The organism is Roseateles aquatilis (genome assembly GCF_002205645.1).
Taxonomy (GTDB): domain Bacteria; phylum Pseudomonadota; class Gammaproteobacteria; order Burkholderiales; family Burkholderiaceae_C; genus Roseateles; species Roseateles aquatilis.
Genome location: NZ_NIOF01000003.1, coordinates 54229 through 165023 on the forward strand (window position 1 = coordinate 54229; position 110795 = coordinate 165023).

General features: G+C 66.6%; 116 protein-coding genes (2 of these 116 only partly in view). 37 read left to right on the forward strand and 79 right to left on the reverse strand.

The features are described from left to right. The 7 genes in view from CDN99_RS08465 to CDN99_RS08495 are tightly spaced (at most 22 nt apart) and all read right to left on the reverse strand, a layout consistent with a single transcriptional unit that may run on beyond the window. A protein-coding gene (locus CDN99_RS08465; protein ID WP_033470516.1) for a TIGR03752 family integrating conjugative element protein crosses the window boundary here: on the reverse strand, positions 1-816 show its 5' portion. 648 nt of this gene lie to the left of the window's left edge; 816 of the gene's 1464 nt are visible here — the first part of the coding sequence; its start codon is at positions 814-816; the stop codon falls past the left edge of the window. Then, a complete protein-coding gene (locus CDN99_RS08470; RefSeq protein WP_033470518.1) occupies positions 806-1711 on the reverse strand; it encodes a TIGR03749 family integrating conjugative element protein in 906 nt (301 codons plus the stop codon). Before CDN99_RS08470 ends, CDN99_RS08465 begins: the two co-directional genes overlap by 11 nt. Next, complete coding sequence (locus CDN99_RS08475) at positions 1708-2382, reverse strand: PFL_4703 family integrating conjugative element protein (RefSeq protein ID WP_088384480.1); 675 nt, start codon at positions 2380-2382, stop codon at positions 1708-1710. Before CDN99_RS08475 ends, CDN99_RS08470 begins: the two co-directional genes overlap by 4 nt. Further along, positions 2379-2789, reverse strand: coding sequence for a TIGR03750 family conjugal transfer protein (locus CDN99_RS08480; RefSeq protein ID WP_033470523.1), 411 nt, complete (start codon positions 2787-2789; stop codon positions 2379-2381). The genes CDN99_RS08475 and CDN99_RS08480 overlap by 4 nt, the downstream gene beginning before the upstream one ends. Positions 2790-2801: 12 nt before the next feature. Beyond that, positions 2802-3170 (reverse strand): TIGR03745 family integrating conjugative element membrane protein, encoded by a 369-nt coding sequence (locus CDN99_RS08485; RefSeq protein WP_042928657.1) that lies wholly within the window; start codon positions 3168-3170, stop codon positions 2802-2804. Positions 3171-3192: 22 nt separating this feature from the next. Further along, positions 3193-3426 carry a TIGR03758 family integrating conjugative element protein gene (locus tag CDN99_RS08490; protein ID WP_033470529.1) on the reverse strand — a complete coding sequence of 78 codons (234 nt, stop codon included), beginning with the start codon at positions 3424-3426 and terminating at the stop codon, positions 3193-3195. Further along, on the reverse strand, positions 3423-3776 hold the full coding sequence (locus CDN99_RS08495; RefSeq protein WP_033470532.1) for an integrative conjugative element protein, RAQPRD family: 354 nt from the start codon (positions 3774-3776) through the stop codon (positions 3423-3425). The genes CDN99_RS08490 and CDN99_RS08495 overlap by 4 nt, the downstream gene beginning before the upstream one ends. Before the next feature lie 80 nt (positions 3777-3856). On the opposite strand from CDN99_RS08495, the gene CDN99_RS29795 reads away from it, so the two are divergent. The 3 genes from CDN99_RS29795 (at position 3857) to CDN99_RS08510 (ending at position 8795) form a co-directional block, all read left to right on the forward strand. Beyond that, positions 3857-4201 (forward strand): helix-turn-helix domain-containing protein, encoded by a 345-nt coding sequence (locus CDN99_RS29795; protein ID WP_425599796.1) that lies wholly within the window; start codon positions 3857-3859, stop codon positions 4199-4201. A 58-nt stretch (positions 4202-4259) separates the two neighbouring features. Then, positions 4260-6053, forward strand: a complete 1794-nt coding sequence (locus tag CDN99_RS08505) for a DEAD/DEAH box helicase (RefSeq protein ID WP_243720287.1) — start codon at positions 4260-4262, stop codon at positions 6051-6053. 114 nt (positions 6054-6167) lie between these two features. Next, positions 6168-8795 carry an AAA family ATPase gene (locus CDN99_RS08510; protein ID WP_033470540.1) on the forward strand — a complete coding sequence of 876 codons (2628 nt, stop codon included), beginning with the start codon at positions 6168-6170 and terminating at the stop codon, positions 8793-8795. 91 nt (positions 8796-8886) lie between these two features. Here the strand turns inward: CDN99_RS08510 and CDN99_RS08515 are convergent, their stop codons facing one another. From CDN99_RS08515 to CDN99_RS08580, 14 genes are all read right to left on the reverse strand, one after another. Further along, complete coding sequence (locus CDN99_RS08515) at positions 8887-9636, reverse strand: TIGR03747 family integrating conjugative element membrane protein (protein ID WP_033470542.1); 750 nt, start codon at positions 9634-9636, stop codon at positions 8887-8889. After that, positions 9633-11804, reverse strand: coding sequence for a type IV conjugative transfer system coupling protein TraD (traD, locus tag CDN99_RS08520; protein WP_033470545.1), 2172 nt, complete (start codon positions 11802-11804; stop codon positions 9633-9635). Before traD ends, CDN99_RS08515 begins: the two co-directional genes overlap by 4 nt. Before the next feature lie 4 nt (positions 11805-11808). Next, entirely contained in the window at positions 11809-12342 is a 534-nt protein-coding gene (locus CDN99_RS08525; RefSeq protein WP_033470548.1) for an integrating conjugative element protein, read from the reverse strand. Beyond that, entirely contained in the window at positions 12339-12938 is a 600-nt protein-coding gene (locus CDN99_RS08530) for a lysozyme family protein (protein ID WP_033470552.1), read from the reverse strand. The genes CDN99_RS08525 and CDN99_RS08530 overlap by 4 nt, the downstream gene beginning before the upstream one ends. Next, on the reverse strand, positions 12923-13639 hold the full coding sequence (locus CDN99_RS08535; protein ID WP_033470554.1) for a TIGR03759 family integrating conjugative element protein: 717 nt from the start codon (positions 13637-13639) through the stop codon (positions 12923-12925). The genes CDN99_RS08530 and CDN99_RS08535 overlap by 16 nt, the downstream gene beginning before the upstream one ends. 11 nt (positions 13640-13650) lie before the next feature. Next, positions 13651-14298: a hypothetical protein gene (locus CDN99_RS08540; protein WP_033470558.1), complete on the reverse strand. Its 648-nt coding sequence runs from the start codon at positions 14296-14298 to the stop codon at positions 13651-13653. Further along, positions 14295-14843, reverse strand: a complete 549-nt coding sequence (pilL2, locus tag CDN99_RS08545; protein WP_033470561.1) for a PFGI-1 class ICE element type IV pilus protein PilL2 — start codon at positions 14841-14843, stop codon at positions 14295-14297. Before pilL2 ends, CDN99_RS08540 begins: the two co-directional genes overlap by 4 nt. A 99-nt stretch (positions 14844-14942) precedes the next feature. Next, positions 14943-15125 (reverse strand): hypothetical protein, encoded by a 183-nt coding sequence (locus CDN99_RS08550; protein WP_033470563.1) that lies wholly within the window; start codon positions 15123-15125, stop codon positions 14943-14945. A gap of 105 nt (positions 15126-15230) precedes the next feature. Continuing rightward, positions 15231-16445 (reverse strand): MFS transporter, encoded by a 1215-nt coding sequence (locus tag CDN99_RS08555; protein ID WP_033470565.1) that lies wholly within the window; start codon positions 16443-16445, stop codon positions 15231-15233. Continuing rightward, positions 16445-16900 carry a chromate resistance protein ChrB domain-containing protein gene (locus tag CDN99_RS08560; protein ID WP_033470567.1) on the reverse strand — a complete coding sequence of 152 codons (456 nt, stop codon included), beginning with the start codon at positions 16898-16900 and terminating at the stop codon, positions 16445-16447. The genes CDN99_RS08555 and CDN99_RS08560 overlap by 1 nt, the downstream gene beginning before the upstream one ends. Positions 16901-17001: 101 nt before the next feature. Next, positions 17002-17856 (reverse strand): DUF1259 domain-containing protein, encoded by an 855-nt coding sequence (locus tag CDN99_RS08565; protein WP_048512706.1) that lies wholly within the window; start codon positions 17854-17856, stop codon positions 17002-17004. Positions 17857-18026: 170 nt separating this feature from the next. Then, positions 18027-18620: a superoxide dismutase gene (locus CDN99_RS08570; protein WP_033470572.1), complete on the reverse strand. Its 594-nt coding sequence runs from the start codon at positions 18618-18620 to the stop codon at positions 18027-18029. A gap of 59 nt (positions 18621-18679) precedes the next feature. Continuing rightward, positions 18680-19855, reverse strand: a complete 1176-nt coding sequence (gene chrA, locus CDN99_RS08575) for a chromate resistance efflux protein ChrA (protein ID WP_033470574.1) — start codon at positions 19853-19855, stop codon at positions 18680-18682. 53 nt (positions 19856-19908) lie between these two features. Further along, positions 19909-20853 (reverse strand): chromate resistance protein ChrB domain-containing protein, encoded by a 945-nt coding sequence (locus tag CDN99_RS08580; RefSeq protein WP_033470577.1) that lies wholly within the window; start codon positions 20851-20853, stop codon positions 19909-19911. A gap of 119 nt (positions 20854-20972) precedes the next feature. Here CDN99_RS08580 and CDN99_RS29515 point away from each other — a divergent pair, with 119 nt between their 5' ends. Beyond that, the gene (locus CDN99_RS29515; protein ID WP_255398788.1) at positions 20973-21098 is read left to right on the forward strand and encodes a hypothetical protein; all 126 of its coding nucleotides are present in this window, start codon (positions 20973-20975) and stop codon (positions 21096-21098) included. A gap of 71 nt (positions 21099-21169) precedes the next feature. Here the strand turns inward: CDN99_RS29515 and CDN99_RS08585 are convergent, their stop codons facing one another. The 27 genes from CDN99_RS08585 to CDN99_RS08720 all read right to left on the reverse strand — a co-directional run bounded on the left by CDN99_RS08585 (position 21170) and on the right by CDN99_RS08720 (position 45299). Beyond that, positions 21170-23455: a helicase-related protein gene (locus tag CDN99_RS08585; protein ID WP_088384481.1), complete on the reverse strand. Its 2286-nt coding sequence runs from the start codon at positions 23453-23455 to the stop codon at positions 21170-21172. A 100-nt stretch (positions 23456-23555) separates the two neighbouring features. After that, positions 23556-23858 (reverse strand): hypothetical protein, encoded by a 303-nt coding sequence (locus CDN99_RS08590; RefSeq protein WP_033470583.1) that lies wholly within the window; start codon positions 23856-23858, stop codon positions 23556-23558. Positions 23859-23976: 118 nt separating this feature from the next. Beyond that, positions 23977-25086 carry a DUF6094 domain-containing protein gene (locus CDN99_RS08595; RefSeq protein WP_033470585.1) on the reverse strand — a complete coding sequence of 370 codons (1110 nt, stop codon included), beginning with the start codon at positions 25084-25086 and terminating at the stop codon, positions 23977-23979. A 74-nt stretch (positions 25087-25160) separates the two neighbouring features. Further along, positions 25161-25811, reverse strand: coding sequence for a hypothetical protein (locus CDN99_RS08600; RefSeq protein WP_033470650.1), 651 nt, complete (start codon positions 25809-25811; stop codon positions 25161-25163). 82 nt (positions 25812-25893) lie between these two features. Further along, positions 25894-26154 (reverse strand): hypothetical protein, encoded by a 261-nt coding sequence (locus CDN99_RS08605; RefSeq protein ID WP_033470588.1) that lies wholly within the window; start codon positions 26152-26154, stop codon positions 25894-25896. 16 nt (positions 26155-26170) lie between these two features. Beyond that, complete coding sequence (locus tag CDN99_RS08610) at positions 26171-26569, reverse strand: hypothetical protein (protein ID WP_033470590.1); 399 nt, start codon at positions 26567-26569, stop codon at positions 26171-26173. A gap of 89 nt (positions 26570-26658) precedes the next feature. After that, complete coding sequence (locus CDN99_RS08615; protein WP_033470592.1) at positions 26659-27273, reverse strand: DUF3275 family protein; 615 nt, start codon at positions 27271-27273, stop codon at positions 26659-26661. A gap of 116 nt (positions 27274-27389) precedes the next feature. Then, complete coding sequence (locus CDN99_RS08620; RefSeq protein WP_033470593.1) at positions 27390-27926, reverse strand: STY4534 family ICE replication protein; 537 nt, start codon at positions 27924-27926, stop codon at positions 27390-27392. A gap of 394 nt (positions 27927-28320) precedes the next feature. After that, positions 28321-29121 carry a hypothetical protein gene (locus tag CDN99_RS08625; RefSeq protein ID WP_033470596.1) on the reverse strand — a complete coding sequence of 267 codons (801 nt, stop codon included), beginning with the start codon at positions 29119-29121 and terminating at the stop codon, positions 28321-28323. 304 nt (positions 29122-29425) lie between these two features. Next, on the reverse strand, positions 29426-30139 hold the full coding sequence (locus CDN99_RS08630) for a DUF5983 family protein (RefSeq protein WP_033470599.1): 714 nt from the start codon (positions 30137-30139) through the stop codon (positions 29426-29428). 80 nt (positions 30140-30219) lie between these two features. After that, entirely contained in the window at positions 30220-30909 is a 690-nt protein-coding gene (locus CDN99_RS08635; protein ID WP_033470602.1) for a hypothetical protein, read from the reverse strand. A 123-nt stretch (positions 30910-31032) separates the two neighbouring features. Further along, a complete protein-coding gene (locus CDN99_RS08640) occupies positions 31033-31296 on the reverse strand; it encodes a hypothetical protein (protein WP_033470604.1) in 264 nt (87 codons plus the stop codon). 99 nt (positions 31297-31395) lie between these two features. After that, positions 31396-31788 (reverse strand): hypothetical protein, encoded by a 393-nt coding sequence (locus CDN99_RS08645; RefSeq protein WP_033470607.1) that lies wholly within the window; start codon positions 31786-31788, stop codon positions 31396-31398. 28 nt (positions 31789-31816) lie between these two features. Further along, positions 31817-32071: a hypothetical protein gene (locus CDN99_RS08650; protein WP_033470653.1), complete on the reverse strand. Its 255-nt coding sequence runs from the start codon at positions 32069-32071 to the stop codon at positions 31817-31819. Positions 32072-32944: 873 nt separating this feature from the next. Continuing rightward, the gene (locus tag CDN99_RS08655) at positions 32945-34960 is read right to left on the reverse strand and encodes a DNA topoisomerase III (protein WP_033470610.1); all 2016 of its coding nucleotides are present in this window, start codon (positions 34958-34960) and stop codon (positions 32945-32947) included. 280 nt (positions 34961-35240) lie between these two features. Then, complete coding sequence (locus CDN99_RS08660) at positions 35241-35624, reverse strand: single-stranded DNA-binding protein (RefSeq protein ID WP_020685569.1); 384 nt, start codon at positions 35622-35624, stop codon at positions 35241-35243. Next, complete coding sequence (locus tag CDN99_RS08665) at positions 35621-36172, reverse strand: DUF3158 family protein (protein ID WP_033470614.1); 552 nt, start codon at positions 36170-36172, stop codon at positions 35621-35623. The genes CDN99_RS08660 and CDN99_RS08665 overlap by 4 nt, the downstream gene beginning before the upstream one ends. Continuing rightward, a complete protein-coding gene (locus CDN99_RS08670) occupies positions 36169-37026 on the reverse strand; it encodes a PFL_4669 family integrating conjugative element protein (RefSeq protein WP_232468106.1) in 858 nt (285 codons plus the stop codon). Before CDN99_RS08670 ends, CDN99_RS08665 begins: the two co-directional genes overlap by 4 nt. A gap of 189 nt (positions 37027-37215) precedes the next feature. Then, a complete protein-coding gene (locus CDN99_RS08675) occupies positions 37216-37968 on the reverse strand; it encodes an OST-HTH/LOTUS domain-containing protein (RefSeq protein ID WP_033470616.1) in 753 nt (250 codons plus the stop codon). Between the two features lie 238 nt (positions 37969-38206). Continuing rightward, positions 38207-39400, reverse strand: coding sequence for an STY4528 family pathogenicity island replication protein (locus CDN99_RS08680; RefSeq protein ID WP_033470619.1), 1194 nt, complete (start codon positions 39398-39400; stop codon positions 38207-38209). A gap of 2 nt (positions 39401-39402) precedes the next feature. Then, entirely contained in the window at positions 39403-39963 is a 561-nt protein-coding gene (locus tag CDN99_RS08685) for a DUF2857 domain-containing protein (RefSeq protein ID WP_004255086.1), read from the reverse strand. Between the two features lie 17 nt (positions 39964-39980). Beyond that, the gene (locus CDN99_RS08690) at positions 39981-41639 is read right to left on the reverse strand and encodes a ParB family protein (RefSeq protein ID WP_033470622.1); all 1659 of its coding nucleotides are present in this window, start codon (positions 41637-41639) and stop codon (positions 39981-39983) included. Next, on the reverse strand, positions 41632-41868 hold the full coding sequence (locus tag CDN99_RS08695) for a hypothetical protein (RefSeq protein ID WP_033470625.1): 237 nt from the start codon (positions 41866-41868) through the stop codon (positions 41632-41634). The genes CDN99_RS08690 and CDN99_RS08695 overlap by 8 nt, the downstream gene beginning before the upstream one ends. Next, a complete protein-coding gene (locus CDN99_RS08700) occupies positions 41852-42718 on the reverse strand; it encodes a ParA family protein (RefSeq protein WP_033470658.1) in 867 nt (288 codons plus the stop codon). The genes CDN99_RS08695 and CDN99_RS08700 overlap by 17 nt, the downstream gene beginning before the upstream one ends. Positions 42719-42758: 40 nt before the next feature. Further along, entirely contained in the window at positions 42759-42977 is a 219-nt protein-coding gene (locus CDN99_RS08705; RefSeq protein WP_016446183.1) for an AlpA family transcriptional regulator, read from the reverse strand. A 118-nt stretch (positions 42978-43095) separates the two neighbouring features. After that, positions 43096-43857: a hypothetical protein gene (locus CDN99_RS08710; RefSeq protein WP_033470660.1), complete on the reverse strand. Its 762-nt coding sequence runs from the start codon at positions 43855-43857 to the stop codon at positions 43096-43098. Between the two features lie 530 nt (positions 43858-44387). Continuing rightward, complete coding sequence (locus tag CDN99_RS08720) at positions 44388-45299, reverse strand: LysR family transcriptional regulator (protein ID WP_033470629.1); 912 nt, start codon at positions 45297-45299, stop codon at positions 44388-44390. A 260-nt stretch (positions 45300-45559) separates the two neighbouring features. Between CDN99_RS08720 and CDN99_RS08725 the strand changes: the two genes are divergently transcribed. The 4 genes from CDN99_RS08725 to CDN99_RS08740 all read left to right on the forward strand — a co-directional run bounded on the left by CDN99_RS08725 (position 45560) and on the right by CDN99_RS08740 (position 49741). Beyond that, the gene (locus CDN99_RS08725; RefSeq protein ID WP_207949514.1) at positions 45560-45967 is read left to right on the forward strand and encodes an ExbD/TolR family protein; all 408 of its coding nucleotides are present in this window, start codon (positions 45560-45562) and stop codon (positions 45965-45967) included. Positions 45968-46045: 78 nt separating this feature from the next. Next, on the forward strand, positions 46046-46942 hold the full coding sequence (locus CDN99_RS08730) for a LysR family transcriptional regulator (RefSeq protein WP_445677775.1): 897 nt from the start codon (positions 46046-46048) through the stop codon (positions 46940-46942). 497 nt (positions 46943-47439) lie between these two features. Further along, on the forward strand, positions 47440-48639 hold the full coding sequence (locus CDN99_RS08735) for an MFS transporter (protein WP_088384482.1): 1200 nt from the start codon (positions 47440-47442) through the stop codon (positions 48637-48639). Positions 48640-48823: 184 nt separating this feature from the next. Beyond that, positions 48824-49741, forward strand: a complete 918-nt coding sequence (locus tag CDN99_RS08740) for an aspartyl/asparaginyl beta-hydroxylase domain-containing protein (RefSeq protein ID WP_088384483.1) — start codon at positions 48824-48826, stop codon at positions 49739-49741. Positions 49742-49896: 155 nt separating this feature from the next. Here CDN99_RS08740 and CDN99_RS08745 read toward each other — a convergent pair whose 3' ends face one another. Beyond that, complete coding sequence (locus tag CDN99_RS08745) at positions 49897-50757, reverse strand: dioxygenase family protein (protein WP_088384821.1); 861 nt, start codon at positions 50755-50757, stop codon at positions 49897-49899. A 114-nt stretch (positions 50758-50871) separates the two neighbouring features. Between CDN99_RS08745 and CDN99_RS08750 the strand changes: the two genes are divergently transcribed. After that, a complete protein-coding gene (locus CDN99_RS08750; RefSeq protein WP_088384484.1) occupies positions 50872-53463 on the forward strand; it encodes an ABC transporter permease in 2592 nt (863 codons plus the stop codon). 214 nt (positions 53464-53677) lie between these two features. On the opposite strand, the gene CDN99_RS29615 is transcribed toward CDN99_RS08750, so the two are convergent. The 6 genes from CDN99_RS29615 to CDN99_RS08780 form a co-directional block, all read right to left on the reverse strand. Beyond that, positions 53678-55768, reverse strand: coding sequence for a methyl-accepting chemotaxis protein (locus CDN99_RS29615; protein ID WP_088384485.1), 2091 nt, complete (start codon positions 55766-55768; stop codon positions 53678-53680). 133 nt (positions 55769-55901) lie between these two features. Beyond that, positions 55902-56447: a chemotaxis protein CheW gene (locus CDN99_RS08760; protein ID WP_088384486.1), complete on the reverse strand. Its 546-nt coding sequence runs from the start codon at positions 56445-56447 to the stop codon at positions 55902-55904. 20 nt (positions 56448-56467) lie between these two features. Next, the gene (locus tag CDN99_RS08765; protein WP_088384487.1) at positions 56468-58363 is read right to left on the reverse strand and encodes a methyl-accepting chemotaxis protein; all 1896 of its coding nucleotides are present in this window, start codon (positions 58361-58363) and stop codon (positions 56468-56470) included. Between the two features lie 52 nt (positions 58364-58415). After that, on the reverse strand, positions 58416-60551 hold the full coding sequence (locus CDN99_RS08770; RefSeq protein WP_088384488.1) for a chemotaxis protein CheA: 2136 nt from the start codon (positions 60549-60551) through the stop codon (positions 58416-58418). 19 nt (positions 60552-60570) lie between these two features. Then, positions 60571-60933 carry a response regulator gene (locus tag CDN99_RS08775; protein ID WP_067068294.1) on the reverse strand — a complete coding sequence of 121 codons (363 nt, stop codon included), beginning with the start codon at positions 60931-60933 and terminating at the stop codon, positions 60571-60573. A gap of 112 nt (positions 60934-61045) precedes the next feature. After that, on the reverse strand, positions 61046-61501 hold the full coding sequence (locus tag CDN99_RS08780; protein ID WP_088384489.1) for a hypothetical protein: 456 nt from the start codon (positions 61499-61501) through the stop codon (positions 61046-61048). A gap of 271 nt (positions 61502-61772) precedes the next feature. Here CDN99_RS08780 and CDN99_RS08785 point away from each other — a divergent pair, with 271 nt between their 5' ends. The 6 genes from CDN99_RS08785 (at position 61773) to CDN99_RS08810 (ending at position 68419) form a co-directional block, all read left to right on the forward strand. Next, a complete protein-coding gene (locus CDN99_RS08785; RefSeq protein WP_088384490.1) occupies positions 61773-62966 on the forward strand; it encodes a hybrid sensor histidine kinase/response regulator in 1194 nt (397 codons plus the stop codon). Beyond that, positions 62963-63610, forward strand: a complete 648-nt coding sequence (locus CDN99_RS08790) for a response regulator (RefSeq protein ID WP_088384491.1) — start codon at positions 62963-62965, stop codon at positions 63608-63610. Before CDN99_RS08785 ends, CDN99_RS08790 begins: the two co-directional genes overlap by 4 nt. A 173-nt stretch (positions 63611-63783) precedes the next feature. Next, positions 63784-65004, forward strand: a complete 1221-nt coding sequence (locus tag CDN99_RS08795) for an efflux RND transporter periplasmic adaptor subunit (RefSeq protein WP_202820243.1) — start codon at positions 63784-63786, stop codon at positions 65002-65004. 197 nt (positions 65005-65201) lie between these two features. After that, positions 65202-65903 (forward strand): ABC transporter ATP-binding protein, encoded by a 702-nt coding sequence (locus CDN99_RS08800; protein ID WP_238139431.1) that lies wholly within the window; start codon positions 65202-65204, stop codon positions 65901-65903. Positions 65904-65930: 27 nt separating this feature from the next. Beyond that, positions 65931-67100: an ABC transporter permease gene (locus CDN99_RS08805; protein ID WP_088384493.1), complete on the forward strand. Its 1170-nt coding sequence runs from the start codon at positions 65931-65933 to the stop codon at positions 67098-67100. Positions 67101-67102: 2 nt separating this feature from the next. Continuing rightward, a complete protein-coding gene (locus CDN99_RS08810) occupies positions 67103-68419 on the forward strand; it encodes an ABC transporter permease (RefSeq protein WP_088384494.1) in 1317 nt (438 codons plus the stop codon). A gap of 55 nt (positions 68420-68474) precedes the next feature. On the opposite strand, the gene CDN99_RS08815 is transcribed toward CDN99_RS08810, so the two are convergent. The 15 genes from CDN99_RS08815 to fliF form a co-directional block, all read right to left on the reverse strand. Beyond that, the gene (locus tag CDN99_RS08815) at positions 68475-68843 is read right to left on the reverse strand and encodes a HEPN domain-containing protein (RefSeq protein ID WP_088384495.1); all 369 of its coding nucleotides are present in this window, start codon (positions 68841-68843) and stop codon (positions 68475-68477) included. Between the two features lie 12 nt (positions 68844-68855). Continuing rightward, positions 68856-69335, reverse strand: a complete 480-nt coding sequence (locus CDN99_RS08820) for a hypothetical protein (RefSeq protein WP_088384496.1) — start codon at positions 69333-69335, stop codon at positions 68856-68858. Positions 69336-69496: 161 nt separating this feature from the next. Further along, positions 69497-70261 (reverse strand): flagellar biosynthetic protein FliR, encoded by a 765-nt coding sequence (gene fliR / locus CDN99_RS08825; protein WP_088384497.1) that lies wholly within the window; start codon positions 70259-70261, stop codon positions 69497-69499. Positions 70262-70285: 24 nt separating this feature from the next. Then, positions 70286-70555, reverse strand: a complete 270-nt coding sequence (gene fliQ, locus CDN99_RS08830) for a flagellar biosynthesis protein FliQ (protein ID WP_088384498.1) — start codon at positions 70553-70555, stop codon at positions 70286-70288. An 18-nt stretch (positions 70556-70573) separates the two neighbouring features. After that, positions 70574-71323, reverse strand: a complete 750-nt coding sequence (gene fliP, locus CDN99_RS08835; protein WP_088384499.1) for a flagellar type III secretion system pore protein FliP — start codon at positions 71321-71323, stop codon at positions 70574-70576. Positions 71324-71650: 327 nt separating this feature from the next. Continuing rightward, complete coding sequence (locus CDN99_RS08840; RefSeq protein WP_088384500.1) at positions 71651-72016, reverse strand: FliO/MopB family protein; 366 nt, start codon at positions 72014-72016, stop codon at positions 71651-71653. A 178-nt stretch (positions 72017-72194) separates the two neighbouring features. After that, positions 72195-72644, reverse strand: a complete 450-nt coding sequence (gene fliN / locus CDN99_RS08845; RefSeq protein WP_088384501.1) for a flagellar motor switch protein FliN — start codon at positions 72642-72644, stop codon at positions 72195-72197. Next, complete coding sequence (gene fliM, locus CDN99_RS08850) at positions 72637-73638, reverse strand: flagellar motor switch protein FliM (protein WP_088384502.1); 1002 nt, start codon at positions 73636-73638, stop codon at positions 72637-72639. The genes fliN and fliM overlap by 8 nt, the downstream gene beginning before the upstream one ends. 25 nt (positions 73639-73663) lie before the next feature. Continuing rightward, positions 73664-74245: a flagellar basal body-associated FliL family protein gene (locus CDN99_RS08855; protein ID WP_088384503.1), complete on the reverse strand. Its 582-nt coding sequence runs from the start codon at positions 74243-74245 to the stop codon at positions 73664-73666. A gap of 311 nt (positions 74246-74556) precedes the next feature. Beyond that, a complete protein-coding gene (locus tag CDN99_RS08860) occupies positions 74557-75969 on the reverse strand; it encodes a flagellar hook-length control protein FliK (protein ID WP_088384504.1) in 1413 nt (470 codons plus the stop codon). 35 nt (positions 75970-76004) lie between these two features. Beyond that, positions 76005-76475 (reverse strand): flagellar export protein FliJ, encoded by a 471-nt coding sequence (gene fliJ, locus CDN99_RS08865; protein WP_088384505.1) that lies wholly within the window; start codon positions 76473-76475, stop codon positions 76005-76007. A 34-nt stretch (positions 76476-76509) separates the two neighbouring features. Beyond that, entirely contained in the window at positions 76510-77934 is a 1425-nt protein-coding gene (fliI, locus tag CDN99_RS08870) for a flagellar protein export ATPase FliI (RefSeq protein ID WP_088384506.1), read from the reverse strand. Beyond that, positions 77931-78758, reverse strand: coding sequence for a FliH/SctL family protein (locus CDN99_RS08875; protein WP_088384507.1), 828 nt, complete (start codon positions 78756-78758; stop codon positions 77931-77933). The genes fliI and CDN99_RS08875 overlap by 4 nt, the downstream gene beginning before the upstream one ends. A 39-nt stretch (positions 78759-78797) precedes the next feature. Further along, the gene (fliG, locus tag CDN99_RS08880; RefSeq protein ID WP_088384508.1) at positions 78798-79793 is read right to left on the reverse strand and encodes a flagellar motor switch protein FliG; all 996 of its coding nucleotides are present in this window, start codon (positions 79791-79793) and stop codon (positions 78798-78800) included. A 54-nt stretch (positions 79794-79847) separates the two neighbouring features. Continuing rightward, the gene (gene fliF / locus CDN99_RS08885) at positions 79848-81572 is read right to left on the reverse strand and encodes a flagellar basal-body MS-ring/collar protein FliF (RefSeq protein ID WP_088384509.1); all 1725 of its coding nucleotides are present in this window, start codon (positions 81570-81572) and stop codon (positions 79848-79850) included. Between the two features lie 166 nt (positions 81573-81738). Between fliF and fliE the strand changes: the two genes are divergently transcribed. Beyond that, the gene (gene fliE / locus CDN99_RS08890) at positions 81739-82059 is read left to right on the forward strand and encodes a flagellar hook-basal body complex protein FliE (RefSeq protein WP_238139432.1); all 321 of its coding nucleotides are present in this window, start codon (positions 81739-81741) and stop codon (positions 82057-82059) included. A 12-nt stretch (positions 82060-82071) separates the two neighbouring features. Here the strand turns inward: fliE and CDN99_RS08895 are convergent, their stop codons facing one another. The 9 genes from CDN99_RS08895 to CDN99_RS08930 all read right to left on the reverse strand — a co-directional run bounded on the left by CDN99_RS08895 (position 82072) and on the right by CDN99_RS08930 (position 90157). Beyond that, a complete protein-coding gene (locus CDN99_RS08895; protein WP_088384511.1) occupies positions 82072-82905 on the reverse strand; it encodes a CPBP family intramembrane glutamic endopeptidase in 834 nt (277 codons plus the stop codon). Between the two features lie 67 nt (positions 82906-82972). Then, positions 82973-83164: a hypothetical protein gene (locus CDN99_RS28180; RefSeq protein WP_141100705.1), complete on the reverse strand. Its 192-nt coding sequence runs from the start codon at positions 83162-83164 to the stop codon at positions 82973-82975. Between the two features lie 222 nt (positions 83165-83386). Further along, the gene (locus tag CDN99_RS08900; RefSeq protein ID WP_158218790.1) at positions 83387-84124 is read right to left on the reverse strand and encodes a flagellar brake protein; all 738 of its coding nucleotides are present in this window, start codon (positions 84122-84124) and stop codon (positions 83387-83389) included. 148 nt (positions 84125-84272) lie between these two features. After that, positions 84273-84572 (reverse strand): flagellar protein FliT, encoded by a 300-nt coding sequence (locus CDN99_RS08905; RefSeq protein WP_088384823.1) that lies wholly within the window; start codon positions 84570-84572, stop codon positions 84273-84275. Between the two features lie 113 nt (positions 84573-84685). Next, positions 84686-85120 (reverse strand): flagellar export chaperone FliS, encoded by a 435-nt coding sequence (gene fliS / locus CDN99_RS08910; protein ID WP_088384513.1) that lies wholly within the window; start codon positions 85118-85120, stop codon positions 84686-84688. A 237-nt stretch (positions 85121-85357) separates the two neighbouring features. After that, positions 85358-86782: a flagellar filament capping protein FliD gene (gene fliD / locus CDN99_RS08915; protein WP_088384514.1), complete on the reverse strand. Its 1425-nt coding sequence runs from the start codon at positions 86780-86782 to the stop codon at positions 85358-85360. Positions 86783-86925: 143 nt separating this feature from the next. Then, positions 86926-87795 (reverse strand): flagellin N-terminal helical domain-containing protein, encoded by an 870-nt coding sequence (locus CDN99_RS08920; protein ID WP_088384515.1) that lies wholly within the window; start codon positions 87793-87795, stop codon positions 86926-86928. Positions 87796-88205: 410 nt separating this feature from the next. Then, the gene (locus CDN99_RS08925; RefSeq protein WP_088384516.1) at positions 88206-89051 is read right to left on the reverse strand and encodes a flagellin N-terminal helical domain-containing protein; all 846 of its coding nucleotides are present in this window, start codon (positions 89049-89051) and stop codon (positions 88206-88208) included. Positions 89052-89317: 266 nt separating this feature from the next. After that, complete coding sequence (locus CDN99_RS08930) at positions 89318-90157, reverse strand: flagellin N-terminal helical domain-containing protein (RefSeq protein WP_088384517.1); 840 nt, start codon at positions 90155-90157, stop codon at positions 89318-89320. A 645-nt stretch (positions 90158-90802) separates the two neighbouring features. Here CDN99_RS08930 and CDN99_RS08935 point away from each other — a divergent pair. From CDN99_RS08935 to CDN99_RS09030, 21 genes are all read left to right on the forward strand, one after another. Then, positions 90803-91300, forward strand: a complete 498-nt coding sequence (locus CDN99_RS08935) for a tetratricopeptide repeat protein (protein ID WP_088384518.1) — start codon at positions 90803-90805, stop codon at positions 91298-91300. 404 nt (positions 91301-91704) lie between these two features. Next, positions 91705-92028 carry a flagellar transcriptional regulator FlhD gene (gene flhD / locus CDN99_RS08940; protein WP_088384519.1) on the forward strand — a complete coding sequence of 108 codons (324 nt, stop codon included), beginning with the start codon at positions 91705-91707 and terminating at the stop codon, positions 92026-92028. 108 nt (positions 92029-92136) lie between these two features. Continuing rightward, positions 92137-92673, forward strand: a complete 537-nt coding sequence (gene flhC, locus CDN99_RS08945) for a flagellar transcriptional regulator FlhC (protein ID WP_088384520.1) — start codon at positions 92137-92139, stop codon at positions 92671-92673. Positions 92674-92700: 27 nt separating this feature from the next. Continuing rightward, on the forward strand, positions 92701-93768 hold the full coding sequence (locus CDN99_RS08950; RefSeq protein ID WP_088384521.1) for a glycosyltransferase: 1068 nt from the start codon (positions 92701-92703) through the stop codon (positions 93766-93768). 222 nt (positions 93769-93990) lie between these two features. After that, on the forward strand, positions 93991-94314 hold the full coding sequence (gene flhD, locus CDN99_RS08955; RefSeq protein ID WP_088384522.1) for a flagellar transcriptional regulator FlhD: 324 nt from the start codon (positions 93991-93993) through the stop codon (positions 94312-94314). A gap of 59 nt (positions 94315-94373) precedes the next feature. Next, positions 94374-94910 (forward strand): flagellar transcriptional regulator FlhC, encoded by a 537-nt coding sequence (flhC, locus tag CDN99_RS08960; protein ID WP_088384523.1) that lies wholly within the window; start codon positions 94374-94376, stop codon positions 94908-94910. Positions 94911-94920: 10 nt separating this feature from the next. After that, a complete protein-coding gene (locus CDN99_RS08965) occupies positions 94921-95694 on the forward strand; it encodes a methyltransferase type 12 (RefSeq protein WP_088384524.1) in 774 nt (257 codons plus the stop codon). A gap of 187 nt (positions 95695-95881) precedes the next feature. After that, the gene (gene motA, locus CDN99_RS08970) at positions 95882-96739 is read left to right on the forward strand and encodes a flagellar motor stator protein MotA (RefSeq protein ID WP_088384525.1); all 858 of its coding nucleotides are present in this window, start codon (positions 95882-95884) and stop codon (positions 96737-96739) included. 73 nt (positions 96740-96812) lie between these two features. Continuing rightward, the gene (gene motB, locus CDN99_RS08975) at positions 96813-97760 is read left to right on the forward strand and encodes a flagellar motor protein MotB (protein ID WP_088384526.1); all 948 of its coding nucleotides are present in this window, start codon (positions 96813-96815) and stop codon (positions 97758-97760) included. A 92-nt stretch (positions 97761-97852) separates the two neighbouring features. After that, complete coding sequence (cheY, locus tag CDN99_RS08980) at positions 97853-98245, forward strand: chemotaxis response regulator CheY (protein WP_067276146.1); 393 nt, start codon at positions 97853-97855, stop codon at positions 98243-98245. Positions 98246-98260: 15 nt separating this feature from the next. Further along, positions 98261-98899 carry a protein phosphatase CheZ gene (locus CDN99_RS08985; protein ID WP_088384527.1) on the forward strand — a complete coding sequence of 213 codons (639 nt, stop codon included), beginning with the start codon at positions 98261-98263 and terminating at the stop codon, positions 98897-98899. A 163-nt stretch (positions 98900-99062) separates the two neighbouring features. Further along, the gene (locus CDN99_RS08990; RefSeq protein ID WP_088384528.1) at positions 99063-100259 is read left to right on the forward strand and encodes an EscU/YscU/HrcU family type III secretion system export apparatus switch protein; all 1197 of its coding nucleotides are present in this window, start codon (positions 99063-99065) and stop codon (positions 100257-100259) included. 163 nt (positions 100260-100422) lie between these two features. Further along, the gene (gene flhA / locus CDN99_RS08995; protein WP_088384529.1) at positions 100423-102522 is read left to right on the forward strand and encodes a flagellar biosynthesis protein FlhA; all 2100 of its coding nucleotides are present in this window, start codon (positions 100423-100425) and stop codon (positions 102520-102522) included. Next, positions 102519-104207: a flagellar biosynthesis GTPase FlhF gene (gene flhF, locus CDN99_RS09000; protein ID WP_088384530.1), complete on the forward strand. Its 1689-nt coding sequence runs from the start codon at positions 102519-102521 to the stop codon at positions 104205-104207. The genes flhA and flhF overlap by 4 nt, the downstream gene beginning before the upstream one ends. A gap of 269 nt (positions 104208-104476) precedes the next feature. Beyond that, positions 104477-105298, forward strand: coding sequence for a MinD/ParA family ATP-binding protein (locus CDN99_RS09005; protein ID WP_088384531.1), 822 nt, complete (start codon positions 104477-104479; stop codon positions 105296-105298). A 24-nt stretch (positions 105299-105322) separates the two neighbouring features. Next, positions 105323-106036: an RNA polymerase sigma factor FliA gene (locus CDN99_RS09010; RefSeq protein ID WP_088384532.1), complete on the forward strand. Its 714-nt coding sequence runs from the start codon at positions 105323-105325 to the stop codon at positions 106034-106036. Between the two features lie 234 nt (positions 106037-106270). Continuing rightward, a complete protein-coding gene (locus CDN99_RS09015) occupies positions 106271-107476 on the forward strand; it encodes a methyl-accepting chemotaxis protein (protein ID WP_238139433.1) in 1206 nt (401 codons plus the stop codon). A gap of 370 nt (positions 107477-107846) precedes the next feature. Further along, entirely contained in the window at positions 107847-108311 is a 465-nt protein-coding gene (locus tag CDN99_RS09020) for a hypothetical protein (RefSeq protein WP_141100707.1), read from the forward strand. A gap of 489 nt (positions 108312-108800) precedes the next feature. Next, positions 108801-109469: a DUF6338 family protein gene (locus tag CDN99_RS28185; protein ID WP_141100708.1), complete on the forward strand. Its 669-nt coding sequence runs from the start codon at positions 108801-108803 to the stop codon at positions 109467-109469. Then, the gene (locus CDN99_RS28190) at positions 109453-109806 is read left to right on the forward strand and encodes a hypothetical protein (protein ID WP_141100709.1); all 354 of its coding nucleotides are present in this window, start codon (positions 109453-109455) and stop codon (positions 109804-109806) included. Before CDN99_RS28185 ends, CDN99_RS28190 begins: the two co-directional genes overlap by 17 nt. 68 nt (positions 109807-109874) lie before the next feature. Then, positions 109875-110795, forward strand: partial view of an AAA family ATPase gene (locus tag CDN99_RS09030; RefSeq protein WP_088384536.1) — the 5' portion only. Its footprint extends 222 nt past the window's final position; 921 of the gene's 1143 nt are visible here — the first part of the coding sequence; it begins with the start codon at positions 109875-109877; its stop codon lies beyond the right edge, outside the window.

The window sequence follows — 110795 nt, forward strand, 5'->3', positions numbered from 1 at the left end:
CACCTTGAAGGGGTACGGGTCATTGACCGTGCCGTCGATGGGCACGCGGCCGATCAGCGCCGTCATCGCCACCGAACCCATCAGCGTTGCATTGCGCGGCACCGTGTAGAACGGCGTCGTGGTCGCGCCCACGGCGCCGACCACCGCACGCCCGCCGGCATCGGCGACGGACTCCACGGCGGCCGACAGGGTTTTCTGCGCCGGGCCGAAGCTCAGCGGAAAGCTCGGTTCCTTGCTGCTGTTGCGGGCATCGGTCTTGGCATCGCCCGGTTCGACCCAATGTGTGCCGTTGCCTGCGCCGCTGCCGTCATTGCTGCCGAAGCGCTTGCCGTCGCCTTCTTCCAGGCCCAGCCCGACGGGCAGGTCGACCTGGCCGCCTTTGCCGGAGAGGCCATCGAGCCGCTGCTGCAGATCCTGCAGCAACCCCTGCGTCTGCTGCTTCTCGCTCGCCACCTGCTCGCGTTCCTGCTGCAAGCGGCTGCGTTCGCTTTCGAGCGCGGTCTGGATGCGCTGGTCGATCGCGCTCTCGCGGGTGCGCAGGCGCTCGTTCTCGGCCTTCTGCTGCCGGTTGTCGCCCAGCGCGGTCTGCAGCTCGGTGCGCAACTGTTTCACCTGCGCGACCAGCGTGGCCACCGTGTCGCGCGGCGTGTCGCCCTCGATGCCCAGGGCCTTCATCTCCTCGGGCGTGAGCGGGTTGGCCGTGCCCGACAGCGCGGGCCGCTGGCCGGCGGGGCCGGAGAACAGCTTGATGCCGACGAACACCAGCAGCAGGATCACGGGGATCAGCAGCCACTTGAGCAGCGGGTTACTCTTCATCGGACGCTCCTCCTGCCGTGCCGGCGGCACCGGACGGCGGCAGGTTCACGCTGGCGTCGATGGGGCTCAGCCTGGGAAGCAGCGCCTCGGCCAGACCGCGGCCGCGCGTGACCAGGTAGACCACGGTGGTGTCGGCCGCCTGGCCGGCCGGGCCCAGGTTCGGGTGCTGGAAGGTGGCCGCCACGAAATCGCCCTGCAGCGCACGCGGATCGAGGTCCAGCCAGTGCACCGCCGTGTTGGTGAGCCGCACCGCCGTCACCCACTGGTCTTCGAGCCGCCAGGCGGCCAAGGCCCGCGCCTGCACCGGCAGCGTCGGCAGCAGGGTGTCCAGCGGGAGGTCGCGGCGCAGGTTCACGCGGCCGATCCCGGCGACCGGCTCGACGGTACGCAACGGCGCGTACAGGTTCTGCGCGGCGTAACGCGTCAGCACGACCGGGATGGGTGTTTCGCGCTTGCGCACTGGCCGATCCGGTGCGGCGGCTTCCGTGGCGCTGGCCGTCTCGCCGCCGTAGCGCGTGGCGGGCGACCGCTCCGCGTCCACGATCCGCACCGGCTCCAGCGGGGGCTGTCCGTCCTGCGCTGGTTCGGCGGCGATGTCGAGTAGGATCAGCTCGCCGGACTCCACGTCCTGCAACTGCAGCCGCGTCGGCGGCAACGGTTCGCCCGCCCGCAGGTAGATCGCGCCGCCCGCGCTCTGCACCCGCAGGTGTGCGGACGCACTGTCCGGTACGCCGACACGCACGTTGCGGTCGATGAAGATCACCCGCTCCTGACCGACCACCAGCGGCACCGCCAGCGGCAGACGTTCCCAGCGCAGGATTTCCACAGCCTGGGCCGGCGCGAGCGCAAGCCACAGCAAGACGCCGGCCAAGGCCGACAAGGCATGGCGTTTCATGGGGAGTCTCCCTGCGAGTGACCGGCTGCGGTGCCGGGCGTCGGCGACGTCTCGATGCGCTGAGGTGCGCGGGCATGGCAGTCCAGCGCCAGGCCGAAGGGGTTGCGCTCGGGATCGACGTCCATGCGCACAACCTTGAGGGCGTAGCGCACCAGAGCACGTTTGACCTGCTCGGAGCCGTGGTACTCGTCGGCGCTCACGTCCAGCGTGACGATCCAATCGCGGTCGGAGACAGCCTTGACGCGCGTGCTGGGGCTGTCGCCATAGCCGCGGCCGGGAATCTCGTAGATGCCGCGCACGCGCTGCCGCAGCTCGCCGCTCGAGCGACGGTACTCGTAGTCCTGTGCCAGAAAGGCCCGGCAGCTCGGCGTGAGGTAAGCCGACAGCGCGTGCAGGTTGCGCGGGTAGTCGATCTCGCCGTTGGTGGGCCAGCGCTGCACCTGCTGCCAGATGTAGAAGCTGAACGCATACACGCTCTCGGGCGGCACGTCCCACCACTTGCGCACGCTGCCCGAGCGCAGGTCGGGGGGCACGTGGATCGTCAGATCGCGCGGCGCGCTCCACCAGCCGAAGCCGAGCAGCAGCGCCACCACGAACAGCGCCACGCCGCCCAGGCGCAGCGTCTTCACGTGTGCCTGCAGGTGCGCGACCTCATTCCTGAAACGGCTCATGCCGCACCTCGATCGGCCGTGCGCCGCGTGCTCCACCAGCCGGTGCGGGTGACCAGACGGCGCCCGTCCAGGTGAGCGGCGAGCACCGGATAGCGCAAGGTCAACCGCCACTGAAGCTGCCGGTACAGCCAAGTGTCAGGGCGGCCGCGCTTCTGGCTGCGCAGGAAGCCTCCGCCGACGAAGACGCCGAGCGCGATGCCCGCGACGATCAGCGTAGGCACCATGGCAATGCTTCGCGTCAGCCAGGCCAGGGGCACGCCGAGCACCAGCCCGGCGGCCGCCGACAGGCCGGCGCAGATCCACAGCTCATCGGCGGTCAGTCCGCGCACGACCACCGGCTGGCGATTCAGCCGGTGCGGCAGGAACGTCACCAGCGCGTCGCGCGCTGTCTCCGCGGGGGTGGCCATCGCGTGCAGCCCTTACAGCACGCCGGTGGCTTTGGTCAGCAGCCAGATGCCGACGACCAACAGGATCGCACCCACAGCGACGGTCAGCCCGAACTGGCCCCAGGTGGCACGGCCCGTGTGAATCTCGGAGTAGCGGGTGTAGGCGTGGTAGCAGACGCCGACGAACATCGAGGCGACCACGAGCAGCGCGATCAGCATCACGATGTCGTAGCCGTAGTTCTGCAGCGTCTGCATGAGGCCGCTGCCCTGGCCACGGGAAGGGTCTTCCATGGTCGGCAGGCCCTGCGCGAACGCGGATGGCGGCAGCCCCAGGAGCACCAGCGGTGCCAGCAGCGCGGCGATGCGCGAGGGAACGCGAAAAGTAGTCGGAGGCGTGTGCATGATCGATGGCCCTTCGTGGTGGTCAGGAGAGGATGAAGAAGGTCAGCACCAGGTACATCGCGACGAAGCGGATGCAGACGCCCAGGAACTGACGTTGGTTGATGCGGTTCTCGGCCCAGCCCACGTAGGCCGTGCGCATGGCCCACACGCCCCACAGCAGCAGCACGGCGAACACGAAGCCGAGCACCACGACGGACACCGCCGAGGGCGCAAAGCCACCGTTGGCCTGGAAGGCGGCGATCTGGTCGGCGGTCATGGCGAGGGCTCCTCCTGTTCGTCGCGGCGCAGGTAGTCGCCGGCCAGCGGAACGGGATCGCGCGGCTGGGCGCGCTGGGGCACGAGGAAGTCCTGCAAACCGGTGCGCACGCGCTTCAGGTCGGCGCGCAGCCGGGCGTAGTCGAAGTGGTAGCGGGCGCGCGCCTGCGGCGCTGTGGTGGTGGCGTGCTCGGCCAGTCGGTCGAGCAGGTCGAGCTGGCGCGCGAGCGCAGCGAGCTGCTCACGCTCCGGGGTGTCGTCGGCAATGGCGGGCTGCGGGGCCGAGAGCGACACGGTCAGCAGCACGGCCAGCGAAGGCCATGCGGATGCGCGGCGGTTAGTCTGTCCCATCGTGCCATTCCCCGTTGATGCGGATGGCCAGATGCTGTGCCGCGCTCTCGCTTTGCGCCGCAGGGAATGGGAACTACGGCATGACCGGATTCCCAGGTCGAACTGGCCATCAACTGCGCAAGGCTTCGCGGATCGCGGAGTTGGCCAGCGCCTACCGCGGCCTGGTAGAATTGGCTAAACTTGGCAATCCAAGGCTACGAAAGGCCAAATCGGATGGTTTCCGGATGACTGAAGTCGAGAGCGAAATCCTCACGCTGGAGGAGGTCGCGGCCTACCTCAAAGCCGGGAAGCGGACGGTCTATCGCCTTGCCCAGAAAGGAGAGATTCCGGCGTTCAAGCTTGGAGGTACCTGGCGCTTTCGCCGCTCAGAACTGGATCGCTGGATCGCCGAAAGCATCAGCAAGAAGAAGCCGGAGGCCGAGTGAGCGTGCGCCAAGTCAACGACCGAATCGCATTCGGAAAAGAACAAGGGGGGGATCGCCGTTGACAACACAGCAGCTTCTGACGCCGCACCAGAGCCAGTACTTCGCCTGGCTGCTGACCCGACGCGCGGCGGGCGACTCTGTGGAGTCGCTGGCCTCAACCTTGGTCGATTCGCAAGTCGATCTGAATCCTCATCAAGTCGAGGCCGCGCTCTTCGCTTGCCGCAACCCGCTCTCACGCGGCGTGATCCTCGCCGACGAGGTTGGTTTGGGCAAGACCATCGAAGCCGGTTTGGTCATCTCCCAACGCTGGGCCGAACGGCGACGGAAGATGCTCATCATTGTTCCGGCGAACCTGCGTAAGCAGTGGCACCAGGAGCTGCAGGACAAATTCGGCCTGCAAGGGCTGATCCTCGAAGCCAAAAACTACAACGCGATCCGCAAGCAGGAGCGGCAGAATCCGTTCCTGTTCGCGTCCGGCCCGATCATCTGTTCCTACCAGTTCGCAAAGGCCAAGGCCGACGACGTCAAGGGCATTGACTGGGACTTGGTCGTGCTCGACGAAGCGCATCGCCTGCGCAACGTCTACAAAACCAGCAACGTCATCGCCAAGACCCTCAAGGAGGCGCTGTCGCGCGTTCACTCCAAGGTGCTCCTGACCGCGACGCCGTTGCAGAACTCATTGCTCGAACTCTATGGGCTGGTCAGCTTCATCGATGACCGCGTGTTCGGAGACCTTGATAGCTTCCGCTCGCAGTTCACTGGCAGGGAGCAATCCTTCAGCAGCCTGCGTGACCGGCTGGCCCCCATCTGCAAGCGCACCCTGCGCAAACAGGTTCAGCCCTACGTTTCGTACACAGCACGCAGGGCCATCGTCGAGGAGTTCACGCCATCGGGCGAAGAGCAGGAACTTTCCAGGCTCGTCGCCGACTATCTGCGCCGCCCAAACCTCAAGGCCCTGCCCGACGGGCAGCGCCAACTGATTTCACTCGTGCTGTGGAAGCTGCTTGCCTCCAGCACGCACGCAATTGCGGGTGCGTTGGAGACAATGGCCAAGCGTCTCCAGGGCGTGCTGAATCAAGCTCCCGTGGTTCCCGATCTCGCCGAAGAACTGGACGAGGACTACGAGTCGCTCGACGAGACCGCCGACGAATGGGAGGACCAAGAGCCGGGCACAGAGGCAACGAACCGCTCCGAGCGTGATGCCATCGCACAGGAGATCGAGGAACTTCGCCACTTCAAAACGCTGGCAACCAACATCCGTGACAACGCCAAGGGTAAGGCGCTGCTCACCGCGCTGGTTCGCGCCTTCGCCGAACTGGATCGGTTGGGCGCGGCCAGAAAGGCCATCATCTTCACCGAGTGTTGCCGCTCGCTGAAAACTGACCAGATGGTCAGTTTTCGTTGCGCGCCAACAGTGACCGAGACCAGTCGCATCAAGCAGATGCTGTTCGGTGGCTTCGCGCGTTGTCTGTATCCGCTGCAGAAGTTCGATTCGGACACCGAGCGGCGCTTCGCCATCATCCTGGAGCGCGACGCGACGAAGTGGCTCAAGCCCGCGAAGGGGCAGTTCCAGATCTACTACAAGCTCGGCACCGAGCAGCCGGAATACATCCCCGACTTCGTGGCCGAGACAGACCCGACCATCTTCATGGTGGAGACCAAGGCGCGCGCCGACATCAACACTCAAGAGGTGCAGGCTAAGGCCGCTGCCGCTGCGCGGTGGTGCGTGAACGCCTCCGATCACGCTTCGAGCGTCGGCAGCAAGCCCTGGAAGTACCTGCTGGTGCCTCATGACGAAGTCAGCGAGTCGAAACGGCTCGCGGATTACCTGCGCTTTGAGGTCAAGACGTAGTTGAGCTGCCCTTGATCGACTTCAGTGAGCAAAAGCGATTCCAGCGAGGCACCTAGGCGGCGGAAAATCGCCGCTTCACGGGCATGATGAATCGGCAGGGAAGAGGAACAAGAAATGCAGAAACCCGCCGCACCGCAAAAGACCGTCCTGGAAACGATTCTGGACTGGTCAAAGGATCGTCCACTCTGGCAGCGTGACGCCCTGCGCCGCATCATCGCAAACGGCCGTCTGACGGACGCCGATATCGGCGAACTCGTGGACCTTTGCAAACAGGGCAAAGGTGCACCCGTAGGCGCGCTGAAAGCGGTACCGCTGGAGAAGGCCCACCTTCCGGCCAACCCCGGTCAGACCGCCGCGGTATCGCTTCTGTCGATTGCCGACGTGACCGGCGTGAACAACCTTGCCGCCGGCCAGGCACTCGGCTTCGAGCCGAATGGAATCACGATCATCTACGGCGACAACGGTGCGGGCAAGTCCGGCTACGCACGCATCCTGAAGCGCGCATGTCGTGCAAGGCATGCCGGAAAGATCGAACCCAATGTGTATGCCGATCAGCCCCCGAAGCGCGTCGGCGCGAACATCGCGTACGGGGTCGGCGGTACGCCGCAGCCGGTCGAGCAGTGGCAGAACGGCACAAATCCGCATGCAACGCTGTCAGCGGTGAGCGTGTTCGATAGCGACTGCGCCTCAGTGCATATCCGCGAGAAGAACGAAGTTGCATTCCGACCCTTTGGACTGGACGTACCGGATGAGCTTGCTGCAGCTTGCCAGTCGGTGAAGGATGCCCTCGCAGCTGAGCAGAAGCAGCTTGAGAAGGCCCGCAATCCGATCTTTGCGGCGCCAACCTGGAAGGCCACCACGGCCGTGGGGAAGGCGCTTGCGGCGCTGAACGCCAATACTGACGCAAAGAAGATTGAAGCCCTGGCGGTGCTCTCGGCAGACGAAAGCGCCCGTCTTGAGCGTCTGCGGGAAGACCTGTCGAAGAATCCGGCCAAGGCGGCAGCGGAGCAGACCGTTAAAGCCGACAACGTCATGCGGCTGATTACCGTGATGAACAGCGTTGCAGCCAGAACCACCGATGAGGAGCTGCTGGCAGCCGCTGCCCTCGCCAAGGACGCACGGTCGAAACGGGACGCTGCACGTCTTGCCGCGGAGAAGGCCTTCACGGGCGAACCCCTTGCCGGCGTCGGCGGCGAGACGTGGCGGGCGCTATGGGATTCCGCCCGACGCTACTCGACGGAGATCGCATACCCCGGAGAACCGTTCCCGCCGTCGGCCGAAGACGCGCATTGCATGCTTTGCCAGCAGCCATTGGAAGCTGAAGCACGTGCACGGATGGCACGCTTCGAGGATTTCATCCAGAAGGACACGGAACAGCTGGCACGCGAGGCAGAGAAGGCGGCTCAGATCGCACGTCAGACCATAGCTACCGGGGCAATCGGCACGCGGGCGGTGAAGGCCAGTCTCGACGAGCTGGGCCTCCAGAATCAGGAGCTGCAGCAGCAGACGCGCCGCTTCATCGCCGCAGCCCGGCTGCGGCGCCACGTTCTGCTCAAAGCCTTGGGCGGAAACGGCGAGGTACAGCTTCCGCCCGTTCCGCTGTCGCCGCTGCCTGATCTCGGCCAGCTTCAGACCATGATCCGCAGCTACGCCGCCGAGCTGCGCAAGTCCGCTGACGCGGATGAACGCAAGAAGCTGGAAGCCGATTTCGCCGAGCTGAGCGACCGGGCGCTGCTCGCTGGCATGCTGCAGGTCGTCACTGACGAGATCCAGCGGCTGAAGAGCATCCGGTTTCTGACCGAGTGTGCGGGCGAAACGGCGACGAACACCATCACCAAGATGGGCAACGACATTGCCGACACCGTGATTACTCCCCGGCTGCGCGACAGATTTCAGGAGGAGATTGTCAGGCTTGCGGCCTCGAAGGTTCGCGTCGAAATCGTGCGCTCCGGCGGCAAGTACGGCTCACCGCAGTATCAGGTGCGCCTCTTCGCCAAGCCGGATGCCAAGGTCCACGAAATCCTGAGCGAAGGGGAAAAGACCTGCGTGGCGCTGGCCGCCTTCATGACCGAGCTTGCCACCGCGATGCACCGCTCTGCTCTGGTCTTCGATGACCCGGTGTCCTCGTTGGACCATCGCTGGCGTGGGCAGGTGGCCAAGCGTCTCGTGGAAGAAGCGGAGAACCGTCAGGTCATTGTCTTCACGCATGATCTGGTGTTCGTGAACGATCTGAATGACCACGCGACGAAGACCGGGCGGGCAGTGCGGCTCACGACGCTCAGTCGTGGCGCCGCGGGAGCCGGTATGGTGGCCGACGGCCTGCCCTGGAAGGCCCAGAGCGTCGAAGATCGCATCGACAAGCTGGAGAAGGCGGCACGTGCGGTAAAGCTGCTGCATGACAACAACCAGGAAGACGAGTACGCGGTCGAGGTGGCAAAGCTCTACAACTCGCTGCGCGCCACATGGGAGCGCGGCCTGGAAGACATCGCTTTCGTCCGCGTTATTCAGCGCCACAGGGACTACATCAACGCCAAGGACCTGAAGAAGGTCAGTGCGCTCACCGAGGCTGACTGCGATGCTTTCGCCGCTGGATTCAAGAAGTGCTGCGACATTGTTGACGCACACGATCCATCCAGCGGTAGGAATGCCGCGCCGCCACCACCTACTGATCTCTTTCAGGACATCCAGGCTTTGAAGGACTGGGCCGCGTCTCTGCGAGACAGGCAGAAGAAGATTGCTTGAAACGTATTCGTTCACGCCGATGCTGACGTGCTTGACGAAACAGAGAACCGAAACTACGGCATCGTTCATCTGACCTGGCGCAGGGCTGCAGCTACAGATACTTCTTGAACGTCGCCGCCGCAATGCACACCGCCACGCCGAGCAATGCGGCGCTGGGCAGCAGGATCAGCAGCGGGTTCACGCTGACCGGCAGTGCCAGGTAAGTCACCCACGGCAGCACGGCCAGCGGGATCAGGCTGGCCCTGGCGCGGTGATAGATGAACCCCGATTCGCGTCCCGCGCCGAAGCGGCGGATGTCCCGGCGTACCAAGCCGTCCACCAGCCCGACGAAGGCGACCATCAGGAACAGCGGCAGGGTCAGGCACAGCACCAGCAGCCGCACGAGGAAGACCAGCGTCGTGTAGGCCGCCGCGATCAGGTAGCTCTCCACGTTCACGTAGACCAAGCCGATGTAGTAGCGAAAATCCTTGGTCGGGCGGTGGCTGCCGGCGCTGGCCTGCGCCGAGGCATCGCGTATCCAGTCCAGCAGACCGCTTTTCACGAACAGCCAGTCGTAGCCTTGCTCGACCAGCCGGTGTGCGGTGCGCCCCGGCTCCTGCACCAGCGCGCTGCGCGTGAAGTGCGTGGAGAGCTGACCCAGCTCGTAGTGCAGCATGCCCTGGGCGTGGCGCCAGCCCTGCTCGGGCCAGAAGAAGTGCATGCCGACGCATTCGATCAGGATGCACAGCAGCAGCGCGCCGCACAGCACGCCGAAGAAGCGGAACGGCAGCGTGACCAGGCCGGCGATCAGGCCTTGCTGTCGCTGCTGCTGGCGCTGGGCCGCGACGGCCGGATCGCTCATGCTTCGGCCTCTTCACCGACGGCCGCCATCTGCTTGAAGTCGTCCAGCAGGTCGGCGGGCAACCCGCTGTCCTGCAGGCCGGGCAGGCCGGGCAGGCCCTGATTGTCCCACCAGTCGCCGGCCTCGACGTAGTGCTGGCGCATGTAGCCGGCCAGCTCCTGCAGATCCTTCGGCATGGCCTCGTCGGGGTCGGGCGCCGGCAGCGGCATGCGGACTTTCCATAGGTTGCCGCCCTCGATCAGCGCGAAGCACTGCCCCTTGGGCAGCGCAACCACATGCGCCGGCTCGATCAGCGGCACGCTGTTGCTGCTGATGCGGTCCTGGGTGTTGGACGTGAAAGCGGTATTGCCGCGCGGGTCGGAACTGTCGGTGGCGCCGCTCATCAACGCCGTGGCATACACCTCGACCTTGGGCAGTTGTCGCGTCAACAGCTCGGCGGTGGCGGTCTCGCGCACGCGCAGCATGAACAGATTGTTGAAGTTGCCGACCACCTGGCCGGCCTTGGCCCTGTTGCCGATGCGGGCCTCGATGTCGCTCAAGGTCTGCGTGTAGGCCGTCACCTGCACGCCGGCACCGCCGCCCTTGTTGACCATCGGAATGAACTCGTCGCCCATGAGTTCATTGAATTCGTCGGCGTGGACGTTGATCGGAATCTTGGCGCTCATCGCTGCGCCGGGTAGCCCGTCGTCGATGCCGAATTTGTAGATGTGGCCGGCGACCGAGACCAGATCGCTGAACATCGAGTTGCCCACCGCCGCCGCGACTTCGGCGTCGGACAGCGCATCCAGCCCCACGTAGACCACCGCACGTTTGCGGATGACCTGCATCCAGTCGAAGATCGGCCGCGGGTCGGACAGGTCGGAATAGTTCGGTGCGAGCAGTTGCGCGATCTTGCCGGTGGTGAGCTTCTCCAGCAGCGGCAGCAGCGAAGCGACGATCTTGTCGAAGTACGTCCGGTCGTAGCGCACCGCGCTGCGCAGGCCATCGAGCACCGGGTCATAGATGCGCACTTGGGACAGGTACTGTTCGAGGGCCACCACGCGCTTCTCGCGCCCGATCATGTTGCGCGGGATGTTCTTGTCGTTCAGCTTCGCTTCGAGCTGGACGATGACCTCCCAGGCCTTCGGCTCGTTTTTGGCGAAGTAGTGCTGGGCATACTCGATGAACAGCGCGTCGATGTTGATGACGTGGCGCTGGATCAGCAGGTAGTCCGGCCGCTGCCCCAGCTCGACCAGGGCGCGGGCGATGATGTTGACGAAGCGCCAGGCGAATTCGCGGAACGCGGCGCTGTTGCCTTCGCCCGAGAGCTGTCCGGCGATGCGCGTGGCCACCTCGGAGATCCGCCCGAACCGGCCCACCGCGTTGTAGCGCGCGCTGATGTCCGGCCAGCCCAGGTGGAAGACGTAGAACTCGCCTTCGCGCCCCGCGCGCTTGGCCTCCACGTACATGCGTTTCAAGAGGTCGGCATCGCCCTTGGGGTCGAAAACGATCACCACCTCGTACTCGCCGGCCGCATTGCGGCGGCGGATGTCCTGAGTGATGAACAGCTCGGCCAGCCGCGTCTTGCCCACGCGCGTGGTGCCGAGCACCAGCGTGTGCCCCACGCGCTCGCCCAGCGGTAGCGTCACGTCGGTCTCGTGGGGTTCGATGCCGTGCAGCCGTGGCTGTCCGCCCACCGGCGGCAGAGGCCGGGCCGGGTTGAAGGGGCTGTCCCAGGCCAGGACCCGCGCGAGCTTCGATAGTGGAAACGGCGCGAACTCCAGCCACTCCTCCATCCGCCGCGCCGCGCGATAGATCGCGGTCGGCTCCACGAAGCGGCGGAACTCCGGCCGGTAGGTCTGCATCAGCCGGTGCGTGTGCCGCTGCTCCCACTTGAAACCCCGGCCGATGAACAGCCGTTGCTGGCTCACCGGCACGTTACGGCTGATCATCACGTAGCGCGGCAGGCGGCGGATGTTGCGCCGGTAGCGCAGAATCGCCCAGGCGTCATGCAGGCGGATGGCGCCGAAGGTCAGGAAGGCCAGCGCCGTTCCCAGGCCCAGCAGCGGATTCAGCGCGAGCGACCACGGTGCCACCAGGCACAGAAGCGCGGCGCCGGCGCAGACCGCCACGGTGTAAAGCTCCACCGCGGGACGGAGCAGAACTTCCACCGCATGCGGCTGCGCCATCGTCTCACTGCTCGATGCCGGTGGCGGTGATGAGCACCGGGTAGTGGCGCAGGCCCAGGCGCTGGGCCAGGTCGTCGCCCGAGGCCGGCGCGAGAGTCAGGCCGGGCACCAGGCGGCGCAGCTCGACCAGCGCCGCCGTCGACTCCACGTTGACCACCAGGCCCACGGCGCCCAGCTCTCGCAGCGTGGCGTGGCGCTGCCGCAGCCAGGCGCGCGAGCGTGCGTCGTCGCCGACCAGGAACAGCGGCGTCAGGCCCGGCGCGCGGATCACGCGGCGCGGCACGTCACCCGGTGACAGGTTCGCCGAGCGCACTGGCAGCATCGCGGCTTCGGCCTCGGCCGAGTTGCCCACGCGCGGGCGTGGCAGCGGAGTTGGCCGCGCGGTGTCGTCCGGCTGCGGATTCAAGGGCTGGTAGTACGGCAGTGCGGACGCGCCGCCGCGGTCCTCGACCACGATCAGTGGCACGGAGGCGGTCTGGGCGAAGACGGTGGTCGTGGACAGCAGCCCGATGGCGGCGATGAGGACGATGTGGTTCATGGCGTGGTGGCCTGGAGGGTTGTAACGGGAGCGCCAGGGCCGAGCACGCGGGTCAGGTGCCGGTGCACGCTGCGCCGGTAGCGCGCTGCGGGGGCGCCCCCGGCCGGGCGGTGGTAGCGGCCGATGGCGAGCAGCCAGTCCTCGCCCGGCGTGTGCTGCTCGCGCAGGATCTCGGCGGCGATGGCGAGGTTGCGGTACGGGTCCAGCAGCTCGCAGGGCTGCGCATAGCGCTGCGCGTGGTAGCCGAGATTGACCTGGCCGAGCCCAGCGTCGATGCGGGTGGCGGACGTGCGCTTGAGTGCCTGGCGCAGTCCCGCGCAGGCCTCGGCGCGGGTGGCATAGCGGTACGGCTTACCGGCGACGTTGAGCGTCCACGGCCAGGGCATCAGGCGCCCGCGCAGCCGGGTGCCGCTCTCCTGCAGGGCCACGGCGTACAGCACCGCCGCCGGCACGTCCGCACGCTGGGCCGCCAGTTGATAGGCCGGCGGCGGGACTTCGCGCGGCGGCGTGGCAAAGGCCGAGGCGCCGGTGGCGAGCAGCGCGGCGCAGGCGCCCCACAGGGCGCGGCGGCGTTGGGTGGCTACTGGCGCTGCCATTGCCCGTTCACCTCGCGCACCACGGCCGGCAGTTCACCGGGCAGGCCGAGCGACAGCCAGCGCCCGGCGTCGTGGTTGAGCGTGACGGTGCGGGCGCGCACCCGGGCCGGGTCGATGCCTGCCTGGGTGGCCCACTGGCGGATGCGCGCGTCGTCCTGGCGGCTGCCGACCATGTAGAGATCGAAGGCGGTGCCCGCGGCCTGCAACTGCTGCACGCGCTGCGCGCAGGAAGCGCAGTCGGCCTTGATGAAGACGGCGAGCCGGCCGGAACCGGTGTTGCCGGCGGCCGGCGTCTTTGCGCCGGGCAGGTTCACGCGCGGCTGGCCGGGCGCGAGGCGCTGCCAGGCCGCGTCATAGGCGCGCTGGTAGGCGAGCAGCTTCTCGACGCGCCGGGCCTCCATCCGCACCTGCAGCTCCGCGTAGCGCCTGCGTTCCCCATCGCTGCGGGCCTCGATGCCCAGGGCCGTGAGCGGGTCGAGCTGGGGGGAATGCACGCCGAGCGGCCCCTGCATCAATTGTCGGAAGCGTGCCCACTCCTCGGGTTGCAGGCCCCAGTCCCGCGCTTGACGCTCGTCGAGCGCCGCATCGGTGTTGGGCTGTACCTGGCTGGGCACCACGCGCGCATTCGTCACCGGAGATTGCGCGGAGGCCCCCAGGGAGACGGACAGAAGAACGGCAGCAAGCATCGGCCGCAGGGTCATGGCCCGCCCTCCTACGGCACGGCAAGGCGCTGCACCTGGCCGTCCACGCGGAACACGGCGGCGCGAGCCTCGATGGATTGCAGGTGCCAGCCGCTCTCCGCGTCACCCTCGCGCAGCAGCCGGACACTGCCGAGCGAGGTGGCGGCCATGGGTGCGACCGACAGGAAGCGCTCGCCGCCGCGCAGTTCCACGCCGACCACCTGGAACGGTGGAGCCGGCAGCGCCGGCTTTGTCACCTCGGGTGCTCGACGGGCGGCGACGGCGGTAGTTTTGCGGGCTTCTTCCAGACGGGTTTCGATCCCGTGCACACGAGCCTGCAAGGTCTGCAGGTCGATGGCGAGGCTGTCCGCAGACTGTGCCGCCTCGACACGCGCGATGCGCTCGTCCAGCGCCTGTTGCGCGGTGGCGAATTCGGCCTGGCTGAGCGGCGTAGGCCGGCGCCTGTCCACCTCGGCCTGCTGTTCGAGTTCGGCCAGCCGCAGGCCCAGCGCCTGGACATGGGCGTCCTGCGCACTGGCCTCGGCCTGTTCGGTGAGACGCGACAGGCCGACACTGTTGACGACGGCCAGGGTGCTTGTGAGCAGCAGCCAGACGGTCGCGGCGATCTTGAGCCAACGCGTGCGGGAACTGCGCTCGGATGGCGCTTGGGGAAAGGTCATGGCTGCAGTTCCTCGGGCCGGTGGGCGTCCGGCACGGGCGTGGCGGTGCCGGGCGGGTTGGCGGAAAGGAAGGTGGGAGCACCGTGCCGGCTGAAGCAGACCTGGCGGGTCAAGTCATCGACCGACAGCTCCCAGGTGGGGCCGGCAAGGGTCAGCAAGGCATCGCGCAGCATCAGCGGACCCACGTGCAGATGTGCGGCAGGCAGCGGCAGCGCGTAAAGCGTGGCGGCCTCGGCCGCATCGCAGAGCCGGTAGCCCGAGCGCAGGAGCACATGGCGCATGGCATCGCCCACGCTGGCATCGAGCATGGGCGGAATCGAGACCACCACCGCCTGCTGCAAGAGATCACGCTGCGCGGGCTCCGGCACCAGCTCGACCAGGGTGTAGCGGCCGTAGCGGGCCACGGGCACCAGTCGCTGCTCCGAAGCTGGCTCGTCGGGCGGTGCTTCTATGTGGTCAGGGGTGGCCGGTGTCGTCGTGCAGCCGGACAGCAGGCCGCTGAGCACGGCGAAGATGCAGAGAAAACGAGGCAGAGACGGCAGCATGTGGCACCCCATGGCGATGAGATGCCTTCACCATTGCAGAACCGTGCTGCGCGGGATGCCGGAAATCCGAAACGCGCGGCGCCCCGTTTCCGAGGGAAGTCAGGACGGGTTCGGGCCCGTCATTTCGCCGGTGGCGATGGCGCTCGGGTTCGCCGTTGAAGACGCCGCCCGGTCCGGCAAGTGCGGCCGCACCGGTTCGATCCGCTCGATGAACCGGCGAAGTTGCTCCGGTGACTCGGTGCTCCGACACGGCAGCTGGTCTTCGATGATCAGGATGCGCATGACGGCACCGTTCCAGACGGATGCCGTCAATCTATGGCCCGCTTCGCGACCGGTCTACTGAAGTGTTTCTGACTTTCCCATCAGGATCGGGCGCGGGGACCGGCCTCACGGCGTCGCCTCCCCGTGCCGTCGGAAGGCGCGCCAGAGCGCGAGGTCATAGGCAATCTTCAGCGCGCCACAGGCCACCAGCGGTGCGGCCAGCCAGCCGGCGGCGAACAGCGCGCCACCGATGGCCGGGCTCACCGCGGCCGCGAGGCTCCTGGGCACGGCGGTGAAGCTTGCCGCCGCGGCGCGCTCAGCCGGCGTGACTACCGCCATGACGAAGGCCGAGCGCGTCGGCACGTCCATCTGCGACAGGGCGCTGCGCAGGAACAGCAACGCGAGCGCCACCGGCAGACTCTCGGCGAGGGCGGCGAGGATCAGGCAGACGCTCGACGGGATGTGGGTGAACACCATCGTGTTGACGAGGCCGATGCGGCGCGCCACCCAGGGCGCTGCGAGCTGGGAGCCTGCCGAGAGCAGCCCCGCCCAGAAGAAGAACTGGCCGGCGGCGGCGAGCGAGAGGTCGAAGCGCTCGAACAGCCAGAGCGCGAGCAAGGTGTTGACGATCAGTCCTCCGGCGAAGGCGTCGACCGAGAACAGCGCGGCCAGTTTGATCACGATGCCGCGCGAAGGCCCCAGTGGTGCGGGCGGCGCCGCCTGTGCGTGGACCGGATGGTTCGGCAGCGTGCGGTAAAGAAGGAAGATCGCGACGCCGGTCAGCCCGTAGGCGACGAACATGAGGCGCAGCGCGTCGAGCTGCACCAGGCCCGCATTCGTCAGGGTTTGCGGAATGGCCGTCGCCAGGGAACCGGCCGCGGCGCACAAGGCGCCGACGAAGGTGTAGCGCGCGAAGAGGAAGGTACGCGCCTCGCCCTGCGCCGACTCGGCCAAGCGGGCGTGCTCCAGCGGCAGGAAGACGCTGACGTCGCCGGAGCTGGGATTCATCGTGCCGACGAAGGCGACGAGCAGCAGCGGCCAGAAGTCGCCAACGCCACCCAGGCCGGCCAGCAGCAGACCGGTCAGGCACATCAGTCCGGCGGCGGCGAGCAGCAGCCGGCGCTGCGGGAAGTGATGTCCCCACTGGCCTACCGCCAGGGTCGCCAGCGCCGAGCCGAGCAGTGTGGCGGTACTGATCAGCCCGACTTCCCATGTGCCCAGCCCCAAGGCCAGCAGATAGACCGGCAGCAGGATGGCGACATAACCGTCGGTGAAGGCCCGCAGCGCCCGGCCGACGAGCAGCAGGCGCGCCTCGGGCGCGGCCCCGGCGGGTAGCAGCATCACTTCGAGCCGAGCAGCCGCGCGACCTTCTTCAGCGGCGTATCCGCACACCAGGCGTAGAGCGCGTCGTACATCACTATGCCTGCCTTCAGCATCTCGTGGTCGTCGGCGAAGTTGAGCGACAGCCCTTTCGAGATGGCCAGCAGGCCGGCCGCTTCCTTCGCCAGTTGCGGCTGGGCGCAGTCGGCGGCGCGCACGATGATGGCCAGCTTCTGCAAGGACGGGTCCGTCAGCTGGTATTTGGCGATGAAAGCATCGAAGCTGCATTGATCGCCGTGGTGACCCAGTTCCACCCCGGAGACGTCATAGGGGGTAGCCCCAGTCTCGGCGGCGATCCTCATGACGTCGCCCGACGGCACGTAGAGAAACTCCGGGCTTTCGTCGATGAAGCGGGCAATCAGCCAGGGACAGGCGATGCGGTCGATTTTCGGGCGTTCACGGGTAATCCATTGCATGACGGTCTCCTACTCTTGTTTCTGAGCGTTCGAACTGCCAGCCCTCGCCGCAATCAGGCAAGCCACGAGGCAGGGCAAAGAGCGCCAGGGGCCGGCCCGCGTCATTTCACGGCCTTCTGTGCGTCCAAAGTCCTTTTCAACGACTGCGCCAGCTCCGCCGCTTTGCCTTTGCCCCAGTAGTGCAGAAAGACGTAGCGCGGCTCCTCGTGCGTCATGTGGTTGTGGATCGCCACGATGTTGATTCCTTCTCGCCGCAACACCTTGAGTACGGTCTGGAGTTCCTCCTCACGCATCGCGAAGTCACCGTCCACCACGGCCCGCTCGTCGGTCCCTGCAAACGCAGCCCAGGTGTTGACGCCCATCTCATTGCCGACGGGTGTGCCGTACATCTTCGCCTCGCGCCCGAAGCTCACCTTGACCATGCCGTCCTTCACTTGCGGCTTGGCGCCGAGGATTTCCTCGATGCGCGCCGCGGTGATGCTGCTGGGCGTGGGAATGCTGCCGCCAAAGGCCTTTGCGGGTTTGGGTTGGCTTGCTCGCACCTGCGCGACCCGGTCATACACAGCCTTGACCCCTGTGGCCAGTTGCCGCGCATCGCCCATCCCGCCGATGTGCATGAAGTAAACCTTGGGCTGGTCGAAGAAGAAGTGGTTGTGCAGCGCCGTCACTTCCAGGCCGGCTTCAAGAGCGGCGCTCATGGCCGGATTGACCTCGTCCTCGAACAGCACCGTGTCGCCCATCATCATCGTGCTGCCGCCCATCGGCGTGAATGCAGCCCACGATGTCAGGCCCATGAAGGGGGGCATCGTCCAGCGATCCACGCTGATCTTCACGTCATCGCGCGGCTTGCTGACCTTGAAGACGTTCTCGGTCTTGTTGTAGTTGCCCTTGAGTCCCGTCACGGACTCGATCGTTGCCGTGTCGACCGTCGGTCCGGCCGCAACGGCCATTTGCATGCAGACTGCTGTTGCTGCGGCGAAAAGGATTCGGGTTTTACGGGTCATATTACCTCCTGGTGGGGATAAACGATCAACACATCGTTCCGGGCGCCTCCCTCCCGCAGCAGGATTGAACGTACTGGCGAGTTCGGATTTCGGGGTTTCGGGTTTGATGGTGCGGTCCATGTTCAGGCTCCCAATCGGGTGAAAGCCGCTTCGGCGGTGGTCCAGGACAGGTTTTGCATGAAGGCGTCCACGTAAGCCCCGGCCTTGGCGCCGAAGTCCATGTGGTAGCTGTGCTCGTACATGTCGAGGGCGATCAGCGGCGTGGCGCCGGGCAGGTTGTGGGCGTGGTCGGCGGCCCAGGCGTTCACGAGACGCCCCCGGCGCGGACTCCACACCAACAGGGTCCAGCCGGAGCCGCCGCCCTGGGCCTTGCCCATGGCCGTGAATTGGGCGCGCCAGGCGTCCATGGAGCCGAAATCGCGCACGATGGCCGCCTTCAGCGTCCCGCCAGGGTCGCCTCCCGCGCCACCGAGGGAATCGAAGTACACCTCGTGCAGGATCATGGAACCGCTGGCGATCATCTCCTCGCGCTTGAGGCCGTTGATCTCGAACACCGGCGCCGCTCCCCAGTTCAATTGCGCCAGCTCTTGCTCGATGGCGTTGAGACGCTTGACAGCGCCGCCGTAGTTGTTCTCCCAATGGCTGACGATGAGTTTCTCAGACAGGCCGGTGAGTTTGGCCGGATCGCATGAAAGGGACTTCAGTTCGTAAGGCATCTTGGCTTCCTCAGCAAGGTGGATCGGAAACGGCGCGACGAAGGCTGACTCGATCAGGTTCAGCCTTGGCCCGGAAACACCAGCCACCCCGCCAGTCCCGCCGCGAGGATCACGACGACGACGTTGAGCTTGTTCTTCCAGACATAAAGGAATGCCAGGGCCGCGGCGAAGATCGACATGCCCGCCGTCAGCGATGGCACGCGTTCGGCAGTGACCCGCGCCAAGTCGATTGTGGTTGCGCCGATCAGGCCGACTACCCCAGCCGCGACGCCGTCCAGAAAGGCGTGTAGCCGTTTGTTCTCCACGACCGCCTCCAGCCGGTCGTAGAAAATCAGCGAGAACGCAAAGGCCGGAAGAAACACACCCACCGTCATGGCCACCGCCCCGATCGGCCCCCCCGCCACATAGCCGACGAACGTGGCGAAGATGATGAGCGGTGCCGGCAGCACACCGGACAGCGCCAGGCCGTCCAGGAACTGCCCATCCGTCATCCACCCGCGCCCGACGGCGTCGTTGCGAACGAACGGAATCGCTGTGTAGGCGCCGCCGAAGGTGAGCAAGCCGGCCTTGAGGCCTGAGGCGAAGATGAGCAACACCGAGGCTTGGCCCCGAACGACCGTTTCCACCAGCTTTGCTGTTGGCTCAGCCCAAAATGCCATGGCCGTGGCCAGCGCCACCGCTGCCAGCGTCACTAGCAGTGCTGAGGCCCGATGCTTGAGCACGAGCAGGGCGTACACAAGCCCACCCACGGGCAGGGTGATCCAAAAGTCGACACGAACTATGGCTGCCAGCGCGCAAACGATGGCAATGGCCCACAACCAGCGATCGAGCAGGATGTGCTCGCCGATGCGGTGCACGGCGCGCACGATCAGGGCGATCACGGCCGCCTGTACGCCAAGGAACGCAGCGCCCAGCGCGGTACCCACGATGTCAATCTGGAAGTACAACCAGGACAGCGCGAACATCAGCAAGAATCCGGGAAGCATGAACCCGAGTCCCGCCAGCATGCCACCCAGCCGCCCTTTCGCTCGGATGCCCAAATGAACGCATAATTCGTGGGCTTCGGGTCCGGGCAGCACCTGCATCACCGCAAGCAGCTTGTTGAAGCGTTTGACGGAGATCCAGCGTTCCTCGTCCACGAGCTCGCGGCGCAACATGCCGATCTGAGCCACAGGCCCGCCCCATGCGAGCAAGCCGAACTTGAGGAAGCGAACGAAGAGCTGCAGGTAGCTCATCGCTGGAGGGACGGCTTCAGTCGTGGCATCCGTCTGAGGACGGGTCAGGGTGTTCACGTTATTTTTTCCTCGTAACTCTTCAACAGCCAATCAAAAACTTCGCACGCGCGAACAAGCAGCGCGTCGTCGTCGGATTCGGATGCCCTCAGGCCCGCGAGCAGCTGTTCGATGCCCGGCGCTTCCGGTACCGGCAGTCCGCCCACGTCCAGGCAATGCACCACTTCGCCCAGGCGCGTCAGCGCCCGGTCGTCCTCCAGGCCAAAACTCGCCAGCAGCGTCTCGAAGGTGACCTTGGTACCGACGTGGCTGAACGTCGCACCGTCGAAATCGAAGCCGAGCCAATCGGCTTTGCAGTCGGCGGGACTCGTCAGCCAGACGATGCGGGCCTTCGGGTCGATAAACCGGCGGATCAGCCAGGCCGAGGCGAGCCGGTCGACCCACGGACGGGCCCGCGTGGCCCAGACACGGCCCCGATAGTCGGCCCGCTCCAGTCGCGGAATGTCAGCCTGCCGAGGGGTCGGCTCGTCGGGAGAAAGCCGGCGGGTGAGCGCGTCGCGCAGGTCGTCGAGCAGGCTCAAGGTCTGCCGCTGCGCCTCGCCGGGGAAGAAGTCGATGCGCGCCACCTGCTCGAAGCGGCGCACGAGCGGCTGGAGCTTACGCGCGGCGGCTGCGCCGTCCAGGGATGCCAGGCTCCGTCCGAGCCCTTTGATCTCCTCGACGATGCCCGCGTACTCCTCGCCCCGGTCGAACAGGGCGCGCAGCGCGGCTTCCTGAGCTTCGTCACACCCCGACAGTCGATAGACCTCGCCGCTGCCCCCGGCCTCGACCGACTGCGCCGCCACTTCGTCCAGCGCCGTAGCGCTATCGGCCGAGTCGGGCAGCAGATAGACCCCATCGCGCAGCGTCGCGCAGCCCAGCGCCTTGACGGAGCGCCAGACGCGCATGCGGCCGGTCGATGCCTTGGTGGGCAGGCTGATGAACAGCGCGAGAAAGCTCAAGCACGGACTCCTTTATCGCCAAGGGGTGGGTAATGAGTTATATATCTTACTGCATGTTATAGATCAAACGAAATCTACGAAGTTGCGTAGCGAGTCCGTCGGATCTGATCCCAAATCGCATGGTGCCCGCCGATGCGCCGACCAGCCTTATCAAGGAACGCTGGGAGAAGCTGGTGATGGCCGATGCTGGCATTGACCGGCACTACTACGGCCGCGCTTTTTTGTTTTCTGAAACGCTCCCCTGAAATAGCGACTGCGGCAACGACCGAAGACAAGAATTCGGCCCCCGAAGGGGCCGATCAAGAGGGAAACAATCTCAATGCACCAACTGCCGCGCCAACGCCACCTCCACCGAGTCGCCATCCTGGTTCAGGACATCGAGCCCTGATTCGGGCACGTCGCCGGAGGTGGATTGCGACACCATGATCTTCTTGGCCATCAGCCCCAGGCAGGTCATCTGCGAGGAGTTGGCGTAGCCGAGGTAGATCACCTTGACCGACTGCTTCTGACCGATACGCCATGAACGGCGTGCGGCCTGCTGCAGCGAATACACGTTGTAGCCCGACTGCATGAACACGATCGTCGGGAACTCCAACAGGTCCAGGCCGGTTTTCACCAGCTCTGGATTGGTGACGAGCACGTCGATACCGCGGTCCAGCTGCTCGGCGATCCAGTCTTCCCGGCGGGAGGCATCCACGCTCGCGCGCAGTACCGCCACCTTGAAGCCTTCCTGCTCCAGCAGCACCTTCAGGCGCGACGTGGTGTCGCGCGTGCCGGTGTAGACCGTATAGACCAGGGTCTTGCGACCTTCTGCTTTCTCCTGCTTGCAGATATCAATCAGCTCGCGCTCCTTGGGCATCACCTCCAGCTCGTTGAACTGAGCCGGGACGAAGGCCAGGGTGTTGCGCGTGCGTGGATGCACCACCGTCTCCGACCGGAAGCAGCAATCCGGCCAGGCCAGCAGCACGTTGAGGACCACACCCAGCAGCGTCGTGTCGCGCTTCGCCAGGGCCTGCTTCAGCTCCGCGGTCAGCCGTCCCGCCAGATCGCGATAGGCCGCGGATTGCGCCGTGTCCATCGTGACCTCACGGAACTCCTCGTCGTAGGGCGGCAGCACGTTGCCGCCGATGTCCTTCAACTTGAGGAAGACGGTGAACGGCAGAACGCAACGCAGCACGCCCTTCGGACCGAAGCCCGGCGCCTTGACCGTGCGCACCGATACTTTGGTGCCCTTGGCGGTCTTGTGCGCCGTGCCCGTGCTCTCGGAGTAGATGTCCTTGAGCACGCCGTGATCGCGCATGAACGCCATCGCGGCCGACGTCATGGAACCTTGCTTGGTCGGCCGGTAGCCGTCTTCGATCATCCGCCCAGGCAGGGCGCGGAACAGCAGGTGGAACAGGTCGTCGCCGTAGCCGCCCATCAGCGTGCCGGTGAGCAGCAGCGTCTTGCGCGCCTTGGCCGCCAACACCCCCATGGCCTGGCCCTGTGCGGAGCCGCCGTTCTTGTACTCGTGCGCCTCGTCGGCGATGAGCAGGTCGAACGCGCCTTGGGGAAGCTGCCTCTTGATGAACTCGGACGGCTGGTAGCCGCCCTCGCCGAAGCCGAACTCCATGTTGGCCATCGCACGTTCCATGCGATGGGCTTGCCGGTCCGAGAAGACCAGCTCGCCGTTGCCATCCATCAGGTTGATGAACTCATGGATGTTGTCCCCGAGCATCGACGCGAGAAAGGCGTCACCGAACTTCTGCATCAGCTTCTGCGCGGTGACTTCGCCAATCGTGGGAATACGCTTCAGCGCCTTGAGCACGGTCGAGGACTGGTCACTGGCGGACAAGCCCCTGGGACGGATCAGCGTCCACAGCGGTGCGGCGCAATGGCTGCACTTGCGGCGGCTCTCTTCGGCTTCGAGTTCGACCGGGTTGATGGGCTCGCCGTCGAGGTCGGTGATGATGTGGCCGCAGTCCGGGCACGCCGCCACGTCGCCGTGGGGCGTGCGCCGCCGGGTGAAGACGGGCTTCCAGTGGAACCCCATCCGCATCCGCACGCGGCCCAGGACGAAGAACTCCTGACCCTGCGCCGGTACACCCAACTGCTCGCGCAGCTTCAGCAGCTTGACCAGCGTGTCCGGGCCGTTGAGCACCCAGACCTTGGCGCCGGCCACCGTCTCCTGGATTTCCCGCCGCCACTTGTAGACCAGATGCGGCGGAGAAAGAACCAAGGTTCGGCGGTAGCCTTCGGCGTTGAGCACGGCGGCGGTGGCAATACCCACCGTCGTCTTGCCGCATCCCATCTCGCCATTGACGATCGCGGCGCGTTCACCGCTATCGACCAGCAGCTCGGTGACGGCATGGACCACATCGGCTTGCGCCTGGAACAGCTTGCGCTTGAGGGCTGCGAGGATGAGTTGCCGATGTACCCGCACCTGGCCGGTGTAGACCGGGGGATTGGCACGGTTGAGCGAGTCGAGCAGCTCGTCGCCGAACTCCGACACGAAGTCGGTCAGGCTGATGGCGAGCGGAGAAGATGCGGCTTCGAGCAGGTCGCCCTGCACGGGCGAGGCATCGGAAACAGCCGCGGGAACAGTTTCGAGATCAAGTGACATGGTGATGCTCCAATGAAAATGGGGCATGCACCGCCCCCTGCGGGGCGATGGCATGCCCCAGGGGTGGGAAGAGAAAGACGGCCGAGCCGTCAGAGGACGATCAGTACTCGGATGGCAGCAGCAGCGTGGTGACGCTGCGGTCCCACTCGGTGATGATCCAGAGCTTCAAGGTCGGCGTGACCTGGTAGGACGAGAACAAGCGGTCTCCGGACTTCAATGCAGCGTCGTTGGAACGCCGGTCGCAGTCATCGAGATCGCCCCAGTCGCAACGCAGGTGGCGGCGCAGATAAGGCACCGGATTGAACTGACCCTGCTGGACCAGATCGTTGATGCCGGCGGTCATGACCACTTGTCCGGATGGGAACCGTGGTTGCGAGACGAGATTGAGAACAGCGAGTGCCATGGTGATTTCTCCTTCAGAAAGAAAAAGAGGCCACGGCACCCCATCGGGGCGACATGACCCCGGTGGGTGGACAAAGAAGGCGGCGAAGCGCTGGCAGCTTGCCGTCAGGGAACAACGATCAGCGGATGATTAGCACCTCGCCCCGCGTGGCGGAGCCCGGTGTCATGTCCCAGGCACGGATGACCGGCACGAACTTGTCGGTGAGGATGCGTGTCTCGGCCACGGAGCCGTCGTCGCGTTCGGTGTATTCCGTCTGGAGAGTCTTCTCCTTATGGGTATCACCTTTCACGACGAGCGTTCTGCCGCTCTTCGAGGTCACGACGCCCGAGATCGCGCCCGCGGCCAAGGCCAGAGCGAGATGCCAGTGGGACAAGGCCCGCGCCGGTGGACGCAGCGACTGCTGCGCGGCCCCCAGGTGGGTGTCGAGCGACGGCCATAGCCCCTGCAGTCGGCCGACTTCATCGGCGAACTGCTCAGGCTCCATCGTCACGCGATAGAAGTGCTCCGGCTCCGCGGGAGACACTGGGACGGTGTACTGCAGGAACGGCCATTCCACTGGCAGTTCCTCGGCCTCAGCATCGCCTTGCCCGATCTGCAACAGCAGCCCGCGCACGGCTTTGGCCGAGTCCGACGCCTGGTCGCGCTGGCGAGCCCGCCGACCGAAGATCACCACCTGCTTGAACTGCGCCTCTACCGCACGGTAGATCCGCAGGTCTGCGAAATGGCGCGTCAGCCATCCGACCAGCTCCGGATCGAGCACGTAGGACGGCACGATGAAGATCAGCACACCGCCGTATTGCAGCAGCGGCAGGCTGCGCTGATAGAACAACTTCTCCAGCCTGGCACGACCTTGGCCCTGATAGCCGATGTTGCCGTTGACGTCCTTGGAGAGGTCGCCATACGGCGGGTTCAGCCACAACAGGCCGAAGCTCTGCCGGCTGATCAGCGAGTCCATCAGGTCGCCGTGGAGGCAACGATCGACCAGTTGCCGGGCGTGGCGGGCACGCTCGGCGTCGTACTCGACGGCATAAGCCGAAACCTGCTCGCGCCCGAGGGCGTGCGCAGCTTCGGCAATCGCCACGCCTTCGCCGGCGCAGGGATCGAGGATGGAGAGCGGGCCAGAGGCTGGCGCCAGTGCGGACAACGCCCGTTCCAATGTGGGCTCATCGGTCGGGAAATAGCCGTTTTTGATGAAGTTGCGCGCAAGGCGCGGGAACATGAGAGCCATAAGAACCTCCTGAAAGGAAGTGGGATGAAGGAAGACGGGCACGCGCGCCGCGCATGCCCGTACATGGAGATGACTCAGGCCACGCGCCGAAGCGGTGCGCCGGAAGCCAGCTCGTACCGCGACGCCCCGAGGGTGCCGTTGCGAATCAGGTCACCCAGCGCGGTGGTCAGCGCCGGGACGTCGATCGCCAGCCGATGACCTTCCAACGCGCCGATGGCGGATGGCAGGCGGCTCAGCATCGCGCGGGCTTGCAGCAGTTCCAGCACGGTGTCGCGCCAGTGATCGAGCAACGGCAGTGGGCAGGTGTCCTGCACCAGCGTCCACAGCCGATCGGTGCGATGCGATGAATCCCTGGGCAGCAGGGCCAGCGCGCCGGCGTTGGCCTTGTCGGGCTTCACGCAGCGGCGGTCGAACAACCACAGGTTGACCATGGAACCGAACAGCGTGCGCCGGAAGACGCGCGTGGAGCGTTTCTCCAGGTTCTCGACGTTGCCGACGAAGACCGGGATCGATCCGCCCTGTTCGGTGATGACGTGGAACTGGTCCAGCCCCTGTTCGTCGCGCCCGAGGGTCAGACGTGCCAGGAACTCCTGGATGGCTGTGTCGCGCGCCCAGATGGAAAGGAACACGAGATTGCCCTGTTCGTCGCCGACGCAGCCATCGGCCATCAGGTCGGGGCATTCGTCGATGCGGTAGAGCGGCTTGGGATCGGAGTGTGCAGGCATGGTGATGTCCTCTTGGATAAAGGAAAGGGACAGCACTGCCCGCTGGGGCAAGTACTGCCCCGTGGGGTGGAAAAGGAATGGCTCAGTCCGGCTTGAACTGCCGGGTGGCCGGATTGAAACGAAGCGCCTCGTCTGCCTTGCGGATCGGCGTGAAGCCTTCCAGGTAGATGTTGGCCGAGTAGTTGTCGCGGTAGGTCAACGCCTGCCGTGCCTGCTCATCGGTGAGGCCGTTGGCGATGAAGTGGTCGAGCAGTTCCTCGTCGGGCGAGACGTCGTTGTTGGACAACTGGTCTTCGACGAAAGACAGCAGCGATGCCGGAAGAGACGCGAGGATGGAGTCCATCGTGAGCCTCCTGGGATCAGGCCGACACCGGCGTAGCCGGTAGGGTCGGCGTGCGACGACGCGCGTGGTAGGCGCGCACGCCTTCGCGCCACTGGGGGGACTGCTCGGGCGCCATCGCCAGATAGCTGAGCGGGCACGAGTAGTAGTACGGGTGCATCGACTCATCCATCGGCTTGTAGCCCCATTCATTGCCGGAGCCTTCCAGCAGGTCGCAGCGGATGTAGTGATAGGAGTCGCCAACCCCGAGGCCCGGCTTGATGCCTTCCTGCTTGGCGGTGATGCGCACGACGGACCACAGCACGTTGCCGCGCAAGGTGTGTGCGACGGTCTCCGCGCGAAGCTGCTCGTTGTCGCGGGGTTCGATCAGCTCCTGGATCAGCTGATGGCGGGATTGCCTTGAGAAATACCAGCCCATGAGAGTTCTCCTTGAAGAAAAAGCCGGAGTCCTCCCCATCGGGGAAGAACCCCGGCGGGTGGTGACTGACCGCTTGCGCGGCCGATGGATCAGGCGGTGGCGAGGTGCCAGTCCTGAGACAACGGGGCGAACGAATAACCCAGCACCCCGAGGCGGTCGCGCTGCTGACGCAGGACACGACGATCCACGGTCGGATCGAGCTTGACGCTGTCGCCCAGCGGCCAAAGCGCGCCGAACAGTGCGGTGTCGTCTTCCTCGGCCGAGGCTTCGAGAGACGGCTTGGCTGCTTTCTCCGTGCCGAACGGCGTGGTATCGACCAGCGGATCGCGGGTCTTGCGACCCTTCGCCTTGGCAGGTGCCGGGGCTGCGACAGGCACAGGTGCCTGCGCCTCTTCGTCGATCGGATCGACTTCCTGCGGACTCAGCCGGCGGGCTTCGTCACGGCTCAGGGGATCGATGCTGGACAAGGTCATACCGCCCAGGTGGGCGCGAATCTCGATCACCATCCGCCCACTGGTGTTGTAGGTGGAGGGCCGGATCTCGGTGATGATGAAGTCGCCGTCGTACTTGCCTTCGGCGTACTGGTCGAGTTCGGCATTCTTGATGACGAACTCGCCGATGGAAGTCGCCAGACGGCCGACGTTGAAGTCGCCGTTGCGACCGTGGATGGTCTTGATGGCCAGTTGGCCTGGAACATTGATCATGGATAGCTCCTTTCGACGAATGAGCGATCGCGTGCCGCCGGCGCCGAAGCGCAAGCGGTGCTCGATCGAAGGGGAAGAAAACAAGGCCCCGGTGCATGCGCATGGGGCCTTGCAGATCAGAACGACTCGGCCAGGGCCGGCGCGTCAGCGGGTGCATCGGCGTCGTCATTGGCGGCGGCTTCGGATGCGGGCGCGTCCTGGGCTGCCGACGCGCTGGAGGGTGCTGGTGCATCCTCGCTCGCCGCGTCATCGGTCGTCTTGGGCTCGGCCTTGTAGACCATCTCGCCATCAATCTTGATCCAGTTCACAAAGAGCAGGCGGGCCTTCAGGCTGACGCCCTGCTGGCCGGCATTCTTCCCCTTGGAGTAGGTGAAGATGTCGGTCCACAGGTCGCCGAGGCGGAAGCCGATCAGCACCTTGCGTTCGGCCTTGACGGCCTCTTCGCAACGGCGGACCAGATGCTGAGCTTCGCTGCCGGACACCCGCACGTCGAAACGGCGGTACTCGGGAGCGTTGCTCGGACCATTGAGCGCTGCGATGTCGCAGGCCAGGAACGGCTCACCTTTCTTGGGCTTCACTTCGCGGATGCGATTGAGATACCCGAGGCCAGTGATGTGCAGGTCGAAGAACGATTTTTCGGATGAAGTGGTCATGGTGAATCTCCAGACTTGAGAACAAGAAAAGCGGAGACACACCGACCCTGGCGGGGAGGTGTGGAAACCCCCGCGCGGGTTGTGGATCGTGAGACCCGGAAACAACTACCGTGGCATCTCCATCGATGACTCGACGGACGTTCGCGCTATGGATGCCGAGAGCGAACTGGGGTGATCAACGCGGCCGGAACCGCGTCGTAGCCTTGAAGACCTTGGCTACCTGGGCATGCTGCTGACGGGTGTCAGCGGAACATGGCAGCAGCGTGGCTCCTACAGACGCGGGCTGCCAGAAGGAATCGGCATCAGCGATGTTCCCGATTGCTCGACCACCGGGGGCATGAACCAAAGAAAAGCCCCTCGATCGAGGGGCTGTGAAGGAACACAAGGGTTGGTTTCAGTGCCGCACGCTGCGCGCCTTGCCGGAGAGCGTTTCCACCCGGATAAGGCGCCAACTGCCGTCATCGATTAAGCGCTCCAGCGTGTCACCGAGATCGTCGAAATAGACGTCATCGACGCGCTCGACGGATTCACCGTCGCGGTGCAGTTCGACCACATAGACGTCGCCGCCGCGGTCGTAGCTCACCGTGACCTGGCCGCTGAACTTACCGGTCTCGACCGTGAAACGGATGGACGGCGGAGTGGCGATGATGTCGTGCGGCTTGGGGTCGACCAGCGAGAAGTCCCGGGCATTGGCGTCAACCAGCAGGTGGCTGATGTACCGATGACCATCTGGTGCGGGCAGCTTCTGCAACTGCTGGATCAGTTCGGCCAGTTCCGGGCAGCGTGCCTGTGGCACAGGCAGCTCCGTGGTGGCGTCGCCCAGAATCACCGACTTGACGGTGTAGGGCCTGCCATCGGCCAGGTACTCCGTCTTCTCCCGGGGTGTGCCGACGCGCTGGCCATCGAAGTGGCGACGCGCATACGGAATGACTTCCACTTTGCTGCCTTCGGCTGGAACAGCAGTGACCAGATGGCGATCGACCACTGCGAACTGGGTCGGCTTGACCTTCACAACGATCGCGTCGTCGGTGACCGCGATCACCTTGCCTTGGAACGGACTGGGATCGGCCGCGAAGCCCAGCATAGTTTTCTGCGGCGTACCGTCGTAGACGTTGAACTTGAACGACCTAGCATTGCGAGGCACATGGCCTGCGACCAGGGTGGGCATTTGAGAGCGGATGAGAGCGTGGTCCATGGAAATCTCCTAGAAGAAGACCAAAGGACGCCCGCCCGCCACCGGGGTTGGGAGCCCCTGGTGGGTTGAGGTAAATGGCGCGGGATGCGCCGGGGATGAACAACGACCTGTGCGGCGAACCGCACCGTAGCCTTGGAGGTCGATGGCTACCTGGGCATGTTGCTGACCTCAAGTCAGCGGAACATGGGTTCAGAGTGCACCGGCTCCATTGACCTGCCGACAAAGAATCGGCACCCCGGCCGGGTCGGTTTCCTGCACGCGAAAAAAACCCCTGCGAACAGGGGCTGTGGCTTGAGGTGTGGCGTCACTCCTCGAAGATCGGCAGACCTTCCAGGATCTGCGCGTCCGCATCGAGGATCAGGATGCGCACGTCGGCCTGCGCTGCCAGGTGCAGGACGTTGACCAGGCTCTCGGGCATGGCCTTCTTGAGATGCTCCCGACGCAGGTCTTCGGCCGTGATGCCCTCGACATGGCCGAGGTTCTCGTCCGTCCAGGGCGTGGCGATCAGCTTGACCCCGATCGCCGGGCTGTACGGAATGCGGAACGCGACGAACAGAAACCGGGTCGGCGTGGCGATGTCGGCCAGCTCGGCCAGGTAGCGCCCGGCATCTTCGGTGATGTGGGCGGAACTGATCTCCCAGCAGCGGCTGTAGAAGCCGGTATCGAATGTCAGGCGCCGGATGACTTCGCGTGCGGCCTCGTCGGAATAGGTGTCGCCGACATGGACAGGCTGGCCGAAGTCATCGCCGGCAACCGCATAGGTCACGGTTCGCACGATGCCCTCGGTCTGGCATTGATCCTCGAGTTCCTCGCTGATCTCCTGGCCCTCGGTGATCAGGGCAAAGTCGTTGCAGAAGATGCAGGGGAACTGTGCGACCTGATCGTCAGGCAGATGAGCCTGGCTGGAGTGAAGTAGCCGCCAGACCGGTGGGCTGTCGTCCTCGTAGGTGATGCAAAGCGTGCGGACGATGCGCAGGTTCTGATAACCGCGAACGAACGGATTCGATTGGATGGACATGGGATTTCTCCAGCAGAGAATAGGCGGAGCTATCCCCTGCTGGGGATTAAGCCCCAGCGGGTGGATGAAGTGGTGGACGCTCAGGCGGAGCGGTGGGAAGTGCTGCTTTCCAGCAGGCGTTCGGCGAGCCTCAGGCGCAGGGATCTGCGGGTGGCGTCATCGCCGATACCGGCGAGCAGGCTGACGGTTTCGAGCGCGATCCGGGCGGCCGCCTCGTCAAGATCGCCGGCCTGAATCGCCTTGTGCAGGTCCTGCCCGAGTTCCAGGGCGCGGGTCGAGCTGCTGTAGACGGTGACGTCGCGGCTGATGAACATGCCGTTGCCGCCAAACTCGAAGAGACGCGGCCTGTCGCTGTGCCAACATCCCTCGAACCGGATGGCTCGGAGGCCGTGTCCGTCGTCGAAGCATCTGGCGACGACAAACAGCGTGTCCAGTTCCGCGCCGTCCTCGAAGCGATGAGCCCTGAGAAGGTGATCCAGTTGCGGATCGCTCTCCGCGGAAAAGTGCTTCGCCAGCAGGCGTAGGTAGGACTGAATGCTGGGCTCTTCATCCTCGGGGAACGGCCGGCCGAGCTGGTAGGCCAGTTCGACCAGGTTGTCGCGGATGTCGTCCCATTGCGGATCGCTGCCTTCGGATGTCCGGGCGATGTACGTCTCTCCGTCGCCGGGATAGGTCTCGTCCAGATTGAACCCGCCGAATAGCGCGGTGATGACCGGCGTGATCCGGTCGAGCACAAGAACGCCGGTGGCGTCGTAGTAGTTGTTGGACATGGTGGCTCCTTGGTTGAAGAAACTGCGGAGCCGCGCCCTGGCGGACGTGGGGAGTCCGCAGAGTTGCGAAGCGAGGTATCGACGCCAGACAGGCATCGGTCCTCGGGTAGCGGACGCAGCTGCTCAGCGGGCGGGCATGCCTGCTACCGGTGTGTCCGATGGGGGATAGATCACGGTCAGGAACTGCCTGCCGTTGTGATCGCGGAAGCACGTGCCGTCCGGTACGGCAACCCAGGTGATCCAGTCATGGACCTCCAGCGTCGTGCCGCGAACGATTCGGGCTCTGAACCAGCGGCCGGGCAGTTGGCCGTCGCCGTAGAACCCGGCGCTGGTGCGCGCGTGATGCGCGTTGAGCCGCCGGACGATTTGTCTGAGCGTCAGGGACATGTGCCACTCCTGAGATGAAGAGGAGGAACACGGCCCCGGCAGGGACACGTGTCCCTCGTAGGGTTGGAGAAAAGGTGCGAGTGCGACGGCGAGGCAGGCTCACCAACCGTTGTAGTTGAGGACCAAGTCGGCGATGACCTTGCGCCGCTCCAGATCGAGGCCGCCGAAGTCGGACAGCCCCTCGAAGCCGCAACGCTTGAGCATCGCGCCGCCTTCGCGGGCGTTGTAGAAGCTCACCATCGCGGACAGGAACATCCGCTGGCCACTGCTCAGGACACCCAGGGCGTCGTTGAGCATCAGCATGTTGGGCCGCAGCTCCCACTTGGTCGTGGCACGCTGCAAGCCTTCGCGGGTGCCGTCGCCGAACCACTCGGCGCCGGCGATCTCGGCACCGCGCTTCCAGGCCTGGAAGAACGCGGACGGGGCCTGGGTGAAATGCGCATCTTCCCGCGCGATCTGATCGAACACTTCTTGAGGCAATGACAAGCTCATGAGGAATCTCCTTGGATGGCAGGGGCAATCACGGGTGCGAGCGCTGTGTCCACGCGCCTGTCGCCAGGGCTTTGGCTGCGGCGTCGCGGCTGGGGAAGTACTCGAAGGACTCGCGGGAGCAAGGTCCGTCGTGGTCATCGAACGCGCCGATGTAGTAACCAGCGGCACTGCGAAGAACCTGCAGAGGCAGGCGCTTGCCGACAAAGGTCAGGGCCAGGTAGCCGATGGAATCGGCTCGGGCCGCCTGTGCCGTGATGGGTGGCGAAGTGGAAGCAAGGGACATGGGGCTCTCCATGGGGAAAATGGAAAGCTCAATCCCGACGGGATGAAGGAACTTCCCGTGAGGTGGATCGAAGCATCGACGCCAGGTATCGGCGGCGTCCGCGCGGGCGATGCGAAGCGGACTGGTTCGGTCTACGCGGAAGGTTCCGCGGCGCAGCCTTGAAGACCGGAGCTGCCTGGGCATGGCGCTGACGGAGTCAGCAACGCATGGGCTTAGCTTCGGAGAGCAGTGCGAGCTTGTCGTGCAACAAATCGAAGCTGCGCGGTTCCTGATTTCCAAGCGCTGGATAGCGCTGTCGCCATTTAGCAGCGCACACGAAAAGGCCCCGCAGTGCGGAGCCGGTTGTGAAACAGGGAGCAGAGGTTGTCGGCCGTGCGGCCGGCGTGTTTCAGGACAAGGAAAGACCAAGGTGCCGAAGGCTGGAGGCCTTCGGCTGGATGACAAAGGAGTGCCACCCGTGGGCTGCTACAGGCGTGGGGCCGTCGTCAAAGCCGCCGCTGCACCAGCAATCGCACTCGACCGGTATCGTGGCTGGGGTCGATATCCTCTGGCACGCATCCGCGCACAAAGGGCGCCCGTTTTTTCACCGGCGGGCACCGGCACCGAATACCGTCGACCCCGAAGAGTCTCCTGGCGGCTCGCGAGACGAGGCGCCAGGAGACTCTTCTGAGTGAACGGAAGAACCGCGGATCAAGGGAATCGCGTGGGGCGCCATTCGCGGACCAACTGCCTTCTCGCCCTGTGGCCACACGTGCCAGGCAGGACGCGCACACCGTCGCAGAAGGGATCGCGTGCTGGGGAGGCCCCGCAACGCGCGGGGCGCATGCCTCGCCGCCGGGGGAGCGGCAGGCGCGGCAGACGTGTTTTCAGGCTTCAGGACGCCTTGGGTGACGCGCGCCGCTTGCGCGGCGCCGGGCGTTTGCCCGTCGAAGATTCGACAGGCAGTGTGCCCTTGCAGTCTGGGTAGCGGCTGCACGACCAAAAGATGCCGCTCTTGCCGGTGCGCTGGCGCATCGGCGACGTGCACAACGGGCAGGCCGGCGTCGGCGGCAGCTTGAGGGACAACCTGGTGCCGCGGTGCTGCTGGACCAACTGCGTGATCCAGGCCGACTGCTTCTCGATAAAGGTGTCCAGCGTCATCTGGCCGGCCTCGATCATGTCCAGCGCCTGCTCCCAGATCGCCGTGGTGCCCGGATCGGCAATCGCCACCGGCACCGCATCGATCAGCGTGAAGGCCGCATCCGACGCGCGGATGGCGCGGCCTTTCTTCAGCAGATAGCTACGGCCCAGCAGGCCGTTGATGATGCTGGCGCGCGTGGCTTCGGTGCCGATACCCGTCGTTTCCTTGAGCTTCTGCTTCAGTCGCGGGTCGGTCACCAACTTGGCAACACCCTTCATGGCCTTGATCAGTTCGCCCTGGGTGTAGGGCTTGGGTGGCAAGGTCTTCAGCGCCTTCATCTCAACTTGCTCGACGCCGCACGGCATGCCGCTGGTCAGCGGCGGCAGGATCTGACCGCGCTGCGCCGGCTCATCATCCGACTTCTCCGGACCAGCATTGACCAACGCCAGGCGCCAGCCAGGCACGACCACCTGCTTGCCGGTCGCCTGCAGTGGCTGGCCACCGCTGGTCAACACCGCTGTGGTCCGATCGAACTCATGGTGCGGCAGGAACTGCGCCAGGTAGTGGGACCGGATCAGGCCGTACACCGCCTGTTCCTTCTCCGACATGGCTGAAAGCCGGGTGGGTTCCAGCGTCGGGATGATGCCGTGGTGAGCCGTCACCTTGTCGTCATTCCACGCGCGTGAACGTTGGCTGCGGTCCAGCTTATCGATTAGCGGTCGCAGGCCGGGATCGGTGGCGAGCAAGGCACCGAGGACGGCCGGCACTTCGGCCAGCATGCTTTCGGGCAGGTAGCCCGAGTCGGAGCGTGGATAGGTCGTCGCCTTGTGCGTTTCGTACAGCGCCTGGGCAATGTCCAGCGTCTCCTGCACATCGAGGCCGAGCTGGCGCGAACACACTTCCTGCAAGGTACCCAGGTCGAACGGCAGCGGTGCGGCTTCCCGCACGCGCTCGGTCTCGACCGACACCACCCGCGCCTCGCGGTCGGCGCGGATACGATCGGCTGCGTGCTGCGCCACCGGCTGCTGGAGGCAGCGTCCCGCCGCATCGGAGGTGCTGTCGGGCGGCAGCCAATGGGCGCCGAAGGAGTGGCCCGACTGAGCCAGCAAGACCTCGACCGTCCAGTACGGCACGGATACGAACCTAGCGATCTCGCGGTCGCGGTCGACCACCAGGCGCAGCGTGGGGGTCTGTACCCGACCGACCGACAGCACGCCCGAGTAGCCGGCTTGGCGTCCGAGCACGGTGAACAGCCGACTCAGGTTCATGCCGATCAGCCAGTCGGCACGCGAGCGGGCCAGGGCCGAGTAGTACAACGACAGCGTCTCGGCCGAAGGCTTCAACGCGCCCAGCGCTTTGCGGATCGATGCATCGTTGAGCGCCGACAGCCACAGCCGCTGGATTGGGCCGCGGTAGCTGCACAGGTCGAGGATTTCGCGGGCGATCATTTCGCCTTCGCGATCGGCGTCGGTGGCGATCACCAACTCGCTCGCTTGGGCGACGAGGTGCTTGACCACCTTGAATTGCGCTGCGACCGAAGCCTTGACCTCGACGCGCCAGCGCTCGGGAATGATAGGTAGTTGCTCGATGGACCAGCGCTTGTACTGCTCGCCGTAGCCTTCGGGCGGAACCGCTTCGATCAGATGGCCGATGCACCAGGTCACGACGGTACCCGAACCGCTGTAGCAGCCGGAACCTCGCTGGCCGGCGCCCAGCACGCGGGCGATGTCCTTGCCTTGCGAAGGCTTCTCGCACAGGAACACGCGCATGGAGCCTCCTCGGATACGTGCTGTTGATCGGATGGACGACAGCATGTCCGCGCAGGGAGAACTCGACAGCAAGGAAGCGGAACGGGATGGACACCGATTTGTGTGGACGACAGGAAAACGCCGCCCGCAGCGGTGTGGGCAGGTCGCTGCGGAAGGCGTTACGGAAGCGTCGTGTCGGGAGGGCGACTGGAAGCCGATGGACGTCGATGACGCTATCCCCAGGGGATAACTGGTGCATGGCGGGCGGTTGACGGTTGCTACAGCCGCCCTCGAAGGACATCTATTGGCCGGCGGCCGGCTTGGTGCCGAGCACCACCGCCTCGACGCGATACGGCAGGATGCCCACACGCCTGGCCTCGATCTTGAACGTGACCCGTTCGTTCTCGTCGGCATCCTCCCACTCGTCGCGCACCGTGCGGCCATCGACCAGTACGCGCATGCCTTTCTGGTAGAGACTGGCCCAGTGCTCGGCATCGCGATGCCACAGTTCCACCGGCGCCCAAAAGCCGCCGCGGTCCTCGTATTCACCGTCCTTCTTCGGCACCGGGTTGTCGAAGTAGACGTTCAGGCGCAGCAGACGCCGCGGTTCGTCGTTGCCGTTGGTGAACTCGCGGTACTCGGGCGCAGAACCGATGTTGCCTTCGCCGCTGAAATGCGTGCTCATGGTGCCTCCTGTCGCGTGGTGGGTTGGATCGAAACGCCGTGCCCGTGGTGGACACGGCGCAGGTAGACCGCCTCGGCCTGGGACATCTTGTCGGCGCATTCCAGGGCCTGGCGGGCAATGCTGTGAGTCAGGCTGATCTGCATGTTCAGCGCGATGCGCTGCAGCTCCATCGCGTAGAGATCGTCGACCAGGCGATCGGGCGTGGACGGGCTGGCGATGAGGTGCTGCCACAGCGTCACACCCATGCTGGACCGGTCGAGGTTGCGCCAGCGCAGGAAGGTCGTGCCTGCGCCAGTGGTCTGCTGAGCCAGTTGCGAGCCGAGCAGGTTGAAGGGGTAGGTGCGTGCCTGCGGCAGCACTCGTCTCATCGCCAGCGCGATCAAGTCGTCGCGCAGCGCCATGCATTGGCTGGCCCAGGCCTCCAGACTTCCCTTACCTTTAAAAGGCTTCAAAAGGCCTTTTAGGTAGGCGGCGTGTTCCAGTCGCTGGAAGTCGGGCTGTTCCAGCGGCATGAAGTGTCGAGGCGCCGCGGAGGATTGCGCCGTCATGCTGGTGCATCCCCATCGGTGGATTCGGTCGCCTTGGCGGACTTCCTCGACCTCTTGGGTTTGTCGGGCTTGGCGGTGTCCTCGTCCGTCGCAACGGCTTCGGCCTCGTCCGCGGTTGCCGCCGGTGTGCTGGCCCTGGCCTCGGCAGGTTCGCGCTGCATGGCGGTCAGTGGAGTGCGGCGCACCAAGGGCGGCGCGAAGCGCGAGCGGTGTGTGCCTTCGAGCACCTCCTGCGGCAGCGGCCCGTATTTCTCCAGTGCGACACGCGCCGCGGCGTTGTTCGCAGCGAAGTCATCGCGCTGGGTGCCGGAATAGCGGTACTGCTGGGCCAGCGAGAACAGGCTGCGCAAGGCGTGCGCGCCATCGTTGAGCCAGCGCTCCAAGGTGCTGCGGTCGATCAGCGCCGTGTGGTGGGCCAGGATCAGCTTGCGGGCCAGGTCGTCGTAGTCGGCCAGCAGGTAGACCGCCATGAAGCCGAGCTGTGCATTCACGAACAGCGGCAGCTTCACCGGCTGCACGTTCATGTTCTCGCCCAGCGACAGCGCTGGCGGCACGTCGGCCAGGGCCTGATCCACCTGTTCGCGCAGGGTCTGCAGGCGGGTCTTGGTGTCGGCGAGCTTGTCTTCGATCCGCAACATCCACCAGTCCGAGTACGGGTCGTCCTGCTCGGCGCCGCGCTTCATCTTGTTCATGGCGCCGATGAAGCCGTTGAGTCCGATGATGCCGGGGCGCCCCTCGGTCGGCGCACGGCCGTGCCAGATGCGCGAAGCGTGGTGCGTGTGCAGCGTCAGCGACATCGCGCTGCGCAGCGATCCGAGATTCAGTTGCAGGGGTTCTGTGCGTTCGTTGGCCATGGGAGCGACTCGCGGTGAAGGGGCGAGTCGCCAGCATCGGCATCGGCCGGAAGGCTGTCAGTCAACAAACCGCAGCCCATGCGCGCCCGGTTTTGTTCCGCACGGAAGGCTGTGAGTGCCGGCTATCCCCTGGGGATAGCTAGGCGAAGTTGTTCGCGGCTCGCGCGGAGGTGAGACCGCGTTGCGGGGCTATGCCTCGCGAGGTCTGTACCAGGCGGCCCGTTGCCCCTCCACCTCACGGTAGCGAAGCTCGAACAGGCGGCACTCGTGCACCACCTGCCGCCAACTGCTGCAGCCGTACTTGGCTGGAAGCTGCTCGGGATGCCGGTCCGCGATCCAGCGGCCAGCGGCGACGATGGGTGTCCAGCCCTCGACGGCCAACTGCGCGGCGGCCTCGCGCAGCGCGCGAACGATGCCGGCGGCCGGCCAGTCCACCGTGCCGTCCGGCGCGATGCCATTGACCACCAGGTCGTGGAACACATCCGACTGGACGAACTCCGCTGCCAGGCGCCGCGCCTGATCCATGTGCTCGGCCCAGCCGCGCAGCTGCTCGAAGTGTTGATCGATGCGCGTGTAGGCGGAACCGAGTTCGTCCTGTGCAGCGCGGCACCCGTCCACGGTCCATAGATCGTGCTGGTCGATGAAGTGGTGCACCAAGGTGTTGCGCAGCGAGACCAGGTCTTTGAGGTCGGCCTGGGTCTTGGCGTAGTCCTGCGCAGACAGGCTCAGTTGCACGCGCGTGCGAAAGGAAATCACGTCGCCGGGAAGATCGTCGTCGCGTTCCTTGCCACCATTTCCATCGGTGACGACATACGAACCAAACAGTTGTCCGACCAACGTGCCCAGGGTCTTGGTCGCGGCATCTTCGATCCGCGCTGCGCGAATGGCCTCCTGCGAATGCGCCGGGCCTGAAATCTCGTGGTGCGCCACGATGGCTTTCATGAGGCGCTCGTATTGTTGAAGGCGCAACAGGCACCTGCCCAGCAAGCGCTGAACGTCTCGCTGTAGTGGTTGCAGTGCGTTTGTGACGGGGGAAGTCGTCATGTCCATCGTCGGCCGGGCTCGTGCGTGGCTGTCCTCGTCTGATTCACAGGCGACAGTTTCGCCTGTCGTTCGGCGGGCGGCAATCGAGCACGGCGGAAGGGTGTCTGTTCCAGCTATCCCCTGGGGATAGTCAACATCAGCGTTCACGCAAGGCTTCTCGGAGCTGTGCCAGGTAGGCACGTGCCACCTCGGGGTCAGCCACACGGGATGCCGGCGGTGACGATGGCGCAGGTGGCGGGGGCGCTGGCGGCGCCGATGCACTTTCTCCGGCCCAGGCCTTGAACTCCCCGCGGATCGCCTTCTGGATGATGCCAAACAGGTAGCCGGCCGGGTTGCGTACCGCGCTGTTGCGGCAGCGTGCCGCCCACTCGTCGAGAACGGCCTGCCGCTGCGCCTCGTCCACCTGCTGCAGCGCCACCAGCGCGCCGGCCTGCTGTTCGTCCTTCAAGCGCAGGAAACGCTCGGGCAGCCGCAGGTTCTGCAAGACCCTCGCGCGCGGTACTGTACGTACTTCATTTATACGATCATTACGTACTGTACGGTCCTCCTTCGGAATCCGAAGAGAGCCGTCCAGCGCGGGTTTCGGCCCTGCTTCGGATTCCGAAGACGGGCGCGCGCCATTCCGAAGCAGGGCTTCCTGGCCTTCTTCGGATTCGTGGTCCGCACCCTCCTGTGGATAACTCCCCGTCGTCCAGCCATGCCGCGCCATGCGCTGTGCCAGCACCTGCAAGCGCGTCGGCAGCGTGCGCCCGCTGAGCAGCGGGTCTTCGGCGATCTCCCGCAGGGTGTTCATGCCCACGACCTGCACCGCCTTCGCCGCGTGCGTGAGCGCCTGGCTCACCAGGCCCAGGTAGTCGGGGTCGAGTTGCATCGCCTCGAAGGGCGACAGCGGTTCGTCGTGCAGCACGTAGAGGTTGCCTTGGATACGGCCGGTCTTGGGATCGCGCCGCCGCCGCACCAGGCTGAGCCAGCGCGTCAGCCGCAGCAGCGTCAAGGCGCGCGCCACGGTCTCGTGCGAGGCTTGCGCCGCGCAGGGCATGGACGCCAGATAGGGGCGGAGCTGGTCGTAGGTGGGAAAGGCAGTCACGCCGTCGTCGTTGAGCTGCAAGCGGAACACCTGCCAGGCGTTTCGCTCCAGCGGCGTCAGGCGCCGGTCGAGGAACAGCGCGCGCGGGACGCTCTCGTGCCGGTTGCCGCTGTAGAGAAAGCCGTCCTGGCTCGGCGCCGTGCCCTGCGCCGGTTCCTTCGGCTCAAGGTGCCGCAGCGCCTCGTCGAACAACATCGACAGCGCAACCGGGCCATCGCGCCGTGGTGCGCTGCCCGTGGTCATGGCTACACCAGCCCCTGGTCGATCCAGTTCCGTATCGCCGACCAGATCACCGACATGGGCAGGGTCATGGCCTCGGCCAGGTCCATGGTCAGCGCCAGCATCGCCATGTCGTCGGTCAGGGCGATATGGCGCTCGGCGACGCCGGCCTTCCAGCGCTCCCACAAGGCCACGTCCTGCGCCTCGTCGAGCACCGGATGCCGGCCCTTGCGCTTGGGCAGCCCGAGGATGTCGCGGCGCAGCGCCACTTCCTGATGCGTGAGGCCGTAGAACTTGCTGACCATCTCCGTGCTCGCCCCCAGGCGCAGCATGCGGTCCACCGTGGCGATCTCCCGCTCCACGTCGTGCACCTGGCTCAGCAGCCGCTTCAACACTTCCCGGTTCACCGACACCGAGCACCACGACACCGTGGCATTCACCAGCATGCTCACGAGTTCGGGGTGCTTCAGCGCATCCAGCTCCTCCTCGCCGAAGCCCATGGCCTTGCAGCGGCGCAACTGGCCGTTGCGCAGGTCATGCAGGGCCTGGGCGATCACGGCCTGGTTGAGCGGGTGCGGTGCCGACATACGGGAGCCTCCTGCGCTCAGGATTCCTGGCCCGCTACGCCGGCTTCCTGGTCCAGCAGCCGGCGCGCCAGACGCAGCAGACGGAACAGCTTCACCAGTGCAGCATCGCTCAGGCGTGTGGCCGAGCCGCCGTGGCCATGCAGCAGCGCCGCCAGCTCGTCGGCCAGCCGCGCGCGGTCCAATCCGTTCGCGGAGGGCGGAGCCGCACTCAGCGCATGCAGCAGGGTCAGCACCGCCCGCGCGAACGCCGGCAGCGCCTTCGCCTGGCCCACAACTGGCGCCACGCAGACGAAGCCGATGCCGCCGTCGCTGGCCTCGATGTGATCGGCTACCGCCGCTTCCCCGGCGATCTCGCGCGCGAACTGCGCGATGTGCACGCGCAGGCGATCCGGTACGTCCAGCCCCGGCTCGACGTACCAAACGTCCGAGATGGGATAGAGCCCGCCGACCTGCACGGGGATCGCGCGCAGCGCATCGGCCTCGAAGTCGGGCAGCTTGTCGCCGAGCTGGTCCGCGACCATCCGCTGGATGGACTGCAGGCGGTCGGTGGTCGGTGCCGGTGTCACGATGTGCCCTTGCAGGCGCTCGTCGCGTTGCCCGTGTTGGTCCTCCGGCGCTTCGGGCGATGCAGGCGGTGTCGCTGCTGGCGCCGCAGGCGCGACCGGCGTGGTGTCGCGCGGCACAGACGAGACGGGTGGCTGCTGAGACGCGGAGACCTGCGGGGGAGGAGCAGCAGGCACGACAGGCGCTGCAGGTGGCGTCGGCGCCGCCGGTTCGCTGGTCAGCGCACGCTGGCGGCTTTCGCTGTCGTTGATCTCCAGCGCCAGCGTGTCGTAGTCCGCCTCCAGCAACTCGGCCATCTGGCCCACCAGCTCGTCCTGCACTCGCTGCGGCGAGAAGTCGTCCGGCTGTGTGTCGAACTGCGTCAGCACGTCCTGAAACAAGGTGGCGAAGTCCACGGCCACGGTGCGGCCCAGCGCACGCCGCTCCCAGGTGCGCTCGCACGCCTTGCGCAGCACCGCGAGCCGGTCCACCTGATGCCGGCCCAATCCGCCGTACAACAGCGTCGGGATCGCCGGCAGCAGATAGCGCACCGCATCGTTCATGCGGCTGATGTGTGACTGCGGCACCGGATAGCCGTCGGCAGTCAGCCGCCGCGCGAGTTCGCTCTGCGACAGCGCCTGGCCGCTTTCCTGCTCGTAGAACTCGCGCGCCTTCTCGATGCCCAAGGCCCGCTCGATGAAGGTCAGCCCGCCGCGCAGCTCGTTCTCGGCCAGATGTCCGGTCAGCGCCACGATTTCGCCGCGGGCCGGCCACGGGCGGAACAGGCACGCAATGCGGAAGAAGCGTTCCTCCTTGGTCTCGCTCCACAACTCGCGCAGGATCGCCAGCCGCGTATTGCCGCCGTTGCGAATGATGTAGTGCGCCTCGCCCGGCCTGCGCGTGATCGCGGGGGGCGCGTCGAGCCCGCGTTCGCGGATGGACGCCTTGATCTCCGCATAGGCCGGGTTGCGCGTCACGCGCGGGTCGTGGTCGTAGGGCCGCAACTGGTCCAGCGTCACCGCCATCGGCGTGTCGGCGATGGGGTCGCTCAAGGTCGCGGCCGAAGGGCCGCTGCGCTCGAAACCGGTGGCCAGCAGCTTGGCAGCCATGTCCTGCGGCGTCAGCTCAGCCACGGCCGTTCTCCTGCGCCTGCCGGTCGGCGCGGCGAAGTTGCGCGCGGGCATTGCGGTCGGCACGGTGGTCGCTCGCAGTCGAGCTGGTGTAGATCGACGCGTAGCCTTGTTTCGTGAACTTCAGGTGCCCGCCGGACGTGCGCACCACGCGCCAGCCTTCGCCCAGCGCGAACTCGATCAGCGCGCGCAGCCGTTCACGGCCGCGCGCCAGTTCATGCGCGCTCGCCATGGCCGGCCCCTCCCGCATCGGCCCGGCCGGTGACCAGCGCGAAGCGCTCCCGCCACGCGGGGAACAGCTCGCCAGCCAGCGTGCGCATGGTGTCCAGCGCCGCGGGCGCCGTGCGCCCAGCCGGCCGCCGGTACTCCACCCGATGCACCGGCAATCCTCGTGTCGCAGCGCGCGGATAGGCTTCGATGGCCGGCACGTCGGTGTCCAGCACCTGCACGCCGGCCTGTTCCTGGAACACCTGTCGCAGCGCCTGCTGGACCAGCCGCGCGTTCGACGACACCGGATGCACACGGTTGATGAGCAGGCGCAGCGGCGGCGGCTCGATGCCCAGGTGCCGATACGGCGCGATGTCCTCGATCAGTTGCAGCGTGCCGCGCCGCAGCTCGCGCGCCGCGAGGATTTCCGGCGTCACCGGCGACAGCGCCAGGTCGGACGCCAGCACCGCCATCTCCAGCAGCACGCTGCGCGCGCCCTGCGTGTCGATCAACAGCAAGTCATAGTGCGTGCGGAAGACGGGAAGCAAATGGCGCAGTCGCAGGCGCCCATCCGGTGCGTGCAGCAGCAGCGTGTTCAGTTCGCCGCGGTCGTCGTTGGAGAGCACCAGGTCCAGGCCCGCGATCGCGGTGCGCGACACCAGTTGCTCGATGCTCCGCTCGTTGAAGGCCAGCATCTCGTAGATGCCGCCGGGCGCGCGCACGTCCAGCATGAAGTAGCTCGACAGCGTGGGCTGCACGTCCAGGTCCAGCAGCAGCACTCGCAGCCCGGCATCGGCGATGAAGCCGCCCAGGTTGGCCGCCGTCGTGGTCTTGCCCACGCCGCCCTTGGTCGAAATGATGGACACCACCTGCATGAGCTTCTCCTCGTCGAATGGCATGAACCGAGAAGAAGCGTCAGGCGCGTTCTTTGAGGCGATCGGCGATCCACTGTTCGATCTCCACCGAGTCCCAGCCCACCGCGCGCACGCCCAGACGTAGCGCCTTGGGGAACTTGCCTTCCTTCATCAGGCTGTAGATGTGCGCGCGCTTGAAGCCGGTCTTGGCTTCGACCTCGGCGCGGCGCAGGATGCGGTGCTCGGTCGGTGCCGCCGTGGCGGTGGTCTGCGAAGACATGAGGGTCACTCCTTAACGCTCAGTGGCGCTGATTGGCGTGACTCGCATTAAGAACGCCGCGCTGAGGAAAGACACCGCAAATGCGGCGTCCGCGACCGCAGATACGGTCTGGCATCGCTCAGGAAGTCGTGCTCTGCAGATTGCGCCGAGCCAGTGCGAACTTGGCCTGCAGGGTGCGCTCGGTGATGCCCATCGCGTTGCCGTGGTGCGCCACCATCGCGCTGATGATGGCTTCCTGCGTCAGGAAGCTGGAATACGGCATGCCGCTGGGAGACTTGCCCAGCAGTAGCGTCAGTAACCCGCCAACGATGTTCAGGTAGGTCGATTCGCTGCGCGGCCCAGGTGTGTTCGCACGCTCCGCGTCGGCTGTGTAGTCGGCGTGCGTCTTCAGCAGCGCCTCGTGCTCGGCGCGCAGCGTCTCGTGCACGCCCAAGTGTTCCGCCAGCCGCGCCTTGATCGCTTCCCGCTCGGCCAGCAATGCGCCCACTGTGTCCAGGCTGATCGCCGGGTGAAGTGCACGCTCGATCTCATCGAACAGAAACGCCGGTTTCTCGCCGGGGTAGTAGTGCGCCATCCAGGATTTCAGGTCGACGTGCCGCACCGTCAGCGACAGGTCGTCCATCGTCAGGCCCTGCGTGTCCCGCACCAAACCCTCCTTGCCATACGGCATCTCGCCGTGAGCCAGCGCATCGAAGATTCTTTCGGTGTTCAACCGCAGCATCGGCCAGCGCGGAAACTCCGTTGCCTCCGGTAGAGGCCGCTGTCCCAAGGTCGCCAGAATGCGCCGCTCGAAGCGCAGCAATCCGCTCCAGCGGATTGCCGCCTCGATCGGGCGGTAGTAGGTCTTGGCGCCATCGGCCAGGCTGCTCGACTTCGGCATATCGCGCGCCTCCATTCGTCATCGCACCGAGTCCACGCACACGCACCCGCCGTACAGGCGACGTGCGTGGCTGTCCAGGAATCTCCGGGCGAAACGAGCAAGTGGCGAAGCGGCGAAGACCGTGGCATCGACGATGCCGCCGGTTTCGTTGCGAGATGTGCGTCTTGCCGCGCAGGGCGCCATCACTCACAATTCGCAAGCCGCGAAACATGCTGTCACCAGCGTCATTCGCGGGCACCATGCCTGACCCGGATAACCAGGCCAAAGTCTTTGCAGGGGAAAAGACCCAGTAAAGCGCGATCAGCTCAACACGCCAGAGCCGATGCGCATACGGCAAGCGCTGTTGCGCCGCGCGTCTTCGCTGTGACGCGATGCGATGGGCATGCAAGTCTCATCGCAGGATGCCAACCGCAAGCGCGAGCAGCCTGAGTGCAGCACGCCCGTGCACCGCGTCAATGGAACCCCGCTATGACAAAACAGGTCTGGCACCTTGACCAAAATGGCATCGCCCCAACCCGCCTGAAGCAGCCTCATGCGAGCCGTTGCGTATCCAACGGCATATGGCCGACACGCTGCGCACGGTCGATGAAGTGGCGCAGTGGCTCCGACATCGCGCCCTCGGGATGTAGCAGGTAGGTCGTCAACGCCGCCGAGTCCTCGTCCAGCGGCCGGACGATCACGTCCGCCTGCCGGCATGCCACCGCGTGCGCCGCGGTGGAAAATCCCACGCCATAGCCGGCCGCCACCAGGGCTAGCATCAACGAGTGGGTCGTCACGTACTCGGCCACGACCGGCGGTGTCTCCACCAGGCGCAGCAGGCGCTCGCATTGCCGGCTGCACTCCTGACAAACCTGCGGGTGACACAGCACCAGCGGGTAGCCCACCACCTCGTCCAGCGGTACCCGCTTGTGCGCCAGCAAGGGGTGCCGCGCCGGTATGGCCACCACCAGTGGATCTTGCCACACCGGCCTGGCGACCACCCCGGCCTCCATCTCGCCGGCCATCGCAAAGGCCGCGTCGTACAGGTCGTTGCCCAGGCCGCCCACCACCTGCGACAGCGGCGCCTCGAACAGCCGGATGCCCACTTCCGGCGCCTCCTCCCGGCACAGCGCGAGCAGCGCCGACAGCCGGGTCCGCCCGACGCCGCCGGCCAGGGCGATGCGCAGGGTGCCCCGGTGTCCCACCGCCACCGCCCGCGTCTTGGTCTGGGCTTGCTCAAGGGTCAGCAGCACGCGCCGGGCCTCCTCCAGAAACACCTGCCCGGCCGGGGTCAGGCGCACGCCGCGCTGCGTGCGCTCCAGCAGCGCCACGCCCAGGTCGGCCTCCAGTTGGCGGATCGTGCGCGACAGGGGCGACTGCTCCACATGCAGCCGCCGCGCCGCCCGGCCAAAGTGCAACTCTTCGGCCACGGCTATGAAACAGCGAAGATGGCGTAAGTTCATGTACTTCCCCCCAGAAAGTGGAGTCCATTCCTCTGGCCGCAGGGAACCGCATGAGTGCTTCCCGGTGGCGATGCCGGTCACAGAGGCTTCCAGTTGCCGCCATCCGACCTTCAGTCGCCGGCGAGGCGGCGAGGCGGCGAGTGTCCAGGCAAGGCCGGGTTATTCCATCGGTGTTGCCATATCACACAAAACCACGGACAATCAATAATAATTCTCATTAGCATCCGTGTCTGAATGGAGTAAAGCCGATCAAGCCCGACGTGGCGAACCTGTCCGTCACCACCCACGGCAGCGTGTTCTGGAACGACGATCGCATGGGCGACGAGCAGCTCGCGCAGCGGCTGCAGGCCTCCGCGCCGCGTCACCCGCAGCCCGAGGACTTCATCCGCGGCGACCGCCTGGTGGGCCTACCAGCGCGTCGCCCAGGTGTTGGCGGCTGCGCAGAAGTCCGGGGGTTGAAACTGAGCTTCGTGACCGACCAGGGCAGCAACCGGGGTGAGCCGAAAGACACCCTCATGAAACTGCATCGGCACGCTCGCCCTGACGCCGGCGTGACGTCGTCGGCTGCACCGATCGCGGACTCCAGCACACGTGAGCGCCTGCGCGCCGTGCCCGGCGCACCAAGCGGGCATGAGGCTTTGACGCGATGCCATCGAAGGAGGTGCTGACGGGATGCGGATGGAGATGCTGGCGCCCGATAGGCCGAACCAGAAGAAGACAAACGGGAGGTGGCCTTGGATTTCAGATTGCTGCGTTACTTCGTCGCAGTTGCGGAAGAACTGCATCTGGCCCGTGCAGCCGAGCGTCTGGGCATCGAGCAGTCGCCTGTGTCGCGTGCGATGCGCGACCTGGAAAGCCAGCTTGGCGTGCAGTTGTTCGACCGCAGCACACGCCTGACGCGGCTGACCTGGGCCGGCCAGGTGTTCCTCGGCGAATGCCGGCGCGTGATGGCCACCGTGGAGCAGGCAGTCAAGAGCGCCAAGGCGGCGGCACAGGGCTACCAGGGCCATCTGCGCATCGCCATCTGCGACAGCCTGGCGCAGCCCCACATCGCCACCTTGCTGGCACGCAGCCGCGAGGATGAGCCCGAGCTGGAGATTCGCGTCTTCGAGCTGCCGTTCGCGCAGCAGCTCAAGATGCTGCACAACGATCTGCTGGACATCGGCTTTGCGTTGTCAAACGCGGTGCATGCTGGCCTCGTCGCTGAGCCGGTGTGGACCGATCCACTGTCGGTGATCGTGCCCGCACGCCACCCCTTGCTGGCACACATGCAGGTGCCGCTGGCCGAAGCCTTGAAGTTCCCGCTGGTTCTGTGCCATCCCGAATCGGGATCGGGCTGCCGCCATCAGATTCAAGCGATGCTGCAGGACGCGGGCACGCCGCTCAAGCTGGTCGATGAAGTGACCAGCCTCGGCGTGATGCTGACCCTGGTCGGCGCCGGCTACGGCATCGGCTTCGCCATCGCCTCGCAAGTGCAGACCCTACAGCGCCCGGACATCTCCATTCGTCCCCTGGCCGGCACCCCACCGATGCTCTCTACCTACCTGCTGCGCCGCCAGGGCGAACCCTCGGAGCCCATGAAGCGGTTCATCGAGCGGGTGAAAGACGAGGCCGCGCCGATCGATGATGAGCCGGTCCTTTGAGGACGCAGCTCGCCTGTCCGTTGCGACCTGTGGCGTGGTGTGCCAGTAGACAGATAGACTTCGGAATGAAATCCGATGCTCTGGCTGTTGGTGGATGTGCTTGGCTCGCTTTGGATCACCCGCAACGGCCTGCGTTGACCAGGCCGAAGACTTGAGTCCACAATCGAGTCCATTCCGTGACGCTTGGATCGGAAAAGACGTTCGTAATAAACGAGTTAGCGAACGGGTGCTGTTCCCATCACCCGCTCCAGGCTTCTTCTTTGCTTCTCCTTCCTCGCGCTGGCGACGGTGTCCCGATGACGGATCCGTCGCCGTTTTGCTTCTGGGGGGACGAGCCGCCGCGGCCAGCGCCGCGCGCCGCTCACCCATGCCCGGCATCACGGACGCAGCAATCACGGCGAGGGCGCTCAGCGACCCTGCCCGCCTGCGGGCCGTCCGATCCGTGTTGCAATGCTGAACGTTTCCTGAACGCCGCCTTGCCGGCGCATTGCAGTCCCATGTCCGCCGCCAGCCCCACCGCCTCCGATTCCCCAGCCGCGCAGCGCGGCGCCCACGTCGGCTGGGCCTTGCTGGCCTTGGCCATCGGCGGCTTCGCGATCGGCACCACCGAGTTCGCGGCGATGAGCCTGGTGCCGTTCTTCGCGCCGGACCTGGGTATCGACGTGCCCACCGCCGGCCACGTGATCAGCGCCTACGCGCTGGGCGTGGTGGTCGGGGCGCCGCTGCTGGCGGTGCTCGGCGCGAAGGTGCCGCGGCGCACGTTGCTGATCGGGTTGATGCTGGCGTTCGCGCTCGGCAACGGGCTCAGCGCGTTGGCGCCGGGGTATCACGCGATGCTGCTGTTCCGCTTCCTGAGCGGGCTGCCACACGGCGCCTACTTCGGTGTCGGCGCGCTGGTGGCAGCCTCGCTGGTCGCGCCCGAGCGCCGCGCGCAGGCGGTCAGCCTGATGATGCTGGGGCTCACCGTGGCGACGATCGTCGGCGTGCCGCTGGCCAATGCGCTCGGCCAGTGGGCCGGGTGGCGCTGGGGATTCGGCGTCGTCACCGTGCTGGCGCTGCTCACGGCTGCGCTGATCGCGATGCACGCGCCGCGCGACCGCGTCCAGCCGGGCGCCAGCGCGATGCGCGAGCTCGGCGCCCTCGGCCGTCGCCAGGTCTGGCTGACGCTGGGGATCGCGACGATCGGCTTCGGCGGCATGTTCGCCGTCTACACCTACCTGGGCTCGACGCTGCTCGAAGTCACCGGCACCGGTCCGGGCATGTTGCCGGTGGTGCTGAGCGTCTTCGGCATGGGCATGACGGGCGGGACGCTGGTCGCCGCCTGGGCGGCGGACCGGGCGCTGATGCCCACCGTCGGCGCGCTGCTGCTGTGGAGCGCCGTGTCGCTGGGCCTGTACCCGTTCGCGGCCGGCAGCCTGTGGACGCTGCTGCCGGTGGTCTTCATGATCGGCTGCGGCGGCGGGCTCGGCGCGGTGCTGCAGACGCGGCTGATGGATGTCGCCGGCGAGGCGCAGACGCTGGCCGCGGCGCTCAACCATTCGGCGTTCAACGCCGCCAATGCGCTCGGCCCCTGGCTGGGCGGCCTGGCGATCGCCGCCGGCCACGGCTGGACGTCCACCGGCTGGGTCGGCGTGGTGCTCGCGCTGGGCGGGATGGCGTTCTGGGCGGTGTCGCTGGCGCTGGACAAGCGGGGTTGATCGGCTCGCGACGTGGCGCGTGCGGCTGGCGTGACGGCGACACGGCAAGCATCAACTGCCGCACCGGACGCGTCCTGCGGTGGCTGCGGGCTTTCCCGTGCCCGGCGATAATCCGCCGCTTTACGCGGCCGACCATCGTCCGCACGTTCCGGCGCCGTCCGTCGCGCCCTCTGGAGACCTGCACATGGCCGAATGGCTGCCGCCGACGCGTTACTGGGTGCTGGCGATCTTCATCGCCTCGGCGCTGTATGCCCACTTCCGGGGGCGCGTCCGATTCAAGCTGTCCCGCGCGCTGACCGACTTCACGGTCCTGATCTCGCCCGTCAACGCGATCATGTACCTGTTCTCGCGCGCCCCCGCGACGCCGTACATCAAGACCGACCAGTTCCAGGAGCTCCAGCTCCTGCGCGACAACTGGCAGGTGATCCGCGACGAGGCCCTCAAGCTCAACGACGAGGGCTACATCAAGGCCGCGTCCGGCTACAACGACATCGGCTTCAACTCGTTCTTCCGCACCGGCTGGAAGCGTTTCTACCTGAAGTGGTACGACCGGGACATGGACTCGGCGCAGACGCTGTGCCCCAAGACGGTCGAGCTGCTCAAGCGCATCCCGACGGTGAAGGCGGCGATGTTCGCGTCGCTGCCGCCCGGCGCGCGGCTGGTGCGCCACCGCGACCCCTACGCGGGCTCGCTGCGTTATCACCTGGGCCTGACGACGCCCAACGATCCGGGCTGCTACATCGACGTCGACGGCCAGCAGTACCACTGGCGCGATGGCGAGGACGTCATCTTCGACGAGACCTTCATCCATTACGCCGAGAACACCACCGACCAGCAGCGCGTGATCCTCTTCTGCGACGTCGAGCGGCCGCTGTTCTTCGCGCCGACGCGTTGGCTGAACCGCTGGTTCGGCAAGCTGGTCATGACCGCCGCGGCGACGCAGAACCTGGAGAGCGAGCCGATCGGCGGTCTCAACAAGTTCTTCTATCACGCGTACAAGGTCCGCCTGTTCTTCAAGGCGTTCAAGGCGAGGAGCCGCACCGGCTACTACATCGTCAAGTGGGTGTTGATCCTGGGCATTCTGGCGGCGATCTTCATCTGAGCGTCGGGCGGCGCGCTTGCGCGCCCCGACCGCCCCCAGCCCACGCTGAACGGCCCCTTCGCGGGCCGATTTCATTGGTGCCGGCGGAACTTCGGGAACCGCCGGGACTTCCAAGAGGCGAGGGCGGCAGGGGCCTTGGAGGACCGCCCGCTGAATCAGGCCGGCAAGGCGGCCGGCTGCGCGTCGAGCAGCGCCGCCAGACGCGCCGCCTCCGGGCCGAAGCCGTAGGCGTCCATGCCGAGGCAACCGAAGGTGACGCCCGCGTGCAGCCGCAGCGGCGCATCGTCGCGACCCCCGGCGCCAGCGGCGACATACCACGGCAGCAGGTGCTCGTCGGTGGGGTGCATCAGCACCGCCCCGGGCGCCTGCTGGCGATAGTCGGCCAGCGCCGCCCAGTCCCGCGCCGCGGAGCGCTGGGCGAACCAGGCGCGGAAGGCGGCCGATTCCGGCATCTCCGGCGCGTCCTCGCCAGGGCGTTGGCCGCCGGGAGCGGGTCGCATCAGCAGTCGCAGGTTGTGGGTGATGCTGCCCGTCGCCAGGATCAGCACGCCCTGTCTGGACAGCGCGCCCAGCCGCCCGCCCAGCGCCATCAATTGCGTCGGGGAGGCCTCTGGCGTCAACGCCAGCGGCACGACGGGCACGTCCGCCTCGGGATAGAGGAAGCGAAGCGCGGTCCAGATGCCGTGGTCCAGGCCGCCGTGGTCGATGGCCTGCAGGCCGAGCGACTCACCGATGCTGGCCGCCAGCGCCGGATCGCCGGGCGCGTCATAACGCAGCTGGTAGAGCGCGGGCGGGAAGCCGCCGAAGTCGTAAATCGCCTGATGGCGGGCGCCGCCGAGCAGCACCGCGTCGTGCGCGGTCGTGTGGGCGGACACGGCCAGCACCGCTTTCGGGCGGCCCCAGCCGGCGTCCAGCGTGCGGCCCAGGCGCTGCATGAAACGGCCGGCGTCGCCGGGTTCCAGCGCGATCATCGGGGAGCCGTGCGAGACGAACAGGGGAGGGAGGGTGGCAGTCATGTCCATCATTGGACGCCCCGGGGCGCGGTGGACCGTCGAAACCCCTTGCACGGACTGTTCAAGCCGCTTGCATGACCGCCAGCGGGCGGGCACGTGGTTCGCTACAGTCCGCCCATGAGCGCGCATCCTTCTCCCACGTCCGCGGTGTCGTCCGCGGTCCCGTCCGCCGCCGAGCCGCGGCCCAGGCGCCGGCCCCCGTCGCTGTGGCGCCAGTCGGCGCTCCAGACCTGGCGCGACGCGCGCGCCGGGGAGCTCCACCTGCTGATCCTGGCCCTGATGCTGGCGGTGGCCGCGGTATGCGCGGTGGCCTTCCTGTCGGACCGGCTGGACCAGGGGTTGCGGCGCGATGCCGCGCAACTGCTGGGCGGCGACGCGGTGGTGGCGAGCGATCAACCGACCCCGGCGCCGGTGCGCGAGCTGGCCGCCCGGCTCGGCCTGCGGACCGTGGACACGCTGAACTTCCCGAGCATGGCCCGCGCCACCGAGGCCCAGGGCGGCGGCAGCCGGCTGGTGGCGGTGAAGGCCGTCGGCGAGACCTATCCGCTGCGCGGCAAGCTGGCGCTGAAGGACGGCCGCCAGGCCGGCGCACCAGCGCCCGGCACGGTGTGGGCCGATGCCGGCGTGCTGAGCGCGCTGGGGCTGAAGGTCGGCGACGCGCTGCTGCTCGGCGACAGCACGCTGAAGATCACCGGAGAGATCGCCAACGAGCCGGACCGGGGCGCGGGCTTCCTGAACTTCGCGCCGCGCGTGATGCTGGCGCAGGCCGACCTGGCGGCGACGGCGCTGATCCAGCCGGCCAGCCGCGTCACCTACCGCTTCGCCGTGATCGGGCAGGACACGGCGGTGAAGCAGTTCAACGCCGAATCACAGAAGCAGATGAAGGCCAGCAACTGGCGCGGCGTGCGGCTCGAATCGCTCGACACCGGCCGCCCGGAGATGCGCCAGACGCTGGACCGCGCGACCAAGTTCCTCAACCTGGTGGCGCTGCTGGCGGCGTTGCTGGCGGCGATCGCGGTGGCGCTGGCGGCGCGTGAATTCGCCAATCGGCACCTGGACGACTGCGCCATGCTGCGCGTACTGGGCCAGCCGCAGCGGCGGCTGACCTGGGTGTTCACGCTGGAATTCGCGACCATCGGCCTGATCGCCAGCGCGGCCGGCGTGCTGCTCGGCTTCCTGCTGCATTACGGCTTCATCTCGCTGCTGGCGGGGCTGATCTCGGTGGACCTGCCGGCGCCAGGGATCTGGCCGGTGCTGCTGGGCCTGGGCATGGGCATGAGCCTGCTGCTGGGCTTCGGCCTGCCGCCGGTGCTGCAACTGGCGGCGGTGCCGCCGCTGCGCGTGATCCGGCGCGAGCTGGGGCGGCCCAAGATGGGCTCGATCGTGGTGCTGCTGGCTGGCGTGGTCGGCTTCGCGGCGGTGCTGACCGCGCTGTCGGCGGACTGGCGGCTGGGGCTGGTGGCCACCGGCGGGTTCGCGGTGGCGCTGGGGTTCTTCGCGCTGCTGGCCTGGTTGGCGGTGCTGGGCCTGCGACGCGTCGTGCCGCAGGCCGGCGCGCCGCGCTGGCTGTTGCTGGCGACGCGCCAGGTGGCCGCGCGTCCGGCGTTCGCGGTGCTGCAGGTGGGGTCGTTGTCGCTGGGGCTGCTGGCGCTGGCGCTGCTGGTGCTGATGCGCACCGACCTGATCGAAAGCTGGCGCGCCGCCACGCCCGCGAACGCGCCGGACCGTTTCGTCATCAACATCCAGCCCGAGCAGGGCGCCGGCTTCCGCGGTGATCTGGAGCGCGCCGGCGTCAAGGACTTCGACTGGTACCCGATGATCCGCGGCCGGCTGGTGGCGATCAACGGCGAGGCGGTGCGGGCCAACCAGTTCAGCGAGGAGCGCGCCCAGCGCCTGGTCGAGCGCGAGTTCAACCTGAGCCACAGCGCCGCGCTGCCGACCCACAACCAGCTCACCGCCGGCACCTGGGCGCCGGAGGACAAGGACGGCGTCAGCGTCGAGCAGGGCCTGGCCGATCAACTCGGCCTGAAGCTGGGCGACCGGGTGCGCTTCGACATCGCCGGTGTGATCGTGGACTCGAAGATCACCACGCTGCGCAAGGTCGACTGGGGGTCGATGCGGGTCAACTTCTTCGTGCTGTATCCGCGCGCGGCGATGCCGGAATTGCCGGTCAGCTACATCTCCGCCTACCGGTCGCCGACGGGGGAGGGCGCGCCGGCCGCGCTCGACCGCAAGCTGGTCAACGAGTTTCCCAACCTGACGCTGATCGACGTGTCCGCCGAGTTGCGGCAGATCCAGCAGGTGCTGGAGCAGGTCATCATGGCCGTGCAGTTGCTGTTCACCGTCGCGCTCGCGCTGGGCGTGGTCGTGCTGCTGGTGGCGGCGGTGGGCTCACGGGACGCGCGGACGCGGGAGTTCGCGCTGATGCGCGCCTTCGGTGCTTCCAGCAAGCTGATGGCGGCGGTGCAGCGGGCCGAGTTGCTGGGGCTGGGCGCCCTGGCCGGGCTGCTCGCCGGGCTGGCCGCGCAGGCGCTCGGCTGGGCGATCACGCATTACGCGTTCGACTTCGAATGGCAATTCAAGCCGGGCGTGCTGATCGGGACCACCCTCGGCGGCGCGGTGCTGGCACAACTCGCCGGGTGGTGGGCGCTGCGCGGGGTGCTGCAACGGCCGGTCGTTCAGACGCTGCGGGAGGCGGATACGAACTGACTTCGCGGGGCATCGCCCATGTGCGCCCGTGGAGCAAGGGACAGGCTGACCGGGTCCCTTTTCCTCCATGTCCCTCCTCTTCAACTGCCTGTCGGCAGTCGAATTCACCTTCCTTGACTTACGGAAAAGGGACCCGGTCAGCCTGTCCCCGATCCGCCGAGGTCAACGTGAGAAACGACACTTCTGCGCGTGGCGCTGATGCCGGTGTTGACGCTCAGAACGTTTCCCAGTCGCCGTCGTCGGCCTTCGAAGCGGCCGTCGGCGTGGGGGTAGGTGTGGCCTGCACGGGGGCCGCGGCCGTGACCGGCCTTGGCTTCGGCGCGGTCGAGGAGGCAGCCTTTGCGAGGGGGCGAGGCGCGTGCGTCTTCGTCGTTGTGGCTGCGGGCTTGTGGGCTGGCGCCGGCGTGGCCGCGGAGCCGGAGGTGGGCGAGGCGGCTTTCACCGATTCGATCGGCTTGGGAGCGGGCGCGGCCTTCGGCGCCGCGACGACGTGCTTGCGGTCGTCGCCGAGCCGGAACACCGAGACGATCTCCGTCAACCGGTGCGCCTGATCCTTGAGGCTCTCGGCCGCCGCCGCGGATTCCTCGACCAACGCCGCGTTCTGCTGCGTCATGCGATCCAGCTGCGTGACGGCGTCGTTGACCTGCGCGATGCCGCCGCTCTGCTCGGTGGACGCCGCGGTGATCTCGCCGATGATGTCCGTCACGCGCTGCACGCTGTTCACGATGTCGTTCATCGACGCGCCCGCGGCTTCCACCAGCCGCGACCCGGCCTCGACGCGGTCCACGCTCGTGCCGATCAGCGCCTTGATCTCCTTGGCCGCCTCGGCGCTGCGCTGCGCCAGCGACCGGACCTCGCTCGCCACGACCGCGAAGCCGCGGCCCTGCTCGCCGGCACGCGCGGCCTCCACCGCGGCGTTCAGCGCGAGGATGTTGGTCTGGAACGCGATGCCGTCGATGGTGCCGATGATGTCGTTGATCTTCTTGGAGCTGGTGTTGATCTCCTCCATCGTCGAGACCACCTGGCTCACCACCTCGCCGCCCTTGGCCGCCGCGCTGGAGGCGCTCGACGCGAGCTGATTGGCGGTCTGCGCGGCGTCCGCGGTCTGGCGCACCGTCGCGGTCAATTGTTCCGTCGACGAGGCCGCCTGCTGCAGGTTGGACGCCGTCTGCTCGGTGCGCTGCGACAGGTCCTGCGCGCCGATGGCGATCTCGCTCGACGCCGTGGAGATCGAGTTGCTGGCCGAGCGCACGTCCAGCAGGATGCGCTGGATTTTCTCGGCGAACAGGTTGAACGAGGCGGCAATCCGCCCCACCTCGTCGCGTCCGCCCGCGGGCAGGCGCAGGGTCAGGTCGCCGTCCCCGGCGCTGATGTCGTCCAGCGCCGCGCGCACCCGGTCGACGCCGCGCAGCATCGCGGCGATCGTGCCGGTCATCGCGATCGCGGCGATGACCATCATGACCAGCGCCGTGATGACCGCCGTGCGCAGCAGCGCGCTCAGCGACGCCAGCGCCTCGCCGCGCTTGGCGGCGACGAAGAGCTGCCAGTCGGTGTCCGGGATGGGCGTGCCGCTGATCAGGAAATCCTCGTCGCCGACGCGGGCCTGGACCCAGCCCGCCTTCGGATCGAGCGCCTCGTTCAAGGCCTGCGGGGTCAGTTGCTCCGAGATCGCGCTCGCGCCCTTCAGGGCCAGGGCGGGATCCGGATGCGCCACGATCTTGCCGTCCTTGGACATCAGGAAGGCGAAGCCGCCCGGCGTGGGCTTGATCGCCTTGACCGTGGCGACGACGTCGTCGAGGAACACGTCGGTGGCGATGACCGCCTTCGTGCCGCCGCCGCTCTTGTCCGCCATCGCGAAGGTCACGACCAACCGGCCCTTGGAGGCGTCCATGTAGGGCGCCGTGAGCACGACGCCGGACCCCGCGGCCGCGCCCGTGTACCAGGGGCGTCCGGTCGGGTCGTAGCCCGCCGGCAGGTTCTGCGGGACGTTGAAGACGATCTTCTTGTCGGCGAAGCCGATGTAGGCGGCCTCCAGCCGCCCGGACTTCTGCGCCTGCTGCAGCAGCGGCACCGGATCCGCCGCCGTCACCGCCGGCTGCAGCGCGGTGACGATGTCGCGCTGGGTCCGGACCCATTGCCGGATCGCGTCGGAGCGCGCCGCGGCCAGTTCGTCCAGGGCCTGGGAGACCTGCTGCTCGGTGTGGCCCCGCACCGTCAGGTAGTTGGCGACGGTGATCGCCAGCAAGGTGAGGGCGACGATGCCGACGCCCAGCGAGATCAACCGCGTCTTGATCGAGTCGAACATGGATCGCTCCTTGGCTGCCGGCGCCGGGCATTCCGCCCGCGCGCGCCGTGTCCCCGATGACTGCATCCCACTTCGCCGACCCGCCGCCGGCTCCCAATGAAAAACGCCCGGACGGTGCCGGGCGTTCGTTCGATCAGGAGATCGTCAGGCTGTCCATCAGCCCCATGTCCGCGCTGGACATGAGCCCTTCGATGTCGATCAGGATCAGCATGCGGTCGCTGACGGCGCCGATGCCCATGATGAAGCTGGTGTTGACGGTGCTGGCGCTCAGCTCCGGCGCCGGACGGATCACGTCGCGGTTGAGCTCCAGCACGTCGGACACCGAGTCCACCACCGCGCCGACGACGCGGTTCTTCACGTTCAGCACGATGACGACGGTGAAGCTGTTGTACTCCGCCGTGGCGCAGCCCAGCTTCAGGCGCAGGTCGACGATCGGGACGATCACGCCGCGCAGGTTGACGACGCCCTTGATGAAGTCGGGCGCGTTGGCGATGCGGGTGGGCTGCTCGTAGGAACGGATCTCCTGGACCTTCAGGATGTCGATGCCGTATTCCTCCTGGCCCAGGCGGAAGGTGAGGTATTCACCACCGGCGGGCGCCGCGCTCGCGCCACCCTTGGCGACCAGCGCGCCGGCGCCTGCTTGCACGACTTGCGTGCCGGTTTGTTGGACGATTTCCATGTTTGACCTCGTGCGGCTGATTAGAAGGTTTCCCAGTCGCCGTCGTCGGCGGTGGTGGCCGGGACTGCCGGCGCGGGGGTGAACGAAGCGGGGGCGGCCTTGGCGGCCGCGGGTTTCCTGACGGGCGGGGGCGCCGCCTTCTTGACCGCGGGCTTCGCGGCGGACGCGCCCGGCGCCTTCGCCGTGGCTTGTGAAGTCGGCAAGGATGCCTTGGCTACCGGTGCCTTCGCGGCCGGGGCCGCTACGGTGGGCTTGGCCGGCGTCGACGGCTTGAAGCTGGCTGCGGCGGGGGCCTTGGCGGCCGCTGGCTTGAACGACGCGGGCGATGCGGCGGCCGTGATCGGCGCGTTCGCGTTGACGCGGAAGCGGTCCACCACGGCGCCCAGGCGCTCGGCCTGGTCCTTCAGGCTTTCGGCGGCAGCGGCGGATTGCTCCACCAGCGCGGCGTTCTGCTGCGTCATCTGGTCCAGGTTGCTGACGCCCTGGTTGACCTGGCTGATGCCGTCGCTCTGCTCGCTGGAGGCGGCGGTGATCTCGCCGATGATGTCGGTCACGCGCTGCACGCTGGAGACGATCTCGCTCATCGTGCTGCCGGCTTCCTGCACGAGGCGGGAGCCGGTCTCGACGCGCTCGACGCTGGCGCCGATCAGGGTCTTGATCTCGCGGGCGGCCTCGGCGCTGCGCTGCGCCAGCGAGCGCACCTCGCCGGCCACGACCGCGAAGCCGCGGCCCTGCTCGCCGGCCCGTGCCGCTTCCACGGCGGCGTTCAGCGCCAGGATGTTGGTCTGGAACGCGATGCCGTCGATCGTGCCGATGATGTCGCTGATGCGCTTGGAGCTGGTGTTGATCTCGTCCATCGTCGAGACCACCTGGCTCACCACGTCGCCGCCCTTGGCCGCGGCGCCGGAGGCGGAGCTGGCCAGCTGGTTGGCGGTGCGCGCGGAGTCGGCGGTCTGCTTGACGGTGCCCGTCAACTGCACCAGCGAGGAGGCGGCCTCCTGCAGGTTGGACGCGGTCTGTTCGGTGCGGCTGGACAGGTCCTGGTTGCCGGTGGCGATCTCGACCGACGCGGTGCGGATCGAGTCGGCCGCCGTGCGCAACTGGCCGACCATGGTCTGCAGCGCTTCCTGCATGCGATGCAGCGAGCGCATCAGCTTGGACGCCTCGTCCACGCCCACGACCGGCTTCATCACGCGGGACAGGTCGCCCTCGGCGATGGCCTCGGCCAGCGCCTCGGCCTCGGCCAGCGGCGCGCAGATGGTCTGCATGTTCAGCAGCGTCAGCGGCACCACGACGACCGCGGCGAACACCAGCACCAGGCCGAAGGCCCACAGGACGCCGCCCTGCGTGCTCTCCATGCCCTTGCGCATCGCCTCGGACTGGGCTTCCAGGCGCTTGGTCAACTCGTCGAGCTGCTTCTCGGCCTCCGCCACCTGATCCTTGGCCGGCTGCAGCAGCCGGTCGGCCACGGCGGCATGGTCATAGGCGCCGGACTCCAGCTGCGTCACCACGTTGGAGGCCTTCGCGGCATACGTCTCCAACGCGCCCTGCAGCTTCTTGATCGCGTCCTGATCCTCTTCCGCGCTGAGCTTGGCCAGCTCGGCCAGCTCCGTGGTCGCCTGCTTGCGCGCCTGGTCCCACAGGGCATGACGCTGCTTGACGACCTCGGACTTCTCGTAATTGATGATCATGTCCTTCTCATGGAGACGGAGCTTGCCCATCGTGCCCGTGAGATCGGCCAGCAGGTTGGCGCGCGCCGTGGACTTCTCGAGGAATTCCTGCGTCTGCCCCCGCATCGATTGCATGCCGAAAAGGCCGACGCTGCCCACCACCAGCAACAGCAGCAGCACGATGGCGATCGCGCCCATCATGCGGGTGCGGATGCTGAATTGACGCAGCAGTGCACTGAAATTCATGTCCTACCTCTTCTGATCTTCTGAGTTCTGGCGGCCGCCGGGCACCGGCCCGTCAATGGCGCGAGCGCCGCACCAGGCTGCCCACGTCCAGGATCAATGCGACGCGGCCATCGCCCATGATGGTGGCGCCCGAGACGTCCTGCACCTTGCGGTAGTTCGCCTCCAGGTTCTTCACCACCACCTGCTGCTGGCCCAGCAATTCGTCGACCAGCATCGCGACGCGTCCGCCCTCGGCTTCCACGACCACCATGATGGAGCTGACGTGCTCGAAATCGAAACGCGGAACATTGAAGACCTGCTCCAATTCCACGACCGGCATGTATTCGTCGCGCACCTCGACCACGCGGCCCGAGCCGCCGACGGTCTTGATGGTGTCGGACTGCACCTGGAACGACTCGACCACCGACGACAGCGGCAGGATGTAGACCTCCTCGCCGACACCGACGCTCATGCCGTCCATGATGGCCAGCGTCAGCGGCAGCCGCACCGAGACCTTCATGCCGTAGCCTTCGGCGGAGTCGATCTCCACCGTGCCGCCCAGCGAGGTGATGTTCTTCTTGACCACGTCCATGCCGACACCGCGGCCGGACACGTCCGTCACCTGGTCGGCGGTCGAGAAGCCCGGCGCGAAGATCAGGCCCCAGACTTCCTGGTCGCTCATCGTGTCCGGCGCGTCGATGCCTTTCTCGCGCGCCTTTTTGATCAGCTTCTCGCGATTCAGGCCGCGGCCGTCGTCGCGGACCTCGATGACGATGGAGCCGCCCTGATGCGACGCCACCAGCGTGATCGTGCCCTGCTCGGGCTTGCCCTTGGCGGCGCGGTCGGCGGGCGACTCGATGCCGTGGTCGCAGCTGTTGCGCACCAGGTGGGTCAGCGGGTCGGTGATCTTCTCGACCAGGCCCTTGTCCAGCTCGGTGGCTTCGCCCTGCGTGACCAGCTCGACCTTCTTGCCCAGCTTGGCGGCCAGGTCGCGCAGCATGCGCGGGAAGCGGTTGAACACGACCGACATCGGAATCATGCGGATCGACATGACCGATTCCTGCAGGTCGCGCGTGTTGCGCTCCAGGTCGGCCAGGCCGGACGCCAGCTGCTGATACAGGCCGGGGTCCACGTTGCGGCTGTTCTGCGCCAGCATCGCCTGCGTGATGACGAGCTCGCCGACCAGGTTGATCAGTTGGTCGACCTTCTCGACGGAGACGCGCAGCGTGGACTGGTCCATGTTGGCGCCGCCGGCGCGCGGGGCGGCCTCGGCCTTGACGGGCACCGCGGCGGGCTTGGCCGGCACCGGCACGCTGGCCTTGGCGGCTTCGGCGGCCTTGGCCTCGGCGGCGGTCGCGGCGGGCACGCCCGGCGCGTCGTCGAAGAAGCCGTAGCCAGGGTCCTCGTCCTTCTTGGTTTCCACCGGCGCGCCGGGCGCGCCTTCATGGAAGCCGTAGCCCTCGCCCAGCGGCAGGATCTTGACCTGCTCGCGCGAGACGTGGAAGGTGAACAGGTCCAGCAGGTCGTTGTCGGTGCTGCTGGTCAGGACCTTGAAACGGCGCATGCCGTCGGCCGGGATGCCGCCGTCCAGCGGCTCGATCGTGCCGAGGTCGGTGATCTCCTTGAACAGGTCGACCAGGTTGTCGGCCTGCGACGGGTTGTCCAGCGGGCCGACCAGCAGCTCCAGCTGGCGCACCGTCGACTTCAGCGGCGCGGCCGCCGGCGCGGCGGCGGGGGCCGGAGCGGGGCTCGGCGCGGGCGCCGCGGCGCGGACGCCGTCCAGCGGGCGGCCCTCCACCAGCGTGCGGATGCTGCTCAGCAGGTCGCCCGTGTCGACCGCGTCGGCGCCGGAGCCCTGGTGTCGCGCGAGCTGCGCGCGCAGCGCGTCGCCCGACTGCAGCAGCACGTCCACCATCGGCGACGTCGGCGCCAGTTCGTGGCGGCGCAGCTTGTCCAGCAGCGTCTCCATCTGGTGGGTCAGCTCGGCCACGTCGTTGAAGCCGAACGTCGCCGCGCCCCCCTTGATGGAGTGGGCACAGCGGAAGATGGCATTCATCTGCTCGTCGTCCGGGTTCTCGATGTCCAGGTTCAGCAGCAGCTGTTCCATGTTGTCGAGGTTTTCCCCGGCTTCCTCGAAGAAGACCTGGTAGAACTGGCTCAGGTCAATGCCGGCGCCCAGATTCGCGCCCTCGGAAGTCATATCACCCATCGATCTCTCCCGCGCGGACTCAGCGAATCACCTTGCCGATCACTTCGATCAGCTTGGCGGGGTCGAACGGCTTCACCAGCCATCCGGTCGCACCGGCGGCCCGACCCGCCTGCTTCATCTGATCGCTGGACTCGGTGGTCAGGATCAGGATCGGCGTGGTCTTGAATTTGGGGTTGTCACGCAGCTTTTTGGTCAGGCTGATGCCATCCATGCGGGGCATGTTCTGGTCGGTCAGCACCAGGTCGAAATCGCGCTGGGACGACTTCTCCCAGGCGTCCTGCCCGTCCACCGCCTCCACGACGTTGAAACCCGCATTCTTGAGGGTGAACGAGACCATCTGGCGCATGGAGGCCGAATCGTCTACGGCGAGGATCGAGGGCATTTTTGGTTCTCCGGATGACAAGCGATTTTCGGGTGGACCTGAGGATTCTTGAGGACCTTGTGGACGTCCTAATGACGACGCCCGGTGTTTTCGTGATGTAAGCGTCAGTTCATCAGAACAACTCGATCGAACCGGCGTCCATCTCGTCCTGCGTGACGGGGTTCGGGCGCAGCGGGGCGGTCTCGACGACAGCCATGCCGTCCTCATCGTCGCCGAAAGTGTCGCGCGCCAGTTGATCGGAGCAGTTGCGCAGGCGCTGGCTGGTGTGCGCGATCAACTGCGTGGACATGTCCTGGAACTGCAGCGCGGTGATCGCCCCCGCCAGGTGCAGCATCAACTGCTGCAGCGCATCCTGGTCCCTGGCCTCGGGCAGCCGCGCGCGCATCTGCTCCACCAGGCCCGACGCGCCGAAGAAATGCGTCGACAGCGCCTCGCACGCATCGTCGAGCAGGCGCTGCAACCGCTCGAGATCGTTGTTGACCGTCATGAGATGGTCCTGCATCTCGGCCGCGGCCAGCAGCGGCATCAGCCCACCCTCTGGCTCGACCGATGTCTCATCGATTTGCATCTTGGCTCCACATTGGCTGTCCTGGTGCGTTTTCATGTCTGCCCAACACAGACATGCGCCCGGACTTCACGGCTGACAAGAATCTTCGGCTTTTGGATCGCATCTGTCGACGGGACAAACTGGTCAAAGTGGGCCCAATAACGTAGATCGACCTATGAGCACAATTCTCGATAAGGGTAAACCCAACACTCTACGGTTTCCGCCGTAGATAAGAGAGGGTAGAGACCAGCATAGATGAGGGATGCGCGACAAACTTGGCATACTCGCGGCCATGCCGACTTCCCCCCTTGCCGAGCGCTGCCTGCGTTTGCTTCATATCGAAGATTCCGACCTGGATCACCAGTTGATCCTGGCCCAGTTGCAGCGCGCGGGATTGCGCTTCGAGGTGACCCGCATGGACACCTTGCCCGATATCGAGGCGGCGCTGGAGAGGCCCTGGGACGCGGTCATTTCGGATTACAACCTGCCCGGTTTTTCCGGCCTGGTCGTGCTGGACATGATCAAGCAGCGGCAACGGGTGCTGCCTTTCGTCCTGGTATCGGGCGAGATCGGCGAGGACACCGCCGTCGCCGCGATGCGGACCGGCGCCTCGGATTACCTGCTCAAGAACAACCTGGCGCGGCTGGCGCCGGCGCTGCTGCACGCGATCGAGTCCTGCGAGGCGCAGCGCGCCCGCCAGGAGGCGGATCGCGAGCTGCTCAAGTCCAAGCAGCAACTGCATGAGCTGGCCGGTCATCTGCAGACCAGCGTCGAGATGGAACGCGCCGCGATCGCGCGCGAAATCCACGACGACGTCGGCGGATCGCTGACGGCGCTGAAGTTCGACCTGGCCTGGATCGCCCGCCACAGCGGCGACGCGGACGTGCAGCAGCGCGTGCAGTCGGCGCTGGAGACCGTCACCAGCGCCATCGAGTCCAGCCAGCGGATCATGCACAACCTGCGTCCGGCGATCCTGGAACAAGGATTGCTGGCAGCGGTGCAATGGCTGGCCGCGCGCTTCGAGCGCCGCACCGGCATCACCACGGTGGTGCGGCATATCGGCGAGCAGTTCCAGCTGCCGGCCGGCGTCCCGCTGGTGGCCTACCGCTGCGCGCAGGAAGCGTTGACCAATGTGTCCAAGCATGCCGATGCGACCAAGGTCGAGGTGGAGTTGAGCATGGAAGGCGGCGTCCTGACGCTGGAGATCAAGGACAACGGTCACGGCGTGGCGCCGGGCGACCTGAGCAAGGCGCGCAGCTTCGGCATCCGCGGCCTGCGCGAACGCGCGGCGACCGTGGGCGGCTGGGTGGACCTGAGCTCCGGGGCGCAGGGCACGGCGCTGATCCTGTCGGTGCCACTGCGCGGCATGTTCGGGACCTTCGATTTCGACGAGGACGAGGATGACGGCGGCGCCGCGCGCGCCGTCGAAAAGGGCGGCATGCCTGCCGGCGCCGCCCACGATCCGTCTTCCTGGGGCGACCTATGATCAAAGTCATTCTGTGCGATGACCACGCGCTGATCCGCCGCGGGATCCGCGACACGCTGTCCGATGCGCCCGACATCGAGGTCGTCGGCGAGGCGGGCGATTACGGCGAGCTGCGCAGCCTGATGCGCAGCCTGGCCGCCGACAAGCAGTGCGACGTGCTGGTGCTGGACATCAACATGCCGGGCCGCAGCGGCCTGGATGTGCTGCACGTGCTCAAGGACGAAGGCACGACCACACGGGTGCTGATCGTCTCGATGTACCCCGAGGACCAGTACGCGATCCGCGCGCTGCGCGCCGGCGCCTTCGGCTACGTCAACAAGGGCGGCGACCCGCAGTTGCTGGTGCAGGCGGTGCGCACGGTGGCGCAGGGCCGCAAGTACGTGACGCCCGAGATCGCCCAGATGCTGGTCGAGAGCCTGACCGCGCCGGCCCCCGAGCAGGCGCACCAGAAGCTGTCCGACCGCGAGCTGCAGACGCTGGTGATGATCGCCTCCGGCAAGCGGCTGTCCGACATCGCCGAGGAACTGATGCTCAGCCCCAAGACCGTCAGCGTGTACCGCGCGCGGGTGCTGGAGAAGCTGGCGCTGTCCAACAACTCGGAACTGACCGTTTACGCGATCCGCAACGGCCTGGTGGCGAGCTGACCCCGGGCCGCCGTCCGTCGGCGCCGCCGGGCATTCACGACCGCCCGGCACCATTCGTCGCACGCCGGGCTTGACGAGGCCGGCGCGCCGAGCAGAATGCGCCCCGAACCGACCACGGCCCCGCGAGGGGTCACGACACACGTTTCGAGGGGGCCGTCATCGATACCGCACTGTTGAAAGAACTGCGCATCCAGGGCACGGAGCGCGACGACCATGGCGGTGGACCGCCGAAGTGGCTGTGGATCCTGCTGGTGGTGCTGGTCGTGCTGGCGCTGCTGGCCGGCGGCGGTTGGTGGTGGTGGCGGCAATCGCAGGTGCCCGACGTCGAGACGGCCGTGGCGCAGCCCCGCAGCGGCCCGGCCGGCGCCGCGGTGCTGCAGGCCACCGGCTACGTGACGGCGCGCCGTGCCGCCACGGTCTCGACGCAGATCACCGGCACGCTGACCGCCGTGCTCTTCGAGGAGGGGGACAGCGTCGCGAAGGGGCAGGTGCTGGCCCGGCTCGAGGACAACGCGCTGCGCGCCGGCCTGGACATGGCCCGCGCCAATCTCAAGAGCGCGCAGGCCAACATCGAGGCGACGCGCGCCCAACTGGCCCAGAGCCAGTCCGACCTGAAGCGCCAGGACGAACTGGCCGCCAGCGGCATGTCCACCCGGCAGGCGGCCGAGCAAGCGCGTACCGCCGTCAACAGCTACACCGCGCAACTGGAGGCCCGCCGGCGCGACGCCGATGCGGCCGCGGCCCAGGCGGCGCAGGCGCAGGTCAACTTCGACTACAGCGTGGTGAAGGCGCCGTTCGCGGGCGTCATCACGGCCAAGGCGGCGCAGGTGGGCGAGATCGTCTCGCCGCTGTCCGCCGGGGGTGGTTTCACGCGGACCGGCGTCGGCACCATCGTCGACATGGATTCGCTGGAGGTCGACGTCGACGTCAATGAGGCGTACATCGGCCAGGTCAAGGCCGACATGCCGGCGCAGGCGGTGCTGGACGCGTATCCCGACTGGCGCATCCCGGCGCACGTGATCGCGGTGGTGCCCTCGGCCGACCGCGGCAAGGCCACCGTCAAGGTGCGCGTGGCGCTGGAGCAGAAGGACCAGCGCGTGGTGCCCGACATGGGCGTGCGCGTGTCCTTCCTGGCCGCGAAGCAGGATGCGCAGGCGGCGCCGCCGCCGGGCGTGCTGGTGCCCAAGTCGGCCGTGGCGACGCGGGACGGCGCCGAGGTGGTGTTCGTCGTCGTCGGCCAGAACGCCGCGGCGCGCAAGGTCAAGCTGGGCACGCCGCTGGGCGAGCAGGCCGTGGTGCTGGACGGCCTCAAGGCCGGCGACCCGATCGTCGTGAATCCGCCCGAGGCGCTGCGCGATGGCGGTGAGATCCGGCTCGCCCCGTCGGGGCGCTGAGGCCTCCGGGCCGCCGAGGCGAGGGCTTCGGTGCGAAGGTTTCCAAGATCAGGTTTCGAAGCGCAGGTTTCGAAGATCCGGCCCGTGATGGCGCCGGCGCGATGTTGAAGATGAGATGTCTGTCGATATGAGCGTCGCTCATTCGTCGTTCCCGCATGGAGGGCGACGAGGTGGGTCGGCGCCTCCATGAACCGTTGATGCGAGGAGTCACCGTGAGCAAGTTGATCGAGATCCGTGACCTGTCCAAGGTCTACACGCGCGGCAAGCAGAAGGTGGAGGTGCTGCACCACATCGACCTGGACGTGCCGCAGGGCGAGTTCCTGGCGCTGATGGGGCCGTCGGGCTCCGGCAAGACGACGCTGCTGAACCTGATCGGCGGGCTGGACCAGCCCACCGGCGGCAGCATCGCCATCGGCGGCGAGCGCATCGACCAGCTCGGCGCCGGCGCGCTGGCGAAGTGGCGCGCGGCCAAGGTCGGCTTCGTGTTCCAGTTCTACAACCTGATGCCGATGCTCTCGGCGCAGCGCAACGTGGAGCTGCCGCTGCTGTTGACCAAGCTGTCCGCCGCGGAGCGCCGCAAGCGCGCGGCGATCGCGCTGCAACTGGTGGGGCTGTCCGACCGCGCCACCCACAAGCCGACCGAGCTGTCCGGCGGGCAGCAGCAGCGGGTGTCGATCGCGCGGGCGATCGTGTCCGACCCGACGCTGCTGGTCTGCGACGAGCCCACCGGCGACCTGGACCGGCAGTCCGCCGAGGACGTGCTGGCGCTGCTGCAGGCGCTGAACCGCGATCACGGCAAGACCATCGTGATGGTGACCCACGACCCGAAGGCGGCCGAGCGCGCCGGCCAGATCCTGCATCTGGACAAGGGCTCGCTGGTCGAGCAAGTCCCGGCCTGAGGCCAGCGACGTCACGAGGCGCATGCCATGAAATACCTTCACCTCATCTGGGCGGCGCTGTTCCGGCGCAAGCTGCGGACCGTGCTGACGCTGGTGTCCATCATCACCGCGTTCCTGCTGTTCGGGCTGCTGGACGCGGTCCGGACCTCCTTCGACCAGGCCGGCCAGAGCGCCAACGGCGCGACGCGGCTGCAGACGGGCTCGCGCCTGTCGTTCATCCAGACGCTGCCGATGGCGCTCACGCAGCGGCTGGAAGCGGTCGACGGCGTCAAGGCCGTGACCTACGCCAACTGGTTCGGCGGGGCCTACCAGGACCCGCACAACCAGGTCTTCAGCTTCGCGGTCGCGCCCAACTACCTGGACCTGTATCCCGAGATGCAGGTCAGCGCCGAGGCCCGCAAGGCGTTCTCGACCACGCGCATCGGCGCGCTGGTCGGCGAGGGCCTGGCCAAGCGCTTCAACTGGAAGGTCGGGGACAAGATCCCGCTGCAGTCGACGATCTTTCCGGACCGCAGCGGCAGCAAGAACTGGCAGTTCGAGATCGTCGGCCTGATCCACGCGGCGGACAAGAAGTCCGGCGGCTGGTACGACCAGATGTTCCTGCTCAACTGGAAGTACTTCGACGACACCACGCCCTACAACCAGGGCGCCGTCGGCTGGTACGTGACGCGGGTCGCGGACGCCAATCAGACGGACCGGGTGGCCAAGGCCATCGACGGGTTGTCGGCCAACTCGGACCATGAGACGCGCACGCAGACCGAGCAGGCCGCGATGGCCTCGTGGATGAAGCAGGTCGCCAACATCGGGCTGATCGTCAGCTCCATCATGGGCGCCGTGTTCTTCACGCTGCTGCTGCTGTCGGGCAACACCATGATGCAGGCGGTGCGGGAACGCACCAGCGAGATCGCGGTGCTGAAGACGATCGGCTTCTCGGGTCGCAGCGTACTGGCGATGGTGCTGGCGGAGTCCGTGCTCCTGCTGGTGATCGGCGGCGTGATCGGGCTGGCGCTGGCCAGCGTGATCGGGCCCGCCGTCGGCGCGGCCAGCGGCGGTACCTTGAACCTGCCGGCGGCCGGGCTGAACAGCTGGGCGATGGGCGTGGGCTTGATGGTGCTGTTCGGCGTTGTCGTCGGCGCGTTGCCGGCCTTGAACGCGATGCGGTTGAACATCACCGATGCGCTGGCGGGGAGGGCCTGACCATGAAATTCCTGAAACGACTCGGACTGTGCGTCTTCCTGGTGGCGGTGCTGATCGCCTGGGTGTTCCTGCCCTGGTACGGCGCGGTCGGCGTGGGCGCGCTGCTGGCGCTGTGGATGCTGCTGACGCGGCGCGGCGGGCAGGCGCGCTCGGTGACCAGCGTGGGCGTGAGCACGCTGCCGCAGCGGCTGGGCTCGTCGGCGGTGATCGTCGTGGGCATCGCCGGCGTGGTCGGCGTGCTGGTGGCCTTGCTGGCGATGGCGGAGGGTTACTCCGAGACGCTGCGCAAGTCCGGCAGCGAGGACACGGCGATCGTGCTGCGCGGCGCGTCCGCGGCCGAGGTGGCGTCAGTGATGAGCCGCGACGACATCACGCAGATCGGGCAGGCGCCCGGCGTGGCCAAATCGGCGAAGGGCGAGCCGCTCCTGTCGGCGGAGACCGTCGTCGCCGCCAACCTGCCGGTCAAGGACACGAAGACCGACGAGGAAGGCAGCGTGCAGGTGCGCGGTGTCGGCGACGAGGCCTTCGCGGTGCGGCCTCGGGTCAAGATCATCGCGGGTCGCAAGTTCCAGCCGGGGCTCAAGGAGCTGATCGTCGGCCAGGGCGCGGCGCGGCAGTTCGAGGGCCTGGAACCTGGCAAGCAGATCCGGCTGGGCAGCCAGATGTGGACGGTGGCCGGCATCTTCGCGTCGGGAGACTCGATGGAATCGGAGTTGTGGGCCGATGCACCGGTCGTGGCCGAAACCTACCGGCGCGGCGCGAGCCGCAACTCGGTGACGGTGAAGCTGACCGACGCCAACGCGTTCAAGGCATTCAAGGCCGGGCTGGAGGCCAATCCGCAGCTGAAGGTCGATGCGACGACGACGCTGGCGTTCTTCGCCAAGCAGTCCGAGCAGATGACGAAGATCCTGCGCATCATCGGCATCGTGGTTGGCACGATCATGGCGATCGGCGCGATCTTCGGCGCGCTGAACACCATGTTCGCCGCCGTCGCCACCCGGGCCCGCGAGATCGCCACGCTGCGCGCGATCGGCTTCCCGGGGCTGCCGGTGGTGGTGGCGGTGATGCTGGAGACGATGCTGATGGCGGCGCTGGGCGGCATCATCGGCGGCGCGATCGCCTACCTGCTGTTCAACGGCCACGCGGCGTCGACGATGGCGGCGGGCTCGGTGGGCAAGCTCAGCTTCGAGCTGCGTGTGTCGGGTCAGTTGCTGTGGGAAGGGCTCAAATGGGCCCTGGCCATCGGATTCATCGGCGGACTCTTCCCGGCGGTGAGGGCGGCGAGCGTGCCGGTGACGACGGCATTGCGCGAGCTGTGATGAATCGCTGGCCGGTGCTGGGAAGCATCGGCTGGCGTGGAAGACGGCTGCTGGCTCAAGTCACCACGCAGAGCCGTGGCCCCTGCGGTGTCTTGATCAATTGCTGTCCCAGGGTTGCGATGGCAACCGTGTTGATGGCCATGTCTCTTTCGAACGTCAACTCGAGTCGGTAGTCCGCGGCATTGCGCATTCGGCGGAGTCGACGTAGCAAGTCGGCAATCCTGGTGTTGCCACGCTCTTGAAAGTAGGCCTGTGTGTGGCGATGTACGTCGCTCTTCTTCGATGTGATGCCAGCGATCGCTCGGGCCGTGAGGAAGAGGCCGTAGTAGGACCGCGAGACGGCAGTCCGCCAGTGTGCTTCGCCTTCCTGAAGGCTTAGATATCCTGCCAGGACCAGGAAGGTTTCGGGGTTGAACTTGGACATCGCGAGTCCTCCTCAAGTGCGCGCCAGTCCAGGAAATGGACGTTGTTGGTGGGTCACCCACACGTGATGCCGCAGGGCTTCAAACTCGGGCTTGTCGCGTTCAAGGTCCCAGAAGCGATCCATCTCTTTCGACCCCAGTTGGCCATCCACGCGGCATTCATAGATGGTGAGGCAGAGCTGGTAGACCGCAGTCTCCGGATTGAAATCCACTTGGGCAGTAATCGTTCGGCCCTCCGCGCACTTTTCAGCGAGCGCGAGGTAGTCGCCCAAGTCTGGCTCGTGCAGGCTGGGGTGCTTCTTCAGGAACCACCGAAGGATCCCCGCGAACTCGCGGCTGTGCCGCGGAGCTTCAAGATTGAAGGGCCACTCGCCGGGGCTGCATGCATGGTCGCCAAGTGGCCAGTCGGACCAGTCGTGCTGGTCCACCCAGCAACCGGGCGGTACCTTGCTGTTCATCATGGTGCGCGGCTCGGGCATGGATATGTGGAACATGTGTCTTCCTTGCTTGATTGGATGCACTCCGCATCCGTCGTCTGACAAGGCGTCCATTCTCGAAACGCGCTCTCCTGCTGTCATGACTTGGACAGGTGAAAAACGGGGGGAAGCAATGCAAGAAATGTGGCACCCGGAGGTGGGTACCCAGACGGGCGTTATCAGTTGAACGCCGCCAACAACCGCTCCAGCGCCACCATGAACGGCTGATGCATCAATGGCAGCGTCGCCACCAGGCCGACCAGCCCGATGCTGACGGTCAGCGGGAAGCCGACCGAGAACACATTCAACTGCGGCGCCACGCGCGAGATGATGCCCAGCACGAGGTTCACGAACAGCAGCATCGTGATCAGGGGCAGCGCGATCCACAGGCCCATGCGGAAGACTTCCGCGCCCCAGACCTGCGGCTGCGCGACGCGCAGGAAGCGGAACGGCTCCTCGCCGACGGGGAAGGCCTGGAAGCTCTCGACCAGCGAGTTGATGAGCATCAGATGCCCGTTGATCGCGACGAACAGGAACGCCACCATCGTGCCCAGGAAACGCGATGTCGACGTCCCTTGCGCGCCCGACGACGGGTCGAAGAAGCCGGCGAAATTCAAGCCCATCTGCAGGCCGATCAACTCGCCGGCGAACTCCAGCGACGCGAAGACCAGCCGCACCGCGAAGCCCATGGCCAGGCCGATCAGCACCTGCTGCGCGATCACGGTCAGGATCTGGGGCAAGGAATCCAGCGGGATCACCGGCATGGCCGGCAGCGAAGGCTGCGCCGCGACGGCGATGAACAGCGCCAGTCCGATCCTCACGCGCGCCGGCACGTTGCGCTGGCTGAAGACCGGCATGCCGGCGAACAGCGCCAGCGTCCGCACGAATGGCCACAGGATCGGATTGATCCAGGCCAGCAGCTGGGCTTCGCTGAAGGTGAGCATCGGTCGGGCGAGCGGCCAGTCCCGTCAGCCCAGCGCTTGCGGAATGCTCTGCAGCGTCCGCTGGATGTATTCGACCAGCGTCGTGATCATCCACGGGCCGGCGATCGCCAGTACGAGCACCGCGGCCACGATCTTGGGCACGAACGACAGCGTCGATTCGTTGATCTGCGTCGCGGCCTGGAAGACCGACACCAGCACGCCGACGGCCAGCACCGTCAGCAGCAGCGGGGCGGCCACCAGCAGCAGGACGTACAGCCCCTGCTGCCCGATGGTGAAGACCTGTTGCGCGTCCATGCGAATGTCCTTTCCGCGCTACTGCGCGAACGAGGCCGCCAGCGACCCCAGCAGCAGATTCCACCCGTCCGCCAGGACGAACAGCATCAGCTTGAACGGCAGCGATACCAGCACCGGCGACAGCATCATCATGCCCAGGCTCATCAGCACGCTGGACACGATCATGTCGATGACCAGGAAGGGGATGAAGATCAGGAAGGCGATCTGGAACGCCGACTTGAGCTCGCTTGTCACGAACGCCGGGACCAGCACGCGGAAGGGCACCTTGTCCGGGGTGACGTTCGGCTCCAGCTTCGCAAGCCGGGCGAACAGCGCGACATCCGACTGGCGGGTCTGCTTCAGCATGAACGCGCGCATCGGCACCTCGGCCCGCTGCAACGCCGCCTCGAAACCGATCTGGCCGCTCTGGTACGGCTGCCAGGCCTCGGTGTAGACACGGTCCAGCGTGGGGCTCATCACAAAGAAGGTCAGGAACAGCGACAGGCCCACGATCACCTGGTTCGGCGGGGCCGCCTGCGTGCCCAGCGCTTGGCGCAGCAGCGACAGCACGATCACGATGCGGGTGAAGCCCGTCATCATCAGCAGCACGGCGGGCAGGAAACCCAGCGCGGTGAAGAACAGCAGCGTCTGGATCGGGACCGAGTAGCTGTTGCCGCCGGCGCCTTGGCCGATGATCAATGGGACGCTGGCGGGGTTGCCGCCGCCTTGTTGGGCGTAGGCTGCGGCGCCGAGTCCGGCGAGGGCCAGCCCTGCCAATATGAGAGCCACGCTGCGCGTGTGCGACCTCCGGCGCGTGATCAGGCCAACCGGGGCCCCTTTCCCTTCATGCCGGGGCCGGGAGGCCCCGGCCTTCGCTAGGCACAAACAGTCCTCAGGACTGTTTGTGTCCGAGCTCAGTCCCTCCTCTTCAACTGCCTGCCCGGCAGTTGAATTCACCTTCCTTGACTTACGGGAAAGGGGCCCCGGTCGTCCTGATCCGAGAGGCTGAGGCCATCGACGATCAGACGGAGCGGTTGTCGTCTCTTGCAGATGCGAAGACGACGAGGAGGTCGGGGAGGTTTGGGATTGGATCGACTCGTTCATGGTCGTTCCGGGTCAGACCGTGGGTCCGTTGTCAGGGCCATTGGCATGCCTGCCACCAAGGCTGCGCCGAAGTACTGCGGCGAACGACGGCTGCGCCGCCTGCAATGCCGCGGCGGCGTCCGTCTGCGGCGGCATCGTGTGGAGCGTGCGGATCTGCTGTCCGGTGATGCCCAGCACCAGCCATTGCCGGTCCTCGCCCTGACCGACCTCGACGATCACGATCCGCTGACTGGGCGCGATCACCAGTTGCGCGACGGTGCGCAGTTGACCGCCTAGGGCCGCGCCACCCAGCGGCGTGCGCTTGAGCAGCCACAACACGACCGGAATCAAGGCCAGGATGGCCAGGAACCAGAGCAGGGGAACGAGGCTTGAGGTCATGGCGCGCGATTATGGACGCCCCGAGGCCGCATGGCCCCGTAGAGTCCGGCGAAAGGCTTCAGGACGCGAGCGGACGGTGGGCTGGCTAGGCGCGGCACGGAGCCGGACTGCCTGTCCGGCGAGTACCGCAACGACGCCAGCGCGCCGTGCGCGAAGTCGGCCTGAAGTCTTTCGGGGGTCAGGCTTTGCTGAGGCGGCGCATCCGTTCGGAGGGGGTCACGATGTCGGTCAGACGGATACCGAACTTGTCGTTCACGACCACGACCTCGCCTTGCGCGATCAGGTAGCCGTTGACCAGCACGTCCATCGGCTCGCCGGCCAGGGCGTCGAGCTCCACCACCGAGCCCTGCGCCAGTTGCAGGATGTTCTTGATCGGGATGCGGGTGCGGCCGAGTTCAACCGTCAACTGGACCGGGATGTCCAGGATCATGTTGATGTCGCTGCCCGGCAGGTTGCCCGGCGTCGGCGAGAAATTCGTGAACGACGCCGGCGCGACCTGCTCCGCCACGTCCTGCACCTCGGTGGCGACATCGCCACCGCCAGAGGAGGGCGCGGCCTCGGCCAGCGCCGCCGCCCATTCGGCGGCCATTGCGTCCTGTTCGTCCATCGGGTTCGAGGTGTCAGCCATTGCGGGCTCCCAGCCAGCCGGCATCCGGGCCGGTCAGCATCTTTTCAATCTTGATCGAGTACTTGCCGTTCGACGTGCCGTAATGGCAGTCGAACACCGGCACGCCGTCCACCTTGGCCTGGACGATCTGCTCCAGGTCCAGCTCGATGAAGTCGCCCGGCTTGAAGGCCAGCAGTTGTTCCACCGTCGCGGGCGCCTTGGCCAGCTCCGCCACCAGCTCGACCTCGGCCGACTGGATCTGGTGCTTGAGCAGGTTGACCCAGCGGCGGTCGGGTTCGTTCGAGTCGCCCTGCGTGGTGCTGTACAGCACGTCGCGGATCGGCTCCAGCGTCGAGTAGGGGATGCAGAAGTACACCGTGCCGCTGGTCTCGCCGATCTCCAACGTGAACGAGGTCGAGACCACGATCTCGCTGGGCGTGGCGATGTTGGCGAACTGCGGCTGCATCTCCGACCGCTGGTACTCCAGCTCGAGCGGATAGATGCCCTTCCACGCCTTGTGGTACTCCTGCGTGATGACCTCGACCAGGCGCAGGATCACGCGCTGCTCGGTGGCCGAGAAATCCCGGCCCTCGATGCGCGTGTGGAACTTGCCGATGCCGCCGAACAGCGAGTCGATCACCGCGAACACCAGCGTCGGGTCGCAGACGATCAACCCGTTGCCGCGCAGCGGCTTCACCGACACGATGTTGAAGTTGGTCGGCACCACGATCTCGCGCAGGAAGGCGCTGTACTTCTGCACCTTGATGCCGCCGATGGCGACTTCCGGGCTCTTGCGGATGAAGTTGAACAGCCCGATGCGGATGTTGCGCGCGAAGCGCTCGTTGATGATCTCCATCGTGGGCATGCGCCCACGCACGATCCGCTCCTGGCTGGCCAGGTTGTACTCGCGGATGCCGCCGCTCTGAACCTCTTCGGCCTCGAGCTTCTGGCTTTCGCCGGTGATGCCCTGGAGCAGGGCATCGACTTCGTCTTGCGACAGGATTTGCTGATTCATCGCCTGGTCCCTTCGGGATGCCCGCTCACTGCACGATGAAGGTGGAGAACAGCACCTGCGTCACCGGGCTCTCGACCGCGCGCTTTTTCTTCTTCTTTTTCTTGGGCGCGGCGTCCTCGTCCTCATCCTCGTCGTCGAGCTCGATGCCCATCGGGCGCACCGACTCGCGGCGGATTTCCTTGGCGAGCTTTTCCTTGCCCTCGACCGTCAGCAGTTCCGCCGAGGTCTTGTGCGACAGCACGATCAGCACGTTGTTGCGGATCGCCGGCATGTAGGCCTTGAGCTGGTCGGCGAAGTGCGCGTCGGCCACCTCCAGCGTGATGCCGATCTGGGCGAAGCGGTCGACTTCCTTGTCGGCCAGGTTCACGGTGAACGGGTCCAGCGGGACGAAGGTCGGCGGCGTGCCGGGCTTGGCGTGGGCGGCCGCGGCGGGCTTCTCGTCGGCCGCCGCGCCGTCCTCGTCGTCCGCGTGCGACTTCTTCTTCATCATCAGCAAGGCGCCCACGCCGGCCAGCACCACCACCAGGACGATGACGATGATGATGATCAGCTTCTTCTTGCCGCCGCCCTTGACGGCGGCGTCGTTGCCAGCGGCAGCTGTGGCCATGGGCGCTCCTAAATCAATGCTGTCGTTGCTTGAGACGAGGCGGACCCGCAGGTCCGACGTTGGCTCCCATTGTGAAGCGCCCCCCGCGTGATCAACCCGCGAAAAGGCGGCGGAATCCGGTCAGACTCGGCGCCGGGCAACCGGCACCGACCTCCCATCGCCAAAAGGCGACGCGCGATCCCGAACTGCGATGCCCGATCCCCAGCGGCGAGGCTCGATCGCCCAATGGCGACGGCCTCCGGAATCGGGAGGCCACGCGCCCGACACGCAAGAGGTCGCGATGCCGCGGGCAGAAATGCCCGATGACGGCGTCAGGCGTACAGGTCGACCAGCCCGCGCGGCGCGGTGCGCCGTTCGGCCCGGCCGGAGGCCGCGATGGCGCCGTCGTCGCCCTGGCCGCGACCGCCGCGGCGGTTGCCGTTCGACGAGCCATCCGACGATCCGTCGCCCCGATTCTGGCCGCCGGAGGACTGTTGTTGGGCGAACACCCCGCCGCCGCTCAGGGTCAGGCCCTGGGCTTGCAGGGCCGCCGCGAGATCGGGCAGGCTGCGCTCCAGCACTTCCCGGGTGGCGGCTTGCTGGGCATGGAAGTTGACCTGCGCCTGCTGACCGTCCAACTGGATGTTGATCGCCACCGGGCCCATGTCGGCCGGGTTGAGCTGCAGTTGCGCCTCGTGGATGCCGTCCTTGATCAGCAGGCTGACGCTGGCGGACAGCTCCGGCGCGAAGTCGGGGCTGTCCAGCGGCTGGCTGAGCGGCACGGCCGGCGCTTCGGCGGCGGCGGTCGCGTCGGCGCCGTTCGTGCCGGCGGTCGATCCGGCCTGCTGCGCCGCGGCGAGCAGCGATTCGAAGCTGGCCTGCGGGCCGTGCGCGGCGCTGGCACCGTCGCCCAGGGCGATCTCGTGCGCGCCGCCCTGCAGGGCCTGCAGCGCGTCCGGCTTGTCGGACTTGCCACCGTCATCGACACCGGCCGCCTTGGTCAGGTCGCGTTGCAGCTCCTGGCGCTCGCGCAGGACGTCGCCGGCATCGCGGCGTTTGCCGTGGGCCTGCCCCTGTCCGGCCAGCGTGTCGCCGGCGGGCTGGTCGCCCTCGGGCGAGCCCTCGCCACGCGGCAAGGGTTTCGCCTCCGCGGGCGTTTCGCCGCGAAGCATCGCCAGGATCTGGTCGGCGGTGGTCGCGCCGGCCTCCTTGGCGTCCTTCGGATCCTTCGTGGTCTTCGCGTCCTTGCCGTCGACATCGCGGGCCTGGACCGTGTCCGAGCCGTCCGCGGCGCCCCGCGCCTGCGTGGCGTCGGTCGTGTCCACGGCATCGCCGGAGTCGGCGGCGCCGGCCCGCTTGGAGGCGTCGACGTTGGCCGGATGGCCCGGCGCCTTCGTGCCTTCGGACTTGTTGGCGCTGTTGCGGGCCGCGACGTTGCGCGCGGCCAGCTTGGATTCGTCCTTGGCCGCGCTGCTCGCGTTCGCCTGCGCCGGCTTCTGAGCCTGCGGGGCGGGCGCGGGAGCAGGCGCCGAGTCCTTCATGTGCGCCTGCGCCTGGGCCTGCATCTGCGCGTCGGTGGACTGGGTCTGCAGCTTCTGGCTGCTCTGGTTCAGCCACTGGGAGAAGTCGGACGTGCCGTCCTTGCGCGCCGCATTGGCGGCATTGGCGGCGGCGCTCGCGCTCGCGGACGCGCCGGCGCCGTTCAGGCCGCCGAACAGGGGATTCTGGTTCTGGATCTGGTTCATGGCCGGAGAGGTCGTGCCAAGGGACCGGTGCGCCGTCAGGCGACCAGGCGGGACATCGGGTTCGCGCCGCGGGAGGCGGCACGGGCCGCCTGTTCGTCCGTGACGCGTTGCTCCTGGCGCATCTGGCTGCGCAGCGATTCGGCGCGGCGGCGCTCGATCAGCTTGCGCACCGAGGCGACGCGCAACTCGCGCTCGCGCAGCACATCGCGGGCGGCTGTCAGGCGTTGGTCGGCGTAATCGGCGATGCCGGACTGCTGGCCGATGGCCTGGTCCAGACGCTGGCCGAAGTTCTGATAGCAGCCCAGGATGTGGACCGTTGTGCGCTGGGTGAATTCCTGCGTCCAGCGCGTCGTGTAGTCCGTGCGGTACTGCGACAGCTGGTCATGCTGGTTGCGCGCCGCGCTGGCGCGGGCCTGCGCTTCCTGCAGGAATTGCAAGGCTTCATCGCGCTCGGCCTCCGCGCGTTCGAGGAGAACAGTCAGGGCCTGCAGGTTGGAACTACTCATGTCGATGACCTCTCTTCACGGATGTCGGCAGCTATCACGCAAAGTTGAGTGTGGCGGCCAACTGATTGAGGCAATCCGTCAAAGAAGCGGGGGAATGCATGTCTTGTTGGAGCAATCGGTCCATCTCGGCATGCAGGCGCACGGCGGTGTCCAGTTCCGGGTCGTGGCCGGGCTGGTAGGCGCCGAGCTGGATCAGGTCGCGCGCCTTGTTGTATTTCGCGAGCAACTGCCGGAAGCGGCGCGCCAGCTCCACATGGCGCTTGTCGGCCACGCTGGTCATGACGCGGGAGATGGAGCGCTCCACGTCGATCGCTGGGTAGTGCCCACTCTCCGCCAACTCCCGGCTGAGCACGATGTGGCCGTCCAGGATGCCGCGCGCGGCGTCGGCGATCGGGTCCTGCTGGTCGTCGCCTTCGGACAGCACCGTGTAGAACGCGGTGATCGAGCCTTCGCCGGCCAGGCCGTTGCCGCTGCGTTCGACGAGCTGCGGAAGCTTCGCGAAGCAGGAAGGCGGATAACCCTTCGTCGCTGGCGGTTCGCCGATGGCGAGGGCGATCTCGCGCTGGGCCATCGCGTAGCGGGTCAGCGAATCCATCAGCAACAGCACATGCTGGCCGCGGTCGCGGAAGTGCTCGGCGATGGCCGTGGCGTAGGTCGCGCCCTGCATGCGCAGCAGCGGCGGTGCATCGGCCGGCGCGGCGACGACGACGCTGCGGCGCAGGCCTTCCTCGCCGAGGATGTCCTCGATGAATTCCTTCACTTCGCGGCCACGTTCGCCGATCAGGCCGACGACGATGACATCCGCTTGCGTGTACCGGGCCATCATGCCCAGCAGCACCGACTTGCCGACGCCGGTGCCGGCGAACAGTCCCAGGCGCTGGCCACGGCCGACGGTCAGCAGCGAGTTGATCGCGCGCACGCCGGTGTCCAGCGGGCGCCGGACGGGGTCGCGATCCATCGCGTTGATGGGGCGGCGCACCATCGGCTCGTCGCGGATGTCGGCCAGCGGGCCGCGGCGGTCGATCGGGTGGCCCTGCGGGTCGACGACGCGCCCCAGCAGGCCGTCGCCCATGGGCAGGTGCAGGCCGCGGTCCTCGTCGCGGCGCCACGGGTGGCGCTCCTCGCCGAGCACCGGTCCGTGCAGCGCGGCCGGGCGGGGTAGCACCATGGCGCCGCTGGCCAGGCCCTGGATCTCGTCGGTCGGCATCAGGTAGGCGCGGTCGCCGGAAAAGCCGACCACCTCCGCCTGCACCGGCCGCTGACCGCGGCGCGGGCTGGCGGCGGAGGAGGGCATGTGGATCTCGCACACCGATCCGACCGGCACCTTCACGCCGGTGGCCTCCAGCACCAGGCCGGCCACGCGCACCAGCTTGCCCTGCGGCTCCAGCGGCGGCGCGTTGCCGGCGAAGTTCTGCAGGTCGTCGAAGTACTGGTGCCAGCGGTCGGTGCGCGCGCTCATGGTTGCGGCTCCTCGCCGTAGCGGCTGGCGATGGGCTCGGCGCGGATGTCGAGCCGGGCCGCCTCGCGGTCCTGGCCGCCGCGGCGGTCCTCCCAGACCGAGTGCTGGCCCAGCGCGCCGACGGCCGCCTGCCAGCGCGCCGGCAGGGAGGCGTCGACGCTGCAGATGTCGGCGTCGACCTTGACGCCGCCGCGGACGATGGCGGGGTCGGGAATGATTTGCGCCTCGCGGGCGCGCAGTTCCTCGCCGGCGCCATCCAGCACCAGCGGCAGATCGTCGGGATGCACGCGGACGCGGACGTGGCGGGCGTTGATCAGCAGCGCTTCGACGGCGTCGTGCGCCACTTGCGCGATCAGCTCGGGCTGCGTGGCCAGTTCGTTGCGGACGATCTGTCGGGCCAGCTCCACGGCGGTGCGGGCCAGCGCGGCGGCCATGTCCTGCTCGACCGCCTGCAGGTCGGCATCGAAGCTCGCGACCAACTGGCCCACCTGCGCGCTGATCTGCTTGGCGAAGCTTTGCTTGAAGGCGTCGAGCGCGGCCATGCCGTCGCGGTAGCCGTCCTGGTAGCCGGACTGGCGCGCGGCCTGCATCAGCTCGTCGACGGTGGGGCCGGGCGGCGGGGGCGGGGGCGGCGGCTCGACCGGCGCCGGGGCGCTCACCGGCGCGCGGCGCGGCGCGGCGCCGCCGTCCAGCGCGCCGGGATTCCAGGCGGCGAAGCCGGACAGCTCCTCGCGCGGAATGATGCGGCTGTAGGTGTTGCCGCGCGGCTGATCGCCGTCAGCGCGGGGCGGCGGGGGGACTTGGCGGGGCGGGCGGGTGGCCATCGTGCGGGGCGGGCTCTCGGGGGACGCTGCGGCGGGGGATTACAGGAACTGGTCGTCGCCGCCACCGGCGAGCACGATCTGGCCTTCGTCCACCAGGCGGCGGACCACCTTGAGGATTTCCTTCTGCTCGGCCTCGACCTCGGACAACCGCACGGGACCGCGCGATTCCAGGTCCTCGCGCAGCGTCTCGGCGGCGCGGCTGGACATGTTGCGGAAGATCTTCTCGCGCAGCTCCGGGCCGGCGCCCTTGAGCGCGACGATGAGCGATTCGGACTGCACCTCCTTGAGCACGGCCTGGATGCCGCGGTCGTCGATCTTGTCCAGATCGTCGAAGGTGAACATGTTGTCCATGATCTTCTGCGCCAGGTCGGAATCGGCCTCGCGGATGTAGTCGAGCACCGAGGACTCGACGCTGGAGCCCATCATGTTGATGATCTCGGCCGCGGTCTTGACGCCGCCGAGGTTGGACTTCTTCATGCGCTCGCCGCCGGCCAGGATCTGGCCCATGACCTCGTTCAGGTCCTTCAGCGCCAGCGGCTGGATGCCGTCCAGCGTGGCGATGCGGATCAGCACCTCGTTGCGCTGGCGCTCCGAGAAGACGCGCAGCACCGAGCTGCTCTGGTCGAAGTCCAGGTGCGACAGGATGGCCGCGACGATCTGCGGGTGTTCATTGCGCAGCAGCTCGGCCACGGAGCCCGGATCCATCCACTTCAGGCTCTCGATCGACGACACGTCGGAGCCCTGCAGGATGCGGTCCAGCAGCAGGTTGGCCTTGTCCTCGCCGAGCGCCTTGCGCAGCACGGCGCGCACGTACTCGTCGGTGTCGGAGACCAGCGTGCTTTGGGTCTCGGCGACCAGGTCGAACTTGTCGAGCACGCGCTCGACGCGCTCGCGCGGCACGACCTTCATCTTCGCGATGGTTTCACCGAGCTTCTGCACCTCCTTGGGCGCGAGATGCTTGAAGACCTCGGAGGCCTCTTCCTCGCCCAGGGACATGAGCAGGATGGCCGCGTCCTCTACGCCTTTGTCGTCCATGTTGGTGTCTCGCTGGCTTTCCTGAATGCTGGGGGCCGTCCGGTCCGGGACCGGTCAGCGTCGGCCGCCGGCCGGGGCGGTCTCGAGTTCTTCGCCATTGACCCAGGCGCGCATGATGTTGGCCACCGCGATCGGGTTCTCCTTGGCCAACTGGCGGGCACGCAAGAGCTTGTCGTTGGAGACCGGCGCCTCCAGGGCCGGCAGGCCGCCGGGGCCTGGGCCGCTCAGGGCGAGCGCCTCGTTCTCGACCACGTTGAGCTGATTCTGGGAGGCAGTGTCTTCCTTCTGCTCGGCCGGCGGCGGGAAGGCCGCCTTGAGAGCAGGGCGAACCATGCCGAACACGGCGATCAGGGCGACCAGCACCAGCGCGGCGGGCACCGTGGCGTCGCGGGCCAGATCGCGCAGCCAGGGCTGCTGCCACAGCGGCACGTCGTTCGGCGCGACCTTCTCGGTGACGAACGGGGCGCTGATGACCTTGATCGAGTCGCCACGTTCCTGCGAGAAGCCCAGCGCTTCCTTGACCAGCGAGTCCAGCTTCTGGATCTCGTCCGGGGACAGCGGCTGGCTGGTGGTCTTGCCCTTGGCGTCGGTGACCGTCTTCTGGTTGACGACGACAGCGGCGTTCAGGCGACGAACCTGGCCGATCGCATTGCGGGTGACGCGGACGGTGCGATCCAGTTCGAACTGCGTGTCGTTGTTGCGGCGCATGTTCTGCGTGCCGCCGGTCTGGCCGGCCGGCTGCAGAGGCTGGGCCTGGCCATTGATCGGGGCGTTTGCCTGCGGCGGGACCTGGTTCGTCGTGGCGCCCGGCACGCCGGTGGGGACGCCGGCGGAACCGCCGGATTGTTCTTCCGAAGTCAGGCGGCGCACCGAGCTCTGCGTGTTCGGGCCCTGGTTGGGCTTGTACTCCTCGGCGGTCGATTCCACCTGGCTGAAGTCGACGTCGGCGGTGACGGTCGAGCGCAGGTTGTCGCGTCCGACGACGGGTTCGAGCAGCTCGGCGATGCGCTTGTTCAGGTTGGCTTCGACCTGCTGCTTGTACTGCAGCTGCTGGCTGTCCAGGCCGGAGCCGTTGTTGTCGCCGTTCTGGGAGAGCAGGGCGCCGGTGCTGTCGAGCACGCTGACGGCCTTGGGGTTCAGTTCCGGCACCGAGGACGACACCAGGTGCACGATGCCGGCGATCTGGGCGCGGTCCAGGGTGCGGCCGCCGCGCAGCGTCAGCATGACGGAGGCGCTGGGCTTTTGCTGCTCGCGGAAGAAGCCGTTCTGCTGGGGCATCGCCAGGTGGACGCGGGCGTCGGCGACGTCGGCCATGGCGGTGATGGTGCGGGTGAGTTCGCCTTCCAGCGCGCGCTGGAAGTTCAGGCGTTCGTTGAACTGGGTCTGGCCGATGGACTGCTTGTCCATCAGCTCGAAGCCGACGATGCCGCCCTTGGGCAGGCCGGCCGAGGCCAGCTTCATGCGCAGGTCGTAGACCTGGCTGGCGGGGACCATGATGGTGCCGCCCGGGTCGTTGCGATAGGGGACGTTCATCTGCGCGAGTTGCGCGATGACGGCGCCGCCGTCCTTGTCGGACAGGCCGGAGAACAACGGGCGGAAGTCCGGCCGGCTGGTCATCAGGGCCATCGCCACGATCACCGCCAGCAACGCGGCCACGCCGGCGCCCAGCATCAGCTTGCTCTTGGCGGGCATGGCGGCCAGACGGGCGGGCAGGCTCGTCGGCGTGGCCTGCTTCACCTCGGGGAGTCCGGCGGCGGGGCTGCTCAGGGCGTTGTCCATGGGGCGGTGGTCGGGTTACGGCGGGGATCGGACGAAGCGCCAAGGCGGACGCTTCGGCACAGACCAAATTATTCGGATCGGCGCCCTCAAGAATGCCCAGAACAGGCCGAAGAAGCCCCCCCAGTTCCGATCACCGTGCCGCGGCCCGGTCAGTAGGATGCGTTCCGTGGACCTGAAACTCAAACCCTTCGACTTCGCCAGCGCGGTGGCCCGTGCCGGTCTGACCCCCCAGGGTCAGCCGGTCAAGCCCGCCGCGACCGGCGGCACGAACTTCGCGGATGCGATGAGTTCGGCGTTGAAGTCCGTCAGCAACCAGCAGAACGAGGCCTCGCGCCTGCAGCGGGAAGTTCAGCTGGACAACCCGACGGTCAGCCTGGAAGAAACCATGGTCGCCATGCAGAAGGCGCAGATCGGGTTCCAGGCGACGCTGCAGGTGCGTAATCGGCTGGTGTCGGCGTATTCGGAGATCATGAACATGCAGGTGTAAGCGCGGGTGGCGTCAGCCACGTGCGTCTTCATACCAGGGCCGCGGTTTCTCGCGGCCTTCTGTTTTTCTGAACGGCAAGGTGGCGAAATATATCGTCAGCAATAGCACGGCGCTGGCAGTGAACCAATCGTGCCATTGATCGCTCGCGAATTGGGCGACGCGTCCAGCGAACCAATATCGGATGGGACCAATCTGGGCAACGCTCACGTTCATCACAAGATGCAGCAGAGCATTCAACCAGATGTTCTGGTGGATCCAATAAATCCAACCCAGCAGGCATCCGCCGAGAAAATAGAACAGAAAGTGGCCCGGGGTCACGAACGCGAAAATGCAATGGAACGCCGCGAAAATGGCTGCTTGCGCCAGCAGCGCCGCGATGCACCACCCGATTCTTTGATCGGCAATCTTTAGAAATTCGCCCAGCAGTATCTTTCGATACAGGAATTCTTCGGCAAACGCAATCCATCCGACGCACCATAGCGATGCGGGGACAAGCGGCCATCGAAGATCAGCGGAGCGATCGGCGTATGGGGAAGATAGAGCAGAAGCCAGCACCAACGAGGGCACGAGCAGCCCGATCACGATCGTGAGCAGCCAATCGCCAGCATGCGACCTCGGTGAAATGAATGCGCCCGGCATTGACCAATTCATCAACTGGTGGAGCCGCTGGATGACCCACCAAGTTGCGAAAAGTGCCATCGGCATCATTCCTGTGACGACAAGTGCTCGTTCGAATAGCGACACCGGAGGGACCGCATGCGAGAGCACGTAATTGGTCGGACCTAGTGCCAAGGCAAAGATGACTTTTGCCAGTAGAAATATAAACAGGGTATATAGGATGCGCATTTCGTGCTCCGAAGGGCAGACAAGTCGAGGACTTGTCTGCCTATCTTTCACCTCCGATTCGAGAGGCTCAGTTGTACTTTGAGGAGCAACCGAATATCAACTCCATATCCGACATGGAGCGATCCTGTTCAGTGACACCATCCATGTAGCAATCGAACCAGGATCGTTGGCCCGTGTAGCTGTAGTTGTCACCTATCCCAGGCGCGCCCACTTCACCGCCAGATACCTGAGCGATTTCTTCCTGTGTCAATTCACGCATTTTTCACCTCTTGCAAATGAGCCAAACCAGCTTGGCGAATAAATTCTGCGTGATATCGATTGGATAGGGGTTGGGATATCTACTTCGGTGATTTGTGTGAGGGTGTGGCTTGCTTGTGTATAAAGCGCGCGTTGAATTAGTAAGTGTGCTGGAAGATGTGCAAGAAACTGGGCGTATAAAGAACAAAGCCACCCGAAGGTGGCATTGTTCTGCAGCGCGAAATCAGACCGTCCGCCGCATCAACCGCTCTCGCTTCTGCGCCTGGTCGATGAAGATCTGAAGCGCCCGCGCGGCGGTCGGGGCCAGCGAGGCGAACGCGCAGCCGACGTGGTGTGGCGCGCCATCGTCGCCCGGGGCGACGTGCTGCACCCGCAGCAGCGTGGTGAAGCTGACCTCCCGCTCGAGCTCCAGGGTGCCGCTGAGCTCCTCGCCCTGTTGGGGCGCCGGCTCCACGTTGGCCGGCCATTGCAGCGCCACGCCACCGGAACTCACGTTCACCACCCGGATCCGCGGCAGATCATCGCCGCCGAGCTTCAGCGCGGGGTAAAGCTGACCGGGCGACATCACCCGGTAAGCCTGGCGCCGCTGGAAGCGATACAGCCGCAGCGGCGCTGGTGCGCGCAGCACCTCGGCGCCGTCGCCGCGGATGGCCACCAGGCCGGTGACGTCGAACTGCAGCTTGATCTTGTCGAGGTAGGCCGTCGCGACCAACTCGTCGCTGGCCAGCACCGGCGGCAGCGCGTCCCGCGCCTGCGGCGCTTCCATCGTCAGCATGCCGTGCGGCGTGTCCAGCGCCCGCAGCACCGTGTGGATCGCCGCGCCGTCCGGCGTCGACAACTGAATACGCGCCTGCGATTGCAGCAGCTCGCGCAGCCAGTTCATGATTTCGCCCGGCGCGTCGAGCCGGAAATCGGCATCGGCGATGTCGGAGGCAAGGGAGGGAGTCTTCAGATCGCTCAAAGGCGCGGCTTTCTGCAGGCGTCGGTCGGGAAAATTCTCTCGCATCCCAAAGGCAAACGCCGCGCCAACCCATCGAAGCCGGGGGTCGGTCGCGGCGTATTGCCGGAGCCAGGGGCCATCGCGCGGCGACGGCCGGTGGCGGACGCGGTCAGTGGACCGTCTTGGACTTGCCCTTCATGAGCTGGTCCAGGTCGTCCAGCCAGGGCTCGGCCAGATGGCGGATCTCGGCGTCGTTCAGCAGGATGCGCTGCATGATGCGCGTCTTCAGCTGCGACTCGTCCGGGCCCAACTGCTGGCTGGCGGCGGCATGCTTCAGTTGCGAGATCAACAGGACGCAGGCGCCTTCCAGCTTCACCACTTCATCCCAATTGCCCGAGCGGGCAGCGCTCAGCATGTCGGCGCTGGCTTGCTCGATGGCCTCGTAATAGCTCAACAGTTGGGTGTTCATGATGCGGTCCGTGGTCGTCGGGGCTGCGTGGGCGGCGGCGGTCAGGGGCTTGGCGGTGTGCTTGGACATGGAACTACTCAAGTCGAAGTGCGGGTGGCAATCCAGGTGCCGGATCAGGCGGCGGCGCGTTGTTCGGTGATGGCCGGGGCAATGCCAGCCCAAGCCTCGCGGATCGGCTGCAACAGACGTGTGCATTCCTCGACCGCGGCAGCGTCGGCATGCAGGTTGGCGTAGGTCAGCCGCATGCACATGTAGGCATACAGATCGTTCAGGTCGTTGGCCAGCGCGCCGGCTTCCAGATCCAGGGCCGCCTTCAGGCCCTCATCCAGGATGCGGACCGCGCGGCTCAGGCTGCGATTCTTGATCTCTGTGTTGCCGGCGCGGATCGCGCCGATGCCTTGCGTCATCGCGTCGAACGCGCCGTCCAGCAGCAGGGTGACGAGGCGGTGCGGCGAGGCTTGCAGGACATCCGTCTCCACGCCAACGCGGTTGTACATGGTGCTGGCGCGCTGGCCGTGGGAGGCGAAGGGGGAAGTGTTGCCGTACATGATCTGCTTGCTGCTGCCTGATTGCTGTAGTGCTTGAATGAGTTTTCGGCCCCCGTCGGCTCAACTTGAGCCATGACTGTGTTGAATATGTCTCCAAATTCTGCGCTGTTCCAGAAAGGCAAAAGCCTCCGTGAGGAGGCTTGGCGGCGCGCTTTTCGAAGCGCCGGAGAAGGGCGGCGACCCCGGGTCTGTTCACCGCCGGATCGGGACCGGCGCGACCACGGACCGCCGCATCGGTCAGCCGCTGCCCAGCATGCTGGTGAGCTTGCTGACGTAGCTCGACATGTCGTTGAGCTTGGCCATCTGCGTGTCCAGCGCGGTGTACTGCGCGCGCACGCGTTTCTCGTAGGCGTCGGCGCGATCGTTGAGCTCGTCGACGCGCTTGTTGTTGGACGTCACGTTGGATTGCAGGCCGGCGGTGCGCGTCGTGATCTGGCCGTCGAAGCCGGTCACCTGGTCGGCGAACGAGCGCCAGCGCGAGGCCAGGCCGTTGTTGTTGGGGTCGGTGGGGTCGACGCCCATGAACAGGTTCTTCAGGTCGCTCATGCTGCCGAGCGCGCTGGTCAGCTTGGCGTCGTTGACGGTGATGGTGCCCGCGGCGCCGATATCCAGCCCCAGGTCGGACAGCCGGGAAAACGCGCCCCCCAACGAGCTGCCCGACGCGGTGATGTTGCGCAACTGGCTCTGCAGGCCGACGGCGGTGCTGTCACCCTGCAGCGTGCCGGCGGTCTTGTTCGAATCGTCGTACTTCGTGTTGTCCCGCATCAACGTCATCAGGCTGTTGTACGACGTGACGAAGTCGTTGATCGCCTTCTTCACGCTGTCCTTGTCCTGACCGACCGAGACGGTCGAGGTGCCGGGCTTGAGCAGGTTGATCGTGAGGCCGTCGACGGCGCTCTCGATGTTGTTGGTCGCGGAACTGATGGCCAGGCCGTTGATGGTCAGCTGGGCGTTCGCGGCCTTGGTGTTCTGGGTCATCGACCCGATCGAGGCCGTCGGGTCGTAGGCCAGGGCGGACAGGCCGTTGGCATCGCCGTTGCTGCCGTCGTCGTCGGCGGTGGAGATGCGGAAGCCATTCGCCTCGCCGGTGTCCTTGGAGCGGATCACCAGGCGCGAGCCGTTGGCATCGGTCACGACCGAGGCCAGCACGCCGGCACCGGACGAATTGATCTTGTCGCGGACATTGGCCAGCGTGTCGGTCGCGGAGATGGTGATGCTGACCGGCGTGGCGCCGTCCTTGCTGGTGAAGGTGGAGTTGTCAGCGCTCCACTGGCCGAGCTCGATCGTCATCGATCCCGAGCCGACCGTGGCGTTGGTGGCGAAGGCCTTGCTGGACAGGCTCTGCGGCGAGGCCAGGTTGGTCACGTTGAGCGCGTACGAGCCCGCGCCGCTGCCGTTGCCGGCGGTGACGGTGGCCATCGTCGGATCGGAGGAGGTGGCCGTGAGGGCCGCCCAGGTGGTGGGGTTGCTCAGCTTGGCGGCCGCGTCGCGCAGCGTGCTGAAGGCGCTCTGGATCTTGCCGTAGGCGGAGATCTGCGTCTGGATCGTACTGGTGCGGGACTGCAGGTCCGTGATTGGCTGCTTCTCGATCGCCACCAGTTTGGTGACGATGCTCTCGACATCCAGGCCGCTGCCCAGACCGGTGGAGGTGATGCTGGCCATCGTTCAAACTCCTGTGAGCCAACCCCGGTTCCTGTCGGAACCACCATGCACGACAGGGCCTCGCGAGGGGCCCTGTCCAGAGTATCGGCACGCAGCGGCCGCACTTGAGGACGGTCGCCGCGTTTTGCTATTGCGTTTTTCTATCAGCCCTTGAGCAGCGAGAGCACTTGCTGCGGCAGCTGGTTGGCCTGCGCGACCATCGCGTTGCCGGCCTGCTGCAGGATCTGCGCGCGGCTGAGGTTGGAGGTTTCCACCGCGAAGTCCGCGTCCATGATCCGGCTGCGGGCGGCGGTCTGGTTCTCGTACGCCACTTGCAGGTTGGAGATCACGGCGTCGAAGCGGTTCTGCGTCGCGCCCAGCGTTGCGCGCTGGCTGTTGACGGTGTCCAGCGCCGCATCGATGTTGGCCACGACCGTGGCGATCGCCGCCGGGTCGGCCGTGCGGTCGATGACCGAGCGCCCGGTGCCGGCCGCGTCGCTGCCGGCCACGGCCGTCATCGTCGGATCGCTGGTCATGTTGGGGGTCGTCACCACGATCTCGTCGTTGGACGTGGTGTTCGGGCCGACCTGGAAGGTCTGCGGCGTGGCCGCGTCCGCGCCCAGGATGAACTTGCCGTTGAACGACGTGCCACCCGTGACGCGCTGGATTTCCTTGGCCAGCTCGCCGAACTCCTTGTCCAGGGAGTCCTTGTCGCTGTCCGCGTTGGTCGCGTTGCGGGCCTGGATCGCCAGTTCACGCATGCGCTGCAGCGAGTCGGCCACCTTGCCGAGCGCGCCTTCCGCCGTCTGCGATAGCGAGATGCCGTCATTGGCGTTGCGCATCGCCACGGTCATGCCTCGAGCCTGCGCATTCATGCGCTCGGCGATGGCCAGGCCGGCGGCGTCGTCCTTGGCGGAGTTGACCCGCAAGCCGGACGACAGTCGCTGCATGGACGTGGCCAGCGACGACTGCGAAGAGTTCAAATTGCGTTGCGCGTTCAGCGAAGCAATGTTGGTATTGATGGTCTGTGGCATTGATGCACTCCTGCGGAGATCCTGTCCTGGCTGCGAACCCGGTGAAGGTGGTCGTTCCCGACCGCCCCTGCCGGTCCTCGCTGCGCCTTCGCAGTCATTGATGGACCTGCCGGTTGGACCGGTGATCGAGCGTCACTTCATGCTCGATGGCTCCATTGTGCGAAAGGGCGATGACCCGCAAACGGCCGATTAGCGGGTCAAACACGGCCCAAAAGAAAAGAAGGCTCCGCGCCGTTCCCGTGGGGAACAGAGCGGAGCCTTGGAGGCTCGGCCACGAGGACCGATGCTTGAGGAGTCAACCGGGGGACGCCAGGGGCGCGTCCTTATCTTCTTGCAGGAGAAGCGCTCGTCAGGAGTGCGGGGCGGATGAGGAGGGCGCCCGAGCGCCGTCGTCCCCGGCCCCTTCGGGATCAGCCGCCGCGCAGCAGCGACAGGACTTGCTGGGGCAGTTGGTTGGCTTGCGCCACCATCGTGTTGCCGGCCTGCTGCAGGATCTGCGCGCGGCTCATGTTGGCGGTTTCCGCGGCGAAGTCGGCGTCCATGATCCGGCTGCGGGCGGCGGTCTGGTTTTCGACCGACGTCTGCAGGTTGGAGATGATCGCGTCGAAGCGGTTCTGCGAGGCACCCAGCACGGCGCGCTGGCCCGACACCGTCTTGATGGCCGCGTCGATGTTGTCGATCACGGTCGCCAGCGTGGCCGGCGTCGAGGTGTTGTCGATGGTGCCGGCCGTCACGGCGGTGACCGTGCCGTCCTGCGTCATGTTGGAGGTGGTCACGTCGACCGAGTCGTTGGCCGTGGTGTTGGCGCCGATCTGGAAGGTCTGCGTGCCCGCGTCGCCGGCCAGGATGGCCTTGCCGTTGAACGTGGTGCCGGCCAGCACGCGCTGGATTTCAGCGCCCAGCTGCGAGTATTCCTGACCGATCGAGTCCAGGTCGGAGGTCGTGTTCGTGGCGTTGCGGGCCTGCACGGCGAGTTCCCGCATGCGCTGCAGCGAGTCACCCACCTTGGACATCGCGCCTTCCGCCGTTTGCGACAGTGAGATGCCGTCGTTGGCGTTGCGCTGGGCCACATTCATGCCACGCACTTGGGCGTTCATGCGGTCGGCGATCGCCAGGCCGGCCGCGTCGTCCTTGGCGGAGTTGACCCGCAGGCCCGACGACAGGCGTTGCATCGACACCGACAGCGACGATTGCGACGACGCCAGATTGCGCTGGGCGTTCAGGGATTGCAGGTTGGTGTTGATGATCTGAGCCATGATCCATTCCTTTAAATTTCAAAGACCTTCTCGGTCCGTCAGACGTTCAAATAACCGTCCGACTGAGCCGGACCACGTGGCCCTTGCAGTTGATTGCGGACCCGTTGAAGCAGTTATCGGGACGCGTGGGAATGGACTTGAGCCCTTCTCGAAAAGAAAGCGTGTAACGGCCACTGACGGCCGTGAAGAATTTCCTCGACGCCCTCCGCCGACCGCCGCAGGCGGCCGGGGAGGGGCGGGGGAGGCGGTGACGCCTCCGGCGGCTATCAGCGCAGCAGGGCCAGCACTTGCTGGGGTTGCTGGTTGGCCTGCGCGATCATCGCGTTGCCGGCCTGCTGCAGGATCTGCGCGCGGCTCAGGTTGGCGGTTTCCGCGGCGAAGTCGGCGTCCATGATGCGGCTGCGAGCGGCGGTCTGGTTCTCGACCGAGATCTGCAGGTTCGAGACGATCGCGTCGAAACGGTTCTGCGAGGCGCCCAGTCCCGAGCGCTGGCTCGACACCGTCTTGATGGCCGCGTCGATGTTGTCGATCACGGTGGCCAGGTCGCTGGTGGACGAGGCGTTGGTGATCGCGCCACCGGTCACCGCGGTCACGGTGGCGTCGGTCGTCATGTTGGTCGTCGTCACGTCCACCGAGTCGTTGGCCGTGGTGTTGGCGCCGATCTGGAAGGTTTGCGTGCCGGAGTCGCCGGCCAGGATGGCGCGGCCGTTGAAGGTCGTGCCGCCCAGGACGCGCTGGATTTCAGAGCCCAGCTGGCTGTATTCCTGGCCGATCGAGTCCAGGTCGGACGTCGTGTTCGTGGCATTGCGCGCCTGCACCGCCAGTTCACGCATGCGTTGCAGCGAGTCGCCCACCTTGGACAGCGCGCCTTCAGCCGTTTGCGACAGGGAGATGCCGTCGTTGGCGTTGCGCTGAGCGACGTTCATGCCGCGGACTTGCGCGTTCATGCGGTCGGCGATCGCCAGGCCGGCGGCGTCGTCCTTGGCCGAGTTGACACGCAGGCCCGAAGACAGGCGTTGCATGGAGACCGCCAGCGAGCTGGAGCTGGTGGCGGTGTTGCGCTGGGCGTTGAGCGACAGCAGGTTGGTGTTGATGACTTGGGCCATGATTGCTCCTAACAGCTATACATAAATACCGGCAAAAGCGCCGAACCACACATGAGCGCCTGAGGTCCTTCGATCCCTGGGCCGATCGGGAGATCGGCCCGCCGAGGATCTCGGAGGCTCCTGCTGAACCTGCCGGGCCATTTCCCGGTTCGGTCCCAGTCCGACGCTAGTCAACCGTTGCCGCCCCGCCTCCCCTTTCGGGGATCCCAAGAACGTCAGGCCTTCTAACCGGACCACGTGCTGCTGCCGCGTTGACTGCTTGCTCGACCTTGTCTTGCTTGCTTGTCGCTACGTTTCAGCAGACCCGTTGTTTTGGTTGTCGGCACCGGCTCCTTAGAACTTGAGGGCGATTTGTCAAGACATGTGATCCGTGGATAAGCAGGCCTTGCAACGTGTTGTTTGTCGTTTGACTTTGGGCCGGACTGGTGTCGGCCCGCGCCATGCGACGGACACCCTTGTGTCTACGGCCCGGAGGCGGAGAGATTGAGGGGCAATGGCCGTGCTTTTCGTGTGCTCGGTCACGGGGGTGCCGCCCTAAAGTGTTTCCTGACGCTGCCGATGGGGGCAGGCGTCGCATCCGCCGGGATCCGGAGGGTGACCCCACCGGTCTCGATTCGACGAGCCCCAACGACCATGGAGAGGTCTATGCCACTGCAAACGCAAACCGAGGCACGGTCCACCGTGTCGATGATCGACGCGTCGATCGAGGAACAATTTCACGGACCGCGCCGTGTCCGCCAAGGGTCGAGCGAAGCTCGCCTGCTGCTGGCGCAGGCGCGCAATGCCGCCTATGCGCAAGCCGCGCAGGGGCGCATCGGCGACGGCGTCTCGCTGCTGAGCGACGCACTGGAGATGGCGCCGGACAGCATCGATCTGTTGTCGGACGTCGGCGCGTTGCTGCTGGCCGCCGGCCAGTTGCGCGACGCCGCGCTGTACGCGCACCGCGCCGTCGAGTTGTCGCCGCAGCATGCGCCGTCGCTGTACACGCTGGGCTTCGCGCTGTCGGGGCTGGGCGAGGTCAAGGCCGCCATCGAAGTGCTGACGCGCCTGAACCAGGGCGAAGCGCTGGACAGCCTCAAGAAGGACTCCCCGGAGCTGATGACCATCGTCGAGACCGAGCTGCTGCGCCTGCAGGCGGCCTGATCCGGGCGCCTGTTCTCGGAGACCCCGCCCGGGCCCCTCCGTGCGCGGGTCGGAAGCGTCTCCCGGCGCCGCCGAACCCACCGAATCCATCTGATTCCGCTGGGACCATCGGTTGGCAATAGCTCATTCTTGTAGGGGATACCCCCGCCGCCGCGGCCACGCGTGGGCGTCGCCCTCGGCGGGCCCTACAGGAAACCTTCCCCCGAAATCCACGCCAGGCCCCTGCCTGTCGGCCTCGCCTCGAGGTGCCGACCGGGTGGGCCTGTCAGCGTGTAGGAATCCGTCTGACAAGGCCGTCGGCGTGCTCCCTAGCTTGTATCTGGTAGCAACCTGATGTTGCTGAATGCGGCGCCTGCGCAGAATTCGTTCCATCGCAGCAACGAACGCCGCAGGAGATTCCAGAGATGAACACCGACCAGATCCTCGCCGAGATTCGCGAAGCCAACCTGTCCTACCTGATGCTGGCCCAGAGCCTGATCCGCACGGACCGCGAACAGGCGCTGTATCGCCTCGGGATCTCGGAAGAGACCGCCACGTTGCTGAACACGCTGAGCCCGGCGCAGATGATGAAGATGGCCTCGGGCAACACGCTGCTGTGCCGCTTCCGCATGGACGACGACCTGGTGTGGGGCCTGCTGACCTCGCACGGCAAGCCGGCGGCCAACGACAGCGTGTCTCGCCTGCATGCGTCCATCCTGATGGCCGGTCGCCACCAGGAAGCTGCCTGACCGCCGTCGGCCGCGCCGACCCGCCATTCACCTGACCCGGCCGGAGGAGGCCGATCAGGCGACTCGATTGCCGCCCCAGAACATCGTCCAACAAGCGACGGAGCCACCATGCGTACCAAGTCCATCCTGACCGAAGCCAAGCAGATCGACCGCGCCGTGACGCTGATCAAGCTGGGCGCCCGCCTGCAGGTGCTGGAGTCGGAAACGGACCTGAGCTACGAGCGTTTGCTGCGCCTGTACAAGGAAGTCTCGGGCAAGAGCCCGAGCAAGGGCCAACTGCCGTTCTCGACCGACTGGTTCATGACCTGGCAACCCAACATCCACGCCAGCCTGTTCCTCAACATCCACGAGTACCTGAACAAGGTCGCCGAGATGGACGAGATCGACGTCGTCATCAAGGCTTACCAGCTGTACCAGGAACAGACCGCGGCGCAGAACCTGGAGCAACTGCTGTCGGTGACGCGGGCCTGGCGCCTGGTGAAGTTCGTCGACAACGGCATGCTGACGATGACCCGCTGCAGCAAGTGCAACGGTCATTTCGTGACCCACCCGCACGAGGTCGCCAAGCATTACGTCTGCGGCCTGTGCAACCCTCCGGCCCGCGCCGGCAAGGGCAAGGCGGCCGGCGGCATCCAGATGCATTGAGACCCCTCGGGATCTCTTGACACGCCGATGCAAGCACGCTGGCGCACTTGCCTCGTCGTGATCGCCCGCGACGAAGCGGCGACCCTTCCGCGGCTGCTGTCCAGCGTCCGCCCCCACGTGGACGACATGCTGGTGCTGGACACCGGCTCCACCGACGAGACCGTCCGACTGGCGCAGCAGGCCGGCGCGCGCGTCGCGTTTTTCCCGTGGATCGACGACTTCGCGGCGGCCCGCAACGCGGCGCTCGACGCGGCGGGTGCCGACTGGCACCTGGTGCTCGATGCCGACGAGTGGTTGATCGGGGCGGGCGGTGGGGTGGCGCTCGACGCGCTGCGCCACACCGCGCCCGACTTCGTCGGCACGATCGCCTTGGACGACCGCTTCGATGGCGGCACCGCGCGCTCGCGCCTGAGCCGTGTCCTGCCTGGGCCTGTCCGTTATGCCGGTCGCATCCATGAACAACCGGTGCATCGCCTGCCGGTCCGTCCTTTGGATATCCACGTCGCGCATGACGGCTATTTGCCCGAACGGCTTCAGGTGAAGCAAGGGCGCAACGAGCAGTTGCTGCGCGCGGCGCTCATGGACGAGCCGGGCAACGCTTATCTCTGGTACCAGCTCGGCAAGGATCTGTCGGTGTACGAGCGCTTCGCCGAGGCGGAGGCCGCCTTCGCGAATGCCGCGGATCGATGGACCGCCGCAGCGTCGATCGCGCCGTCCGGGCCGGTGGAGGCGCCAGGCTGGTGGGGCGATCTCGTCGCGCGTCGCCTGTTCGCGTTGAAGTCGACCAAGCGCCATGCCGATGGCTTGGTTTTTGCCGAAACGCAACTGCAAATTTGTGCGGACTCACCCGACTTCTTCTTCGCGCTGGGCGACGTGTTGCTCGACTGGGCGGCCGACGAGCCCGACAACGCCGACGCGCTGCTGCCGATGATCGAGGACGCCTGGCGCCGCTGCCTGGAACTCGGCGAGCGACCCGGGCAGGCCGGTGCCGTCTCCGGGCGCGGGAGCCATCTGGCGGCTCACAACCTCGCGCTGCTGCTGGATGCCACCGGGCGCTCGGACGAGGCCGAAAGGCTCCGTCGGCGCTTCACCTAAACGTCGAAAAGCGGCGCCGGGATGGCGCTGATCCGGCAGCGTGTAGGAATCTGCCTGACAAACGCGTCGGCGCGCTCCCTAACCTTTACATGGAAGCCACCTGATGTTGCGTTCTTGTCGCGGTCCCTACAGTTCGTCTCACGCTGAAACAAAACGCTGACAACGCAGCAGTCGCCGCGACCAGCAAGACAACAGCCCCCGAACACCCCCAGGAGCCGCTCGATGAACGCAGACCAGATCCTCGCCGAAATCCGCGAAGCCAACCTGTCCTACCTGATGCTGGCCCAGAGCCTGATCCGCGCGGACCGCGAGCAGGCGCTGTATCGCCTGGGCATCTCCGAGGACACCGCGGCGCTGCTGAACACCCTCAGCGCCGCTCAGATGCTCAAGATCGCCTCGGGCAACACGCTGCTGTGCCGCTTCCGCATGGACGACGACCTGGTGTGGGGCCTGCTGACCTCGCACGGCAAGCCGGCCGCCAACGACAGCGTGTCCCGCCTGCATGCCTCCATCCTGATGGCTGGACGTCATCAGGAAGCCGCCTAAAGTAGTTTTCGACGCCGCTCGACCGAACTGAAGCTCGACCCCTCGCCGGAGACACCGACATGCGCACCAAGTCCATCCTGACCGAAGCCAAGCAGATCGAGCGCGCCGTGACGCTGATCCACCTGGGCGCCCGCCTGCAGGTGCTGGAGTCGGAAACGGACCTGAGCTACGAGCGTTTGCTGCGCCTGTACAAGGAAGTCTCGGGCAAGAGCCCGAGCAAGGGCCAACTGCCGTTCTCGACCGACTGGTTCATGACCTGGCAGCCCAACATCCACGCCAGCCTGTTCCTCAACATCCACGAGTACCTGAACAAGGCCGCGGAGATGGATGAGATCGACGTCGTCATCAAGGCCTATCAGCTCTACCAGGAGCAGACGACCGCCCAGAACCTGGAGCCGCTGCTGTCGGTGACGCGGGCCTGGCGCCTGGTGAAGTTCGTCGACAACGGCATGCTGACGATGACCCGCTGCAGCAAGTGCAACGGTCATTTCGTGACCCACCCGCACGAGGTCGCCAAGCATTACGTCTGCGGCCTGTGCAACCCTCCGGCCCGCGCCGGCAAGGGCAAGGCGGCCGGCGGCATCCAGATGCATTGAGGCGGCCGACATGGCTGTCCGACTTCCCCGCGCCGCCGCGTCCGGCGACGCCGCGCCGCAGGCGCCCTCCGCCCTGCGCTGGCCGACGCTGGCGCTGCTCAGCTGGGCCGCGTGCTTCGCGGTCTGGCGCCTGTTCGGCCCCGACTGGCCGGCCGCGTTGGTCGCGTCGGGCCTGGGCCTGATCCTGGCCGGCCTGCACCGCCAGGTCTGGCGCCGGCTGATCGTCGCGGCGGGTTTTCCGCTCGCCTTGCTGGTCACGAGTTCGTCCTTGCCCGCCTGGGCGTGGCTGATTCCGCTCGCCGTCCTGCTGCTGGCCTACCCGCGCCGGGGCTGGACCGACGCGCCGCTGTTCCCGACCCCGCATGACGCGCTGCGCGCGCTGCCCGGCCAGGTGGCGCTGCGCGACAGCGCCCGCGTGCTCGATGCGGGCAGCGGGCTAGGCGATGGATTGGTGGCCCTTCGCCGCGCTTATCCGGGCGTGCGTGTCACGGGCATTGAATACAGTGGTTTCCTGTGGCTGCTGGCCCGCCTGCGCTGTCCCTGGGCCGAGATCGCCCGGGGCGACCTGTGGGCCCAGTCGTGGCGGGACACGGACCTGGTCTATCTCTTCCAGCGACCCGAATCCATGCCGCGCGCGCTCGACAAGGCGCGGGCCGAGATGCGACCGGGCAGCTGGCTGGTCAGCCTGGACTTTCCGCTGCCCGGGCCACCCGTCCATGCGCGGCTGGAGACCGGGACGCGGCACCAGCTGTACGTCTACCGCGTGCGCGACCTCGGGGCCTGAGCCGCCGGGGCGTCTCGGGCGCGCGGGAATTACGAACGAATTCAGTCAGTGACGCCCGATCGGCGTCCGCTCCGGGGGCCGAAGGCGCGAAGCCGGGCTCAAGCGGATCGCAAGCCGGTCGATAAGGGATGAGATTGGCCGTGCCGCGAGGGGACGCGGCGGCATTACCAAAGACGGATCAATTTCCATGTTTGTCATCATCGGTTGGCTGCTGGCCCTGGCTTGCATCTTCGGCGTGTTCATCGCGCACGGAGGCAACATCACCGTCGTGCTGCACGCGCTGCCGTTCGAGATGACCACCATCTTCGGCGCGGCGATCGGCGGCATGCTGGCCACGAATCCGCCCAAGGTGATGAAGGCCACCATGAAGGGCCTGGGCGACTGCTTCAAGGGCAGCAAGTACACCAAGGCCCGCTACATGGAGCTGCTGGCGCTGCTCTACGACATCCTGCAGAAGGCGCGCAAGGAAGGCCTGATGTCCATCGAAAAGGACGTCGAGGACCCGCACAGCTCGCCGCTGTTCCAGAAGTACCCGACGGTGGGCAACGACCACCACGTCGCCGAGTTCATCACCGACTACCTGCGCATGATGGTCTCGGGCAACCTCAACGCCCACGAGATCGAATCGCTGATGGACGCGGAGATCGATACCCATCACCACGAGGCGTTCCTGGCCGTGATCGCGCTGCAGCGCCTGGCCGGCGGCCTGCCGGCGTTCGGTATCGTGGCCGCGGTGCTGGGCGTGGTGAACACCATGGGCTCGGTGGGCCAACCGCCGGCGGTGCTGGGCGGGATGATCGGCTCGGCGCTGGTCGGTACCTTCCTGGGCATTCTGCTGGCGTATGCATTCGCCGAGCCGCTGGCCGGTGCGCTGGAATCCAAGGTCGACGAGGCCGGCAAGGAACTGCAATGCATCAAGACCACGCTGCTGGCCTCGATGCAGGGGTATGCGCCGCAAGTCGCGATCGAATTCGGCCGCAAGGTGCTGTATTCCACCGAGCGCCCGACCTTCGCCGAGCTGGAAGGGCATGTGAAGAAGAAGTAAATCCGCGCCACGCGCATGGATAACCTCTTTCCACATTCCCCCGACCGACCGAATCTTTCTGGAGTGAATAGCCATGGCCGGTGACGCCAAGAAACTCCAGCCCATCATCATCAAGCGCGTCAAGAAGGGCGGTCATGCCGCCCATGGCGGGGCATGGAAGATCGCGTACGCCGACTTCGTGACAGCGATGATGGCGTTCTTCCTGCTGATGTGGCTGCTGGGCTCGACCACCGAGGGCGACAAGAAGGGCATCGCCGATTACTTCGCTTCGCCTCTGAAGGTGGCGATGTTCGGCGGCTCGGGCTCGGGCGACGCGTCGCACATCATCAAGGGTGGCGGCCAGGACCTGACGCGCCAGACCGGCCAGGTCAAGGCCGGCGACGTGGAATCTCCGCGCAAGACCGTCAATCTGAAGGCGCTCAAGGAAGAGCAGCGCCGCGCGGAGCGCGTGCGCCTGCAGCAACTCAAGGACAAGGTCGAGAAAATCATCGCCGACAATCCCAAGATTGCGGCATTAGGTGGGCAAATCCGGCTCGACATGACCCGCGAGGGCTTGCGCATTCAAATCGTGGACGAGAATAATCGTCCGATGTTTGACAGTGGCAGCGCGGTAGTGAAACCGTATATGCGCGAACTGCTGCAGGAACTCGGCAACGTGTTGTCCGAGGTGCCCAACCGGCTGACGCTGGAAGGTCATACGGATGCTCAGCCGTTTTCTGCCGGGGAGCGCGGCTACAGCAACTGGGAACTGTCGGCGGACCGTGCCAACGCCTCGCGACGCGAGCTGGTGGCGGGCGGATTGCCGGACACCCGGGTGCTGCGCGTGCAGGGTCTGGCGTCGAGCAAGTTGCTCGACACGAAAGACCCGAATGCCCAGATCAATCGCCGCATCAGCATCATCGTGATGAATCGCGATGCCGAGGATGCGGTGCTGAAGAATCTGCCCGACGAGGACGACGAACCCGGGGATGCTGCGGCCAGCGCGCCGTTGGCCTCAAGTTCCGCGCCCGCGAGCCGATAACGCTCCGGAACCCTGTCCCGCCGTTGGTGGATACACCGCAAAAAGAATCGCTTGAGTCGTCTTAAGCCCTCCAGTCCCCTCAGAGGAACGCCATGAGCACTGACATGAAATTCTTGATCGTCGACGACTTCTCGACCATGCGCCGCATCGTGCGCGGTCTGCTGAAGGAGATCGGCTACAACAACGCCGAAGAGGCGGAAGACGGCGTCGAGGCGTTGAGCATGCTGAAACAGGCGAAATACGATTTCGTCGTCAGCGACATCAACATGCCCAACATGAACGGCTTCGAGCTGCTCAAGGCCATCAAGGAAGACGCCACGCTGAAGCACCTGCCGGTGCTGATGGTGACCGCCGAGGCGCGCAAGGAGGACATCGTCCTGGCCGCGCAAAGCGGCGCGGCCGGCTACATCGTGAAGCCATTCACGAAGGCGACGCTGGAAGAAAAAGTCCTGAAGATCATGCAGAAGCTGGCCGCTGCGGCCTGATGCTGGGAGCACACCATGCAGATGGAAGAGTTGGCCAAACTGACCGCGCAGAGCAATGAGCCGCTGACGGTTTCCCCCGAAGTTTTCCAGCAGATCGGGACCATCACCCGGGTGCTGCACGACACGATGCAGCAACTGGGCGTGATGCCCAAGCTGCAGGTCGCCACCGACGGGCTGCCCGACGCGCGCAGCCGCCTCACCTACATCGCCAACAAGACCGCCGACGCCGCCAACAAGGTGCTGAACTCGGTCGACCAGGCCAAGGGCGAGCACGCCAAGATCACCGCCGCGGCGCTGGCGATGGCGCAGTCCATCACCGCCGATCCGGTGCGGGCCGTGGCCTCCGGCGCGGTGCTGAACTTCGTCAAGGAGGTCGAGGATTCCACCGCCAAGATCGACACCCATCTGACGGACATCATGCTGTCCCAGGACTTCCATGACCTGACCGGTCAGGTCGTCGCCAAGGTGGTGACGCTGGCCAACGACCTGGAAGACTCGCTGGTCAAGCTGCTGGTCTCGGTGGTCCCCCCGGACCAGCGCGAGAAGGTCGATCCGAGCATCCTGCAAGGTCCCGTCGTCAGCCCCGAAGGTCGCACCGACGTGGTCGCGAACCAGTCCGAAGTGGACGATCTGCTCGCCTCGCTGGGCTTCTGATCGCCAGCACCTTGAAGAAGCCCGCGCCAAGCGCGGGCTTCTGTCTTTTTGGGCCGCTGAACCGGGTGAGAACACCGGCGCTTTCCACCCCCTTATCCGGCCAAGGCCGGGGCCGCTTCCGCCGAACAATGGCGGAGCCGCGGCATGAGGTCGCGGCCTCCTCATGGCCGATCAAGACGCACAAGACCGCAACTTACCCGCCTCGCAGAAAAAGATCGAAAGGTCTCGCAAGGAAGGGCAACTGCCGCGCTCCCGGGACCTGCCGCACTTCGCGGTGATGGCCACCGGCGGCGCCTTGTTCGCCACGTCCATGCCCTATGCGGTCGCGACCCTGCAGCGCATGCTGGAGGGCGCGCTGCGCTTCGACGCCGAGCAACTGCGCACCGCCGGCATGATGACCGAGCGGCTGTCGACGCTGACCTGGCAGGGCTTCATGCTGGGCCTGCCGGCGCTGATCATCCTGGCGATGGCCGCGATCGCCGCGCACATCGCCTCCGGCGGCTGGAACTTCACGATGAAGCCGCTGACGCCGAAGTTCTCGCACCTCAATCCGCTCACCGGCTTCGGCCGCCTGTTCCAGTGGCAGAACCTGACCACCGCGCTCAAGGCGGTCGGCCTGTCGCTGGTGCTGGGCATCGTCGGCGCGATGGCGCTGAAAGACCGCATCGCCGGTTTCATCGGGATCATGTCGGTGCCGCTGCCCGCCGCGCTGGCCTTCGCCGGCAAGCAGCTGATGGGCGGCATGATGCTGCTGGGCCTGGCCTTGGCGCTGTTCGCCGTGATCGACGTGCCGCTGCAGCGCCATCTCTACCTGAAGCGCCTCAAGATGTCCCGCGAGGAAGCCAAGAACGAGATGAAGGAGGCCGAGGGCAACCTCGAGATGAAGCACAAGATGCGCGCCAAGGCGCGCGAGATCGTCAAGCGCCGCATGATGGCCGCCGTGCCCAAGGCCGACCTGGTCGTGATGAACCCGACCCACTACGCCGTCGCCATCCAGTACGACGAGACCAGGATGGGCGCGCCGCGCGTGGTCGCCAAGGGCCTGGATCTGCTGGCGTTCAAGATCCGCGACCTGGCCAGGGAGAACAAGGTGCCGGTGCTGCAGGCGCCGGCCCTGGCCCGTGCCCTGTACGCCCACGCGGAGCTCGATCACGAGATTCCCGGCGCGCTGTTCGGCGCCGTCGCGCAGGTGCTGGCCTATGTCTACCAGCTCAAGGCCGCGATGGCCGGCCGCGGCATGGCCCCGCCGGCCGTGCCCAACCCGCCGGTGCCGGACGAGCTCGATCCGCACAAGAAGCCCGGCTGGACGCCGCCTGCGGACGAACTGGACGATGTCTTCCCCGAAGGCTCGCCCGCCTGAGCCTTCGCCCGTCGCGCTGGACGGAGCGCCGGGAAGCGCTCCGGGTAGGGGCGGTTTCAGGGGGAATTACCCCGCTTATCGGGCTAAGGCCGGCACGCCTTCCGCCGAACAATGGCGGCACCCGACGGCGGTGTCGGGCACCTGATCCATGAAGGCAGCACCCATGAACGAGCTGATGGCCCGTTTGCAGAATCTCCTCGGACCCCGCGCCGCGATCGTGAGCGCGCTCGGGGCGCCGATCGCCATCATGATGGTGCTGGCGATGATGGTGCTGCCGTTGCCGCCGTTCGCGCTGGACCTGTTCTTCACCTTCAACATCGCCATGTCCATCATGGTGATGATGGTGGCGTCGCAGATGCTGCGTCCGCTGGACTTCGCCGCCTTCCCGACCGTGCTGCTGATCACGACGTTGCTGCGCCTGTCGCTCAACGTCGCCTCCACCCGCGTGGTGCTGATGGAGGGCCACACCGGCCCGGGCGCCGCCGGCCAGGTGATCGAGTCCTTCGGCCACTTCCTGATCGGCGGCAACTTCGCCGTCGGCCTGATCGTGTTCGCGATCCTGGTGGTCATCAACTTCATCGTGGTGACCAAGGGCGCGGAGCGCATCGCCGAGGTCGGCGCCCGCTTCACCCTGGACGCGATGCCCGGCAAGCAGATGGCGATCGACGCCGACCTGTCCGCCGGCCTGATCGACGAGAAGGAAGCCAAGCGCCGCCGCATCGAGCTGGGCGACGAAGCGGACTTCTTCGGCTCCATGGACGGTGCCTCCAAGTTCGTCCGCGGCGATGCCGTCGCGGGCATGCTGATCCTGTTCATCAACATCGTCGGCGGCTTCATCATCGGCGTGGCCCAGCACGGCCTGACCGCCAGCCAGGCGGCCGACAGCTACATCCTGCTGGCCGTCGGCGACGCGCTGGTGGCGCAGATCCCGGCGCTGCTGATCTCGGTGTCGTCCGCGCTGGTGGTGTCGCGCGTGGGCAAGGACAAGGACGTCGGTCAGATGATCGGCACGCAGATGTTCGGCTCGACCAAGGCGGTGGCCATCACCGCCGGCGTGGTCTTCGCGCTCGGCCTGATCCCGGGCATGCCGCATCTGGTGTTCATGATCATCGCCGGCGGCCTGGGCTACCTGGCCTACTGGATGCGCACGAAGCAGCAGGCCGCCGCGGCCGCCGCCGCGAAGAAGCCCGCCGCCCCCGTGGCCGGCGCGCCCAATCCCGACGCCGAGGCCACCTGGGACGACCTGGTCCCCGTCGACACCCTGGGCCTGGAAGTTGGCTATCGCCTGATCACCCTGGTCGACAAGTCCCGCGAGGGCGACCTGCTCAGCCGCATCAAGGGCGTGCGCCGCAAGTTCGCCCAGGACATCGGCTTCCTGCCGCCGTCGGTCCACATCCGGGACAACCTCGAACTGCGTCCCAGCCAGTACCGCGTGACGCTGCGCGGCGCGGTGATCGGGGAGGCGGAGGCCTATCCCGGCATGTGGCTGGCGATCAACCCGGGGCACGCGACGCAGAAGCTGATCGGGACGCAGACGACAGATCCGGCCTTCGGGCTGCCCTCGGTCTGGATCGAGGAGCGCCAACGGGAAATGGCGCAAATGGCGGGCTTTACCGTCGTTGATTGCGCGACCGTGGTGGCCACGCATCTTTCACACTTGCTGCAAGTCCACGCGGCCCGTTTGTTGGGCCGGGTGGAAACCCAGCAGCTGGTGGATCACCTCACCAAGCAAGCGCCTCAGCTCATCGAAGACGTGATACCCAAGATGGTCAATGTCGCCACACTGCAACGAGTCCTCCAGTTCCTGCTGGAAGAGGGCGTGCACATCCGCGACATGCGCTCCATCGTGGAAAGCCTGGCCGAGAACGCCACGCAGACCACCGATCCGGCCGAGCTGGCCCGTCGCATCCGCATCCACATCGCCCCGGCGATCGTGCAGCAGATCTACGGTCCGGCCAAGGAACTGGACGTCATCGCCCTCGATCCCGAGCTGGAACGTCTGGTCAGCCAGGCCCTGCACTCGCCTCACGGCGCGGCGCTGGATCCGGGCGTCGCGGACACGCTCGCCCGGAGTGCCGCCCAGACCGCGCAGTCCCAGGAGGACCGCGGCCTGCCCGCCTGCCTGCTGGTGCCCGACCTGATCCGCGCGCCCCTGGCCCGACTGCTCAAGCGCGCCGCGCCGCGGCTGAAGGTCCTCGGACACAGCGAGATCCCTGAAACGCACACGATCCGCATCGGCTCCATCATCGGAGGCACGGCATGAACGTCAAACGCTTTACCGCCCGCAACACCCGTGACGCCATGAACCTGGTCCGCCAGGCTTTCGGCGACGAAGCGGTCGTGCTCTCGAACAAGCCGTGCCCCGAGGGCGTCGAAGTCCTGGCCATGGCGCCCGAAGGCATGTCGCAGATCGAGCGCGTGGCGGCTTCGGCCCCGCGTGTCGCCGCGCCGCGCCAGCAGGCCGCCGCGCAGCCGCAGCGCCAGGACCCGCAGCCGCGTCAGGCGCTCAAGCAGCGCCTGTCCGGCGCGCCGGCCCCGCGCGAGGCCGCGCCGCGCCAGGAGCCCGGTTTCGACCGCGGCCAGCAAGCCTCGGTGAACGACGACGTCAGCGCCATGGCGATGAGCACGCTGTCCTTCCAGGACTACGTGCGCGAGCGCATGCTCAAGCGTCGCTCGGCCGAGATCAACGGCCTGCCCGATCCGATGATGGACAGCCCGGCGCCCGCGCCGCTGGCCGAGTCGGTGGCCTCCATGGCGGCGCAGCGCGACCAGCGTGCCCGCGCCGCGATGCAGACGCTGGGCGCGCGCCGCGTCGATGAGCGCCACTCGCATGACCACGCCCCGATGCCGGCGCCCGCGCCGCGCATCGTCCCGCCGGTGCTGCGCGACGAGATCCGCGTGCAGCAGCAGATGCACGACCTGGGCGGCGTCGGCGCCGGCTACGGCGGCGCGCATCCGCTGAACGACATGCCCGCGTCGTCGCGTCGCGAGCAGGAAATGATGACCGAGCTGCGCGCCATGAAGGGCATGATCGAGGAGCGCTTCGGCGCCCTGGCCTTCATGGAGAAGCTGCAGCGCCAGCCGGCGCAGGCGCGCCTGACGCAGAAGCTGCTGGACGCCGGCTTCTCGCCCGCCCTGGTGCGCAAGCTGGTGGAAGGCCTGCCGGCGCAGGTCACCGAGGAATCGGAATCGCACACCTGGGCCGCCAACGTGCTCACCCGCAACGTCGCCACCGCCGAGCAGATGCCGGCGCTGGAAGACCAGGGCGGCGTGTTCGCGATGATCGGCTCGACCGGCGTCGGCAAGACCACGACGACGGCCAAGATCGCCGCCGCGTTCGCGACCAAGTACGGTGCAAGCCAGCTCGGCCTGATCACGCTGGACGCCTACCGGATCGGCGCCCACGAGCAACTGCGCGCCTATGGCCGCATCCTCGGCGTGCCGGTGCACACCGCCCACGACCGCGCCTCGCTGGAGGACCTGCTGGAGCTGCTGGCCGGCAAGAAGATGGTGCTGATCGACACGGCCGGCACCGCCCAGCGCGACAGCCGCACCGCCGAGTTGCTGGACATGCTGGCGCACAAGAGCATCAAGCGCATCCTGGTGGTGAACGCCGCGCAGCAGGGCGAGACCATCGAGGACGTCGTGACCGCCTGGCGGGGCTCCGAGGCGCAAGGCGTCATCCTGTCCAAGCTGGACGAAGCCGTGAAGCTGGCCCCGGCGCTGGACACGGTGATCCGCCACAAGCTCCGCGTGCTGGGCGTGGCCAACGGCCAGCGCGTGCCGGAAGACTGGCACCGCCTGTCGTCGCAGGCGCTGGTGCAGCGGGCGCTGCGTAACCATGGCCAATCGGCCTGGCGCGTGGATGCTTCCGACGTCAACCTGATCTTCACCGCCGGCTCCGTCGGCGCGCCGGCGGGCGTGGCGTCGGCGATGGGCCTGAACTGACCCGAGGCGCCGACCGGCTGTCCGGCCGATCGGCGGGCCCGGGGCGCTGACGGCGTCGCCGTCGAATACAGGGGAAGGGCGTGAGCCCTTCCTTTGTCGTTTCCGCGAATCGGGAGTAGGGTAGCCGGACGGGAAGAGAAAAGCGGGGTGTTTCCCCCTTTCAATTCCGCGTCAGAGGGGGGCCCCCAGGGCGAAACTTCCGGTAACGGCTCCAGAGGTGCAGGACTCCTGCGACTGGAGCGGATAACGAAAGACGACAAGAGCAGCCCATGCGCGACTTCAGCAATGCTCCCAAGGACCAGGCCGACGGCCTGCGACGCCTGTTCGCCTCGGCGCGGGTGCGCGTGGTGCCGGTGGTGAGCAATCCGCATGTGGTGGGCAGCGGGGCGCTGCTCGAAGGCCTGTGCTCGGCGTTCGGCGAGCTCGGTCTGCACACCCTGGTGGTGGATGCCGGCGAGCAGGCCGCCGCCGCGTCCGACCTGGCGGCGGTGGACCTGGCGGCCTGCGTCGAATCGTTGTCGGCCAAGGTCAGTTTTCTCGCCGCGCGCGGACTGCCGCTGCGCTATATCAACGCGCACGGCTCGGCGGCCCAGTTCCTGGAAGCCGTGACCGACGCAGCCCCGTTCGCGGACGTGGTCCTGTTGCATGCCAGCGCGGCCGAGTTGAGCCGCGTGCTGGTATCGCGCGAGGTGCGGCCGGTCCTGCTGGCCGATACCGACGTGCAGAGCGTCACCCATGCCTACGCGGGCATGAAGTGGCTGACGCAGCGCGCCGGCCTGATGGTTTACAGCCTGCTGCTGGCATGCTCGCCGCAGCTGCGCCTGGCGGAGCGGATCGCGCAGCAGCTGTCGAGCTGCGGCGACGGTTTCCTGGGCGCGGTGCTGCGCGAGTGGGCCTGCCTGGATCCGCGCCAGCCGGTGAGCGCGCCGCTGACGCACGAGATGCGCCACATGGCGCGCGAGCTGCTGCTGGCCTCCGTGCCCGGCGCCGCGCTGGACAGCCCCGCCGACGCCATGCCGCTGCGGCCCCGTCCGATGTGGCAGCCCAAGTCCGGCCGCGCCCCGCAAGGCGTGACCCTGACCGCGCATTGACGCCCTGGGATTGGAGACGAGACGATGTACACCGCCAAGGGTCAACTCGACAACAACTCGCTGATTCGCCAGTACAGCCCGCTGGTGCGGCGGCTGGCGCATCAGATGATCGCCAAGCTGCCGGCCAACGTCGAACTCGACGATCTGATCCAGGTGGGTCTGATCGGCCTGACGGATGCCCTGTCGCGTTTCGACACGGCGCAGGGCGTGCAGTTCGAGACCTTCGCGACGCAGCGCATCCGCGGCGCGATGCTCGACGAGCTGCGCGGCAGCGACTGGATGAGCCGCGGCAATCGCCGCCAGCAGCGGTCGATCGAGAGCGCGGTGCACAAGCTGGAGCAGAAGCTTGGCCGCGCGCCGCAGGAATCGGAGATCGCCGCGGAGATGGGCATCTCGCTGGTCGAGTACCAGGAGATGCTGGGCAAGGTGCGCGGCACGCAGCTGGTCTATCTGGAGGACATCTCCGGCGACGACGACAGCGACGACTACCTGGACCGCCACGTCGGTGACGAGTCGGCCGATCCCATGAGCATGCTGCGCGATCACCGCATGCGCACCGCGCTGGTGGAAGCGATCAAGAACCTGCCCGAGCGCGAGGGCTTCGTCATGTCCATGTACTACGAACATGACATGAACCTGAAAGAGATCGCCGCGGTGTTGAAGGTCACCGAATCGCGGGTGTGCCAACTGCACAGCCAAGCGATTGCCCGGTTGCGCGTCAAGCTGCGCGACTGGTAAAACGGCCCGAAGCGGCCGCGTCCATGTGGTCGAAAGACCAACAGGGAGCGGGCGATGTGGGAGACATGGCGCAGGCGCACCGGGAAGGCCGCGTCTGAGGCGGTCGGAGACGGGGCGACGGCGAACGCGGTCGGCTTCGTGGATGCGACGTCGCACGGCAGGACCGCCACGGTCGTTCGGGAACTCTCCAGCGGCGTATCCAGATTGGGTCGTGACGCGGCTGAAGTCCGCGGCTTGCTGGAAGACACCCAGAAGGTCGTGTTGTCCCAGGCCCAGGCCATGCAGGCGCTGGGCGGCGAGCTCGAACAAGTCCGGCACGCGCAGGACGGCATCAACACCTCCACCGAAAAGACCCGCGAGGCCGTGGGCCGCGCGCGCTCGGCGCTGGCCGGCGTCGGCAACGAGGTCGGCGGCATCGTGTCCACGTTGCGGCAGGTCTCCGATGCGGCGTCCGAGATCACCAAGATCGCACTGCAAACCCGGCTGGTCGCCTTCAACGCTTCGGTCGAGGCCAAGCGCGCCGGCGAGGCGGGCCGCGGTTTCGGCGTGGTCGCGGACGCGGTCAAGGATCTGGCCGCGCAGGTCGAGGCCTCGTCCAAGGCCATCATGGGCACGGTCGGCACGCTGGACAGCCGCATCGAGACCTTCAGCCGCGAGCTCAGCGCCGACGGCGTCGCGGGCGCGGCGCAATCCTCCATCCATCAGGCCTTCTCCGACGTCGAGACCGACGTGGACCTGATCGCCCGTTCGGCGCAGGAAAGCCAGACCACGACGCAGCAACTCGCGGAGCGCTCGGGCGAGCTTGGCGTCGAGATCCAGCAGGCGATGCGCAAGCTGGAATCGGCCTTCGCCTGCAGCGACCGATTCCTGCGCCTGTCCGAGCAGATGATCGAGCAGATCGCCTCCAGCGGCGTCGAGGTCGAGGACTCGCCCTACATCCAGGCCGTGCAGGGCGCCGCCGCGGAGATCGCCGCGCTGCTGGAGCGCGCCGTGGCGGAGCAACGCATCGATCTCGCGTCGCTCTTCGACGAGCAGTATCAGCCGATCAAGGGCACCGATCCTCAGCAGTACACGACGCGCTTCACGTCGCTGGCGGACCAGCTATTCCCGGAAGTGCAGGAGCGCGTGCTGTCGTTCTCCAGCAAGGTGGTGTTCTGCATTGCCGTCGATCGCAACGGGTTCGTGGCGACGCACAACCGGCGGTACTGCCAGCCGCAGCGCGCCGGCGACGTCGCCTGGAACACGGCGAACAGCCGGTATCGGCGGATCTTCAACGATCGCACCGGGCTGGCCTCGGCTCGCAATCAGCGGCCATTCCTGCTGCAGACCTATCGCCGAGACATGGGCGGCGGGAATTTCGTGCTGCTCAAGGAGGCGTCGGCGCCTGTCACCGTGGCCGGGAGGCATTGGGGCGGGGTGAGGTTGGCATTCGGGTTTTGAAGCGGGCGGAGTCGTCGCGCCGCCATCCGGGCGGCACGATGGGAGTCGCGATGTCGTGACCGCGTTGTCGATTGCCACTCGCTGATCTCGGTGGTTCGGCCTATGAGTTCCTGTCTGCGACAGGGCAAGGTCGGCAGGTTCCAGGAGTGGGCCGCATGAAGCGGGGCCCGGAAGATGCGTCCAGGGGGCTCGCGACCTTGCACCGTGAGAAGACCTCTCGACCCTCGACCTCTTGCCCGCCTTCATCGCGCATGGTTGATGCGCCTTCCGGCGGGGATCGATCGACCCACCTTGGAACGCACGCATGTCCCGGCCTCTTACCCCCGACCAATCCGCCCGCGCCAGCGGCCTTCTTTCGCAGCAAATGGCCATGCCGGCCGGCGGCGGCGATGGTGGCGAGCCGCCGGGCCCGCCGCCAACCTGCGCGGCCGATGCGGCAGATGATGACCTCGTCCGCCGCCGCATCCCGCTGCTTCACAGGCAGCCGCTGCACGGCGAATCCGAGGCCTTCCTCGACTTCCTCGCCGACATCAACGAGGTCCCCGGCCGGCGGGAGCCCCGCCATGCGCGGCATGGCGGGTGGCCCCGTTTCGTGCCGAGCCGCGCCATGACCACGGGGGGCGCGCTTCACAGCCTGCGTGACCGCGTCGTCCAGGCGGCCTTGATCCTCAAGCAGTCCCGGCAACCGATGGAGCCGGCCAGCATCGAGCAGGACGATGTCCGTGACGCCGCGGTGGATCTGCTGCACGAAGCGGCCTGCCTGCTCGGCGTTGTCGAGATGGCCGTCTTCGAGGAGCACGACTTCCAGGTCAAGTGGGAGCGCAGTCTCTATTGATGCCCGCTGAGATTCACGCCGATTCGAGGGCGGGGTATCAGCGGTAGTCAGGTAGATTCCACCAAGGGAAAACGAGTGCGCACGCGGAAGCGGGGCACTCGTTTTGTTTTGGAGACTGCGAGGTCATGTCATCGATGGAATTCCGCAGATTCAAGCGGAGAGGCCCACAAGGCCGAGTCGGGCGTTCCTCCGTATGCGAGTGGGTCTAGGTCAACTTTCGCCTTGACCCGCGTCAAGACTCAGAGACGGGTTGCAAATGAACCTACCGGAATGGCACAAAACTGCGCCTTGTTGAGTCGTTGATGAATCGGGCCGAAAGGCCTACGCTCTTGGATATTCGACGCGCCGAATTTTGCGGTTACCACCTGCTGCTGATGCTCTAGAGATTTGAGCGTCTGGCTGAGGAGTGACGGCCAGGCTCCAGAAGGAGTCACGACAAGCCTGCCAAACATCTGGCATGCCATAGGGACAACCTTGCCTGGAGCCAGCATGGATCTGGAGAAAACTGATTTCGCGCTGCTTTCTCAGCTTCTGCCGGGCGTGGTGGCCATTCTCGCGTTCTATTGGAATCTCAAACATCCAGTGCCGAATGTCGCCTCCAGAGGTGTCATCGCCTTGATCGCGACCGAATTGGTCGTCATGGCTTGGGCGGCCCTGAAAGCCTTCGCCCTGGAGCCTGGCGAGCAAGTGCGGTGGGCGAGTCACCTTGATGTTCTTGGGCCGGTAATCTTCGCGATTCTTGGTGGCCTGGTCGCCTCACGATTCATGAAGTGGAGGGACGGCGAACGGAAGAAGACGCGACGAACCTCGCCATGTTCTCATTCCGGGCCGTTGGATTGGCAGCAAGTCCTTCGTACAGAGAAATCTCACGTGATGCTGAATTTGAAGGACGGGCAGCAAGTTTTGGGCTGGCCAGAGGGTTGGCCGGGCGACCCGACGCGAGGGTATTTCTTCCTGACACGCCCATTGCGGTTAGGCGGGGCGTCGTCCCATGCATCGGCGCCAAAAGCGTTCGCTGCGCTGATTCCGGCGAGCGATGTCGTCGGGTTGGATTTTCTGGAAGAGGCGGATTTCGAAGCGGCGCGTAGGTCGGTGGAAATCGCGGTGACGATTCCGTTGGGGAGATCTGAAGGAGTAGAAGATGTCTGCTACGAATGAATATTTGCGAGAACTTGCATTGTATGCCGCTCCTGGTATTGTTTCCGTCCTTTCATACTGGTTCGTTTGGCGGGTGAAGCGTCGTGTAAAGGACTATATTGGAACGTTTCTTATATTCATTTTCATGATTCGTGCGCTAGGAAGGGTTGTGAGATGGGGATTCATCGTGATTTTTGGCGACCCCATGATGTTCGGGACCGAGCTCGGCCCAGTGGTGCCTGCGGTCTCGTTGGCGTTGTCTGGCGTCGGGCTGGCGGTGTTCATGGGGCGCTGGCTTAGGGATCATGGGGACGACGAGGGGACGCGCTATCCGTGGTACCCGATCCCCGTGAAATAGCACAAGCGTGCAGAGCGTTGGATGTCTATACTTCCGTCACTTTCGACGGAAATCGACAACAAGACGCCATGCTTCTCGAATACGGCCTTCGTAACTTCCTCTCCTTCCAGGAAGGCGCCAGCGTGTCGTTTCGGCTGGATGCCAACGTGCCGCAGCGTGTTTCGCTGGGGCTTTCCGTTGCCACCGTCATGTGCGTCAAGGGCGCCAACGGCAGCGGCAAGACCCACCTGCTGAAGGGGCTGGCGTTCCTGGCCAGCTTCGTGTCGGCGTCCTTCTCGACTGATCCGGACGCCGAGATCCCCGTGGCGGCGTTCTTCTCCAATCCGGAGCCGTGCTCGTTCTACGTCGAGTTCCTGATCGAGGACGCAACCTACCGCTATGAGTTGGACGTGACCCCCACCGGGGTGACACGCGAGGCGCTGTTCAAGGCCAGCAAGCGCAAGACGCTGGTGTTCGAACGGACGCAGGACCGCGTCCGGGCCGTCGCGCGGTTGAAGGTGCTGGAAGGTGTGAAGGTGCGGCGCAATGCGTCGGTGATCTCCGCCGCGTACCACCATCAGATCGACGAGCTCGCCGCCGTCCATGCGTTCTTCAAGAACATCCATTTCAACGTCGGGAGCAGTGGCACGCGCGAGTCGCTGTTCATGGACATCCACAAGGTGGCGCAGGTGCTGCACGAGCACGACGACGTCCGCGAGTACGTCCAGCAGTTCCTCATGGATTGCGACATCGGCATTACCCGGCTGCAGGTCGCGAGCGAGGAGGGCTCCGATGGCAAGCGACGGTTCTTCCCCGTGTTCATGCATGACGTCGACGGGCAGGAGTGCGCCGTCCTGCCGGCCACTGAATCGGCCGGAACGAAGCAGATCTTCCGGTTGATGCTGCCCATTGCCGCGGTGGTCGCCTCCGGATCGGTGCTGATCCTCGACGAGCTCGACCTCTACCTTCATCCGCACCTGCTGCCCAAGCTGCTGGGCCTGTTCCTCACC

Excerpts from the sequence above, each read along its gene's own strand:
- CDN99_RS28185 (WP_141100708.1), top strand. The coding sequence starts at position 108,801 with ATGGATCTGGAGAAAACTGATTTCGCGCTGCTTTCTCAGCTTCTGCCG.
- CDN99_RS08925 (WP_088384516.1), bottom strand. The coding sequence starts at position 89,051 with ATGGCTCAGATCATCAACACCAACCTGCAATCCCTGAACGCCCAGCGC.
- CDN99_RS08610 (WP_033470590.1), bottom strand. The coding sequence starts at position 26,569 with ATGGGCTGGTATTTCTCAAGGCAATCCCGCCATCAGCTGATCCAGGAG.
- CDN99_RS08470 (WP_033470518.1), bottom strand. The coding sequence starts at position 1,711 with ATGAAACGCCATGCCTTGTCGGCCTTGGCCGGCGTCTTGCTGTGGCTT.
- CDN99_RS08965 (WP_088384524.1), top strand. The coding sequence starts at position 94,921 with ATGGCTGTCCGACTTCCCCGCGCCGCCGCGTCCGGCGACGCCGCGCCG.
- CDN99_RS08645 (WP_033470607.1), bottom strand. The coding sequence starts at position 31,788 with ATGAGCTTGTCATTGCCTCAAGAAGTGTTCGATCAGATCGCGCGGGAA.
- CDN99_RS08680 (WP_033470619.1), bottom strand. The coding sequence starts at position 39,400 with ATGACCACGGGCAGCGCACCACGGCGCGATGGCCCGGTTGCGCTGTCG.
- CDN99_RS08480 (WP_033470523.1), bottom strand. The coding sequence starts at position 2,789 with ATGGCCACCCCCGCGGAGACAGCGCGCGACGCGCTGGTGACGTTCCTG.
- CDN99_RS08800 (WP_238139431.1), top strand. The coding sequence starts at position 65,202 with ATGCGAGGAGTCACCGTGAGCAAGTTGATCGAGATCCGTGACCTGTCC.
- CDN99_RS08780 (WP_088384489.1), bottom strand. The coding sequence starts at position 61,501 with ATGCAAATCGATGAGACATCGGTCGAGCCAGAGGGTGGGCTGATGCCG.
- CDN99_RS08775 (WP_067068294.1), bottom strand. The coding sequence starts at position 60,933 with ATGCCCTCGATCCTCGCCGTAGACGATTCGGCCTCCATGCGCCAGATG.
- fliN (WP_088384501.1), bottom strand. The coding sequence starts at position 72,644 with ATGGCTGACACCTCGAACCCGATGGACGAACAGGACGCAATGGCCGCC.
- flhF (WP_088384530.1), top strand. The coding sequence starts at position 102,519 with ATGAACGTCAAACGCTTTACCGCCCGCAACACCCGTGACGCCATGAAC.
- CDN99_RS29615 (WP_088384485.1), bottom strand. The coding sequence starts at position 55,768 with ATGTTCGACTCGATCAAGACGCGGTTGATCTCGCTGGGCGTCGGCATC.
- CDN99_RS08785 (WP_088384490.1), top strand. The coding sequence starts at position 61,773 with ATGCCGACTTCCCCCCTTGCCGAGCGCTGCCTGCGTTTGCTTCATATC.
- CDN99_RS08860 (WP_088384504.1), bottom strand. The coding sequence starts at position 75,969 with ATGAACCAGATCCAGAACCAGAATCCCCTGTTCGGCGGCCTGAACGGC.
- CDN99_RS08590 (WP_033470583.1), bottom strand. The coding sequence starts at position 23,858 with ATGGCACTCGCTGTTCTCAATCTCGTCTCGCAACCACGGTTCCCATCC.
- CDN99_RS08875 (WP_088384507.1), bottom strand. The coding sequence starts at position 78,758 with ATGGCCACCCGCCCGCCCCGCCAAGTCCCCCCGCCGCCCCGCGCTGAC.
- CDN99_RS08700 (WP_033470658.1), bottom strand. The coding sequence starts at position 42,718 with ATGCAGGTGGTGTCCATCATTTCGACCAAGGGCGGCGTGGGCAAGACC.
- CDN99_RS08535 (WP_033470554.1), bottom strand. The coding sequence starts at position 13,639 with ATGACCCTGCGGCCGATGCTTGCTGCCGTTCTTCTGTCCGTCTCCCTG.
- CDN99_RS28180 (WP_141100705.1), bottom strand. The coding sequence starts at position 83,164 with ATGCGTGAATTGACACAGGAAGAAATCGCTCAGGTATCTGGCGGTGAA.
- CDN99_RS08810 (WP_088384494.1), top strand. The coding sequence starts at position 67,103 with ATGAAATTCCTGAAACGACTCGGACTGTGCGTCTTCCTGGTGGCGGTG.
- CDN99_RS08550 (WP_033470563.1), bottom strand. The coding sequence starts at position 15,125 with ATGCGCATCCTGATCATCGAAGACCAGCTGCCGTGTCGGAGCACCGAG.
- CDN99_RS09005 (WP_088384531.1), top strand. The coding sequence starts at position 104,477 with ATGCGCGACTTCAGCAATGCTCCCAAGGACCAGGCCGACGGCCTGCGA.
- chrA (WP_033470574.1), bottom strand. The coding sequence starts at position 19,855 with ATGAGCTACCTGCAGCTCTTCGTTCGCTTCCTCAAGTTCGGCTTGCTC.
- CDN99_RS08540 (WP_033470558.1), bottom strand. The coding sequence starts at position 14,298 with ATGACCTTTCCCCAAGCGCCATCCGAGCGCAGTTCCCGCACGCGTTGG.
- fliI (WP_088384506.1), bottom strand. The coding sequence starts at position 77,934 with ATGAGCGCGCGCACCGACCGCTGGCACCAGTACTTCGACGACCTGCAG.
- CDN99_RS08625 (WP_033470596.1), bottom strand. The coding sequence starts at position 29,121 with ATGGACCACGCTCTCATCCGCTCTCAAATGCCCACCCTGGTCGCAGGC.
- CDN99_RS08790 (WP_088384491.1), top strand. The coding sequence starts at position 62,963 with ATGATCAAAGTCATTCTGTGCGATGACCACGCGCTGATCCGCCGCGGG.
- flhD (WP_088384519.1), top strand. The coding sequence starts at position 91,705 with ATGAACACCGACCAGATCCTCGCCGAGATTCGCGAAGCCAACCTGTCC.
- CDN99_RS29515 (WP_255398788.1), top strand. The coding sequence starts at position 20,973 with ATGGTGCCCGCCGATGCGCCGACCAGCCTTATCAAGGAACGCTGGGAG.
- CDN99_RS08560 (WP_033470567.1), bottom strand. The coding sequence starts at position 16,900 with ATGCAATGGATTACCCGTGAACGCCCGAAAATCGACCGCATCGCCTGT.
- fliG (WP_088384508.1), bottom strand. The coding sequence starts at position 79,793 with ATGGACGACAAAGGCGTAGAGGACGCGGCCATCCTGCTCATGTCCCTG.
- motB (WP_088384526.1), top strand. The coding sequence starts at position 96,813 with ATGGCCGGTGACGCCAAGAAACTCCAGCCCATCATCATCAAGCGCGTC.
- CDN99_RS08495 (WP_033470532.1), bottom strand. The coding sequence starts at position 3,776 with ATGGGACAGACTAACCGCCGCGCATCCGCATGGCCTTCGCTGGCCGTG.
- traD (WP_033470545.1), bottom strand. The coding sequence starts at position 11,804 with ATGGCGCAGCCGCATGCGGTGGAAGTTCTGCTCCGTCCCGCGGTGGAG.
- CDN99_RS08670 (WP_232468106.1), bottom strand. The coding sequence starts at position 37,026 with ATGGCCAACGAACGCACAGAACCCCTGCAACTGAATCTCGGATCGCTG.
- CDN99_RS08990 (WP_088384528.1), top strand. The coding sequence starts at position 99,063 with ATGGCCGATCAAGACGCACAAGACCGCAACTTACCCGCCTCGCAGAAA.
- CDN99_RS08760 (WP_088384486.1), bottom strand. The coding sequence starts at position 56,447 with ATGGAAATCGTCCAACAAACCGGCACGCAAGTCGTGCAAGCAGGCGCC.
- CDN99_RS08585 (WP_088384481.1), bottom strand. The coding sequence starts at position 23,455 with ATGTCACTTGATCTCGAAACTGTTCCCGCGGCTGTTTCCGATGCCTCG.
- CDN99_RS08805 (WP_088384493.1), top strand. The coding sequence starts at position 65,931 with ATGAAATACCTTCACCTCATCTGGGCGGCGCTGTTCCGGCGCAAGCTG.
- flhA (WP_088384529.1), top strand. The coding sequence starts at position 100,423 with ATGAACGAGCTGATGGCCCGTTTGCAGAATCTCCTCGGACCCCGCGCC.
- CDN99_RS08740 (WP_088384483.1), top strand. The coding sequence starts at position 48,824 with ATGGCCGAATGGCTGCCGCCGACGCGTTACTGGGTGCTGGCGATCTTC.
- fliM (WP_088384502.1), bottom strand. The coding sequence starts at position 73,638 with ATGAATCAGCAAATCCTGTCGCAAGACGAAGTCGATGCCCTGCTCCAG.
- fliS (WP_088384513.1), bottom strand. The coding sequence starts at position 85,120 with ATGTACGGCAACACTTCCCCCTTCGCCTCCCACGGCCAGCGCGCCAGC.
- cheY (WP_067276146.1), top strand. The coding sequence starts at position 97,853 with ATGAGCACTGACATGAAATTCTTGATCGTCGACGACTTCTCGACCATG.
- CDN99_RS09020 (WP_141100707.1), top strand. The coding sequence starts at position 107,847 with ATGCCGGCCGGCGGCGGCGATGGTGGCGAGCCGCCGGGCCCGCCGCCA.
- CDN99_RS28190 (WP_141100709.1), top strand. The coding sequence starts at position 109,453 with ATGTCTGCTACGAATGAATATTTGCGAGAACTTGCATTGTATGCCGCT.
- CDN99_RS08840 (WP_088384500.1), bottom strand. The coding sequence starts at position 72,016 with ATGACCTCAAGCCTCGTTCCCCTGCTCTGGTTCCTGGCCATCCTGGCC.
- CDN99_RS08905 (WP_088384823.1), bottom strand. The coding sequence starts at position 84,572 with ATGAACACCCAACTGTTGAGCTATTACGAGGCCATCGAGCAAGCCAGC.
- CDN99_RS08650 (WP_033470653.1), bottom strand. The coding sequence starts at position 32,071 with ATGTCCCTTGCTTCCACTTCGCCACCCATCACGGCACAGGCGGCCCGA.
- CDN99_RS08665 (WP_033470614.1), bottom strand. The coding sequence starts at position 36,172 with ATGACGGCGCAATCCTCCGCGGCGCCTCGACACTTCATGCCGCTGGAA.
- CDN99_RS29795 (WP_425599796.1), top strand. The coding sequence starts at position 3,857 with ATGACCGGATTCCCAGGTCGAACTGGCCATCAACTGCGCAAGGCTTCG.
- CDN99_RS08530 (WP_033470552.1), bottom strand. The coding sequence starts at position 12,938 with ATGGCAGCGCCAGTAGCCACCCAACGCCGCCGCGCCCTGTGGGGCGCC.
- CDN99_RS08820 (WP_088384496.1), bottom strand. The coding sequence starts at position 69,335 with ATGTTCCACATATCCATGCCCGAGCCGCGCACCATGATGAACAGCAAG.
- CDN99_RS08815 (WP_088384495.1), bottom strand. The coding sequence starts at position 68,843 with ATGTCCAAGTTCAACCCCGAAACCTTCCTGGTCCTGGCAGGATATCTA.
- flhD (WP_088384522.1), top strand. The coding sequence starts at position 93,991 with ATGAACGCAGACCAGATCCTCGCCGAAATCCGCGAAGCCAACCTGTCC.
- CDN99_RS08770 (WP_088384488.1), bottom strand. The coding sequence starts at position 60,551 with ATGGGTGATATGACTTCCGAGGGCGCGAATCTGGGCGCCGGCATTGAC.
- CDN99_RS08620 (WP_033470593.1), bottom strand. The coding sequence starts at position 27,926 with ATGACCACTTCATCCGAAAAATCGTTCTTCGACCTGCACATCACTGGC.
- CDN99_RS08720 (WP_033470629.1), bottom strand. The coding sequence starts at position 45,299 with ATGAACTTACGCCATCTTCGCTGTTTCATAGCCGTGGCCGAAGAGTTG.
- CDN99_RS08570 (WP_033470572.1), bottom strand. The coding sequence starts at position 18,620 with ATGCCTTACGAACTGAAGTCCCTTTCATGCGATCCGGCCAAACTCACC.
- flhC (WP_088384520.1), top strand. The coding sequence starts at position 92,137 with ATGCGTACCAAGTCCATCCTGACCGAAGCCAAGCAGATCGACCGCGCC.
- CDN99_RS08475 (WP_088384480.1), bottom strand. The coding sequence starts at position 2,382 with ATGAGCCGTTTCAGGAATGAGGTCGCGCACCTGCAGGCACACGTGAAG.
- CDN99_RS08515 (WP_033470542.1), bottom strand. The coding sequence starts at position 9,636 with ATGAGCGATCCGGCCGTCGCGGCCCAGCGCCAGCAGCAGCGACAGCAA.
- CDN99_RS08855 (WP_088384503.1), bottom strand. The coding sequence starts at position 74,245 with ATGGCCACAGCTGCCGCTGGCAACGACGCCGCCGTCAAGGGCGGCGGC.
- CDN99_RS08605 (WP_033470588.1), bottom strand. The coding sequence starts at position 26,154 with ATGGACTCCATCCTCGCGTCTCTTCCGGCATCGCTGCTGTCTTTCGTC.
- CDN99_RS08555 (WP_033470565.1), bottom strand. The coding sequence starts at position 16,445 with ATGCTGCTACCCGCCGGGGCCGCGCCCGAGGCGCGCCTGCTGCTCGTC.
- fliF (WP_088384509.1), bottom strand. The coding sequence starts at position 81,572 with ATGGACAACGCCCTGAGCAGCCCCGCCGCCGGACTCCCCGAGGTGAAG.
- CDN99_RS08565 (WP_048512706.1), bottom strand. The coding sequence starts at position 17,856 with ATGCAAATGGCCGTTGCGGCCGGACCGACGGTCGACACGGCAACGATC.
- CDN99_RS08630 (WP_033470599.1), bottom strand. The coding sequence starts at position 30,139 with ATGTCCATCCAATCGAATCCGTTCGTTCGCGGTTATCAGAACCTGCGC.
- CDN99_RS08685 (WP_004255086.1), bottom strand. The coding sequence starts at position 39,963 with ATGTCGGCACCGCACCCGCTCAACCAGGCCGTGATCGCCCAGGCCCTG.
- CDN99_RS08745 (WP_088384821.1), bottom strand. The coding sequence starts at position 50,757 with ATGACTGCCACCCTCCCTCCCCTGTTCGTCTCGCACGGCTCCCCGATG.
- flhC (WP_088384523.1), top strand. The coding sequence starts at position 94,374 with ATGCGCACCAAGTCCATCCTGACCGAAGCCAAGCAGATCGAGCGCGCC.
- CDN99_RS08705 (WP_016446183.1), bottom strand. The coding sequence starts at position 42,977 with ATGTCTTCGCAGACCACCGCCACGGCGGCACCGACCGAGCACCGCATC.
- CDN99_RS08510 (WP_033470540.1), top strand. The coding sequence starts at position 6,168 with ATGCAGAAACCCGCCGCACCGCAAAAGACCGTCCTGGAAACGATTCTG.
- CDN99_RS08930 (WP_088384517.1), bottom strand. The coding sequence starts at position 90,157 with ATGGCCCAAGTCATCAACACCAACCTGCTGTCGCTCAACGCCCAGCGC.
- CDN99_RS08525 (WP_033470548.1), bottom strand. The coding sequence starts at position 12,342 with ATGAACCACATCGTCCTCATCGCCGCCATCGGGCTGCTGTCCACGACC.
- CDN99_RS08635 (WP_033470602.1), bottom strand. The coding sequence starts at position 30,909 with ATGTCCAACAACTACTACGACGCCACCGGCGTTCTTGTGCTCGACCGG.
- CDN99_RS08750 (WP_088384484.1), top strand. The coding sequence starts at position 50,872 with ATGAGCGCGCATCCTTCTCCCACGTCCGCGGTGTCGTCCGCGGTCCCG.
- fliQ (WP_088384498.1), bottom strand. The coding sequence starts at position 70,555 with ATGGACGCGCAACAGGTCTTCACCATCGGGCAGCAGGGGCTGTACGTC.
- CDN99_RS08895 (WP_088384511.1), bottom strand. The coding sequence starts at position 82,905 with ATGCGCATCCTATATACCCTGTTTATATTTCTACTGGCAAAAGTCATC.
- CDN99_RS08640 (WP_033470604.1), bottom strand. The coding sequence starts at position 31,296 with ATGTCCCTGACGCTCAGACAAATCGTCCGGCGGCTCAACGCGCATCAC.
- CDN99_RS08615 (WP_033470592.1), bottom strand. The coding sequence starts at position 27,273 with ATGATCAATGTTCCAGGCCAACTGGCCATCAAGACCATCCACGGTCGC.
- CDN99_RS08490 (WP_033470529.1), bottom strand. The coding sequence starts at position 3,426 with ATGACCGCCGACCAGATCGCCGCCTTCCAGGCCAACGGTGGCTTTGCG.
- CDN99_RS08485 (WP_042928657.1), bottom strand. The coding sequence starts at position 3,170 with ATGCACACGCCTCCGACTACTTTTCGCGTTCCCTCGCGCATCGCCGCG.
- fliJ (WP_088384505.1), bottom strand. The coding sequence starts at position 76,475 with ATGAGTAGTTCCAACCTGCAGGCCCTGACTGTTCTCCTCGAACGCGCG.
- CDN99_RS08600 (WP_033470650.1), bottom strand. The coding sequence starts at position 25,811 with ATGCCTGCACACTCCGATCCCAAGCCGCTCTACCGCATCGACGAATGC.
- CDN99_RS08920 (WP_088384515.1), bottom strand. The coding sequence starts at position 87,795 with ATGCCACAGACCATCAATACCAACATTGCTTCGCTGAACGCGCAACGC.
- CDN99_RS08765 (WP_088384487.1), bottom strand. The coding sequence starts at position 58,363 with ATGAATTTCAGTGCACTGCTGCGTCAATTCAGCATCCGCACCCGCATG.
- pilL2 (WP_033470561.1), bottom strand. The coding sequence starts at position 14,843 with ATGCTGCCGTCTCTGCCTCGTTTTCTCTGCATCTTCGCCGTGCTCAGC.
- CDN99_RS08595 (WP_033470585.1), bottom strand. The coding sequence starts at position 25,086 with ATGGCTCTCATGTTCCCGCGCCTTGCGCGCAACTTCATCAAAAACGGC.
- fliR (WP_088384497.1), bottom strand. The coding sequence starts at position 70,261 with ATGCTCACCTTCAGCGAAGCCCAGCTGCTGGCCTGGATCAATCCGATC.
- CDN99_RS08695 (WP_033470625.1), bottom strand. The coding sequence starts at position 41,868 with ATGGCGAGCGCGCATGAACTGGCGCGCGGCCGTGAACGGCTGCGCGCG.
- CDN99_RS08660 (WP_020685569.1), bottom strand. The coding sequence starts at position 35,624 with ATGAGCACGCATTTCAGCGGCGAAGGCAACATCGGTTCTGCGCCCGAG.
- CDN99_RS08950 (WP_088384521.1), top strand. The coding sequence starts at position 92,701 with ATGCAAGCACGCTGGCGCACTTGCCTCGTCGTGATCGCCCGCGACGAA.
- motA (WP_088384525.1), top strand. The coding sequence starts at position 95,882 with ATGTTTGTCATCATCGGTTGGCTGCTGGCCCTGGCTTGCATCTTCGGC.
- CDN99_RS09010 (WP_088384532.1), top strand. The coding sequence starts at position 105,323 with ATGTACACCGCCAAGGGTCAACTCGACAACAACTCGCTGATTCGCCAG.
- CDN99_RS08985 (WP_088384527.1), top strand. The coding sequence starts at position 98,261 with ATGCAGATGGAAGAGTTGGCCAAACTGACCGCGCAGAGCAATGAGCCG.
- fliD (WP_088384514.1), bottom strand. The coding sequence starts at position 86,782 with ATGGCCAGCATCACCTCCACCGGTCTGGGCAGCGGCCTGGATGTCGAG.
- CDN99_RS08735 (WP_088384482.1), top strand. The coding sequence starts at position 47,440 with ATGTCCGCCGCCAGCCCCACCGCCTCCGATTCCCCAGCCGCGCAGCGC.
- CDN99_RS08655 (WP_033470610.1), bottom strand. The coding sequence starts at position 34,960 with ATGCGCGTGTTCCTGTGCGAGAAGCCTTCGCAAGGCAAGGACATCGCC.
- CDN99_RS08710 (WP_033470660.1), bottom strand. The coding sequence starts at position 43,857 with ATGCCGAAGTCGAGCAGCCTGGCCGATGGCGCCAAGACCTACTACCGC.
- CDN99_RS08935 (WP_088384518.1), top strand. The coding sequence starts at position 90,803 with ATGCCACTGCAAACGCAAACCGAGGCACGGTCCACCGTGTCGATGATC.
- CDN99_RS08675 (WP_033470616.1), bottom strand. The coding sequence starts at position 37,968 with ATGAAAGCCATCGTGGCGCACCACGAGATTTCAGGCCCGGCGCATTCG.